General features: G+C 74.4%; 63 protein-coding genes, 2 tRNA genes and 8 pseudogenes. 45 read left to right on the forward strand and 28 right to left on the reverse strand.

Features of this window, described 5'->3' with window-relative positions; genetic code table 11:
• Positions 1-715 precede the first annotated feature (715 nt).
• From BJF88_RS04185 to BJF88_RS04195, 3 genes are read left to right on the forward strand one after another with little or no spacing between them, the layout of a single operon-like run.
• Positions 716-1,084 (forward strand): type I restriction enzyme endonuclease domain-containing protein, encoded by a 369-nt coding sequence (locus tag BJF88_RS04185; protein WP_369824478.1) that lies wholly within the window; start codon positions 716-718, stop codon positions 1,082-1,084.
• Positions 1,081-2,301, forward strand: a complete 1,221-nt coding sequence (locus BJF88_RS04190) for an SIR2 family protein (RefSeq protein WP_075827882.1) — start codon at positions 1,081-1,083, stop codon at positions 2,299-2,301. Before BJF88_RS04185 ends, BJF88_RS04190 begins: the two co-directional genes overlap by 4 nt.
• Positions 2,294-4,315 carry an ATP-binding protein gene (locus BJF88_RS04195; protein ID WP_075827883.1) on the forward strand — a complete coding sequence of 674 codons (2,022 nt, stop codon included), beginning with the start codon at positions 2,294-2,296 and terminating at the stop codon, positions 4,313-4,315. The genes BJF88_RS04190 and BJF88_RS04195 overlap by 8 nt, the downstream gene beginning before the upstream one ends.
• A gap of 296 nt (positions 4,316-4,611) precedes the next feature.
• Here the strand turns inward: BJF88_RS04195 and BJF88_RS04200 are convergent, their stop codons facing one another.
• Positions 4,612-5,976, reverse strand: coding sequence for a deoxyguanosinetriphosphate triphosphohydrolase family protein (locus tag BJF88_RS04200; protein WP_075827884.1), 1,365 nt, complete (start codon positions 5,974-5,976; stop codon positions 4,612-4,614).
• Between the two features lie 1,041 nt (positions 5,977-7,017).
• Here BJF88_RS04200 and BJF88_RS04210 point away from each other — a divergent pair.
• Positions 7,018-9,138, forward strand: coding sequence for a DEAD/DEAH box helicase (locus tag BJF88_RS04210; protein WP_075827886.1), 2,121 nt, complete (start codon positions 7,018-7,020; stop codon positions 9,136-9,138).
• Positions 9,139-10,080: 942 nt separating this feature from the next.
• Here the strand turns inward: BJF88_RS04210 and BJF88_RS04215 are convergent.
• From BJF88_RS04215 to BJF88_RS04230, 3 genes are all read right to left on the reverse strand, one after another.
• Complete coding sequence (locus tag BJF88_RS04215) at positions 10,081-10,302, reverse strand: DUF1653 domain-containing protein (protein ID WP_255371738.1); 222 nt, start codon at positions 10,300-10,302, stop codon at positions 10,081-10,083.
• Positions 10,303-10,897: 595 nt separating this feature from the next.
• A complete protein-coding gene (locus tag BJF88_RS04225) occupies positions 10,898-11,077 on the reverse strand; it encodes a hypothetical protein (protein WP_075827889.1) in 180 nt (59 codons plus the stop codon).
• 16 nt (positions 11,078-11,093) lie between these two features.
• Entirely contained in the window at positions 11,094-11,399 is a 306-nt protein-coding gene (locus BJF88_RS04230; protein WP_075827890.1) for a methyltransferase domain-containing protein, read from the reverse strand.
• Between the two features lie 1,068 nt (positions 11,400-12,467).
• On the opposite strand from BJF88_RS04230, the gene BJF88_RS04240 reads away from it, so the two are divergent.
• Positions 12,468-12,647 (forward strand): hypothetical protein, encoded by a 180-nt coding sequence (locus BJF88_RS04240; protein ID WP_075827892.1) that lies wholly within the window; start codon positions 12,468-12,470, stop codon positions 12,645-12,647.
• A gap of 63 nt (positions 12,648-12,710) precedes the next feature.
• Positions 12,711-13,286: a DUF664 domain-containing protein gene (locus BJF88_RS04245; protein WP_075827893.1), complete on the forward strand. Its 576-nt coding sequence runs from the start codon at positions 12,711-12,713 to the stop codon at positions 13,284-13,286.
• A gap of 429 nt (positions 13,287-13,715) precedes the next feature.
• On the opposite strand, the pseudogene BJF88_RS21180 reads toward BJF88_RS04245, so the two are convergent.
• Together BJF88_RS21180 and BJF88_RS04255 are read right to left on the reverse strand one after the other, a co-directional pair.
• A pseudogene (locus BJF88_RS21180) lies at positions 13,716-14,141 on the reverse strand (class I SAM-dependent methyltransferase); the annotation flags it as partial.
• A 32-nt stretch (positions 14,142-14,173) separates the two neighbouring features.
• Positions 14,174-15,319, reverse strand: a complete 1,146-nt coding sequence (locus tag BJF88_RS04255) for a hypothetical protein (protein WP_075827894.1) — start codon at positions 15,317-15,319, stop codon at positions 14,174-14,176.
• A 555-nt stretch (positions 15,320-15,874) separates the two neighbouring features.
• Here BJF88_RS04255 and BJF88_RS04260 point away from each other — a divergent pair.
• From BJF88_RS04260 to BJF88_RS04270, 4 genes are all read left to right on the forward strand, one after another.
• On the forward strand, positions 15,875-16,819 hold the full coding sequence (locus BJF88_RS04260; RefSeq protein ID WP_369824480.1) for a zinc-binding dehydrogenase: 945 nt from the start codon (positions 15,875-15,877) through the stop codon (positions 16,817-16,819).
• Positions 16,820-17,199: 380 nt separating this feature from the next.
• Positions 17,200-18,498, forward strand: a complete 1,299-nt coding sequence (locus BJF88_RS21185) for a hypothetical protein (protein WP_255371739.1) — start codon at positions 17,200-17,202, stop codon at positions 18,496-18,498.
• A 2,063-nt stretch (positions 18,499-20,561) separates the two neighbouring features.
• Positions 20,562-21,185 carry a hypothetical protein gene (locus BJF88_RS21190; RefSeq protein WP_255371749.1) on the forward strand — a complete coding sequence of 208 codons (624 nt, stop codon included), beginning with the start codon at positions 20,562-20,564 and terminating at the stop codon, positions 21,183-21,185.
• Between the two features lie 66 nt (positions 21,186-21,251).
• Complete coding sequence (locus tag BJF88_RS04270) at positions 21,252-21,554, forward strand: hypothetical protein (RefSeq protein ID WP_075827895.1); 303 nt, start codon at positions 21,252-21,254, stop codon at positions 21,552-21,554.
• Positions 21,555-21,619: 65 nt separating this feature from the next.
• On the opposite strand, the gene mscL is transcribed toward BJF88_RS04270, so the two are convergent.
• From mscL to BJF88_RS04290, 3 genes are all read right to left on the reverse strand, one after another.
• The gene (mscL, locus tag BJF88_RS04275; protein WP_255371740.1) at positions 21,620-22,099 is read right to left on the reverse strand and encodes a large conductance mechanosensitive channel protein MscL; all 480 of its coding nucleotides are present in this window, start codon (positions 22,097-22,099) and stop codon (positions 21,620-21,622) included.
• A gap of 135 nt (positions 22,100-22,234) precedes the next feature.
• A complete protein-coding gene (locus BJF88_RS04280) occupies positions 22,235-22,822 on the reverse strand; it encodes an SAF domain-containing protein (RefSeq protein ID WP_158068878.1) in 588 nt (195 codons plus the stop codon).
• A gap of 264 nt (positions 22,823-23,086) precedes the next feature.
• Positions 23,087-23,410, reverse strand: a complete 324-nt coding sequence (locus BJF88_RS04290; protein WP_075827898.1) for an FmdB family zinc ribbon protein — start codon at positions 23,408-23,410, stop codon at positions 23,087-23,089.
• Between the two features lie 233 nt (positions 23,411-23,643).
• On the opposite strand from BJF88_RS04290, the gene BJF88_RS04295 reads away from it, so the two are divergent.
• Positions 23,644-26,187 (forward strand): penicillin acylase family protein, encoded by a 2,544-nt coding sequence (locus tag BJF88_RS04295; protein WP_075827899.1) that lies wholly within the window; start codon positions 23,644-23,646, stop codon positions 26,185-26,187.
• 10 nt (positions 26,188-26,197) lie between these two features.
• Here the strand turns inward: BJF88_RS04295 and BJF88_RS04300 are convergent, their stop codons facing one another.
• Complete coding sequence (locus BJF88_RS04300; RefSeq protein WP_369824481.1) at positions 26,198-26,695, reverse strand: 5-formyltetrahydrofolate cyclo-ligase; 498 nt, start codon at positions 26,693-26,695, stop codon at positions 26,198-26,200.
• 316 nt (positions 26,696-27,011) lie between these two features.
• On the opposite strand from BJF88_RS04300, the gene BJF88_RS04305 reads away from it, so the two are divergent.
• The 4 genes from BJF88_RS04305 (at position 27,012) to BJF88_RS04320 (ending at position 29,671) form a co-directional block, all read left to right on the forward strand.
• Complete coding sequence (locus BJF88_RS04305; protein WP_075827900.1) at positions 27,012-27,659, forward strand: GNAT family N-acetyltransferase; 648 nt, start codon at positions 27,012-27,014, stop codon at positions 27,657-27,659.
• Between the two features lie 856 nt (positions 27,660-28,515).
• Entirely contained in the window at positions 28,516-29,097 is a 582-nt protein-coding gene (locus tag BJF88_RS04310; protein ID WP_075827901.1) for a hypothetical protein, read from the forward strand.
• A 66-nt stretch (positions 29,098-29,163) separates the two neighbouring features.
• Positions 29,164-29,236 (forward strand) — tRNA-Ala (locus BJF88_RS04315).
• A 144-nt stretch (positions 29,237-29,380) separates the two neighbouring features.
• Entirely contained in the window at positions 29,381-29,671 is a 291-nt protein-coding gene (locus tag BJF88_RS04320) for a hypothetical protein (RefSeq protein ID WP_075827929.1), read from the forward strand.
• Positions 29,672-29,757: 86 nt separating this feature from the next.
• Here BJF88_RS04320 and BJF88_RS04325 read toward each other — a convergent pair whose 3' ends face one another.
• Entirely contained in the window at positions 29,758-30,318 is a 561-nt protein-coding gene (locus BJF88_RS04325) for a DUF4190 domain-containing protein (protein WP_075827902.1), read from the reverse strand.
• 1,834 nt (positions 30,319-32,152) lie between these two features.
• Between BJF88_RS04325 and BJF88_RS18050 the strand changes: the two are divergent.
• The 4 genes and pseudogenes from BJF88_RS18050 to BJF88_RS21205 all read left to right on the forward strand — a co-directional run.
• A pseudogene (locus tag BJF88_RS18050) lies at positions 32,153-33,163 on the forward strand (family 20 glycosylhydrolase); the annotation flags it as partial.
• A 136-nt stretch (positions 33,164-33,299) separates the two neighbouring features.
• Positions 33,300-33,632, forward strand: a complete 333-nt coding sequence (locus tag BJF88_RS21195; RefSeq protein ID WP_255371750.1) for a family 20 glycosylhydrolase — start codon at positions 33,300-33,302, stop codon at positions 33,630-33,632.
• A gap of 85 nt (positions 33,633-33,717) precedes the next feature.
• The gene (locus tag BJF88_RS21200) at positions 33,718-34,350 is read left to right on the forward strand and encodes a hypothetical protein (RefSeq protein ID WP_255371741.1); all 633 of its coding nucleotides are present in this window, start codon (positions 33,718-33,720) and stop codon (positions 34,348-34,350) included.
• Positions 34,347-35,462 (forward strand): hypothetical protein, encoded by a 1,116-nt coding sequence (locus BJF88_RS21205; protein ID WP_255371742.1) that lies wholly within the window; start codon positions 34,347-34,349, stop codon positions 35,460-35,462. Before BJF88_RS21200 ends, BJF88_RS21205 begins: the two co-directional genes overlap by 4 nt.
• 18 nt (positions 35,463-35,480) lie before the next feature.
• On the opposite strand, the gene BJF88_RS04340 is transcribed toward BJF88_RS21205, so the two are convergent.
• The gene (locus BJF88_RS04340) at positions 35,481-37,208 is read right to left on the reverse strand and encodes a phospholipid carrier-dependent glycosyltransferase (RefSeq protein ID WP_083648857.1); all 1,728 of its coding nucleotides are present in this window, start codon (positions 37,206-37,208) and stop codon (positions 35,481-35,483) included.
• Between the two features lie 43 nt (positions 37,209-37,251).
• Between BJF88_RS04340 and rsmI the strand changes: the two genes are divergently transcribed.
• Positions 37,252-38,130: a 16S rRNA (cytidine(1402)-2'-O)-methyltransferase gene (gene rsmI / locus BJF88_RS04345; protein ID WP_075827904.1), complete on the forward strand. Its 879-nt coding sequence runs from the start codon at positions 37,252-37,254 to the stop codon at positions 38,128-38,130.
• 6 nt (positions 38,131-38,136) lie between these two features.
• On the opposite strand, the gene BJF88_RS04350 is transcribed toward rsmI, so the two are convergent.
• The gene (locus tag BJF88_RS04350) at positions 38,137-38,640 is read right to left on the reverse strand and encodes a septum formation family protein (RefSeq protein ID WP_075827931.1); all 504 of its coding nucleotides are present in this window, start codon (positions 38,638-38,640) and stop codon (positions 38,137-38,139) included.
• A 98-nt stretch (positions 38,641-38,738) separates the two neighbouring features.
• Positions 38,739-39,350, reverse strand: a complete 612-nt coding sequence (locus BJF88_RS04355; RefSeq protein ID WP_075827905.1) for an isochorismatase family protein — start codon at positions 39,348-39,350, stop codon at positions 38,739-38,741.
• 100 nt (positions 39,351-39,450) lie between these two features.
• Between BJF88_RS04355 and BJF88_RS04360 the strand changes: the two genes are divergently transcribed.
• The 8 genes and pseudogenes from BJF88_RS04360 to BJF88_RS04390 all read left to right on the forward strand — a co-directional run bounded on the left by BJF88_RS04360 (position 39,451) and on the right by BJF88_RS04390 (position 48,725).
• Positions 39,451-39,891, forward strand: coding sequence for a MarR family winged helix-turn-helix transcriptional regulator (locus BJF88_RS04360; protein WP_075827906.1), 441 nt, complete (start codon positions 39,451-39,453; stop codon positions 39,889-39,891).
• A gap of 125 nt (positions 39,892-40,016) precedes the next feature.
• Positions 40,017-41,198, forward strand: coding sequence for an aminotransferase class I/II-fold pyridoxal phosphate-dependent enzyme (locus tag BJF88_RS04365; RefSeq protein ID WP_075827907.1), 1,182 nt, complete (start codon positions 40,017-40,019; stop codon positions 41,196-41,198).
• Between the two features lie 71 nt (positions 41,199-41,269).
• Positions 41,270-41,497 carry a hypothetical protein gene (locus BJF88_RS21210; protein ID WP_255371744.1) on the forward strand — a complete coding sequence of 76 codons (228 nt, stop codon included), beginning with the start codon at positions 41,270-41,272 and terminating at the stop codon, positions 41,495-41,497.
• Positions 41,498-41,531: 34 nt separating this feature from the next.
• Positions 41,532-42,530, forward strand: a complete 999-nt coding sequence (locus BJF88_RS04370; RefSeq protein WP_255371745.1) for a sorbosone dehydrogenase family protein — start codon at positions 41,532-41,534, stop codon at positions 42,528-42,530.
• Positions 42,531-42,837: 307 nt separating this feature from the next.
• The gene (locus BJF88_RS04375; RefSeq protein ID WP_083648851.1) at positions 42,838-44,097 is read left to right on the forward strand and encodes a ubiquitin-like domain-containing protein; all 1,260 of its coding nucleotides are present in this window, start codon (positions 42,838-42,840) and stop codon (positions 44,095-44,097) included.
• A 505-nt stretch (positions 44,098-44,602) separates the two neighbouring features.
• Positions 44,603-46,405 (forward strand): methionine--tRNA ligase, encoded by a 1,803-nt coding sequence (metG, locus tag BJF88_RS04380; protein WP_075827908.1) that lies wholly within the window; start codon positions 44,603-44,605, stop codon positions 46,403-46,405.
• 2 nt (positions 46,406-46,407) lie between these two features.
• A pseudogene (locus BJF88_RS04385) lies at positions 46,408-47,357 on the forward strand (TatD family hydrolase).
• A 147-nt stretch (positions 47,358-47,504) separates the two neighbouring features.
• The gene (locus BJF88_RS04390) at positions 47,505-48,725 is read left to right on the forward strand and encodes a ubiquitin-like domain-containing protein (protein ID WP_075827909.1); all 1,221 of its coding nucleotides are present in this window, start codon (positions 47,505-47,507) and stop codon (positions 48,723-48,725) included.
• Here BJF88_RS04390 and BJF88_RS04395 read toward each other — a convergent pair.
• Positions 48,692-49,087, reverse strand: coding sequence for a VOC family protein (locus BJF88_RS04395; protein WP_255371746.1), 396 nt, complete (start codon positions 49,085-49,087; stop codon positions 48,692-48,694). The genes BJF88_RS04390 and BJF88_RS04395 overlap by 34 nt on opposite strands.
• Before the next feature lie 151 nt (positions 49,088-49,238).
• Here BJF88_RS04395 and BJF88_RS04400 point away from each other — a divergent pair, with 151 nt between their 5' ends.
• The 4 genes from BJF88_RS04400 to BJF88_RS04415 all read left to right on the forward strand — a co-directional run bounded on the left by BJF88_RS04400 (position 49,239) and on the right by BJF88_RS04415 (position 53,826).
• The gene (locus tag BJF88_RS04400; RefSeq protein WP_075827933.1) at positions 49,239-50,267 is read left to right on the forward strand and encodes a YafY family protein; all 1,029 of its coding nucleotides are present in this window, start codon (positions 49,239-49,241) and stop codon (positions 50,265-50,267) included.
• A 242-nt stretch (positions 50,268-50,509) separates the two neighbouring features.
• A complete protein-coding gene (locus BJF88_RS22710) occupies positions 50,510-51,937 on the forward strand; it encodes a resuscitation-promoting factor (RefSeq protein ID WP_304441355.1) in 1,428 nt (475 codons plus the stop codon).
• 58 nt (positions 51,938-51,995) lie between these two features.
• On the forward strand, positions 51,996-52,895 hold the full coding sequence (rsmA, locus tag BJF88_RS04410) for a 16S rRNA (adenine(1518)-N(6)/adenine(1519)-N(6))-dimethyltransferase RsmA (RefSeq protein ID WP_075827911.1): 900 nt from the start codon (positions 51,996-51,998) through the stop codon (positions 52,893-52,895).
• A gap of 67 nt (positions 52,896-52,962) precedes the next feature.
• Positions 52,963-53,826 carry a 4-(cytidine 5'-diphospho)-2-C-methyl-D-erythritol kinase gene (locus tag BJF88_RS04415; protein ID WP_255371751.1) on the forward strand — a complete coding sequence of 288 codons (864 nt, stop codon included), beginning with the start codon at positions 52,963-52,965 and terminating at the stop codon, positions 53,824-53,826.
• Positions 53,827-53,860: 34 nt separating this feature from the next.
• Here BJF88_RS04415 and BJF88_RS04420 read toward each other — a convergent pair whose 3' ends face one another.
• A complete protein-coding gene (locus BJF88_RS04420) occupies positions 53,861-54,913 on the reverse strand; it encodes an acetylxylan esterase (RefSeq protein ID WP_075827913.1) in 1,053 nt (350 codons plus the stop codon).
• Between the two features lie 58 nt (positions 54,914-54,971).
• On the opposite strand from BJF88_RS04420, the pseudogene BJF88_RS23045 reads away from it, so the two are divergent.
• A pseudogene (locus BJF88_RS23045) lies at positions 54,972-55,440 on the forward strand (ATP-binding cassette domain-containing protein); the annotation flags it as partial.
• A 23-nt stretch (positions 55,441-55,463) separates the two neighbouring features.
• Positions 55,464-57,350, forward strand: coding sequence for an ABC-F family ATP-binding cassette domain-containing protein (locus tag BJF88_RS23050; protein WP_369824482.1), 1,887 nt, complete (start codon positions 55,464-55,466; stop codon positions 57,348-57,350).
• Here BJF88_RS23050 and BJF88_RS04435 read toward each other — a convergent pair.
• The 4 genes from BJF88_RS04435 to BJF88_RS04450 all read right to left on the reverse strand — a co-directional run bounded on the left by BJF88_RS04435 (position 57,244) and on the right by BJF88_RS04450 (position 61,405).
• Entirely contained in the window at positions 57,244-58,503 is a 1,260-nt protein-coding gene (locus BJF88_RS04435) for a CynX/NimT family MFS transporter (RefSeq protein ID WP_255371747.1), read from the reverse strand. The two genes, BJF88_RS23050 and BJF88_RS04435, sit on opposite strands and share 107 nt — an antisense overlap.
• 43 nt (positions 58,504-58,546) lie before the next feature.
• Positions 58,547-59,071 carry a MarR family winged helix-turn-helix transcriptional regulator gene (locus BJF88_RS04440; RefSeq protein WP_075827935.1) on the reverse strand — a complete coding sequence of 175 codons (525 nt, stop codon included), beginning with the start codon at positions 59,069-59,071 and terminating at the stop codon, positions 58,547-58,549.
• A 166-nt stretch (positions 59,072-59,237) separates the two neighbouring features.
• The gene (locus tag BJF88_RS04445; protein WP_083648854.1) at positions 59,238-60,443 is read right to left on the reverse strand and encodes an ABC transporter permease; all 1,206 of its coding nucleotides are present in this window, start codon (positions 60,441-60,443) and stop codon (positions 59,238-59,240) included.
• Positions 60,440-61,405, reverse strand: a complete 966-nt coding sequence (locus BJF88_RS04450; protein WP_075827915.1) for an ABC transporter ATP-binding protein — start codon at positions 61,403-61,405, stop codon at positions 60,440-60,442. Before BJF88_RS04450 ends, BJF88_RS04445 begins: the two co-directional genes overlap by 4 nt.
• An 875-nt stretch (positions 61,406-62,280) precedes the next feature.
• Between BJF88_RS04450 and BJF88_RS04455 the strand changes: the two genes are divergently transcribed.
• Positions 62,281-62,721, forward strand: coding sequence for a hypothetical protein (locus tag BJF88_RS04455; RefSeq protein ID WP_139315913.1), 441 nt, complete (start codon positions 62,281-62,283; stop codon positions 62,719-62,721).
• On the opposite strand, the gene BJF88_RS04460 is transcribed toward BJF88_RS04455, so the two are convergent.
• Entirely contained in the window at positions 62,699-63,304 is a 606-nt protein-coding gene (locus tag BJF88_RS04460) for a TetR/AcrR family transcriptional regulator (RefSeq protein WP_075827917.1), read from the reverse strand. The genes BJF88_RS04455 and BJF88_RS04460 overlap by 23 nt on opposite strands.
• 175 nt (positions 63,305-63,479) lie before the next feature.
• Between BJF88_RS04460 and BJF88_RS04465 the strand changes: the two genes are divergently transcribed.
• The 9 genes and pseudogenes from BJF88_RS04465 to BJF88_RS23060 all read left to right on the forward strand — a co-directional run bounded on the left by BJF88_RS04465 (position 63,480) and on the right by BJF88_RS23060 (position 73,359).
• Positions 63,480-63,551, forward strand: a tRNA-Gln gene (locus tag BJF88_RS04465).
• Between the two features lie 30 nt (positions 63,552-63,581).
• A pseudogene (gene glmU / locus BJF88_RS04470) lies at positions 63,582-65,079 on the forward strand (bifunctional UDP-N-acetylglucosamine diphosphorylase/glucosamine-1-phosphate N-acetyltransferase GlmU); the annotation flags it as partial.
• A 234-nt stretch (positions 65,080-65,313) separates the two neighbouring features.
• Positions 65,314-66,297 (forward strand): ribose-phosphate diphosphokinase, encoded by a 984-nt coding sequence (locus BJF88_RS04475; RefSeq protein ID WP_075827937.1) that lies wholly within the window; start codon positions 65,314-65,316, stop codon positions 66,295-66,297.
• A gap of 72 nt (positions 66,298-66,369) precedes the next feature.
• Positions 66,370-67,101 carry a GPP34 family phosphoprotein gene (locus BJF88_RS04480; RefSeq protein ID WP_075827918.1) on the forward strand — a complete coding sequence of 244 codons (732 nt, stop codon included), beginning with the start codon at positions 66,370-66,372 and terminating at the stop codon, positions 67,099-67,101.
• Positions 67,102-67,400: 299 nt separating this feature from the next.
• Positions 67,401-68,009 (forward strand): 50S ribosomal protein L25/general stress protein Ctc, encoded by a 609-nt coding sequence (locus tag BJF88_RS04485; protein ID WP_075827919.1) that lies wholly within the window; start codon positions 67,401-67,403, stop codon positions 68,007-68,009.
• 95 nt (positions 68,010-68,104) lie between these two features.
• The gene (gene pth / locus BJF88_RS04490; protein WP_075827920.1) at positions 68,105-68,707 is read left to right on the forward strand and encodes an aminoacyl-tRNA hydrolase; all 603 of its coding nucleotides are present in this window, start codon (positions 68,105-68,107) and stop codon (positions 68,705-68,707) included.
• A gap of 221 nt (positions 68,708-68,928) precedes the next feature.
• Positions 68,929-69,333 (forward strand): annotated as a pseudogene (locus BJF88_RS23055) (glycosyltransferase family 4 protein); the annotation flags it as partial.
• A 128-nt stretch (positions 69,334-69,461) separates the two neighbouring features.
• Positions 69,462-69,992 (forward strand): glycosyltransferase, encoded by a 531-nt coding sequence (locus BJF88_RS20205; RefSeq protein WP_369824479.1) that lies wholly within the window; start codon positions 69,462-69,464, stop codon positions 69,990-69,992.
• A gap of 2,029 nt (positions 69,993-72,021) precedes the next feature.
• A complete protein-coding gene (locus BJF88_RS23060) occupies positions 72,022-73,359 on the forward strand; it encodes a glycosyltransferase (protein ID WP_369824483.1) in 1,338 nt (445 codons plus the stop codon).
• On the opposite strand, the pseudogene BJF88_RS23065 reads toward BJF88_RS23060, so the two are convergent.
• From BJF88_RS23065 to BJF88_RS21235, 5 genes and pseudogenes are all read right to left on the reverse strand, one after another.
• A pseudogene (locus BJF88_RS23065) lies at positions 73,359-74,267 on the reverse strand (hypothetical protein); the annotation flags it as partial. The gene BJF88_RS23060 and the pseudogene BJF88_RS23065 sit on opposite strands and share 1 nt — an antisense overlap.
• Positions 74,264-75,295 carry a glycosyltransferase family 4 protein gene (locus BJF88_RS04510; protein WP_075827922.1) on the reverse strand — a complete coding sequence of 344 codons (1,032 nt, stop codon included), beginning with the start codon at positions 75,293-75,295 and terminating at the stop codon, positions 74,264-74,266. The gene BJF88_RS04510 and the pseudogene BJF88_RS23065, both read right to left, overlap by 4 nt.
• Complete coding sequence (locus tag BJF88_RS04515) at positions 75,292-76,461, reverse strand: glycosyltransferase (RefSeq protein ID WP_075827923.1); 1,170 nt, start codon at positions 76,459-76,461, stop codon at positions 75,292-75,294. The genes BJF88_RS04510 and BJF88_RS04515 overlap by 4 nt, the downstream gene beginning before the upstream one ends.
• A 43-nt stretch (positions 76,462-76,504) precedes the next feature.
• Positions 76,505-77,830, reverse strand: a complete 1,326-nt coding sequence (locus tag BJF88_RS04520) for an O-antigen ligase (RefSeq protein ID WP_139315914.1) — start codon at positions 77,828-77,830, stop codon at positions 76,505-76,507.
• A gap of 406 nt (positions 77,831-78,236) precedes the next feature.
• Positions 78,237-79,997, reverse strand: a pseudogene (locus BJF88_RS21235) (glycosyltransferase); the annotation flags it as partial.
• A 96-nt stretch (positions 79,998-80,093) separates the two neighbouring features.
• Between BJF88_RS21235 and BJF88_RS04540 the strand changes: the two are divergent.
• The gene (locus BJF88_RS04540; protein ID WP_075827926.1) at positions 80,094-81,038 is read left to right on the forward strand and encodes a glycosyltransferase family A protein; all 945 of its coding nucleotides are present in this window, start codon (positions 80,094-80,096) and stop codon (positions 81,036-81,038) included.
• 388 nt (positions 81,039-81,426) lie between these two features.
• Here BJF88_RS04540 and BJF88_RS04545 read toward each other — a convergent pair whose 3' ends face one another.
• A complete protein-coding gene (locus BJF88_RS04545) occupies positions 81,427-82,131 on the reverse strand; it encodes a hypothetical protein (protein WP_139315915.1) in 705 nt (234 codons plus the stop codon).
• A gap of 75 nt (positions 82,132-82,206) precedes the next feature.
• The coding region (locus BJF88_RS19465; RefSeq protein WP_158068879.1) for a hypothetical protein at positions 82,207-82,443 on the reverse strand (237 nt) is incomplete at its 5' end.

An 82,443-nucleotide genomic window follows, 5' to 3' on the forward strand; every position in this document is an offset into this window, starting at 1 on the left:
TCCCCGCGACGGGCGACCCGCACGACGTCACGCTTGAACTCAGGCGGGAACTTCTTGGGCACAGCGACATCCTTCCAGCAGGACCTCGTCCCACAGATGAAGTGTCAACCAATCCTGCAGCAGTCCCCGGCCTGACTCGAAGAGTCAACCGATCCTGGGGCAGTCCCTAGTCCCATTGTGGTCGAGTCGGCCGAAGGTTCACGGACCTCGTCGACACGGAACGGACCTCATGCGCAGACGGACCAGCGCATCAAACACGGTGTCGGTCTCATCGCTCTCGAGCGGCGGTTCCCAGGACCGATATCCGGGCACACGGTACGGGACAATCTCAGCCCGGAAGTTTGAGCGCCCGACTTGCGGATGACGTGCGTCGCGAGGCATGTGCATCGCCGTGGCAACCGACGGCCAAGAGCTGGCTGTGCACCCCGACTCACTGGCCGCAGTTGACCGGGGTTGTCGCGCACCAGCGTGCTTCGCAAGAGGCACCATGACTCGGCATATGTAATGGCAACGAGCAGCCACGGCGCCCCCGGGCCCGCGCGTTCGTCCCCGATCCGGCGGCCGCCCTCGATAGAGTCGTCCTTGCGGGGAAGCAGGTATTGTGTCATCTTTCTCGGCTTTTCGTTGTCAGATCCCAGGAGGACACAGGCATGACCGCGCAAACGCCAGCGCTCGCGACGGCTGGAGTGTGGCTCTGATGGCTCGCGCAGCCAAGATGGCGGCGCAGGCCAAGACGCTAGAGCAGCGCCTCTGGGAGGCCGCCGACGCGCTTCGGGCGAACCAGGGACCGAGCGCGTACAAGCACGTCGTCCTCGGTCTGGTCTTCCTCAAGAGCGACGCTGCGGTCCTGCAGATGGGCGACGACACCCCGAAGAAGATGGCTGCGGAGCTGGTGACCTCGATCCGCCAGAGCGACACGCTGGGCTGGAACCTCAAGGACTCGGTCCGCGCCGCGATGCGCACTAAGGTCCGCAGGCTGCTCGCCAAGTACGACTACCCGCCTGACCTGGAGGAGAAGGCGATCGAGCTAGTCCTTGAGCAGGCGGAGCTCTACGCCTCCGTCGATGGGGGTGCGCCCGCATGACGCTTGTCGTCAAGGAGTTGACGGCAGAGCGTCTGCGCGATCTGGTGCAGGACGCCCATTTGTCATTCCTGTTTGGGGCCGGCGCTTCGGCTCCCATGTTTCGCCTGCTCGGTGACATCGAGAACTTGCTAACGAGCCTTGACTCCTCCGATGCCGCGCACGACGCGAAGGCCTACGCGCGAGCATCTATCTACTCGGGCTTCTTCCGCTGCGTGGTGCTCAGAAACAACGACCTGCTCAACCAGAGCGGAACTGAGGCGCCCCACCTCCTGGAGCGGTACGAGGCGTTCCTCCAGACGATCAATCGCCTGCTTCTCGAGCGCCGCAGTTCGCTGCTCAACAAGCAGGTCAACCTCTTCACCACGAACGTCGACTTGGCCACGGAGATCGCTGCCGAGAGCCTCCAGGTCCACCTCAACGATGGCTTCGCAGGACGGCTGCAGCCGCGCTTCAGCACCTCGAACTTCGGATCGGTCGTCTCGCGGCGCAGCCTCCAGTACGACAATCTGTCGGAGGTACCGACCTTCAACCTGCTCAAGCTCCATGGCTCGGTCGGCTGGTCAGCCATAGGGGAGGAGGCGAGCCGCCCCGAAATTGGTCTCGACATCCGCCTGCGACAGGTAGCCGAAGTCGCGGAGGAGCTTGACAAGGTCGACGCGATCTTGGCCGAGGTCGACGCAGATACGACCCTGGAGTCCTTGCTCGCTGGCCCAGTCCCACCGGACGCGGCGGACCTGCTGTCGCGCTTCCTGGACGCCTACAGCCAGCTGGCCATCGTCAATCCGACGAAGGCGAAGTTTCAGCAGACGGTGCTGAACCAGAACTACTACGACCTACTTCGGATCTTTTCGAATGAGCTAGAGAAGGAGAATGCCGCCCTCTTCGTCATCGGCTTCTCCTGCCGCGACGAGCACATCCGGGAGCTCATGGTGCGCGCCGCTCGCACCAACCCAACGCTCCAGATCGTCATCTTCGCCTACAGCCCGCACGCCGCCACGGAGATCGAGCAAGCCTTCGACGGCTACCCGATCACCAACAGCAACATCTGGCTGATCGCGCCGCCCGCGGACGCGGAGGGCGAAGAGCGGCTGCGCTACGACCTCCCGACCGTCACATCCGAGTTCTTCGCGAAGGTCGCGCCCTCGTCGTCCGCTCCCAAGCAGTCGGTCGAAGTGAAGGTCTCGGTGCAAGAGCCGCTGGTCGACCTCGATGATTGACCACGAACTGCTTACCCGCGATGCCGTCTTTCGCGTTGGTGAGGTCGTCGGGATCCAGGGCCGGACGGTTCGCATTCGCGTTGACAAGGCTAAGAACGGTGCGCACCTGATCTACCAAGGTCGGCTGCTGCGCAACGTTGGTGTCGGCGGCTTCCTCAAGATCAGCAAGGGCTTCGCCGAACTGGTCGGCAAGGTCGATGGCGAAGAGGTTGCTGAGGCGCGCGGCGACGACAGCTACCGCAGCTCCCGCGACCGGGTCGAACGGATCCTGACTGTCAGTCTCATCGGCTTCATGTCCGGTGGCCAGTTCCGCCGCGGTGTACGCGAGCTGCCGCTCGTAGGCAACGAATGCTTCCTGCTCGACGAGGACGAGTTCGATCGCATCCACAGTTTCGTCGACCCGAAGGACCGCGCGCTCACAATCGGCCGCCTGGCGATGGAGAAAGGACAGGACGTCCGGGTTGGCGTTAACAGCCTCTTCGCCAGCCATATCGGCATCTTCGGCAACACCGGCAGTGGTAAGTCGTACACCTTGACCAAGCTGTACCACGAGCTCTTCGCCGCCTACGGCGACTCCAAAGCGTTCAAGAAGAGGGCGCGAGTGCTCGTCATCGACTTCAACGGCGAGTACGTCAACCGGGCTGGTACCGCGGCCGGCGAGCGCAGCAGTTCCGTACTCACCGACAACGACCTGAAGACCGAATTCGTGCTCTCTACACGAAACGACGACGGTGACCGCCTCCCGCTGAGCAAGGAAGCGATGGAGGATCCGGTCATCTGGACGGTGCTCCTTGACGCAACGGAGAAGACCCAGGCGCCGTTCGTGCAGCGCACGCTCCAGCGCGACTACTGGGAGTCTCGGTTGGACACGGGAGAGGATCTCGCGGCTGCAGTCGCTGGCATTGTCTACGCCGCCATCCGCAGTTCCGACCCAGCGCTCGACAAAGGCCTCGTCGTCAAGTTCCTCGAGGAAGTCGAAGGCTGCATGGGCGGGGAGGCGCCTGATGCCCTAGGCGGCTACATCCGCGATATCCAGTCGAACCTTGGCTACCACGGCCAGAACAAGTGCTTCTACTACCGGCAAAGCAACGGCATCAACGTCTACGCCAATGACCCGTCGTACGACTACTACTTCCAAGAGCTGACCTACACCCGCATCGGTGGGCTTGGCATCGATCCGAGCGCCCTGCAGAGCGTCGACCGCATTCGGTTCAAGCTCGTGCTGCAGTACTACTCTGACATCTTCCACGGCTACGCGAACCGCGAACACCTCGGCCCGCTAATCAAGCGGCTGGAGTCGCGCATACCGCGCGTGAAGCGCCTGATCGAAGTCTCGGACGGCACGCTGCTGGACAAGCCATTGACTGTGATCTCACTGCGCGACGTCAACGTCGAGATGCGGAAGGTCATCCCGCTCCTCATCTGCCGCCAGCTCTACGACGAGAAGAAGCGCGACGGCGATCCATCGCGGTACCTCAACATTGTCGTCGATGAGGCGCACAACATCCTGTCGAACGTGTCGTCCCGCGAGAGCGAGGCGTGGAAGGACTACCGGCTGGAGACCTTCGAGGAAATCATCAAGGAGGGTCGGAAGTTCGGCGTCTTTCTGACGATCGCGAGCCAGCGACCGCACGACATCTCCGAGACGATCATTTCCCAGCTGCACAACTACTTCCTGCACCGCCTGGTCAACAACCTCGACATCATGGCAATCGAGCGAGCTGTCGCGTACCTGGATCGTGTTTCATTTGAGTCCCTGCCGATCCTTCCGACAGGCTCGTGCGTCCTCTCCGGGCTATCCACGCAGGTGCCGGTCGTCGTCGACATCGAGAAGTTGCCGGCTGCTTACGAGCCGAACAACAAGACGATGACCTTGGCCGATGGCTGGATCCCCGGCACCGACCCCGATGGCGGTGGCTCGGGCGCGGCGACGACCGACCCGACCGACCCTTCCGACCCCTGGGACGACTTCGCCGGCAGCGGTGAGTGGGCTGCCGAGGAGTCTCCGTTCTGATGAGCACCGACCGCGTGTCTTTCACCTTGGCCCGCCGATCATTCGACCTGACAGCTGACAACGTACGACGCCGGCTCCAACAGCACTATCCTGAGGCTGTCGACCACGCGCACAGCGCGCTATTGCGGGTCAGCCGGTGTTCTGGCGCCGTTGCAGTGGCGAGTCCGGTGTTAAATGTGGCGCTCTTCTGCCCGGCGACTTCCTTCAGAACGTGACTCGCCGATCAAGCACCCGGACGAACGCTCGCGCAGATGTCGCGCTTTCGACGCTCGTCGGGGTTGGGGACTCCGCTACCGTCAGTTGCGATGCAGTTGGCCTGCATGTTCACGTCCGCGGAGAACTGCGTGGAGATGGTACGCCTCTGAGTCGCTGAGGCCTGCGATGTAATCGAGCAGCCCGCGAACGATCTTCTGCCGCAGTGTGTACCCCGATTCTTGCGACAGCCCGACACCGATCGCTCTTCTGAGCCCGTACGGCAGGCGGCGCAGAGCCTGCTCGCCGGGTGGCTCGGTACCCCCGCTGCCGTATGCCTCTTCGGCGACTGGGCGCAGTGCTTCGAAGATCTCGCGCAGCACTCGGCGCTGCCCCGCCTGGATGTTCGACAGCGTCGGATCATCAATTATGTGGAACCAGATGAGTTGCTTAAGAATTGAGTTCAATCTCTCTTGGATTGGCTCCCGGACGAGTGCCTGGGCGTCGACAGACGCCGCGTTGATGAACTGGGTCAAGAGTACGCCGCGTAGCCTGTCCAAAGCTGCAAGATCCTCTGTCCGGCCCGAGAAGCGTGCCGCCGGAAAAAACTCCAGCATGCTAGTGAGGGCATCCTTGACCTCTCCGGTTAACGGTCCAAGAGCGCGCGGAGATTCGACGTATTCGAGGAGGATGTCGAGCGTCTCGGTGTTGGACTTGTAGTCATCGACAGGCACAAGGCTGGCCCTGAAAAAATCCTCGACGTCATGGACGGCGTAGGAGATGTCGTCAGCCCAGTCCATGATTTGAGCATCAAGTGTAGGGTCGGCGTCCGTGGAGCCTAGCGCCCACTCCAAAGCGCCTGCATCGCAATCATAGCCACCCCACTTAGACTGCTTGCGGCCCGAAGTGCCTCTCGTCCACGGGTACTTAGTCGTCGCTGCTAGAGACCGTCTCGTTAAATCGAGGCCGATAGGGCGTCCTGGTGACTCGCGGTGGACCGCTAGAGCGGTCAGGATGCGGAACGACTGCGCATTCCCTTCGAAGCCGTCCTCTAGTAGGCAATTCGGGCACGGGTCAGCGGCGCGACGCTCAAAGGTGCGTGGGCCTTCCCGGTGCTCGGGGCAGACAACTAGTCGGTCGAGCTCCTGCTCGCCTGCGTGGCCGAATGGGGGGTGTCCCAAATCGTGGGCAAGGCAGGCGGCTCTAATCGCATCAGGGTCCGCATCGACATCGGAGGGCTGAGCGGTCAGTTTGCTATAAAGGGAAAACCCGACCTGCTCTACCTTTAGTGAGTGCGTCATCCGGTTGTGCAGCGCCATGCTGGGATCGCCTATCGCGACCTGTGTCACGCCGCCGAGTCGCCGAAAAGAGTCGGAGTACAAAATTCGGTCGCGGTCCCGAAGGGTCTCGCTCCTGAAAGACGGGTCGCGAGTGCTTCTGCCGGAGCGGCGCTCGACTGCACCCTCCATTACGGTTCGACGATCGTGTACTTGCTTGTCAACTTGAGAGTGCCATCCTTCACCAAGCCCTCGAGAGCCCGGACCGCGGCCTCGCCGGTATAGCCCATCGCTTCCATGTGCCTAACGTAGGTCAGCACCGTGACCGCACGGCGACCGCCGCTCTCATCGCGCGAGAGTTCTCGCACAACGTCCCGCGGGTCTATCCCCATCAACGTTTGTGCGCTCACTCTGGCTCCCCTGTCGCTGTACTGTTTCGATCAAGGCGTGTGGACCATCGGGGCGGCACCTTCGCCGACTCCATCCCAGCATCGCACGTGGGTCTGTCTCGCACGCTAGCACGGTGGATGGTATCTACACGCGCCGACTCCCCGTAAGCTGATCATGTCGGCAGCCTGCGCGGCGGCTGGGATGTTGGACATGTCTGAAGTTGCTCCACAGGCGGCGGAGGGGGCATGACCTTCGCCCGTCTGTGCCCGTCCGGCTTCGAGCGCGGTTCGGGGCTCCGCGGGCCGCCTCGGCTGGTGGAACGGGCGGTCGTCCGAGTGCGGTGCCTCGTGGCCCAGCGCGCGGCATCGTCGATGTCGTCGCGTACCGCGAGCGCCGGCGATCCGGTCCCGGCGGTAGGCTTGGTGATATTCGTGCGCTCGAACAGGGCCGCAACCAGCAGATCCCGCCCCTGCCATAGGTACGGGGACGCGCGCGGCGGTGTGTCGCCGCCGGCGCGACAGAGGCCCGACGACTGGGCCTGGGACGCTGTGCGGTGATCGGCGCCTCGTGCGCGCGCCTGGCTCATCCCGTTGACGCGACCCGTCGACGCTGACGCCCGTTATGCCCTGGACGACACGTCCTTTGGCGTTTGGCGGCGCACCGCGCCGTCGTTGCGACGTGTACGTCGCAGAAGGAGGAGATGTGGCTCGAGCAGGCCGACGCCGGTCCGGCCGCGCGCGCACGGACGCAGACGCGCAGCCGAAGTCCGGCGGGCAGCGCCAGTCGGGCGGGCAGCGCCAGGGGAGCGGGAAGCGCCAGTCCGGTGCGCAGCGCCCTGCAGGGGTGCAGCGTCGTCGCGCCCCCCGCCGCGACGAGGAGGGGCTCATCCCCGTGCTCGCCGACATCACGCGCGAGGTGGAGAACGCGGTGCGGCGCCCGCCGGTCCGCCCGGCCGTGCGCACGCAGTTCCAGGTCGCCGCGCTGCTCGTTCGCGAGGAGCGCGCCCGGGTGAAGGCCGACACCGCGCTGACCCCCGCCAAGCGGGACCAGGAGCTCAAGCGGCTCGACGGTGTCGCGACGCTCCTCGCCAAGATCGCCGCCCGCGACACGTCGTTGCTGGCCCTGCTCGCCGAGGACGCCCGGGTCTCCGACGCGGCGCGCGAGTACAAGGCCTCCGTGATGCGCGCCGGCGGCATCGAGCCGCCGGAGGAGCCCGAGCGTCCGGCACCCGCCGCACCGACGCAGGCGACCGACAGGCGCACGGAGAAGCGCGCCGAGAAGCGCGTGGTCCCGCAGTCGGTCATCTCGCGCCAGATGGCGAACCCGTTCCTCGCCCCGAACTTCGAGGCCGCCGCCGAGCGCGCCGCCGCGAAGCCGCGTCGGCTCGCCGGCTGGGAGCTGCTCGACCCGCTGTTCCGGTCCTTCGAGCGCGACGCGCCGGGTGCCCCCGCGTGCATGGACCTCCCCGAGCCGCGGCACGTCCCCGTCCCGCAGGGGCGCGACCTCATGCCGCACCAGGCACGTGTCGTCGCGGCGACCACGCGCGGCCACCGCACCTTCCTCCTCGCCGACGAGCCCGGTCTCGGCAAGACCGCCCAGGCCCTGCTCGCGGCGCAGGCGGCCGACGCGTTCCCGCTGCTCGTCGTCGTCCCCAACGTGGTGAAGACGAACTGGGCGCACGAGGTCGGGCTGTGGACGCCGCTGCGTCGCGCCACGGTCGTCCACGGCGACGGCGACAAGGTCGACGCGTTCGCGGACGTCGTCATCGTCAACTACGAGATCCTCGACCGGCACGCCGGCTGGCTCGGCCAGCACGGCTTCCGCGGGATGATCGTCGACGAGGCGCACTTCATCAAGAACAAGAGCTCGCAGCGCTCGCAGAACGTGCTGGAGATCTCCGAGCGCATCCGCACCCGCACCGCCCGGCCGCTGCTCATGGCTCTCACCGGCACCCCGCTCATCAACGACATCGAGGACTTCCGCGCCATCTGGCAGTTCCTCGGCTGGATCGACGACGAGAAGCCGCTCGGCAAGCTCATGACCTCGCTCGAGGACACCGGCCTCACCCCGGCCGACCCCGGCTTCTACTCGGCGGCGCGGGCCAGCGTCGTCGACATGGGCATCGTGCGCCGCCGCAAGGTCGACGTCGTCGCCGACATCCCGGCCCGCCGCGTCGCGGACCTGCCGGTCGAGCTCGACGACGCCGCCGGCCGGTCGATCCGTGCGTCCGAGGAGGCGCTCACGAACCGGCTGGTCCAGCGCTACCGGGCCGCCGTGGAGGCGCGCATGGAGGGCGAGGTCGTGGACGGCGTCGACCACGCGCTCGCGCGCCGTGTCGCGGCCGCCGAGCTCAAGGACTCGAGCTCCAAGGCCAAGGGCGAGAACGTCTTCACGATGGTGCGCCGCATCGGCCAGGCCAAGGCCGGGCTCGCCGCCGACTACGCGGCCCAGCTCGCGCGCAACGTCGGCAAGGTCGTGTTCTTCGCCAAGCACGTCGACGTCATGGACCAGGCCGAGCAGACGTTCGCCGACCGCGGCATCCGGTACGCCTCGATCCGTGGCGACCAGACGCCCAAGGTGCGCGAGCAGAACATCGCCGCGTTCACCAACGACCCCGACGTCGAGATCGTCGTGTGCTCCCTGACCGCCGCGGGCGTCGGGCTCAACCTCCAGGTCGCGTCCAACCTCGTGCTGGCCGAGCTGTCCTGGACCGACGCCGAGCAGACCCAGGCGATCGACCGCATCCACCGCATCGGCCAGTCGGAGCCCGTCACGGCGTGGCGCATCATCGCCGCGCAGACCATCGACGCCACGATCGCCGCGCTCATCGACAGCAAGTCCGGGCTCGCGGCGCGGGCGCTCGACGGCGCGTCGGAGGAGGACGTCCCGTCGTCGACGGACGTGCAGCTCGAGGCCCTCGTCACGCTGCTCACCGACGCGCTCGCCGGCGAGGGGGCCGCCTGAGCCGTTCCCTTGCATGAAAGACGTCGTCGCGAGAGCGCCGGGCGACTCGCCTGTCGGTGATCGCTAGTCGCGAAAGTGGCGCCCCACAATCCACCCTTGACATTATGGCGATCCGTGCCACCATTCCGCTATGGATGGCATTTGGGCTCTGACGCTCGCGCTAGGGATACCAATCGGAATTGCCGCAAGCGCGCTATACGAGTTTGCGCGCGCCTGCTGGGGGCGGGTTCGCCATGGCAAGCTAATGCTTGCAGGCGCGTGGGCAGAATGGGTCCCGGGGTGCGCGGGTCGACAATTCAGCGTTGGGCTCATTCGCTACGATATTATTCGTCGGCGCTACGTTTTCGACGGAACCAATTACAACAACGATGGTTCGCCGTTCTGCCACTGGCGAACGGTTTCAAGTTACATCGATCTCGTCAGCCTTGAATACCACTATGTTTTTGCCACTAGGGATGTCACTTCGATGCAGACGACGTCATATGGCTACGGCGTGGTGTCGCTTGTCCGAAGCGGTGGCCGTATTGTTCCCGCGGGTGGCCAGTACATGTACTCGGTCGGCCGGAACGTCGCCGTGCAGATGGATCACTCAATGAAGAGGGTTGACGCGGCTAGCGCCCCCAATGCCGACCGAAATGCCTCCGCGTTCCTCGCGCGAACTTTCCCCAAAGAATGGCCATGTCGCTCCGGCGTCGTGACGCGCGCGAAAACTGGTGGCGAGGAGCGTCTCCACGGAAGTGGGTAAACGCGGGCAAAACAACACATGGCCTCGGCTTCACATTTGGCAAGAAAGTCGTGCGCGCGGCTCGAATCGGCCGGCGTTGTTGACGCCGATGGCGATGCGCTCCGCAGGTTTCGACCTGCGCTTGCGGTCGGTGCTCGATTGTGTCATCGCCGATCGACTTTTACCGTGCGTCTATACAAACCAGCGGCCAAGGCGGATCACGGATCGATCGCGAAGAACCGCGGCCCTGAGTAGTCGTCGCATACGATGTGCTCGGTAAACATTGCGGCGGGTCTTACCCAGTAGCTTCGGTCGCCATAAAGCTTCCGATAGAACACAAATTCCTCCTGCGTTTCGCTGTGGCGGCCGACTCCGATGACTTCGTAACGGCGGCCTTTAAAGTGCGCGTAGACCCCTGGCTTAATGAGCATGAGCGCCATACACCTCATTCCAGTTGTGAATTTGAGACATTGCGAAATGGCGTGTAGCGTCTCGCGTGTAATCGTGCGCTTCGAGCAGCCACTGTTCGACGGGGTGCCACTCGGTTCGGCCGAACCATATCCTTACGGGTTTGATCCTACGCGTTAGGCGCTCGCCGCGATGGTTCGTGTGGTCGATTACGACGTCGTTCGTAGCCATGTCGACTATGGTAGTCGACGGAATGGTGCGAAGGCTGTTGCCGGCCGCGTAGCCACCAGGGGCTTCGGTTGGCCCCCTTTTGAATCTGTGACAGTCGCGCGCGGCTTCGACCAGAGCCGCAATAGTATTTCGCTTGGCGATTGCGCGCAAGAGTGCTCTGTTTCGCGCGTGTTGCAAGCCTTCGCCCCACGTGCCGTTCGACAAATGCTCTCAGTTCACCTCCATCGCCGCCCTAGGAATGTCGGTGAGCCGTTCACGTCAGTCGCGACCGACGCTCTGAGGATGGAGATCCGCTATGGCGGTTGCACAATTAATCATCTCCACAGGCAGAAGGTCTGAGCTGATTGACGTGCGCTGACGTTTACTCCTGCCCGATTCCGCATGTTCGACCGCTGTTCAGGCGCACCGCCGCGCGACGAAGTACGCGCGGAACGGGTCGGGCTCGACCTCCTTCTCCTTGACGTGACCGAACCCCTCCTCGGCGAGCATCACCGCGGCGCGCTCGACGCCCCACACCGTGCCGAGCCCGTCACCGTCAAGGGCCAGGGAGACGCTCGTGCAGTGGTACGTCGACACCGCGTATAGGTGTGCCCTACGGCAAGCCCACGTTCTGCTCTAGCTGGCTCGACGCCTTGATGCCGACCATGAGGAACGTCCCGCCCGGTCGCACGGCGGGCCGCACGTTCGCGAGAACCGCGGCCGGGTGCGCCTGGTCGTAGACGGCATCGAACTCCGTCACGAGGTCGAACCCCGAGTCCAAGGCTGGCTCGGCGACGTCACGTACCTCGACCGACGCGTTCGTTATCCAGAGCTCCCGTGCTTCCTCGCGGGTCGCGCCGATCGCGACGGGCGAGAAGGCGTACCGGACGAACCGCCTGGCCGGGAAGGCCAGCGCCATGAGGCTGATCGCGTGCCCGCGCCCTCACCCGAAGTCGGCCACGTCGATCCTGTCGCGCAGCGCGTCGGTCATGCCGGCGAGCGGCAGGGTCGCGTCGACGAGGGTGGCGTTGTGCACCGCGGCGGTCGTCTCTGCCATATTGCGGTGGAAGCGCGGGAAGTCCGCGTACGACAGGCCGCCGCCGTGCGGAACCTCTCGATCGTCGCCTGCGCGATCTCACCCATCATCGTCGCTTGCTGCATGAGGACCGCGACGTTGCTCCGGCCCCCAGCTCGACCCCGCTCCGCGCGATCCGCTCCTCGGCGGCGGTCTAGCCGCCCTCCGCGCACAGGAGTTGGAGGCGGTGGACGCCGCAGATTCTCGAGGGAACGACCTCGCCCTGGAAATGCTCGCACCACTGCCCGGTCGCTTTGGCCCGCGTCCTCGTGCGGTCCAGGTCGCCGAGCTGGTGACAGGCACGGATGACCGTGGAGTACATCTCGTCGCCCACTCCGGTGGAGCGGCCCGGCGAGCATGGGCAGCATCGCCTCGGCGAGCTGGCCAAACCCCGCCGCCGTGCGGCCGCGCCGCGGGTCGCTCATCCCCGCTGAGACGAGGTCAGGGACGTGACCGCGAGGTCGTGGGTGCTGCGGGCGGTCCGCTCGACGTCGTCAGCCGCCCGCCGCAGGCCCTCCAGGTCCCACCGGGCGAGCGCGAGCGCGGCCCCCGCGTAGAAGAAGTACCCGCGCGGCGCGCTCTCCGGGCGGCGGCGTCACCCTCCTCCTCTAGGACGCGTGACGCGAGCTCGGTGAGTTCGAGGGACTCCTGCGCCCTGCTAACCCACCAGCGGCGTCCCCGAGGACCGCCAGGTCCGGTGCTTCGAGCTCGGTTACCTCGCCGGCACACGACAGGGCGCGTAGGCGTCCTGCTGGTCGTCCCCGGGCAAACGCCGCGCGTCCCGCGGCGAGCGCGTCCGTACCCGATCATGCGGTCAACCCACGCTAGACGTTCCGGTCCGACGTCGTCCTCGCGCGTGGCCGTGGAGCCCGCCGTAGGCTCGGACAAGGACCACCAGAGGAGGCAAGACCAATGGGCTTGTTGAGGAATGTGATGAAAAGTGGGGTCGCGGCGAAGGCGGCCCGCGTCGCCCAGCGCGAGATGTCGAAGCCGGAGAACCAGCGCAAGGCCAAGGAGCTGCTCGGGCGGCTCACGCACCGCGGCGGCTCGACCGGCTCCGCGGGTTCGACCGGCGCGACCGGGCGGCGCTGACGACGCGTCGGTGCCCCCGCGTACGGTGATGGGCGTCACATCGTCGATCACGGAGGCGCTGCCATGACCCACCCCGCCTGGGACCCGCCGCTCGCCGGGTCCGACGCCGAGCACCTGGTCGGCACGCTCGAACGCCTCCGCGCGACGTTCCGCTGGAAGGCGGACGGGCTCGACGTCGACCAGCTGCGCCGGCGCGCGGTGCCGACGTCCGAGCTGACGGTCGGCGGCCTGCTCAAGCACCTCGCCGTGGTCGAGGACGACGTCTTCTGCTGGCGGATGACCGGTCGCCCGCCGGTGACGTGGATGGCCGTGCCCGAGGACGACGTCGCCCGGTGGCAGTTCACCGTCGACCCCGACGAGACCGCCGAGCAGGTCTACGCGATCTGGGCGGACGCCGTGGGACGCTCCCGCGCGACGCTCCGCGACCTCATCGCCGACGGCGGCCTGGATCAGCCGGGACACCTCGAGTTCGGCGACACCCGCCCCACCGTGCGGCGCCACTTGCACGACATGATCGAGGAGTACGGGCGGCACACCGGGCACATGGACCTGCTGCGCGAGGCGATCGACGGCCGCGTTGGCGAGGACCCTCCCGCCGACTGGCCGATGCTCCCGCCGGTCAGCGCCGTCGCGCCGTGAGCGTGAAGGACGCGGGCACCTCTCCGGGCGGTCGCGCAGGCGGTACTCGCCGACGCGCGCGTCCTCCACCATCAGGCCGGGGAGGGCGTCCCACGGGACGCTGTCGTGCTCGGACAGTGAGGTGAGCTCGAGACCGGCGTCGAGCACGGCCGTGACGATCTCGCCGAGGCCGTGGTTCCACTCCATCGAGCGCGGCTGCGCGACGCGGTCGGTCCCGGCGTAGCTGTACTCGTCCTCCCAGACGAGTGGCTCCGGCTGCTCGAAGTAGGGGAGCTCGAGCGCGGGCGTCAGCGCGCCCGGGCCGCTGATCCACGCCTGCTGCGCGCGGTCGTCGTGCTCAGCACCGACCGTCACCGCGAGCGTCGACAGCAGCACGGGGTGGGCGTCCCGGATGAACAGCCGGCCGCCGGGCCGCAGCAGGTCGGCGACAGTCCGGGCCCACCGGTCGATGCTCGGCAGCCAGCAGATCGCCCCGATCCCGGTATACACGAGGTCGAAGCGCCGACCGTCGAGCGCCTGCGGCGCCGCGTACACGTCGGAATGCACGTACTCGACGTCCGCGCCCGCGCGCTCGGCCAGCCGACGAGCCTCGTCGAGGGACGCACCCGACAGGTCGACGCCCGTGACGCGCGCACCGAGGCGGGCGAGGCTCAGGGTGTCCGTGCCGATGTGGCACTGCAGATGGACGACGTCGAGGCCGCCGAGGTCCCCGAGCCGCGGGCGGTCGAACGCCACGACGCCGGAGAGGCGCTCCGGGTCAGCCAGCAGCGCGTCCGTGTCGTAGGCCCGCGCATGGATCGGCGCGCGGCTGTCCCAGTTCGTGCGGTTGACGTCCAGGTACTCGTCGGCAGACACCCGCCGGACGCTAGCACCCGGTGCGGGGGGCCTCAGGTCCCGGGGGCGGCCGAGGGCGCGGGCGCAGGCTGGGCGGTGCCGCCGCCCGTCCCGCCGGAGCCCGCGGTGCCCGACGACGCGTCGGCGCCCGTCCCGGCCCCACCCGACCCGGTCCCGTCGGAGCCGGTCCCACCGGACCCATCCGTCTCACCGGCACCCGGCCCGGCGGTGCCGCCCGAGCCGTCCGTCCCACCGGTCCCGCCGTCACTGGTCTCGTCCTCGCCGGTGCCCGGCGTCTCCGTCGGCGCGGGCGTCGGGGTACTCGGCTCGGTGGGTTGCGTCGGCTCGTCCGTCGGGGCCTCGGTGGGCTCGTCCGTCGGGACCGTCGGCGCCTCCTCGCCGGGCACGGTCGTCGGCGCGGGTGCCGGAGTCGTGCCGTCGGCGGGCCGCTCCTGCGACGGGACGACGTCCCGCGAGCCGTCGTCGGTCGTCGTGCGGCTGAACGTCGTCCCTGAGCCCTCCTGGCCGCGCACCGCGTCCGAGATCGGCTTGCCGATGACGAGCTCGGCGACCAGCACGACACCCATGACCACGACGAACAGAGCGAGCGCCGACAGCGTGAACACCTTGGCCTTGCCGTGGCGGTCGATGAGCCGGAACCACGGACCCGGCCGCGGCTGCTCCGTGGGCCCTACGCCCGCGTCGTCGGGCACGCCGCCGCTCGCGAGCACGGTCGGCAGCACCGCGGTGTCGCCCGCCCCGCGCCGGACCGGTGCGGTGACGGGCGCCGCGTCCGTGACCTCCTGGCGCACCGCGGTCATCGGCTGCGTCCCGCCGTCCCGCGGGACCACGGGCATCGTCGCCGTCGTCGAGCCGCGCGGACGGCTCGTCACGGCGCCGTTCTTCGACAGCTGCGTGACGACCGGCTTGAGCTGCTCGCGCGTCTTCTGGATCGAGCGCGTGTACGCGTAGTTGCCCAGCACCGTGATGACGCTCGCCGCGCCGGCCCCGATGATCGTGCCGGCGATGCCGAAGTAGGACAGCAGCACGGTCGTGCTCACGGCCGCGAGCGCGCTCGCGACGATCTGCGTGAGCGAGAGCGCGGGCGCGTCGGCCATCTCCTCGGGGGCGTCGGGGGCACCGGGGGCACCGTCGGCCGGGGCGACGGCAGCGGGGCGGGAGGCGGGTGGTGTCTTCACGTCAGGGGTTCGTCCAGGTCCGTCGAGAGCGAGGGGTCGTCGCCCGCTCGTCTCGTCCGGCGCGTGCCGACGTGCCGCAGTCCGGCGTCGGGTGCGGGCGCGTCCACGGTAGCGGCGCGGTGTGCAGGCGTCCGACGGCGCCGGTGCACCTGCCGTGAGGGCGCGCGGAGATCCTGTGAGGGGCGTCCGTGTGACCGACACCTCGCCACCGGACGCGCGTCCAGGAGCACCCTGTGCCTACGGTCGAAGAACGCCCGGCGACCGGTCGTCGTCCCCTCGGCGGGCCGCCCGGCGACTGCACGCAGCACTCGAGAGGAGCTCGCATGAAGGCCGTCCAGTACCGCGAGATCGGCGCACGACCCGAGGTCGTCGAGATCGACAAGCCCGAGCCGAAGCCGGGGGAGGTGCTCCTCAAGGTCACGGCCTCCGGTCTGTGCCACTCGGACGTCTTCGTCATGGAGCAGCCCGCCGACCAGTACGCCTACGGGCTCCCGCTGACCTCGGCCACGAGGCGTCGGGATCGTCGAGGCGGTCGGCGAGGGCGTCGACGAGAGCATCGTCGGCTACGCGGTCGCCGTGTACGGGCCGTGGGGCTGCGGCATCTGCGAGCGCTGCGCCGCCGGCCAGGAGAACTACTGCCTGCGCGCCGCCGAGCTCGGCATCGCCCCTCCCGGGCTCGGGGCACCCGGCTCGATGGCCGAGTACATGATCGTCGACTCGCCGCGCCACCTCGTGCCGATCGGCGACCTCGACCCCGTCCAGGCCGCGCCGCTGACCGACGCCGGCCTCACGCCGTACCACGCGATCAAGCGCTCGCTGCCGAAGCTCGTCGGCGGCACGACGGCGGTCGTGCTCGGCGTCGGCGGCCTGGGCCACGTCGGCATCCAGATCATCAAGGCGCTGAGCGGTGCGCAGGTCGTGGCGCTCGACGTCGACGACGAGAAGCTCGCGCTCGCCCGCGAGGTGGGGGCCGACCACGCGCTGATGTCCGACGACTCGGCCGTCGACGCCGTGCGCGACCTCACGCACGGGCGCGGCGCCGACCTCGTGATCGACTTCGCCGGCATCCAGCCGACCATCGACCTCGGGCAGAAGATGCTCGGCGTGGGCGGGGACTTCTCGCTCGTCGGTATCGGCCACGGCACGCCCACCGCGAAGGTCGGGTTCTTCCAGTCGCCGTACGAGGCGTCGTTCCTCGTCCCGTACTGGGGCTACCGGCAGGAGCTGTTCGAGGTGATCCACCTCGCTCAGCAGGGCAAGCTCACCGTGCACACGGAGACGTTCTCGGTGGACCAGGCGCCGGAGGCTACGGCAAGCTCTGGGACGGCACGCTGCGCGGACGCGCCGTCGTGCAGTTCTGAGCGCACATTTTCTGCACCGGGTCGCCACATTCTTCCCCGGCATTTCTCAGCGGCGGAGATGAACGGCCGTCCAGGTGGTCCGCCGGGTCGAGCGGGTGACTCCGCGGCGGTCGGTGCACAGGGCGTCCTGGCGAGTTGACGTGCACGGGGGCAGCGTGCAAACTAGAGCCCGACGACGCGCATCGCCTGCCCCCTGCGCGGTGCGCGTCGTTTCACACGTCCCGGCGGTACGCCGGATCGAAGAGCCCTGGACCACTGGTCCAGGGCTCTTCGCCTTTCCCTCTCTGACACCTGTCCGGACGCGGCGGCGGCGCGGACCGGGGCGTCGATTCCCCGCCCCGGCCGCACGTCCAGCTGAACGCCCGACCTGCCCGGACCAGGCCTCGACCCGACCCCGGAACGGGTCCTGCCGGCCTCCGGAGCGCTCTTGCCCCGGCGTGCCTCTGTCCGCGCGGGGCCTGTCGCCGTTAGCGTCGGAGCGTGAATGCCGCAGCCCGCACCAGCTCTGCCGCCCCGAGCGTGGCCGATCCTGCCCGGCTGCCCGCCGACCCGGACGGGGCGCACCCCGCCCCCGCGGGCGACCTGCCGCACCGCCCGGTCCTCGTGCCCGAGCCGACCACCGCCGAGCTCGTCGAGGAGGCCGTCGGGCGCTGGCGCGCCGGCCTCGTCCGTCTCGCCGGGGGCTCGTCGCTCGCCGACGTGTCCCTGCTCGGCGACGCCGTCGTCGACCTGACGGCCGCCCACCCCTCCGGCATCGCGCAGCTCTTCGCCGGGCGCCGACGCGCCTGTCCAACCTCTTCCGCGAGGGCGGCTCGCTGCCCGCCGCGCGCCGTCGCGCCCGCGCCGTGGTCGCGCAGGGCGCCGACCACGCCCAGCGCTACGGCGTCGCGCCCACCTACCTCGCCATCGGTGTCGCGACGTGGACCGAGGCGGACCCCGCCCCGACCGTGCGCGAGGACGACGTCGCCGCGCTCGCGCGCGTCACCGGTCGCCCCGCCACGACCGTCGAGGTCGGCCCCGACCGACCGCAGATCACCGCCGGCGGCGAGGACGACGTCGCCCACCCCGACGCCGGCACCGCGGTCGACGCGCCGCGCACCCGCACCGTGCGCGCACCCGTGCTGCTGCCGCCCCCTCACCGTCACGCCGCGCGGCGACGGCGAGACCGACTACGAGCTCACCCTCGAGCCGACCGCCGAGATCAACCCGCTCCTCGCGCGCACGCTGCGGGCCCACGGCGCGTTGCTCGACCCGGTCACCCTGGCCCGCAGCACGTTCACCGGCGCCGGTTTCGACCCCGCCGACGCGACGACGCGCATCGCCGCCCTCGGCCGCGCGGTGCTCGGCGACTTCGAGCTCACCCACCGGGTCCTCGCCGGCGCGTTCGTGCACCCCGGGCAGGCGCTCGTCGACGACCTCGACGAGCACGGCACGAGCATCGGCGAGCACGAGATCGTCGCCGCGCTCGCCGGGGACGCGGACGCCGCCGAGGCGATCCACCGTGAGCTCCCCGCGCCGCGCGTCGGCGACGCCGACCCGGAGCTGGAGCGCGGCGTCGGCGACCTCGACCCCTCGCAGCGCTACGTCGTCGACGCGCTCGCGACGGGATCGCACCTGTTCGTCGACGCCCCGGCCGCGCCGACGTCGCCGGGACCCTCGCGGCCGTCGTCGCCGAGGCCGCGGCGAGCGGTCGCCAGGTGCTCTACGTCTCCGGCCACCGGCGCGCCGCGGACCAGCTCGTCGCCCGGCTCGAGAGCCTCGGGCTCGGCGGCCTCGTGCTCGACGTCGCGCCGGAGCCCACCTGGCGCACGAGCGTGACGCACCGCCTGCTGTCCGCGATGGCGGGGGAGGCCGAGCCCGCCGAGGGCGACGACGTCGTGCGCACCCGCGACGCGCTGCTCGGGGCACGGGCACGCCTCGCCGGGTACATCGAGGCGCTGCACCTCGTCCGCGAGCCGTGGCACGTGTCCGCCTACGACGCGCTCCAGGCGCTCGCGCGGATCGTCGCCGAGCGCCCCGCGCCCGACACCCGGGTGCGGCTCGCGCCCGAGGTCGTGGTCGCCGTCGGGCCGCAGCGCGCGAACGTCGCCGCCGACCTGCGGGAGGCCGCAGAGCTGGGCGCGTTCACCGCCCGCGCCGCGGCCACGCCCTGGTACGGCGCGGACCTCACCACCTGGCAGGAGGCGCACGACGCCCTTCTGCGCGTGGAGCGCGTGCGCGCGCACACGCTGCCGCAGCTGCGCGCGCAGGTCGCGACCGTCGCCGAGGTCACCGGCCTCACCCCCGCGACGACGCTGCGCCAGTGGGGCGACCAGCTCACCATGCTCGGGGGCATGCGCGGCACGCTCGACGTGTTCCAGCCGATGATCTTCGAGCGCACCGCGCAGGACATGGTCGAGGCCACCGCGAGCAAGCAGTGGCGCACGGAGCACGGCGTCGAGATGGGCTGGTTCGCCCGGCGCCGCCTGCGCCGCCAGGCGCGGGACATGATGCGGCCCGGCGTGCGCGTGCCCGACCTGCACGGGGCGCTCGTCGAGGTCCAGGCCCAGCGCGCCGTCTGGCAGGCGCACGCCCCCGGCGGCGGCTGGCCCCGCCTGCCCGAGGGCCTCGCGTCGATCGAGGACACGCACGAGGCCGTGCGGATCGACGTCGAGGAGCTCGAGCCGGTGCTCGCCACCACCCGCCAGGGTGGCGGCCTGCTCGACGTGCCGCTCGACGAGCTCGCCGCGCGCCTGCACGACCTCGCCGAGGACAGCGAGTCCCTCGAGCACCTCCCGGCCCGCACCGCCGTGCTGCGCCGCCTCACCGCCCTCGGCCTGTCCGACCTGCTCGAGGACCTCATGGCGCGCCGCGTCGAGGGCGACCTCGTCGGCGCCGAGCTCGACCTCGCGTGGTGGAGCTCGGTCTTCGAGCAGATCCTCGCGCAGGACCAGGCGCTGGCGGGGCAGGACGGCGCCGGTCTCGACGCCCTCGCCCGTCGCTTCCGCGACCTCGACCGCGCCCACGTCGACGCCCTCGCCGTGCCGGTGCGGGCCGCCGTCCGCGAGCACCTCGCGAGCGCCATGCGCGACCACCGGGACGAGGCCGAGGCCCTGTTCACGGAGCTCCTCGCAGGCCGGCTCGTCAGCCTGCGGGAGGCCGCGGAGCAGCACCCGGCGGTGCTCCCGCGGCTGCGCCCCGTGCTCGTGGCGACCCCGACGCTCGTCCCGCACCTGCTGCCCCCGACGCGCACCGTCGACCTCGTGGTGCTCGACGCGATCGAGCACACGCCCGTCGAGATCGTGCTCGCGGCGCTCGCGCGCGGCCGGCAGGTCGTCGCCGTCGGCGACGCCCGGGCCGCGTCCGCCACGACCGTGGGCGACCTCGCGGAGCTGCTGCCGGCCGTCCCGCTCCTCGCGGACGGGTCGCGGCGCGACCCCTTCGTCACGTCGTTCCTCGCCCGGCACGGGTACGAGGGGGTGCTGCGGCCGGCGCCGCTGCCGCGTCCGGAGGAGCTGGTCCAGCTCGACCTCGTCGACGGCACGGGCATGCCCGACCAGGAGTCCGGCGCGGTCGAGAGCACGCAGGCCGAGGTGGACCGCGTCGTCGAGGCCGCGATCGAGCACGCGCTCACGCGGCCCGACGAGTCGCTCGCGATCGTCACCGTCACGCCGCTGCACGCCGACCGGGTGCGCGACGCGCTCGCCGTCGAGGTCCGCCAGAACCCGGCCTTGTCCGCATTCTTCTCCGGGACCCGGCCGGAACCGGTCGTGGTCGCCGACGTCTCCGGCGTCGCGGGCCTCGTGCGCGACACGATCCTGTTCTCCGTCGGCTTCGGCCGCACGCCGCACCGCCGCGTGCTCCATCGGTTCGGCATCCTCAACACGGCCGGCTCCGAGGCGATGCTGCTCGACACCGTGGGCGCCGCGCGACGCCGCCTCCACGTCGTCTCGTGCTTCACCGCCTCCGACCTCGACCCCGAGCGCCTGCGCGGCGCGGGGGCGCGCCTGCTCGCCGAGGTGCTCGAGCTGGCCGAACGGCGCAGCGGTGCGGCCGACCAGGTCACGCTCGGCAACGGCGTCGACGTCGGGGGCAGCCCCGACCGGCTCGTGCTCGACCTCGCGGAGCGCCTGTGGCGCGCCGGCCTCGTCGTCGAGACCGACTACGGCATCGGCGACGGCGACCGCGTCCCGCTCGTCGTGGGGCACCCGGACCTGCCGGGCGAGCTGCTCGTCGCCGTCCTCACGGACGACGCGGCGTACGTCGCCGAGCGCAGCGTCCGCGTGCGCGACCGCCAGGTGGCCGAGCGGCTCGAGCGGCTGGGGTGGACCGTCGCCCAGGTGTGGTCGGCCGCGGCGTTCCTCGACCCCGCCACGGAGGCCGAGCGCATCCGCCGCGTCGTGCAGGAGGTGCGCGACGCGCGGCTCCCGGAGCTCGGCGGCGTCGCCCAGACCGGTGGGGGCGACAAGATCGTCGTCGTGCCGGTGCTCGACGACGACGCCGACCACGGCGACCCGACGCTCTGAGCTCCCGCGACGATCTCCGACTGCGACGGTCTCCGGCCGCGGCGCGACCGGTGGGACGATGAGGGCGTGAGCCCCGCACCGCCCGACGACGCGAGCCCGACCGAGCCCGACGACGCGAGCCCGGCGTCGGGCGCAGGTCCCGACGACCCGGGCCCGCCGGACGCTCGTGCAGACGGCCCGCGCCGGCCGGCCGGCCGCCGTCCCCGGCGCGCCGTGCGGCGGGGGACCGAACGCACGTCCGTGCCCGGTGCGAGCGCCGACGAGCGTGCCGCCGGCTGGGGCGACGAGCGGCCGTTCGGTCCCGGGACGGGCGGCGGGAACGACGACCGGCTGCTGCGCGACGTCCCGCCGCACTACGGCCGGCACTGATTGAAGCGCTGATCGAAGCGCTGAACGAAGCGCTGAGGCGGAGCGCCGACCGGCGCTCGATCCGCTCAGGCCTCGTGCCGCGGCCGGCCGTCCGGGCCCGGCCCGCCACCGGATCCGCCGGCGGGCGCCTGGGCCGCGAGGAGGTCCCGGATCTCCTGGAGCACGCGCACATCCTCCGCCGGTGCCTCGGGCTCGGGGACCTCGTCCTTCTTGCGCCGTTCGGCGAGCTTGTTCATCGGCAGCACCAGGAGGAAGTACAGCGCGATCGCGACGAGCAGGAACTGCAGGACCGCGTTGAGCACGCCGCCGACCGAGATCACGGACGCCTCGAGCTCGCGGGCGGGGTCGCCCTCCCGCAGCGTGATGTCCCAGAGCCCGGTGAGGTCGGGCTTGCCGAACACCGCCCCGATGAGCGGGTTGAGCAGGTCCTCGACGAGCGCCGTGACGATCGCGGTGAACGCGGCGCCGATGACGACGCCGACCGCCAGGTCGATCGCGTTGCCGCGGAGCACGAAGTCCTTGAACCCGGTGAGCACGCCCTTCATCACTTCCCCTTCATGTCGATGCGTCGCGGGCGAAGGCGCCACGACGGAGCACCGTGATCCTTCCAACGACCGCGTGCGCCGGCAACGAGAGACGGACCGGCGTGCCGTGCTCGGGCTACGGCACGAGCACGGCGGTCACCGTGCCCCAGCCGGCGACGGCGGCGAGGCGTTCCGCCTCCTCCGGGCGGACGGCGACGAGCGTGGCGGCCTGGTCGGGGGCCGTGGTGGACCCCAGCAGCCCGCCCGACGGCGCCGGGGCGCGTCCCGGCACGACGACCGCGTCGCGCGCGAGGTAGGGGTCCGGCCGTCCCGTCGGGGCCGCCCCCTCGACGCGCCGGGCGAGGGCTCCGCCGACCCGGACGCGACGAGCAGGTCGACCCGGTCGCCGGCGGCCAGCAGCGCCGCCACCCCGGGGTCGAGCCGCACGGCCGCGACGACCGTCCCGTCGGGCGCGGCGGACGCCAGCTCGCCCGCTGCGAGCAGCGACGGCTGGAGCGCGGTGCCGGGGGAGAGGGGGACGGAGGCGCTGCGGCCGACCGCGTCGTCGACGGTGCGCAGCGCGTCGGGCGCGACCTCGGCCGCCACGCGGCGCACCTCGACGTCGGCGGCGACGAGCGCCGTGCCGACGGGCACCGGGCGCGCGGCCACGACGACGGGCACGGTCGCCGGGGGAGCGGGGCGTGCCGCGGAGACGGCCGGCGACGCGGCGAGACCGCAGCACACGGCCGCGACGACGAAGCGCAGCCGCCACCACAGCGCGCCCGCGCGGCGGCGGGCGGAGCGGGCGCGCGACCAGCGCGTCGTCGGGCGGCGCGCTGCCCCGGCGGGCGGAGGAGGTCATGGCCGGCGACCGTAGCCGCCGCGCCCGCCCGTGCGCCGCCGCCCTGTGGACGGTCGCGGCGCGGCCGGCCGGGGTCGGCCTCCGCGGTCGTGCTGTGGTCGGCCGACGAGGACCGCGGGCGCTCGCGCCGCCCAGGTCAGGTCAGGTCAGGACGACGCGGCCTTGGCGCCCGTGGACGAGCTCGACGAGCTCGACGAGGCGGAGGAGGAGCCGGAGCCGGACGAGCCGGAGCCGGACGAGCCCGAGGAGGAGCTGCCGGAGCCGCCCGACGACCCGGACCCGGACGTCGAGCCCGCGCGGGAGTCCGTGCGGTAGAAGCCGGATCCCTTGAACGTCACCCCGACGGAGGAGAAGACCTTGCGCAGCCGGCCGGAGCACTCGGGGCAGACCGTGAGGGCGTCGTCGGTGAAGGCCTGGTGGATGTCGAAGGCGTGACCGCAGGCGGTGCAGGTGTACGCGTAGGTGGGCACGGGGTCTCCTCGTTCACGTGACGGTGGGCGGCCGCAGACGGCCGGCGTCAGGTCAACAGTCGCTGGCACTCGAAACTTCCGAGTGCTAATCATACGCGGGCGGCCCGGCGTCCGTGCCGGGGTAGTCTCGCACCCGTGTCTGCCCACGAGTCCGCCGAGAACCCTGCCGGCACGACGGCCGAGGACCCGACGCCTGTGGCGCCGCCGCGCGTCCCGGGGCGGGCGGACGCCGGGTGCTCGTCGTCGTCGCGGCGCTGCTCGCCGTGGTCCTCGTCGCGGGCGCGGCGCTCACGGTCGTGACGGTGCGCCGTCCGCTGCCGGAGGCCGGCGGCGAGGTGTCCCTCCCGGGACTCGGCGCCGAGGCGACCGTCGTGCGCGACGAGCGCGGCGTGCCGCAGGTCTACGCGGACACGTCGGAGGACCTGTTCCGCGCCCAGGGCTACGTGCAGGCGCAGGACCGCTTCTTCGAGATGGACTACCGGCGGCACGTCACGTCGGGCCGGCTCGCCGAGCTCGTCGGCGACAACCCCGACGCGATCGCGGCCGACGCGGTGACGCGCACGTTCGGGTGGCGCCGCGTCGCCGAGCAGGAGTGGGAGCTCGTCTCGCCCGAGACGCGCGCGTACCTCCAGGCGTACGCCGAGGGCGTCAACGCGTACCTCGAGAACCGCAGCCCGGGCGACGTCGCGCTCGAGTACACGGTGCTCGGGCTCCAGGTCGAGGTCGCCGAGCCGGAGCCGTGGGACCCGATCGACTCCCTGGCGTGGCTCAAGGCGATGGCCTGGGACCTGCGCGGCAACTACGGCGACGAGCTCGAGCGCGCCCTCGCCTACGGGACGCTCCAGGACCCGGCCCGCGTCGCGGAGCTCTTCCCGCCGTACCCGGCGGAGGTCCACGCGACCGTCCTCGACCCGGGCGAGCTCGAGAACCCGCAGCGCGTGGCGCAGGAGCTGACGCCGGACGGGGCGCGGACGTACGGCTCGGACCACCTGCAGGCCGCCGTGGACGCGGCCGAGCGCGCCCTCGACGCCGTCCCCGTGCTCGTCGCCCGCGGCGAGGGCACCGGCTCGAACTCGTGGGTCGTCTCGGGCGAGCACACCGCGAGCGGCAGCCCGATCCTCGCGAACGACCCCCACCTGAGCCTTGGGGCGCCCGGCATCTGGGCCCAGGTCGGGCTGCACTGCACCGAGGTCGGCCCGGACTGCGCGTTCGACGTCGCGGGCTTCTCCTTCGCCGGCTTCCCCGGCGTGATCATCGGGCACAACGCCCGGCTCGCGTGGGGCCTGACGAACATGGGCGCCGACGTCACCGACTTCTTCATCGAGCGCGTCCGGGACGACACCTACCTGCGCGGCGACCGGTGGGAGCCGCTGGAGACCCGCACGGAGACCCTGCGCGTCGCGGGCGGCGAGGACGTCGAGCTCGAGGTGCGCGAGACCGTCCACGGGCCGGTCGTCTCGACGGTGCTCGACGGCACGGACGCGGTCACCGACTCGCCCGTCGACGGGACGCGGCTGGGGGAGTACGCCGTCGCGCTGCAGTGGACGGCGCTCGAGCCCGGGCGCACGGCCGACGCGGTCTTCGCGTTCAACCTCGCGGCGGACGCCGCGGACATGCAGGCCGCCGCCGCGCTGTTCGAGGTGCCCGCGCAGAACATCGTGTTCGCGACGACCGACGGCCAGATCGGCTACCAGGCGCCGGGCAGGATCCCCGTGCGCCAGCAGGTGCCCGGACCCGTGCCCTCGGACGGCACGTGGCCGCGGCCCGGCTGGGACGAGCGCTACGACTGGACCGGGTACGTGCCGAGCGAGCAGATGCCGCGCGCCGTCGACCCGGCGGAGGGCTTCGTCGTGGCGGCGAACCAGGCGGTGCTGCCCGCGGGCGTCGCGCCGTTCCTCACGACCGACTGGGACTACGGGTACCGCTCGCAGCGCATCCGCGAGCTCCTCGAGGAGGAGATCGCGGCGGGCGGCGCGATCGACGTGGACACGATGAACACGATCCAGGTCGACGACCGCAGCCCGTACGCCGAGGCGCTCGTGCCGATCCTGCTGGACCAGGAGATCGACGACGACTTCGCGGCGCAGGGCCAGGAGCTCCTCGCCGGGTGGGACTACCGCACCGACACCGACTCCGCCGCCGCGGCCTACTTCGCCGCCGTGTGGCGCAACCTGCTCCAGCTGACGTTCTGGGACGACCTGCCCGCGTCCGCCCGGCCCGACGGCGGCAGCCGGTGGCTCGCCGTGGTGCAGGGGCTCGTCGAGGACCCGACCGACCCCTTCTGGGACGACCGGCAGACCGTGAGCGTCGTGGAGACGCGCGACGAGGTGCTCACCCAGGCACTGGTCTCCGCACGGCTCGACCTCACCGTCGAGCAGAGCAAGGAGCCCGCCGACTGGGCGTGGGGAGACCTGCACGTGCTCGCGCTGCAGCACCCGGTGCTCGGCGGCGAGTCGGTCCCGGCGCCCGTGCGCGAGTACGTCAACCCCGACCCGGTCGGGATGCCCGGCAGCTCGTCGATCGTCAACGCGACGTCCTGGGACGCGTCGTCGGGCTCCTTCGAGGTGACCGCGGGACCGTCGATGCGCATGGTGGTCGACCTCGGTGACCTCGACCGCTCGACGTGGGTGACGGTGACCGGCGCGTCGGGCCACCCGGCGTCGCCGCACTACGACGACCAGCTCCGCGCCTGGGCGGCGGGCGAGACGTTCCCGTGGCCGTTCAGCCGCGACGCGGTCGACGAGGCCGGCCGGGACGAGCTCACGCTCGTCCCCTGAGCCGGCGCGCTCAGGGCAGCCAGCGCCACCCGAGCGGCGTGGCGACCGCGTCCACCGGCCGGTCGTGCGGCTGCACCGGCAGGGGCCGGTCCGCGGCGTCGTAGACCTCCTCCGGGAAGACCACCGCCACCACCTTCGTCCCCGGGCGCGTGTGCTCGAGCGCGCGGTCGTACCAGCCGCCGCCCTGGCCGAGGCGCACCCCGCGCGTGTCGACGGCGAGCGCGGGCGCGATGACGACGTCGGCGTGCGCGAGCGCCTCGGGGCCGAGCGGGGGAGTGCCGGGCTCGGGCGGCCGTCCGGGCGCGCGGACCTGCAGGTCCGAGGGGCCCGCGTACTCCGCCCAGTCGCGCTGCAGCCCGGCGCCCAGCACGGGCAGCAGGACGCGCGCGCCGCGCGCCGCGAGCCGTTCGAGCACGTCGAGCGTCCCGGGCTCGGAGGGTCGTGCGGCGTAGGTCGCGACGCACGCGGCGGCGCCGACCTCGGGGATGGTCTCGACGACGTCCGCGATCGCGACCGCCGCTCCTTGCGGAGTCGGTCGGACCGGGACTGCCGGTTCGTCCGGATGGCCTTGCGGAGGATCTCCTTCGCGTCCTCGGCTTCGATGCTTCCGTGCAGGGGGTACGGCTGGACCGGGCCACTCATGTCCCTATTGTCACCCGGAAACCGGTGTCCGTCGCACCGGTCCGTCCCGTGGCGCACCCCACCGACGCGCGGGTGGTGGCGCCGGTCCTGTCCGTGGTACACCCTGTCAGCGAGGCCGGACCGACCGTGCTTCGGCACGGGCGAGGAGGGCCGCGGGTGGACGTCGGACGAGGGGCTCCGCGATGACGGCGAGGACGGGCCGGGCGTGGGCCGTCGCCAGGCCCTGGCCGGTGACCCTGCGCGAGGACGCCCTCGACGGCTCGGTCGTGCTGCGGCCCCTGCGCCGGCGCGACGGCCAGGCCTGGATGGCGCTGCGGGCGCGCAACGCCGAGTGGCTCGACCGGTGGGAGGCCACGGCGCCGCGCCGCGGACCGGGCGGTCCGCCGACCTTCGCCGAGTACGTCCGCACGCTGTCGGCGCAGGCCCGCAGCGGTGCGTCCCTGCCGTTCGCCGTGGAGTTCGACGGCGAGCTCGTGGGCCAGCTCACGGTCTCCTCCATCACGTACGGCTCGCTCTGCGGGGCCAGCATCGGGTACTGGGTCAGCGAGCACGTCGCCGGCCGCGGCATCATCCCGACGGCGGTGGCGATGGCGACGGACTACTGCTTCGGCGTGCTGGGGCTCCACCGCATCGAGATCAACATCCGCCCGGAGAACGCACCGAGCCTCCGGGTGGTGGAGAAGCTGGGGCTGCGCGACGAGGGCGTGCGCGAGCGCTTCCTGCACATCCAGGGCGAGTGGCGCGACCACCGCTCGTTCGCGATCACCGCCGAGGAGGTCCCCGGCGGGCTGCTCGCGCGGTGGCAGGCAACACGGCGGGCGGCCGGATGACAACCCGACACGCCGGGGAGCGTGCGGAGCCGCGCCCCTCGCCTCGCCTACCGTCGTGACGTGGAATCGGCCTCGGGGATCGTCGCGCTCGCGGTGTTCCTGCTGTGGTTCGGCTTCTACGTGCCGCACCGGGCGGGGCACCGGCAGCAGCTGCTGGAGGCGCGCACGGACGACCGCTTCTCCGGAGCGCTGCGCGTGCTGGCCGTCGTCGGCCCGGCGGTCGCGCGTCCGGTCCTCGGGTCGGCGGGCCGGCTGGACGTGGTCGGCAGCGGGGTCGCGGCGGTGGCCGCGGTCCCCACGGGGGCGCCTCGCGCGCTCCTCGGTCCCGGGCCAGGAGGGCCCGGCGGAGCGGTACAGCGGGCCCGGTCGGAGCACCGGGCGCACCAGGAGGGAGAGGATGCCATGGACGGCACGGTCAGCGCGGCGCCCCGACGGGGGCCGGCCTCGCGCTCGGCGGGCACCTCTCCTCCGGTGAGCACGCCCAGCGCGTCGCCTTCGCGCCTCGCGATGCTCGAGCGCCGGGCCGCCGCCGCACGCCGCCGGCTCGCGCTCACCGTGGTGCTGCTCCTCGCCGGTGCGGGCGCGTGGGTCGTGGTGGCGCTGGGGCTCGCGCCCTGGTGGGCGGCCGTCGTCCCGACGGCGCTCCTCGCCCTGGTCCTCGTGCTCGGCCGCCGCGCGGTGCTCTCCGCGCAGCGGTCCGACGCCGCGTGGCTCGCCGAGCGTCGCGCCGAGACGCGCGTCGCGCGCGGCCCGGTGGCTCGCCGAGCGTCGCGCCGAGACGCGCGTCGCGCGCGGCCCGGTGGCGGCCGCTCCCCCGGCACCCCGGGCGGCACGCCCCCGCGTCACCGGTCGTGCCGTGCACGGTTCGCAGGTGACCACGCAGATGATCCCGCGGGTCTCCGTGCAGGAGGCCGTGCGCGCGGCGGCCGCGACGTCGGTCTCGCGCGGCGCGGAGGGCGCGGCGGTCGGCGCGGGCCGGCAGGACGACGCGGCGGACGACGCCCCGGAGGGCTCCGCAGGCCTCGTCGCCGCGGACGGCGCCGAGGAGCCGGGCTCCGCACGGACCGACGTCGCCGAGCCGAGCGGCGCCGGTCGGTCGGGCGCCGAGCCGACGGGCGGCGAGGCGACGCGCGACGAGCCGGGGGACGCCGAGCACGGCGACGCCGACGGCGCGCGCGCGGACCTCGTCCCGTCGGGCCGTGCCTGGGACCCCGTTCCCGTCCCGCGGCCGACGTACACGATGAAGCCCAGCGCGCCGCGCCGGGAGCCGGCGCCGCTGCCGCAGGAGGACCCTGCACCCGCGGCCGGTGCGCGGACCGCGGTCGAGGCGCCGCCCGCGCCCGAGCGCGCGGAGGGCGACGTGCAGAAGCCGAGGACGGAGACGCTCGGCCTCGACCTCAACGAGATCCTGGCCCGGCGCCGGGCGGCGGGGCAGTAGCGCCGCGAGGAGCCGTCGCGGTTTGCGAGACCCTGCCATCGGGGTGCTAGTCTGTACACCGCTCGAGGGGCTATGGCGCAGTTGGTAGCGCGTCTCGTTCGCAATGAGAAGGTCGGGGGTTCGAATCCCCCTAGCTCCACAGATCACGAAGGCCGCCGGTCGACCGACCGGCGGCCTTCGTCATGTCCGGAGGCATCGGGCACCGGGCAGGGGCGCCGGCCGGGGCCCCGCCCGCTCGACGGCCCGGGCCGCCCGCGGTTCACTGGTGGCGGAGGTGAGGGACATGTCCGCATCGACGAGGCGCGGGGGCACGATCGCCCTGCTCGCCGTGGGTCTGCTGCTCCTCGGGGCGTGCGCCGCCGGACCGAACGTGGCGGAGAACCCCGGTGGCTACGGGTTCTGGTGGGGGCTGTGGCAGGGCGCGATCCTGCCGGTCACGTTCATCGTGTCGCTGTTCACCGACACGGTGAGCGTGTACGAGGTCGACAACAACGGGAACTGGTACGACGTCGGGTTCGTGCTGGGGATCGCGCTGTTCTCCGCGCCCGTGCTGGCGCTGCGCAGCCGCCGGTAGTCGGCCGCGCGCGTGCTCGGCCCTCGGACGCACGAGAGCCCCGGACCGTGGCGGTCCGGGGCTCTCGCGTCTCGGCGTCGGCCGCGTCAGGGGCAGGTGACGGGCTCCCCGCGGATCTCGACGACCGTGCCCGAGGGCTGGCCCTCGCACGCGTCCACCAGCTCCTGGCCGACCTCGCCGACGAAGCTGAAGAACAGGATCGAGCCGACGATGGTGGCGATGAGCACGACGGCGCCGACGATGATGCCCGCCACCGCGACGCCGTTGCCGTACCCGGCCTTCTTCGACCGGTTGAGCGCGACGATGCTGAGGATGATGCCGACGACCGACAGACAGCCGAGGAACGACAGGACGAGGCCGATGATGCCCATCGTCCGGCCCGGGTTCTCCCCGGTGGTCGAGGAGCCGGGCGCCTGGCCGTACTGCGGGGCCTGCGGCGCGCCGTACTGCGGCGCCTGGCCCTGCCCGTACTGGGGTGCCTGGCCCTGCCCGTACTGGGGCGTCTGGCCCTCGCCGTACTGAGGCGTCTCGCTCTGCTGCCCGTACCGGGGCGTCTCGCCGGGCTCCTGCGAGCCGTAGGCCGGCGGCCCGGACGGCGTCGGGTCCTGCGGGTCGCGGGGCCGCTCGGGCTGGTCGGGGGTCGACATGCGATCTCCTCGAGGTATGGGTGGGGTCGTGCGCCAGTATGCCGGTGCCACCGGGAGGCCGCGAGCGCACCGCACCCGTCACGAGATCCTCACCCGGCGCGGGTCGTGAGCACGCGGACCGTGCGCCATGATGGGGCACGTGAAATTACGGAAGGTCCGATTCGTCACGATCGTCTCGGCGGCCGTCCTCGCCGCCGCGGCGGCCTCCGTCGTCGCCGCCTGCGCGACGCAGACGGCCGAGGCCGACAGCGCACCGCGCGGGGCGGAGCTCGTCGCGCAGGCGGCCGAGCCGGCCGACAGCGTGCTCGTGCTCGGGTCGAGCGACGCCGCGGAGCTCGCCCTCACGGCGAGCCAGACCTTCTTCGCCGCGGCGCCGGTCGTGGTCCTCGCCTCCGCGCAGGACCCCGCCGCCCAGGCCACCGCCGCCGCGGCGGCGGCACGCTTCACGGCGCCCGTCCTGCTCGTGGGCGGGGGCATCTCCGACGACGGCGTCCGCACCGAGCTCGCGCGCCTGGGGGCGGTCGCGGTCGTCGAGGTCAGCGCGCAGGAGCTCCCGCCCGGGGGTGCGGGCGAGGGTGGCGCTGAGGTCGCCCCGGTGGCCGCGGTCGACGGGCTCGACGGCGTCCTCACCGTCCACCTCGACGCGGACGCCCTGACGGACGGGGGCGAGCTCGACCCGCGCGACGTCGACGACGTGCTCGAGGCGCTCCCCGAGCGCGGCGACGCGGACGTGCTGACCGAGGTGCTCGTCCTCGCGCAGCCGGGCGAGGCCCAGGTCGCGGCCGTCGCGACGGCACGCGCGGCGGGTGCGCTGCCCGTCGAGGTCGACGACGGCGACCCGCGCTCGGACACGGCGGTCGTGGAGACGATCGCGGCGGCGAAGGCGCTCGCGGTCGTCGGTATCGGCGCGGGGTTCGGCACGTCGGAGGACCTCGCGTGGCGGCTGCGTGCCGCCGAGACCGGCGTCCTGCTGCCGACGGGCTCGCAGCTCGCCCTCGCGGGGGACGCACGGTACGTCGTCACGACCGCCGAGGCGGTCACGCCGCGTCTGGCCGCGGTGAGCGAGGCCGACGCCCGCGCCGAGCTCGAGCGGGCGCGGGCGGCCGCCGCCGCCTTCGACGCGCTCGACCCGCGGACCACGGTCCCGGTGGTCGAGGTCCCGGCGACGGTCGCGTCCTCGCGCGCGGGGGCCGACGGCGACTACTCGACCGAGGTGCCCGCGGACGAGCTGCGCCCGTTCGTCGACGCCGCGGCGGCGGCGGGGGTGCAGGTGCTCCTGCGGTTCGAGCCGGGGCGCGCGACGTTCGACGAGCAGGTGGACCGGTACGCGGACCTGCTCGCGCGGCCGGGTGTCGGGGCGGCGTTCGACGTCGCGGAGCGGCGCGCGGACGGCCGGGCCGGGACCGTGGAGGCGTCCGAGCTCCAGGCTGCCGTCGACGCGGTGGCCGGCGTCGTGCGGGCCGAGGGCCTGCCGCAGAAGCTGCTCGTGGTGCAGGCGCCCGCCGCCGACGCGTCGAGGGTCTCGCGGGCCTCGGCACCGGCGCCGGCGAGGTGGCCGTCGTCGTGCAGTCCGTGGCGGGCGGCGGGTACGGGCCGCGGCTCGACGCCTGGGGCGAGGTCCTCGACGCGCTGCCGGCTGGCGCGGTGGGCGGCTGGACGACCGGCTCGTCGGACCCCGCGCTCGACGCCGACGGCGTCCTCGCGCTCGACCCGACCCCGCGGTACGTGGCCGCACGGTCCTGAGCGCGCGCGGCCCGCGCCTTGGCCGGCCCGACGATCCCCTTTAGGGTGGGGTCCTCGCAAATTGCTCCGCCCCGACGACACCGAGGTCCCGATGGTCGCGCTCATCCCTCAGCCCCTGCACGTCGACGTGGCCGACGGCCACCTCCTCCTGGAGGCCGTGCACCTGCGGTCGGAGGGGCTGGGCGACGAGGCCGGTGACGTCGAGTCGCTCGTCGCCGAGCTGCTCCCTGTCCGGGTCGCGCCGCACCCGGCCGCCGACGAGCCCGCGGCGACGACCGCCGGGACGGGCGCGGTGCCCGTCGTCCTGCGCGTCGACCCGGCCGCCGGCCCGGACGGCGCCGCCGGGGACGAGCGGTACTCCCTCGTCGTCGACGCCGACGGCGTGCGGCTCACCGCGCCGGGCCGCGCCGGTCTCCTGCACGCCGCGCGCACCCTGCGCCAGCTCGTGGAGCCCGTGGCCGGGGGCGAGCCGACGGCGAGGCTGCCGCACGTCGTCGTGCACGACGCGCCCCGCTACCCGTGGCGCGGGCTCTCCCTCGACGTCGCGCGGCACTTCTTCGGCCCGGCCCAGCTCCGCGCCGTCGTCGACGTCATCGCCGCCTACAAGCTCGACGTGCTCCACCTGCACCTCACCGACGACCAGGGCTGGCGCATCGAGACCCCGTCCCGGCCCGAGCTCGTGCGCCGCTCCTCGGGCAGCGACGTCTCGGGTGGCACCGGCGGCCACCTGTCCCTCGAGGAGTTCCGCGAGCTGCAGGAGTACGCGGCGCGGCGCGGCGTCCGGGTGGTCCCCGAGATCGACCTGCCGGGTCACGTCAACGCGGCGACGCACGCGTACGGCGAGCTCCGACCCGACGGCGTCGCGACCGAGGTGTACCAGGGCATCGAGGTCGGCTTCTCCCGGCTGACGTACGACCTGCCCGCGACCGAGCCCTTCGTGCGCGACGTCCTGGCCGACCTCGCGCGCGCGACGCTCGGCGACCACGTGCACGTCGGCGGGGACGAGGTGCTGACGATGGAGGCGGACGAGTACGCGCGGTTCGTCGGGCTCGCCGCGCAGGTGGTGCGCGAAGAGGGCAAGACGCCCGTCGTGTGGCAGGAGGGCGCGAAGGCGCCGCTCGGTCCCGGGGCGGTGGTGCAGTACTGGGACACGAACGCGAAGGACCTCACGCACCTCTCGACGCGGCCCGCGCGGGCGCCGGGTCGTCCTGTCGCCGGGCAACCGTGCCTACCTCGACATGAAGTACACCGAGGGCTTTCCCCTCGGCCTGCAGTGGGCCGGGTTCGTCGAGCTGCGCGACGCGTACGACTGGGAGCCGGAGGACCTCGTCGACGGCCTGCCGGCGACGGCGATCGAGGGCGTCGAGGCAGCGGTGTGGACCGAGACGCTCACCACGACGGACGACTTGTTCACCATGCTCCTGCCCCGCCTCTCGGCGGTCGCGGAGGTCGCCTGGAGCGCGCCCGGGCGCAAGGACTGGGACGACTACCGCCGTCGCGTCGCGCAGGAGGCGGCGGCGTGGCGGCGCGACGGTCTCGCGTTCCACCTGACGCCCCAGGTGGCCTGGTGACCCGCGCCCGCGCGGTGGTCGCCGTCACGCGTGGGGGAGGCGTCCCGGGGTAGCGCGCGGGCCGAGTCATTGACAGCATCGACCGATGCCCTCCCGCACCGCTCGCCCGTCCGTCATCCCGGACCACCCCGGTCCCGGGGCGCGCGCCCGACGGCGCGGCCTCGCCCTCGCCGCCGCGCTCGCGCTGGCCGTGGGCGCCGCAGCGTGCACGAACGGGTCGTCGGAGCCGACGGCGACGGGGTCGTCGGGCACGTCGTCCGCGGCCCCCGCGCCGCCCGCCGTCCGCGCCGCGGCGGTCGACGGCGTGACGACGCTGCCCGACGCCGACCCGGCTGCCCTCACGCTCGCCGCGAGCCGGACGTTCTTCGAGGCAGCGCCGGTCGTCGTGCTCACGAGCGCGGGCGACGGCGTCGTCAGCACCGCGGCGGCGGCGGTCGCGGCGGCGGTGCCCGCGCCCGTCCTCGTGACCGGCGGTGCGGGCGAGGGCGTCGCGGACGAGGTCGAGCGGCTCGGTGCGGTCGGCGTCGTCGTCGTCGCAGCCGACGACTCCGACGACTCCGGCGCCGCCGGTGCGGCGGGCACCGGGGAGGACGGTGCCACCCCGGGTACCGAGGAGGACACGTCGCGTCGGATGACGGCGCGGATCCCGCGCCCGCGGGCGACCTGCCGACGGCCCGCGTCGCGCCCGCCGACGTGCTCGCGGACGACGGGACGGTGAACGAGGACGCCCTCGACGCCGCGGTCGCGGCCGCGCTCGACGAGCTGCCCGCGACAGGGGAGGCGGAGACCTCGTCGGGCGTGCTGGCGCTCACGGACGTCGCCACCACCCCGGCCTCGGCCCTCGCTGGTGCGACGGCCCGCGCGTCGGGGGCGACGGTCGTCGACGCGCCGGGCGGTGACCCGCGCGCGACGTCGGCCACGGTCCAGGCCGTGCACGACGCGCAGGAGGCGGGGACGAGCGCGACCGTCGGCGTCGGGCCGTCGTTCGGGAGCGCGGACGACCTCGCGTGGCGCCTCGAGAGCGCGGCGACCGGCGTGGAGCTGCCCGGCGGCGGCCAGATCGCCCTGCCCGGCAAGCGCTACGTCGCGCTCTACGGCTCTCCGCAGGCCCCCGTGCTCGGCGTGCTCGGCGAGCAGGACGTGCCCGCGACGATCGCGCGCGCCCAGGAGCACGCGGCCTGGTACCAGGGCTTCACGGGGGAGCCGGTGGTCCCCACGCTCGAGATCATCACGACCGTCGCGTCCGGCTCGGCGGGCGGCGACGGGAACTACTCGAACGAGCGGCCGGTGGACCTGATCCGCCCGCTCGTCGACGCCGCGCGCGAGGCCGGCGTCTACGTCGTCCTCGACTTCCAGCCCGGTCGCACGGACTTCCTCACGCAGGTCCGTCAGTACGAGGACCTCGTCGCGCAGCCGCACGTCGGCGTCGCGCTCGACCCCGAGTGGCGGCTCGGACCCGACCAGGTGCACCTGGCGCAGATCGGGTCGGTCGGGATCGACGAGGTCAACGCCGTCGGGGACTACCTCGCGGGCCTCGTGCGCGAGCGCGACCTGCCGCAGAAGATCTTCCTGCTGCACCAGTTCCGCACGTCGATGATCGTCGACCGAGCGCGCCTCGACACGGCCCACCCGGAGCTCGCCGTCGTCATCCACGCCGACGGGCAGGGCGGCCAGGAGGCGAAGGCCGGGACCTGGGCGAACCTGCACACGGACGCGCCGGCCGGGGTGTTCTGGGGCTGGAAGAACTTCTACGACGAGGACGTCCCGATGCTCACGCCCGAGCAGACGTGGGCCGTGCAGCCCACGCCGGACTTCATCAGCTACCAGTGAGGCGCCGGACCCGGCGCGTCACACCCAGCTCGGCAGCCACATGTGGAGGTTCCAGAACCAGTACGGCACCTGCCACGCCGTCCAGACCGGGTAGAAGAAGGCGCTCACCACGCCGATCACCGTGAGGAGCGCGACCGCGGCCGTGCGCACCCGGGCGCGGGCGCGCGGCCGGTGCTCGGTGCGTTCGAGACCGACGGCCAGCACGTACACGAGCGTCAGCACGACCCACGGCGTGAAGACGATCGAGTAGAAGGTGAAGATGGTCCGCTCGGCGTACAGGAACCACGGCGCCCAGCCGGCGACGAGGCCGCTCAGCACGGCGGTCGCGCGCCAGTCCCGCAGGCGCACCAGCAGGACGACCGTCACGACGACGGCGAGCGCCGCCGCCCACCACAGCACGGGGTTGCCGAGCGAGGTGATGGCGCGCGCGCACCGCTCGACCTCGCAGCCGGCCTCGCCCGGGTCGTACGAGCGCCAGTAGAACGAGGTGGGCCGCCACTGCACGATCCACCCGAGCGGGTGCGCCTCGTACGGGTGCTCGGACGTGAGGCCGGTGTGGAACTCCCACATGCGCGCGTGGTACTCCGCCAGCGAGCGCAGGGCGGGCGGGAGCCACGCCACGCCCTCGCCCGGGTTCTCCAGCGCCCACCGGCGCAGGTACGCCCCGGGTGAGGCGAACCACGACGTCCACGTCGCCAGGTACGCGAGCGCGGCCGTCGGCAGCATGACGAGCGCGGCCGGGACCGCGTCGACGAGCAGCGCGTCCTCCCACCAGCGACGGATGCCGGCCGTGCGGCGCGCCGTCGCGTCCCACAGCACGGAGAGCACGGCGAGGACGGCGAGGAAGTACAGCCCCGACCACTTCACCCCGCACGCGAGACCGAGCGAGACCGCGGCGGCGAGGCGCCACCAGCGCCAGCCGAGGTGCGGCCCGTAGCGACCGATCGTGCCGCCGGCGTCGAGGATCGCGCCGCAGCGGTCGGCGAGCCGCCGCCGCGCCTGCTCGCGGTCCAGCAGCAGGCACCCGAACGCCACGAGCACCCACAGCATGAGCATGTTGTCGAGCAGGCCCGTGCGGGCGTGCACGATCGCCGCGCCGTCGACCGCCATGAGCGCGCCCGCGACGATCCCCATCGCCGTCGACGCGAACAGCCGCCGCGCGATGCGCGCCACGAGCACGACGGCGACCACCCCGACGACCGCCGACGCGATCCGCCACGACCACGGGTTCTCCGCGCCCCCGAGCGCACGCATGCCGAGCGCGATCATCCACTTGCCGAGCGGCGGGTGGACCACGTAGTCCGCCGTCGGCAGGTACGAGTCGACGTCGCCCGCCTCGAACGCCGGGTTCGGCTCCTCCGGCCAGTCCGCCTCGTAGCCGACCTGCAGCAGCGTCCACGCCTGCTTGACGTAGTACGTCTCGTCGAACACCAGCGTGCCGGGCCGCCCCAGGTTCCACAGGCGCAGCACGGCCGCGACGGCCGCGACGACCGCCACGCCGAGCCAGCCCCACAGGCGGTCGTGCGCCGTGGCGCCCAGGGCCAGCCGGCGCGGACCGAGGAGGGCGAGGAGCAGCCGCTCGCGGTGCGAGGCGGCGGGCGGGTCGGGCGCGTCGGGCGGTGCGGCGGGACCGTCCACCGGGGCGGGGACGCCCGGGCCCACGGGGGCGTCGTGGTCCGGCACCGGCGGCGGGCCGGTCGGCGCGCCGGAGCGGGCGTCGGCGGGCGGGTGGGGCACGACCGCCATGGTAGGCGGTGGGCCCCGGCGCCCGGTGTGGAACGCTGGGCGCATGACGAGCCCCGCCGTGCCCGACGACGCCCGCCCCGCCGAGTCCGGTCGGCTCGTGCTCGCCGGGACGCCCATCGGCAACGTCGAGGACGCCAGCCCACGCCTGCGGCGGCTGCTCGCGTCGGCCGACGTCGTCGCGGCGGAGGACACGCGGCGGCTGCGCGCCCTCGCCGGGCGGCTCGACGTCGAGATCGCCGGGCGGGTCACGAGCTTCCACGAGCACAACGAGGCCGAGCGCGCCGACGACCTGCTCGACGTCGTGGAGGACGGCGGCACGGTGCTCGTCGTCTCCGACGCGGGCATGCCGAGCGTCTCGGACCCGGGGTTCCGCGTCGTCGCGCGCGCCGTGGAGCGCGGCGTGCCCGTGACCGCCGCCCCCGGGCCCAGCGCCGTCCTCACCGCGCTCGCGCTCTCCGGCCTGCCGACGGACCGGTTCTGCTTCGAGGGGTTCCTGCCGCGCAAGGCCGGCGACCGCGCGCGGGCGCTCGCGGCCCTCGCCGACGAGCCGCGCACGACCGTGTTCTTCGAGGCCCCGCACCGCGTCGCCGACGCGCTCGCCGCGATGGCGGAGGCCTTCGGCCCCGACCGCCCGGCCGCCGTCGCCCGCGAGCTGACGAAGACCTACGAGGAGGTGCTGCGCGGGACGCTCGGAGAGCTGGCGGCCCGGGCGACCGACGAGCCGCTGCGCGGCGAGATCTGCGTCGTCGTCGGGGGTGCGCCGCCGCGCGGCCCCGTCCCGGTGGCGGAGCTCGTGCCCGCGGTGCTCGCGCGCGTCGACGGCGGCGAGCGGCTCAAGGACGTCGTCGGGGACGTCGCCGCGGGCAGCGGCGTGCCGAAGCGCGAGCTGTACGCGGCGGCGCTCGCGGCCCGGGGGCGCTGACGCGGGCTACTCCGCGAGGCCCTCGGCGCTGCCGGTGAGCTTCTCGAGGTCGACGTCGAACACGAGGCACAGCACCTCGCGGTCGCCCTGGCCCCAGCTGCTCTCCGTCGGGGTCATGGGCCAGTAGCCGAGACGGGACACGTCGTAGGAGATGCCGACGAACGGCTCGAACTCCGCGAGGCAGCGCTCGTCCGCGATCACCTGGATCTCGTCGGTGCCCGGGAACTCGTCCCCGTCGACGTCGAACGCCGCGTAGACCTCGTTGTCGTGCGGCTCGTCGCACGGGACCGCCTCGACGGACGAGACCTCCGTGGCGTCCACGTCGCCGTCGTTCGTGCAGTCGCCGACGGTGATGCTGAAGACGTCGGCATTCGCCTCCGCCTCGACGATGGCGCCGTCGTCGCCCCGCACCGGGTCGGCGGCGGGCAGCAGGCCGCAGCCGGCGAGGCCGAGGGTGGTGACGCCGAGGAGGGCGAGCGGGCGGCGGGCGGTGCGTGCAGCGGAGGGCATGTCGTGCTTTCTCTCGGTGGTGCGTCCACCCGGCGGGAGCCGGGGGCCACCGAACGGTAGCGCGAGCCGCCCGGCGTGCGCCGGGGTCGTGACGTGCGTCACCGACGGGCGGCGTCCTCGCTGGTCACGAGGTCGACGCCGGCCGCCTGGAGCTCCGCGCGCGCCTGCGCGCCCAGCTCGGGGGTGACCGGGACCGTGAGGTCGGTGAGCACGCGGGTGGTGAGCCCGAGGGCGTGCGCGTCGAGCGCCGTCGCGCGCACGCAGTGCGACTCGGCGATGCCGACCACGTCGACCTCGCGCACCCCGGCGTCGCGCAGCACGTCGGCCAGGGCGCGACCCTGGGTGTCGACGCCCTCGAACCCGGAGTACGCCGCCTCGAACTCGCCCTTCTTGAAGCTCACGTCCGGCGCCAGGTCCGCGAGAGCCGGGTGGAGCTCCGCGTTCGGCGTGCCCGCGATCCCGTGCGGGGGCCACGTGTCGACGAAGTCGGGGGAGGGGCTCCAGTGCTCGCCGGGGTCGACGTGCCAGTCCTGCGTCGTGACGACGACGTCGTACCGGTCCCGGTGGGACCGCGCGAAGTCGCCGATGCGCTCCGCGACGGCGTTCCCGCCCTCGACGCCGAGCTCGCCTCCCTCACAGAACGTCGGCTGGACGTCGACCACGATCAGGGCGCGTGCCACGTGCGCGGTCGGGCTCTCGCTCTCGCTCATACGCCCACTCTGCCACCCGCCGGGCGCGTCGGCGGCGGGGTGCCAGGGTGGTGCCCGAGGGTGGACGCGACGACGACGTCACGACGACGGGGAGGACGGCATGACGCAGGAGCGACCGATCGGGTACTGGCTCAAGCTCGTCGACCGGCTCATCGACGAGAGCCTCGACGACGTCTTCCACCACACCGGCCTGACTCGGCGGCACTGGCAGGTGCTCACGATGATCCGGGACGGGGTGAGCGAGGAGACGGCCGTCGACGGCGTCCTGTCGCCGTTCACCGGCGCGTCCGCCGGCGGTGTCCCCGGCGCGCACGCCACGGCGGTCAGCGCCGAGGTCGACGACCTCGAGCGGCGCGGCTGGGTGACGCGCACGGACGGGCGGCTCGGCGTCACGGTCGCGGGCAACCACGCCTACCACGACCTGCTCGAGGGGGTGTCCCGCGCCCGGGAGCGCGTCGCCGAGGGGATCCCGCCCGAGCAGTTCGAGGCGACCCTCGCGACGCTGCGGCAGATGGCGCACAACCTCGGTCACGGCGGCTGACGCGCCCGCCCGGCACACCGGGCGAGACGTCCGCCCGCGGCGTCGGGCACGGGCGTACCCTGCCGGGACGCGCGAGCCGCGCGCACCCCGCGCCCGGACGCGCCCGAGAGAGCTGGAGCACTGCGATGGAGTTCCGCCGGATCCCCGGTCTGCCGCCCTACGTCTTCACGATCATCGACGGGCTCAAGATCGAGGCACGGCGAGCGGGGCGCGACGTCGTGGACCTCGGCTTCGGCAACCCCGACCTCCCGAGCCCGCAGGTCGCGGTCGACAAGCTCGCCGAGGCGGCGCAGAACGCGCGCAACCACCGCTACTCCGCGTCGCGCGGCATCCCCAAGCTGCGCGAGGCCGTCGCGGGGCTGTACCAGCGCCGGTTCCGGGTGAGCCTCGACCCGGAGACCGAGATCATCTCGACCATCGGCGCGAAGGAGGGGTTCAGCCACCTCATGTGGGTGCTCCTCCAGCCGGGCGACGTCGCGCTCGTCCCCACGCCGAGCTACCCGATCCACATCTGGGGGCCGTACTTCGCGGGCGCGGACGCGCGGCAGGTACCCATCGGCGACGGGACCGACGCCGCGGGGTACATCGAGCGGCTCATCGAGGCGTGGGAGCTGGGCTGGCCCAAGCCGCGCGTCGTCGTGCTGTCGTTCCCGCACAACCCCACGACGACGGTCGCGACCAAGGAGGAGCTCCAGCGCCTCGTCGACTGGGCCCGCGACAAGGACGTCGTGCTCGTGCACGACCTCGCCTACGCCGACATGACGTTCGACGGGTTCCGCCCGCCGTCGATCATGGAGTGCGACGGCGCCCGCGAGGTCGCGGTCGAGCTGTACTCGATGACGAAGTCGTTCTCCATGGCGGGCTGGCGCGTCGCGTTCCTCGTGGGCCGGCGCGACGTCGTCGGCGCGCTCGCCAAGCTCAAGAGCTACCTCGACTACGGCACCTTCCAGCCCATCCAGATCGCCGCGACGGTCACGCTCAACGAGGCCACGGAGCACCCGCAGGAGATCTCGTCCGTGTACGAGTCCCGGCGCGACGCGCTCGTCGACGGGCTGCAGCGGATCGGGTGGGACATCCACCGGCCCGGCGGCACGATGTTCGCCTGGGCCCGCATCCCCGAGCCGTACCGCGACATGGGCTCGATCGAGTTCGCCACCCACCTCGTCGAGGAGTGCGACGTCGCCGTGTCCCCGGGCGTCGGGTTCGGCCCGGGCGGCGACGAGTTCGTGCGGTTCGCGCTCATCGAGAACGAGCAGCGCATCGCGCAGGCGGTCCGCGGCCTCAAGCGGGGCCTGACGCGGCTCTGACTCCTCGGGCGTGCTCCGACGTGACCGAGCCGCGGGTGCGGGACCGTCGCGCGGCGGTGACCATGGGGGGCATGGCGGCTCCCCACGGCACGACGACGCGTGCGCGCCGCGTCGTGGCCGGCGCCGTGCTCGTCGTGCTCGTCGTGCTCCTCGCCGGGTGCACGGGCGACGGCGCGGGCGGGCCCACGCCGACGCGACCGGCACCACCCCGTCGCCGCCCGCGCAGGAGTCGGACGATCCCGGCACGCCCACGGTCGAGCCCGCGCCGGCGCTCGCCGTCGTGCCCGAGGCCGAGGTGACGGCCGAGGACGTCGTCACCGGACTCGACGCGCCGTGGGGGCTCGCGCCGCTGCCGGACGGCACGCTGCTCGTGTCCCAGCGGGACGAGCGCACCCTCGTCGTCGTCGACCCGGCGACGGGCGCGGTCGAGCCGGTGGGCGGGCCGGGCGCGACGACCTGCGCGAGGGCACGGTCGCGGACGGGGAGGCGGGCCTGCTCGGGCTCGCCGTCGGCCCGCCGGAGGGCGACGCGCCCGGCGCGGTGTTCGTCTACCGCACGGCGCCGGACGGGAACGAGGTGCTGCGCGGCACGCTCGCGGGGCGCGAGCTGTCCGCCCTGACCCCGGTCGTCGAGGGGATCCCCGCCGCGAGCAACCACGACGGCGGACGGATCGCGTTCGGACCGGACGGGTACCTGTACGTGGCGACGGGCGACGCGCAGCGGGAGGGCACGTCCCAGGACCCGGCGTCGCTCGGCGGCAAGATCCTGCGGGTCACGGTCGACGGCGCACCCGCCCCCGACAACCCCGACCCCGGGTCACCCGTGTGGAGCCTGGGCCACCGCAACGTGCAGGGCCTCGCGTGGGACGCCACGGGCCGCATGCTCGCGAGCGAGTTCGGGCAGAACACCTTCGACGAGCTCAACGTGATCGTCCCCGGGGGGAACTACGGGTGGCCCGACGTCGAGGGCGCCGGCGGCGCGGACGCCGGGTTCGTCGACCCCGTGACCACGTGGGCGACGGACGACGCGTCGCCCAGCGGCCTCGCGGTGACGCGCGAGGGTGCGTACCTCGCCGGGCTGCGCGGCCAGGCGCTGCTGCGCGTGCCGTTCGTCACGCCCGACGGCGGGACGGGGGCCGACGCGTTCGGCGAGCCGCAGGCCCTGCTGACGGATCGTGGGCGCCTGCGGGCGGTCCTCCCCGACCCGGCCAACCCACCGGGAGAGGACGGCAGCGCCGTGCTGTTCGTGCTGACGAACAACACCGACGGGCGCGGCGACCCGCGCGAGGGCGACGACAGGCTCCTGCGGGTGAGGGTGCAGCCGACGGGCTGACCGTCGGCCGCGGCGGGAGGGGTCGGAGGAGCCCTCGTGAAGACCGTGTGCCCGCAGCGCCGCGGTTTGGCCCTCGATAACGAATCGGTTACGGTCGAGTGTCTCGCGCGGTGAGCGCCCTGGCCCGGTGTAGCGATCCCGCCCCGAGACGAGGCGCCATGTCCGCCCGGGAGCAGCCCGAACGGCGGTGGAGCGGCGCCGTGGAACGGCCGGATCGGCCGGACGACGAGAGAGCGCCCAAGAGGCGCCGGTGCGCGTGCGCCCGTCGACCGCCGTGCCGGGAACCCCCCGATCGACTTGGACCACTGTGCGCAACTTCTTCCGCTCGGCCGCGCCCGCGGCCGGAACTCCTGCCGAGAACGCCCCGGACGCCCTCGTGACCGCCGAGGCCGCGACGCCCACCCGTGCCGCCGCCCGCGCCGGTCGCCGTGCGTCGCGCCGCCGGTCGGTCGTCCTCGTCGCCGCCACCGTCGCCGCGGTCGCCACCGGCACGGGCGCCGTCGCCTACGGTCAGGCCAGCAAGACCGTGACCCTCGACGTCGACGGCACCGTCACGACCGTCACCACCACCGCCGGCTCCGTGCAGGGCGCGCTCGACGCCGCCGGCGTCGAGGTCGACGACCGAGACCTCGTCGCCCCCGAGCCCGACGCCGCCCTGCGCGAGGGCGCGGACGTCGTCGTGCGCCTCGGCAAGCAGGTCACCGTCCAGGCCGACGGCGAGCAGGACGACGTCTGGCTCACCGCCCTCGACGCCGACGAGGCGCTGCGGACCCTCGCCGAGCGCGGCGGCGACGTGCGCCTCGTCGCGTCCCGCTCCGGCGAGCGCGCCTCCCTCGACCTCCAGCTCGACGCGGACGGCCCCGTCAACGTCGTCGCGGACGGCGAGACGACCGTGGCGCCCGACGGCAGCGTCGGCGTGGAGCGGCTCCTCGCCGACCGCGGCGTCGAGCTCGGCGAGCTCGACCGCGTCAGCGTGCAGCGCGACGAGGCCGCCGACCCCGCCGTCTCCCTCGTCGTGCAGCGCGTCACCGTCGAGCGTCAGGAGACGACGGCGCCCGTCCCGCACGAGACCGTGGAGAAGGCGGACGGCAACCGGTACAGCGACGACCCGGCCGTCGTCGAGCAGCAGGGCGCCGACGGCGTCACCACCACCGTGTTCGACGTCACCCTGGTCGACGGCGTCGAGGAGTCGCGCGAGGTCGTCTCCGAGGACGTCACCACCGCGCCCGTCGACCACGTCGTCGTCAAGGGCACCAAGGAGCGCCCGAAGGACCCGCGCGCGCTCGGCCGCCTCATGGCCTCCGAGCGCGGCTGGGGCGGCGACCAGTTCGCGTGCCTCGACAAGCTGTGGACCAAGGAGTCCAACTGGCGCGTGAACGCCGACAACCCGACGTCGAGCGCCTACGGCATCCCGCAGTCCCTCCCGGGCTCGAAGATGGCGAGCAAGGGCGCCGACTGGGCGACCAACCCCGCGACCCAGATCGCGTGGGGCCTGGACTACATCGCCGGCTCGTACGGCACCCCGTGCAGCGCCTGGGCGCACTCGCAGGCGAACAACTGGTACTGAGCCGTTCCGCCGGGTGAGGTGCGCGGGCTGGGCCCGCGGTCCTGCACCGAGGGGCGCGCGGGTCTTCCATCCGCCGCTCGTCCCTCGCGGCTCCCGCCAGGCTCGCCACGACCCGCGCGCCCCTCGGCTCCGGCCCGCTCGTCCCGCACCGTGCCGCGGCGTGACGATCCGCGCGCCCCTCGACTCCGGCCCGCTCGTCCCACACCTCGCCCTCGCGCCGCCTCGCCGGTGACGCGTCCGGGCCGGGTGCGGGACGTCGTCGTACGGGAGCGACGGCACCAGGCGACCCGACCGCCGAGGGCGGGACGGGTGGGAGGCGGCGGGCCGTGGCGGGCCTGGCGGGAGCCCGCGAGGTACGAGCGGGCGGATGGTAGGCCCGCCGCCTCCCACCCCGGGACGCCCGGACGCGACCGTCGCACCCCGACCACCGCACCCCGACCACCGCACCCCCACCACGGCGAGACGGACGACGCCCCGGGACAGCGGACCACTAGGATCGGGCCCCATGACCCACATCCTCTCGGCCGTGGCGTGGCCGTACGCGAACGGCCCGCGCCACATCGGTCACGTCGCAGGTTTCGGTGTCCCGTCGGACGTCTTCAGCCGGCACATGCGGATGGCGGGTCACGACGTGCTGATGGTCTCGGGGACGGACGAGCACGGGACGCCGATCCTCGTGCAGGCCGACAAGGAGGGCGTGAGCCCGCAGGCGCTGGCGGACCGGTACAACCGGGTGATCGTCGAGGATCTCCACCAGCTCGGCCTGTCCTACGACCTGTTCACGCGGACGACGACGCGCAACCACTACGCCGTGGTGCAGGAGATGTTCCGCACGGTGCACAAGAACGGGTACATGGTCGAGCAGACGACCATGGGCGCGATCTCGCCGTCGACGGGCCGTACGCTGCCGGACCGCTACATCGAGGGCACGTGCCCGATCTGCGGGTACGACGGCGCGCGCGGCGACCAGTGCGACAACTGCGGCAACCAGCTCGACGCGATCGACCTGATCAACCCGAAGAGCCGCATCAACGGCGAGACGCCGAAGTTCGTCGAGTCGGACCACTTCTTCCTGGACCTGCCGGCGTTCGTGGACGCGCTGGGGGACTGGCTGCGCACGCGCACGGAGTGGCGCCCGAACGTGCTGAAGTTCTCGCTGAACCTGCTCGACGACGTGCGCCCGCGCGCGATGACGCGCGACATCGACTGGGGCATCCCGGTGCCGCTGGACGGCTGGGAGCAGAACTCGAGCAAGCGTCTGTACGTGTGGTTCGACGCGGTGATCGGCTACCTGTCGGCGTCGATCGAGTGGGCGCGCCGCACGGGCGACCCGGAGGCGTGGCGCGCGTACTGGAACGACCCCGACGCGCGGTCGTACTACTTCATGGGCAAGGACAACATCACGTTCCACTCCCAGATCTGGCCGGCGGAGCTGCTGGCTTACGACGGTCGGGGCAGCAAGGGCGGCACGCCGGGCGCGTACGGGAACCTCCAGCTGCCGACGGAGGTGGTCTCGAGCGAGTTCCTCAACGTGGAGGGGCAGAAGTTCTCGTCCTCGCGCGGCGTCGTGATCTACGTGCGCGACATGCTCGCGCGCTACCAGCCGGACGCGTTCCGCTACTACGTCGCGGCGGCGGGGCCGGAGAACCAGGACGTCGACTTCACGTGGGCGGACTTCCAGCGCCGCACCAACGACGAGCTCGTCGCGGGCTGGGGCAACCTCGTGAACCGCACGGCGAACCTCGTGCACAAGAACTTCGGCGAGATCCCCGCACCCACGGAGCGGCAGCCGGTCGACGAGGGCCTGCTCGCGACGACGACGACGGCGTTCGGCCGCGTGGGCGAGCTCATCGCGACGCACCGCCAGCGCGCCGCCGTCGCGGAGGCGATGAAGACGGTCGGCGAGGTGAACAAGTACGTCTCGGACACCGAGCCGTGGAAGCTCAAGACGGACCCGGACCGGCTCGCGACGGTGCTGCACACCGTCACGCAGGCGGTGAGCGACCTCAACACGATCCTGTCGCCGTTCCTGCCGCACTCGGCGCAGCAGGTGCACGAGGCCTTCGGGGGCACGGGCACGATCGCGCCGCAGCCGCGCATCGAGGAGGTCACGGACCTCGACGACGACTCGCGGCACTACCCGGTCATCACGGGCGACTACCGGCGCGGCGAGGGCGGCACGCTCCCGGCGTGGGAGCCGCGCCCGGTGGTGCCCGGCACGCCGGTGGGCAAGCCGTCGCCGGTGTTCACCAAGCTCGACGACTCGATCGTCGAGGAGGAGCTCGAGCGCCTGCGCGAGTCGGCCTGACGGTGGCGAAGCAGCGCGAGCGCGGGTGGCCGCCCGACCCGGAGCCGCTGCCGTCCCGGTGGTGGACAACCACACGCACCTCGACTCGATCGCGGACGTCCTGCGGGACGGCGATCCCGTCCCGACGGTGGCGGAGCACCTCGCGCGCGCGGCCGCGGTCGGCGTGGACCGCGTGGTCCAGGTGGGGTGCGACCTGCCGGCCGTGCGGTGGACGGACGCCCTGCTGCGCGGTGACGCCGCGGCCTGGGGAGGGCGTCCGGACGACGCCGCGGTGGGCCGGCTGCTCGGTGCGGTCGCGATCCACCCGAACGAGGCCGTCCTGCACGGCGGCGTGCGCGAGGTGGGTCCGGACGGGCTCGAGCCCGAGCCGCAGCCCCACCACGCGACGTCGCTCGACGACGCGGTCGTCGAGGTCGCGGCCGTCGCGCGTGCCGGCGACCGGGTGCGCGCGATCGGGGAGACGGGCATGGACCTGTTCCGCACGGGACCGCGGGGCGCGGAGGTCCAGCGCGAGGCGTTCCGCGCGCACGTCGCGCTCGCCAAGGAGCTCGGGCTCGCCCTGCAGATCCACGACCGCGACGCGCACGCGGAGGTGCTCGACGTGCTCGCGCGCGACGGCGCGCCGGAGCGCACGGTCTTCCACTGCTACTCCGGCGACGCGGCGATGGCGCGCTTCTGCGCCGCGCAGGGCTGGTACCTGTCGTTCGCCGGCCCGGTGACGTTCCGGGCGAACGACGAGCTGCGCGCGGCGCTGCGCGAGGTCCCGCTCGGCCAGGTCCTCGTCGAGACCGACGCGCCCTACCTCACGCCGCACCCGTTCCGGGGCCGTCCCAACGCGCCGTACGTGCTGCCGGCGACCGTGCGCGCGGTCGCCGAGGCGACCGGCACGCCGCTCGACGTCGTGTGCGCGCGCGTCGCCGCGACGTCGGTCGAGGTCTACGGGCCGTGGTGAATTCCGTCCGGGGGACGGCTGGGTGGTTTCGTCCGGGATCGCCGTTCCGCTACGGTCAGGTCCGTGCGCCGCAGGTCGGCGCCGACCTCGACGTCGTGCCCGGTGCTTCCCGGGCGCCGATCCGCCCGCTCAGGAGGGACGACACGCGTGCTCGCACCTGACGGGACGAGGCGTCGCCGCGCGCTGCGGCTCGTGGCCCAGGGGGTCGTCGTCGTCGGGATCGTGGGGACGACCGGCGCCTTCGCGACGCTGCACAAGAGCGTCACGCTGGACCTCGACGGCGAGCTGCACGACGTGTCCGCCTACGGCCGCACGGTGGCGGAGGTGCTCGACTACCAGGACGTGGCCGTCGCGCCGCAGGACCTCGTCGAGCCGGGTCTCGCGGAGGCCGCGCACGACGGCGGCACGATCCTGGTCCGCACGAGCCGCGAGCTCGTCGTGGAGATCGACGGCCAGGAGCAGACCGTCGCGACGACGGCGCGGACGGTCGGGGAGCTCCTCGCGTCCCTGGGCCCGCGCGCCGAGGGTGCCGTGACGGACGTGTCGCGCTCCGCGACGCTCGGGCGCGAGCCGGTCCGTGTCTCCACGCTCAAGACGGTGCACGTCGCGGTGGACGGTGCGGTGCTGCCCATCACGACGTCGGAGTCGACGGTCCGCGGCGTGCTGCAGGCCGCGGGGATCGTCCTCGGCGAGGAGGACCACACCTCCGTGCCGCTCGACGCCGCGGCGGTCGACGAGATGCTCGTCCTCGTGAGCCGTGCGGCGGCGACGTCGGCGACGGTCACCGAGGTGCTGCCGTTCGCGACCCAGGAGGTCGAGGACCCGAACCTGCCGGAGGGCCACCGCGTCGTCACGCAGACGGGTCGTGTCGGGGAGGCCGTCACGACGTACGCGGTGCAGACGCTCGGCGGCGCGGAGGTGTCCCGCACGGTCCTGACGCGCACGGTGACGGCGGAGCCGCGCGACGAGATCATCACGATCGGCACGATGGACGTGTCGGTCTCCGTGGACCCCGGCTCGGCGCGCGCCGTCGGGCGTTCCCTCGCCGCCCAGCGCGGCTGGGGCGACGACCAGTTCGCGTGCCTCGACAAGCTGTGGACGAAGGAGTCCAACTGGCGCGTGGACGCGGACAACCCGTCGTCGAGCGCGTACGGGATCCCGCAGGCGCTGCCGGGCTCGAAGATGGCGAGCGCCGGGGCCGACTGGCGCACGAACCCGGCCACGCAGATCACATGGGGCCTCGGGTACATCGAGGGCCGCTACGGCACGCCGTGCTCGGCGTGGTCGCACTCGGTGGCCAAGGCTGGTACTGACCGCGCCACGTCCCGGCGTGCTCAGCGCGGCCCGCGGTCGAGCATCTCGAGGTAGTGGGGGTTCTCCATGATCCCCAGCACGTTGCCGAACGGGTCGACGACCGCCGCGGTGACGAACCCCTCACCGTTCCCGCGCTCCACGACGCCCTCGTACTCGGTCGCGCCGAGGTGGAGCAACCGGGCGAAGGTTGCGCGGACGTCGTCGACGTGCCAGTTCACGATCGCCCCGCCCGGGGCGTCCGGCTGCGGGTGCGGTGAGTACGCCCGGGCGATGATCCCGAGCTCGTCCAGGCGGTCCCCGATGCGGAACTCCACGTAGCCGCCCGGGACCGCGTAGTACGGCTCGACGCCCAGCACCCTCGCGTACCAGGCCGCGGCGGCGTCCAGGTCGTCGGCCCACAGGTTCAGCGTCGCCATCCCTCGCAGCATGGTCGTCCCTCTCGTCCTCGGTCGGCCGGCGGGGCGGTGTCCCGGCGGCGGGCCCCCCGGCGGGGCCGTCTCCTCGACGGTACGAGCCGTCGCGGAACGTGCGGTTCCGCATGGCCGGCGACGGGTGAAGACTGAGACGGTGCTCGACACCTCGGTCCGCTTGCTGCGGCTGCTCGCCCTGCTGCCGACGCGCGCGGCGTGGTCGGGGCCCGAGCTCGCGGACCGCCTCGGCGTGACGACGCGCACGGTCCGCAACGACGTCGAACGCCTGCGGCTCCTGGGCTACCAGGTGCTGTCGGCGCCCGGTGCCGCCGGCGGGTACCGGCTGGGCGCCGGGTCCGCGCTGCCGCCCCTCCTCCTCGACGACGACGAGGCGACGGCCGTCGCCCTGTCGCTGCGGGCGGCGACCGGCGGGACGGTGGCCGGGGCCGAGGAGGCATCGCTGCGCGCCCTCACGAAGCTCGACGCCGTGCTGCCCGCGCGGCTGCGCGCCCGCGCGGACGCCCTGCGGACGGCGGTGGTGAGCGTCCCCGCCGGTGGCCCGTCCGTCGACCCGCAGGCCCTCGCCGACGTGGCGACGGCCGTGCGGGACCGGCGAGGCCTCCGGCTGGAGTACCGCACGCACGACGGACGGACGGACGTGCGCACCGTGGAGCCGCACCGTCTCGTCCACGTCGGGCGCCGGTGGTACCTGCTCGCGTTCGACACCGGCCGCGACGACTGGCGCACCTTCCGGATGGACCGCCTGCGGCTGCGCACGCCCGGCGGGCCGCGGTTTGGCCCCCGCGAGGTCCCCGGTGGTGACGCGGTCGCCCACGTCCTGCGCGGCGTCGGCTCCGTGGCGTGGGAGCACCCCGCACGGGTGCGCCTGCACGCTCCTGCGGCCGCGATGGCTGCCCGCCTCACGCCCGCGGCCGGGGTGCTGACGGACGACGGCCCCGACGCGTGCGTCCTGGAGACGGGAGGGGCGTCGCTCGCGAACCTCGTGGGGTTCTTGCTCAGCCTGGAGGTGGAGCTCACCGTGCTCGACCCGCCCGCGCTGCGCGAGACCCTCGCGAGCGCGGGGGAGCGCGCAGCGCGGGCGTCACGCGCTGTGCGCGCTGGTGAAGAGGCGGTGGAGAACGCTACGACATTCACGTCGAAAAACGGACAGAACCTACTATCCTAGCGCCGCCACGGTTGGTCTTCGATAACGGATCGGTTACGGTCGAACGTCGCTGGTGCGCGAGCGGCGCCGTCGTGAGCCCTTCCCGGGGCCTCGTCGGTCCCGCGCCGCACGGGCGACGCGCCACCGTCGGGCCCTGGGGAAGGGGTGTCGAGGAGGCGCCGGCAGCCGGATCGGCCGCTCGAGACCCGTGACGTGCACCGCGGTGCGCGCCCGGGGAGGCGCACGTCGCCGTCGAGCACGCCGTGCCCGGGAATGACGACGACTGGACCCGAGTGAAGAACCCCTTCCACCGGACCGCGCACGCGGCCGGCGCGCCCGAGGGCGCCGAGACCCAGAACCTCGACCTCACCGACCCCGCCGCCGAGGGCCCCGCCGGCCCCGCGGCCACCACGACGGCACGCCGCCGTCGCCGCTGGCCCCTCGTGGCCGGCTCCACCGCCGTCGTGCTCCTCGCGACGGGCGCCGTCGCGTACGGCAACGCGCGCAAGACCGTCGAGCTCGACGTCGACGGCCAGATCACCACCGTCACGACCTTCGCCGGCTCCGTCGAGGGCCTGCTCGAGGAGCAGGGCGTCGCGGTCGGCGAGCGCGACCAGGTCGTCCCCGACGCGGACGCCGCGCTGCGCGGCGGCTCCGACGTCGTCGTGCGGTACGGGCGCGAGGTGCCCGTGCAGGTCGACGGCTCGCAGACCTCCGTCTGGCTCACCGCGCTCGACGCGGAGGAGGCCCTGGACACCCTCGGCTCGCGGGGCAGCGACGTGCGCCTCGTCGCGTCGCGCTCGGGCGAGCGGGCCTCGCTGCCGATCCGTCTCGACGTGGACGGCCCCGTGCACGTGGTCGCCGACGGCGAGACGCAGGTCGCGCCCGACGGCAGCGTCGGCATCGACGCCATCCTCGAGCAGCAGGGCGTCGAGCTCGGCGAGCTCGACCGCGTGCACGTCGCGAAGAGCGACGCGGTCGCCGCCGCCCCCGCCTCCGCGGAGACGGCCGGCGACGAGACGGCCACGGCGGACGAGACCGCGGCCGGCGACGAGACGGCGACCGCGGACGACGAGGCCGAGGTCTCGCTCGTCGTGCAGCGCGTGAAGGTCGAGGAGGTGCCGACGACCGAGCCGGTGCCGTTCGAGACCGTCACCGAGGAGGACCCGAACCGCTTCGAGGACCTCGAGCAGGTCGTGAAGCAGGAGGGCGTCGAGGGCGTCCACACGACCGTCCACCGCGTCACGACGGTCGACGGCGTGGAGGAGTCCCGCGAGCTCGTCTCGGACGGCGTCACCACCCCGCCCGTGTCGAAGATCCTCGTCCAGGGCACCAAGGAGCGACCCGAGCCCGAGCCCGAGCCGGAGCCCGCGGCGCAGCCGCGCGCCTCGTCGAGCGGCTCGTCCAGCGGCAGCTCGGCCGCGCCCGCCCCGGCGGACCTCGGCTCGGCGCCCCCCGGCGTGTGGGCCCAGCTCGCGCAGTGCGAGTCGGGCGGCAACCCCGCGACGAACACGGGCAACGGCTACTACGGCCTGTACCAGTTCTCGCTGCCCACCTGGCAGGCGATGGGCGGCTCCGGTCTGCCGTCGGAGGCCTCGGCCGCCGAGCAGACGCAGCGCGCCCAGGCGCTCCAGGCCCAGTCGGGCTGGGGCCAGTGGCCCGCGTGCGCCCGCAAGCTCGGGCTGCTCTGAGCGAGCCTCGAGGGGAGCGGCCGACCGAGCCGGTAGGCAGTCGGTAGGCTCTGCCCCCATGAACGACACCAGAGGCGCCCTGCTGGGTCCGGCCGAGATTCGCGACCTGGCAGGGCGCCTCGGCGTGCGCCCGACGAAGACGCTCGGCCAGAACTTCGTGCACGACGGCGGCACCGTGCGCAAGATCGTGCGCACCGCCGACGTGCAGCCCGGTGAGCGCGTCGTCGAGATCGGGCCCGGTCTCGGCTCCCTGACGCTCGGCCTGCTCGAGGCGGGGGCGAGCGTCGTCGCCGTCGAGATCGACCCCGTGCTCGCGGGCCGCCTCCCGACGACGGTCGCCGCGCACGTCCCGGACGTCGGCGACCGGCTCGAGGTCGTCGGCGCCGACGCGCTCGAGGTGACGTCGCTGCCGGGCGAGCCTCCCACCGCGCTCGTCGCGAACCTGCCCTACAACGTCGCGGTCCCGGTGCTGCTCACGTTCCTCGAGCGCTTCGACTCCCTGGAGCGCGTGCTCGTCATGGTCCAGGCCGAGGTCGCGGACCGGCTCGCCGCGCAGCCCGGCAGCCGCACGTACGGCGTGCCGTCCGTCAAGGCCGCCTGGTACGTCTCCGCGCGCCGCGCCGGCACGATCGGCCGCGCCGTGTTCTGGCCCGTGCCGAACGTCGACTCGGCGCTCGTCGCGCTGGAGCGGCGCGACCCGCCCGCGACGACCGCGTCGCGCGAGCAGGTGTTCGCCGTCGTCGACGCGGCGTTCGCCCAGCGCCGCAAGATGCTGCGCTCCGCGCTCGCGGGCGTCGCCGGGTCGTCGACGGCGGCCGCCGCCGCGCTCGAGGCGGCCGGCGTGGACCCGCAGGCCCGGGGGGAGACGCTCGACGTCGCCGCCTTCGCCCGGATCGCCGAGCACCTGGACGTCTCCCCGCGCGCCCGCGGCGCGCGACCTGGCACAGTGGACGCGTGAGCTCCCACCTCGCCGCCGCGCCGGAGCCGTTCGTGCGGGTGCGGGCGCGGGCAAGGTCAACCTCTCGCTGCAGGTCGGGCCGCTGCAGGACGACGGCTACCACCCGCTCGTGACGATCTTCCAGGCCGTCGGGCTGAGCGAGGAGGTCATCGCGCACCAGGTGCCGCCCGGCGCCGGGACCTCGCTGACGGTCGACGGGCTGCAGGCCGACGTCGTCCCCGCCGACGCGACGAACCTCGCGTGGCGCGCCGCCGAGGCGCTCGCCCGGCACGTCGGGATCGATCCCGACGTGCGCCTCCAGGTCGTCAAGGGCGTCCCCGTCGCGGGCGGCATGGCCGGCGGGTCCGCGGACGCCGCGGCGGCGCTCGTCGCGTGCGACACGCTCTGGGAGACCGGGCTGCCGCGCGCCGAGCTCGCGCGCCTCGCGTCCGGGCTGGGCGCCGACGTCGCGTTCGGCCTCGTGGGTCACACCGCCGTCGGCACGGGCCGCGGCGACGTGCTCACGCCCGCGATGACGCGGGGGGAGTTCCACTGGGTGTTCGCGGTGCAGGCGGAGGGGTTGTCCACGCCGGAGGTGTACCGGGCGTTCGACGAGACCGTCGGCGGCACCGAGCCGGAGCTCGGCGACGACACGGCGCTCATGCAGGCCCTGCGCGCCGGGGACGCCGTGGGGCTGGGCCGGGCGCTGCACAACGACCTCGAGGCGGCCGCGCTCGCGCTGCGCCCGGAGCTCGCGCGCACCCTCGCCGTCGCGCGCGAGGCGGACGCGCTCGGCGCGATCGTGTCCGGGTCGGGGCCGACCGTCGCCGCCCTCGCCCGCAGCCGTCAGCACGCGCTCGCGATCGCGGCCGCTTGGACCGCCGCCGACGCGTGCGACAGCGTGTGGTGCACGACGGCACCCGCGCCGGGCGCGCGCGTCGTCGCGCACTGAGCCCGGCCGCCTCGCGAGGCGCGACGTCGCGCGGTCAGCGGCCCAGGTGCGTGCGCAGCCACGCGCGCTGGCGCGGGAAGCGGTACCCCTGCCCGCCCTCGTGGTCGTTGAAGCGGTAGACGTCGATCTCCCGCGTGCCGGGGACCCCGCCCGGACGGGCGCCGGGACGTCCTGACGCCCGAGCGCCCCAGGCGTCGTACGCGGCGTACACGGTCGACGGCGGGCACGTCGCGTCCCGGAGCGCCACGGAGAAGAGCGCGGGCACGGTGGCCCGCCGCGCGAGCAGGGCGACGTCGACGTACGACAGCGTGCGGAACACCGTCTCCTCCGCGCCGCGGTGCACCGCGAGGTAGCGGCAGACCTCTCCGTACGGGTCCCGGTCGGTGAGGTCGACGGCGCGCCGGAAGTGCGAGAGGAACGGGACGTCGGGCATGGCCGCCGCGACGTCGCCGACGAGGGCGGCGACCGCGATCGTGATGCCGCCGCCCTGGCTGATGCCGGTCACCGCGACACGGGCGGGGTCGATCCCGGGCAGCGAGCGGACGGCGTCGACGGCGCGCACGCCGTCGGTGTAGACGCGACGGTAGTAGTGGTCGTGCGGGTCCTCGATGCCGCGGGTGAGGAAACCGGGCGCCGCGGGCCCCGCGCCGACCGGGTCCGGGGTGCCGCCCCCGGTGCCCCAGCCGCTGCCCTGGCCGCGCGTGTCGACCACGAGGTGCGCGAACCCGGCGCTCGCCCACGTCAGGTGCTCGTGCGGCAGGCCGCGCCCGCCGCCGTACCCGAGGAACTCCACGACGGCGGGGAGTCGAGCCGCGTCGCCGGCGTCGGCCGCCCGGGCGGCTGCGGCCGGCCGCACGAGCCACGCCCGGACCGGGTGCCCGCCGAAGCCGGGGAACGTCACGTCGTCGACGTCGACGAGGTCGAGACCGGCGTCGACGCGCTCGAGGCGGACCGTCGCGGCCGGGTCACCGCCCGCCTCGCGCGACTCGGCGAGCGTCGACGCCCAGAACGCGTCGAGGTCGTCCGGCTCCTCGATCACGGGGGAGTAGGTCTCGAGCTCGGCGAGGGGCAGGTCGAACAGCGGCACGCCAGGACCCTACCGGCTCGTTTCCCGCCCACGCCGGGCGACGCCTAGGCTCGACGGCGTGGCTCATCTCCTCGGCGCGGACGGCATCTCGCTGACCGTCGGCACCCGCACCCTGCTCGACGACGTCTCCCTCGGTCTCGACGACGGCGACCGGGTCGGCATCGTCGGCCCCAACGGCGCCGGGAAGTCGACGCTGCTGCGCCTCCTCGGGGGTACCCAGCAGCCCGACGCCGGGCGGGTCACCCGGGTCGGCGGCCTGCGCCCCGGCCTGCTGGACCAGCGCGACGACGTCGGCACCGGCGCGACGATCCGCGACCTCGTCCACGGCGACGCGGCGACCCACGCGTGGGCGTCGGACGCGAGCGTGCGCGCCGTCCACGACGGTCTGCTCACCGACCTCGACCTCGACGCTCCCGCCGACACCCTGTCCGGCGGGCAGCGTCGCCGCGTGGCGCTCGCGGCCCTGCTCGTCGCCGACCACGACGTGCTGTTCCTCGACGAGCCGACGAACCACCTCGACGTCGAGGGCGTCGCGTGGCTCGCCGAGCACCTGCAGGGCCGCTTCGCGCGCCCGGGTGCGCGGGGCGCGCTCGTCGTCGTGACCCACGACCGCTGGTTCCTCGACGCGGTGTGCTCGCGGATGTGGGAGGTGCGCGGCGACGGCTCCGGCCAGGTCGAGGGCTACGAGGGCGGGTACGCCGCCTACGTGCTCGCGCGCGCCGAGCGGGCACGGACCGCGGCCGTGGCCGCGGAGAAGCGGGACAACCTGCTGCGCAAGGAGCTCGCGTGGCTGCGGCGCGGTGCGCCCGCGCGCACGAGCAAGCCGAAGTTCCGGCTCGACGCGGCGGCCGCGCTCATCGCCGACGTCCCGCCCCCGCGCGACTCGCTCGAGCTGACGCGCACGGCCACGAAGCGCCTCGGCAAGGACGTGCTCGACCTCGAGGACGTCACGGTGACGGTGCCCGCGCGCGGGGAGTCCGACGCCCCGCGCGTGCTGCTCGACGACATCACCTGGCGCCTCGGCCCGGGGGACCGGTACGGCGTCGTCGGGGTCAACGGCGCGGGCAAGACGACGCTCCTCGCGCTGCTCGCGGGCCGGCGCGAGCCCGACGCGGGCCGGGTCAAGCGGGGCAAGACCGTCCACGTCGCGGAGCTCTCGCAGGACGTCGGCGAGCTCGACGACATCGCCGGGCGCCGCGTCGTGCAGGTGATCGAGGACGAGAAGCGCTCGGTCGTCGTCGACGGCAAGGAGCTCACGGCCTCCCAGCTCGTGGAGCGGCTCGGGTTCACGCGCGAGCGCGCGCAGACGCTCGTGCGCGACCTGTCCGGCGGCGAGCGCCGCCGCCTGCAGCTCCTGCGCCTGCTCGTCGCCGAGCCCAACGTCCTGCTGCTCGACGAGCCCACGAACGATCTCGACACCGACACGCTCGCCGCGCTGGAGGACCTGCTCGACGGCTGGCCGGGGACGCTCGTCGTCGTGTCACACGACCGCTACCTGCTCGAGCGCGTCGCCGACCGCCAGGTCGCGCTGCTCGGGGACGGGCAGGTCCGGGACCTGCCGGGCGGCGTCGAGCAGTACCTCGACCTGCGGCGGGCCGCGATCGCCACCGGCGGCACCTCGTCGGGCACCTCCTCGGGCAACTCGGCGGGCACCGCCGCGGCCCGAACGGCCGACGCCCACGGGGCGGCGGCGACGCCGCCGCGGCGGACGGCGGGCCGGCGCCCAGCGCCGCCGAGGTCCGCGCCGCCAAGAAGGAGATCAACCGCATCGAGCGCCGGCTCACGAAGATCGCGGACGCCGAGGCCCGGCTGCACGAGCGGATCGCCGCGCAGGCGACGGACTTCGCCGCCGTGGCGGAGCTCGACGGCGAGCTGCGCGCGCTGGCGGCGGAGAAGGACGAGCTCGAGGCGGCCTGGCTCGAGGCGGCGGAGGTCGCGGGATGACGGGCGCCCGGATGCGCGTCGCGCTGTCCGCGCGCGGCGTCGAGGTCGACGACGGCGCGGGCGGGGTGCTCGCGCCCTGGGGCGACGTCGACCGCGTGACCGCGTTCGCGCTCGGCACGGTCCGCTACGTGTCGTTCGACCTCGTGAACGGGCACAGCGTCGAGGTCGACGACGGCGCCCCCGAGTGGGACGAGATGGTCGCCGCGCTGCCCGCGCACGTGGACGGCGGGGTCGACGACCTGCCGGCCGCGCTGGCCGCGCTGGCGCACGACGACCCCGTGCTGGTCGTCGGCGCACCGGTGCTGCCCCGCTGACGCGCAGGCATGCCTCCGCCGGGGCTCAGCGCGACGCTCGGTCCCGGCCGGTGAGGACGAGCCCGACGGCCGTCATGACCGCGAGGCCGCCGAGCACGACGGCGACCGGCGCCGTCCAGGTGCCCGTCGCCGTCTGCAGCGCACCCGCCGCCGTCGGGGCGAGGGCGGCGAACGAGTAGCCGACCGACTGGACCGTCGCCGACGCCTGGCGGCCGCGGCGCACCGTCGGGAACCGGTGCGCGACGAGCGTGAACACGACGACGAAGTTCGCCGCCTGGGCGACCCCGGCCGCGGACACCCACAGGACCCAGGCGCCGGGCGCCAGGAGCAGCCCGGCGGGCAGGAGCAGCCAGAGCGCGGCGATGCCCGCGAACGTCGTGCGCAGCGACACCCGGCGCAGGGCGAGCGGGACGGCGAGACCGCCGACGATGGCGAAGCCTGGAACAGGGACGCCGCCCCGCCCGCCGCGCTGCGCGGGACGCCGGCGAGGTCCTCGAGGACGAGGGGCAGCCAGGCGGTGAGGGCGTAGAAGCTCGACGACTGGAGCGCGAACATCAGGCAGAGCGCCCAGGTGAACGGTGTCGCGAGCACGTGACGTTCGCGCGCCGCCGCGGGCTCCGTGCCTGTCACCCCTCGGGCCATGCCCTCGGCGAGCCCGTCGGTGGCGGCGTCGGTGTCGGCGGTGTCGGCGCGGCGTCGGCGCCCCGCGCGGGGCGGGCGGGCGCGCGCGGGCTCGGGCGGGACCACCCGCCACCACCAGGCCAGCGCGACGACGGCGAGCAGCCCCCAGGAGGCGAGCGCCCAGCGCCAGCCGACGGCGCCGGCGAGCGGCGCGGTGAGCGCCGTCGTGACGACCGTGCCGACGTTGATGGCCGCGGTGTACAGGCCGGTCACGGTGCTGACGTGCCCCGGGAAGTCGCGCTGGGCGATCATCGGGACGGAGAGGTTCGCGGTCGTGATGCCGAGCCCGATGAGCACCGTCCCCGCGAACGTGCCGAGGTGGCCGCCGGGCGCGACGCCCGACAGGTCGAGCGAGCGCAGCACGGTCCCGGCGAGAACCAGGACGAGGGCGACCGCGACCGCGGTCCGCAGCGACGAGCGGCCCAGCAGGCCGGCGACCGCGGGCGTCGCGAGCGCGAAGCAGAGCACCGGGATCCCGGTGAGCAGCCCGGCGGTCGCCGCCGTGAGGCCGAGGTCGGCCGCGACCTCGGCGACGACGGGCGGGACGGCCGTGAGCGGGGCGCGCAGGTTCACCGCGACGAGGAGGACGGCGACGAGGAGCACGCCGTCGATCCCGCCGCGGAACGCGCCGGGGCGGCGCGGGGTGCTCATGCGGGTCGCCTCCGGGCGTCGGGTCGGTCGCGGGCGCGCCGCGTCAGCTCTCGAACTGCCCGACCACCGTCCGCAGCAGCGCGGCGAGCGCCGGGCGGCCGCCGGGCTCGAGCACGTCGAGGATGCGCGACTCGACGTCGAGGAGGTCGGTCATTGCCGTGTCCACACGCTCGAGCCCGTCCGGCGTGAGCTCCACGAGCACCCCGCGACGGTCGTCGGGGGAGCGGCGCCGTACCACGAGGCCGCGCGACTCGAGCCGGTCGATGCGGTTGGTCATCGTCCCGCTCGTGACGAGGGTCTGCGTGACGAGCGCGCCGGGGGACAGGCGGTACGGCTCGCCGGCCCTCCGCAGCGCCGAGAGCACGTCGAACTCCCAGGTCTCCAGGTGGCCGCGCGCGAACGCCGTGCGGCGCGCGCGGTCGAGGTGGCGGGCGAGGCGGTCGACGCGCGAGAACACCGTGAGCGGCTCGAGGTCCAGGTCCGGCCGCTCGTGCTGCCAGGCGGCGACGATGCGGTCGACCTCGTCGGGTCGCCCGTCGGGTCGCGCGCGGTCGTCGTGCGGCGTCATGACGCGAGGGTACTCGACGTGTCTCGACATCAAGAGTCTTGACGGCACGTCGTGCACGTCGCGAGGGTCACGCAGCCGAACCCGGGGTCGTGCACCGCTCGGCGCTCCGAACGGTGCGCGACCCCGGGTTCGGCACGTCAGCCGGCGCGCAGCGCGTCCGAGAGCTTCACGCGGGCGCGGTGCGCAGCACCGCGTTGGAGTAGATCTTCGCGGCGAGCCAGACCAGCACGGGGATCAGGGCCACGGACAGGCCGAGCGCGAGCAGCGCCTCCCACGTCTCGGCGCTGCCGAGCGCGATGCGCACCGGCATGAGCAGCGGCGAGCACAGCGGCACGTACGACAGCCACACGACGAGCGGGTTGTCCGGCGCCCACGGCGCCACCGAGACGCCGACGACGTACGGCACGACCATGAGGAACGTGACGGGCGTGGTGACCGCGCCGACGTCCTCCTGGCGCGAGACGAGCGCCCCGAGGCCGGCCATGAGCAGCGCGTAGCTGACGAAGCCGACGACGAACCACACGAGCGCCCAGGCCGCCGCCGCCCCGAGGTCGATCGTCGACGCGTCCACCAGGCCGAGCCCCAGCGCCGTCCCCACCCCCGCCGCGACGACGAGCGCGACCTGACCCAGCCCGACGAGGCCGATGCCGAGGACCTTGCCGGCCATGAGGTGCCACGGCCGCACGGTCGCGAGCAGCAGCTCGACGACGCGGCTCGTCTTCTCCTCGACGACGCCCTGCGCGATGAGCTGGCCGCTGATCATGATGGCCATGAACAGCAGGATCCCCGTCACGAGACCGGTGACGTAGCGTGCGGGGTCGAACTCGCTCGGCTCGCCGATCGTCCGCACGCTCGGCTGGGCCGTCGCCATCTCGGACGACACCTCCGCCGGGTCCCCGCCGAGCTCCTCCACCGCGTCGGCGAGCGCCGTCTGCCGCGCCATGGTCGTCAGGACCGGGCCGAGCGTCTCGCCGAGCCCCGACTCGACGACGACGGTCCAGTCCTCGGCGGTCCCCGTGAGCAGGGCGTCGAGGTCGCCGTCGCGCACCTGCTCCTCGCCCGCGGCCTCGTCCGGCACCTCCACCGTCTCGACCTGCGTGCCGAGCGCGTCGCCCGTCGCCGTGACGGTCTGCGCGAGCGGCGCAGTCCCGGGCGTGAGCCCGACGCGCTGCGCGCTCGGCCCCGACGACGACGCCAGGTTCAGCACGACGCCGCCGAGCACCACGGCCGCGACGAGCAGCACGGTCAGCCACACGAACGACTTCGAGCGCAGGCGCGTCGTGATCTCGCGCCCCGCGACGAGACGGATCGCGCCCCAGGACGAGAGCTCCGTCGCGCCCGGCTCGACGGTGGTCGGACGGGTCGTGCTCATGCCGGCACCTCTTCCTTCGTCTCCGTCCGTGCCGCGGCGCCGTCCGCCCCGGCCGAGCTGACCACGTCCCGGTACAGCTCGGTGAGCGACGGCCGCACGACCGCGAACTCGTGCACCGGACCTGCGGCGAGCGCGGCGTGGAGCACCGCCTGCTCGCCTCCCGGCGCGTCGCCCGCCCGCGAACCCGGGGCGAGCTCCACGACGGTGCGCGACCCCTCGAGGCTCACGGCCCGCGCCCCGGGGACGGCGCCGATCCACGAGGCGCCCGGCGGGCCGTCGACGACCCACCGTTCCGTCTCGGTGCGGCGCAGCTCGGCGATCGTGCCGACCGCGACCATCTCGCCGTCCCGGATGATCCCCACGCGGTCGCAGAGCCGCTCGACGAGGTCGAGCTGGTGCGAGGAGAAGACGACGGGGACCCCGGCGTCGGCGCGGTCGCGCAGGACGTCGCTCATCACGTCGACGGCGACGGGGTCGAGGCCGGAGAACGGCTCGTCGAGGACGAGCGCGTCCGGGTCGTGCGCGAGCGCGGCGGCGAGCTGGACGCGCTGCTGGTTGCCGAGCGAGAGCTTCTGCACCTCGTCGCCGCGGCGCTCGGCCACGCCGAGCGTGTCGGTCCAGCGCGTCATCGCGTCGCGCGCGGCGCCGGCGGAGAGCCCGTGCAGCCGCGCGAGGTACGTCAGCTGGTCCCCGACGGGCATGCGGGGGTACAGGCCGCGCTCCTCGGGCATGTAGCCGATGCGGCGGCGCGCGTCGGCGTCGATGGGCCGTCCGTCCCACCGGACCTCGCCCGCGTCCGCGGCGAGCACCCCGAGGACGATCCGCATCGTCGTCGTCTTGCCCGCGCCGTTGGACCCGACGAAGCCGAAGATCTCCCCGGCGCGCACGTCGAACGACGTGCCCCGCAGCGCCCGGACGGAGCCGTAGGACTTGGTCAGCGAGTCGATCTCGAGAGTCGCCATGGCACCACGGAACCACGGCGGGCGGTCGTCCGGGAGGGACAGATGTCACGTCCTCGGCACGAGATGCCTGTGGCGTCGCGCCCGCGGGCGTCGCGACGGCGCGCGCCGGCACCGCCACGGGTGAAACGGGAGGGTGAAGCCTGGCCCCGCCTCGTCGGGCACGCCGGGCCGCTGACCTGCGACGACGCATCCAGGTACCCCTCCGAACGAAGTTGGACGGTCGTCCAGTTCGGCCCTAGTGTGGCGCCACCCCCGCACACGCGCGGCCTGCTCGACCTCTCGCGACGGAGCGAGGACCGAGAAGGCCGTCCTCCTCCAGGAAGGTCGTCACCGCCCCATGCGCACGGCGACGGGGGCAGCGCTCGGCGCTGCTCTCCTCCTTGTCCTCTCGGCGCCTCCCGCCCTCGCCGGCGGCTCCGACGCCCCGACCCCCTACGACGTCCTCCCCGGGGGCCTGCAGCTGCGCGACGGGGACTCGTTCCCCGACGCGGGGCACGTCAACATCGCCTACACGGCCGGCGGGGTGCCGCACCAGGCCGGGATCCACTTCGACAGCCTCAACGGGCAGCCCTCGGCGCGTACATCGGGTCGTCCTTCCTGCCGTGGAGCGTCCTGGTCCCCGACGGGGCCTTCTGCATCACGTGGGTGCAGGTCGGTCACCACGACGAGCACTTCGGCGAGGGCGGCCAGCGACCCGTGTGCTCGGGGTCCTCCGCACCTGCCGGGTCGGAGGCTCCCGTCGCGCCCCCGGGACCGGCCGACCCCCCGGTGCCCGAGAGGCCCGCGCCGGGTCGGCCGCGCCCGGGGACGCCGCACCGGAGGAGTCCGCGCCCGGCGCGCCTGTGCCCGGGACGCCGGTGCCCGGGAACCCTGACGTGTCCGCCGACCACGGCGCGTCGGACGAGCCCGCCGGGTCGACGCCGCCCGGGGTGCCGCCCGTCGCCGGTGCGCCGGGCAGCACGGCGGCGCCCGCCGACGACGCCGACGCCGGCACCGCCGACGACGCCGACGACGCCGCCGCCGGCCCGGACCGGTCGGTGGGCGGTCCCTCCGCCGGTGCGGACGCGGCCGGTGCGGTCGGCACCGCAGCCGTGGCCGCCGTCGGTTCCCTCGACGCTGCGGCACGGCCGGGAGCGTCCGACGACGCGGGAGGAGCCCCGCAGGCGTCGCCGGGCTGGATGGGGGCGACGGGCGCCGCGGTGATCGGGGCCATCCTGGCCGCCGGGGCGCTCGTCCTCGGAGGCTTCGCCCTCGTCGACGCCCGCCGCCGGCGACGACGCGCCTCCGCCCGCGTCAGCGCCTCGTCGTCGTCGTGAGCCGGGGCCGCTTCTCCATGTCGGCGAGACCGTTCCACGCGAGGTTGACGAGGTGCGCGGCGACCTCGGTCTTGCGCGGGCTGCGCGCGTCGAGCCAGTACTGCCCGGTGAGCGCGACCATGCCGACGAGCATCTGCGCGTAGATCGGGGCGACCTTCGGGTCCAGGCCCCGCGTGGAGAACTGCTCGGCGAGGAGGTGCTCCACCTGCGTCGCGACGTCCCCGATGAGGCTCGAGAACGTGCCCGTGGCCTGGGCGACGGGCGAGTCGCGCACGAGGATCCGGAAGCCGTCCTCCGAGGTCTCGATGTAGGTCAGCAGGGCGAGCGCCGTCCGCTCGAGGAGCACCTTCGGGTGCCCGCCCTCGGCGAGAGCGCCCGACAGCGCCGCGGTGAGCGCCTGGACCTCCCGGTCCACGACGACCGCGTAGACGCCCTCCTTGCCGCCGAAGTGCTCGTAGACGACCGGCTTCGACACCTCCGCGCGGGTGGCGATCTCCTCCACGCTCGTGCCCTCGAACCCCTTCTCCGCGAACAGCCCGCGGCTGACGGCGAGCAGCTGCTCGCGTCGCTGGCTCGCGGTCATGCGGGAACGGGGGGTGCGTCGGGAGTCGGCCACGGGACCATCATGCCGTGCCCCGCCCGGGCGTCCGGGACCGCGGCGCCGGGCACGAGCCGCGACCTGGCAGACTGTTCCCGGACGCACGACGCCGCCGCGGCCCCGGGCGCCAGCCCGGTGCCGGTCCTGCGTCAGGGTCCGGTCCGCCTTGGTGTAATCGGCAGCACAAGGGTTTTTGGTGCCCTTGGTCCAGGTTCGAGTCCTGGGGGCGGAGCACGTGCCACCGATCCCGAGGGGAACATCCATGGAAGCTCAGCAGGGCACCGACGCGCGCGTCGCCCCCGCTGCCGTGATCGTCCTCGCCGCCGGCGAGGGAACGCGGATGAAGTCGTCCACCCCGAAGATGCTGCACACGCTCGCGGGGCGCAGCCTGCTCGGCACGTGCTCGTCGCGACGCGTTCGCTCGACCCGGCGCTGCTGGCCGTCGTGGTGCGGTACGAGCGCGACCGCGTCGCCGAGCACGCGCTGGCGTCGACGCCGGGGTGCTCGTCGTCGACCAGGACGAGGTGCCGGGGACCGGCCGTGCCGTGCAGTGCGCGCTCGCCGCGCTCGACGCGAAGGCGCACGCGCTCGCGGTCGTCGACGGCGTCCCCGACGGCGAGGAGGGGCGCGGGCTCGGCGACGGGCTCGAGGGCCCGGTCGTCGTCACGGCGGGCGACACCCCGCTGCTCGACGGCGCGACCCTCGCGCGGCTGCTGGCGGCGCACGTCGCGGACGGCAACGTGGTGACGATGCTCACGACCGAGCTGGCGGACGCGACCGGGTACGGGCGTGTCGTGCGCGACGCCGCGGGCGACGTCGAGCGCGTCGTCGAGCACAAGGACGCGAGCGCGGCCGAGCGGGAGATCCGTGAGGTCAACGCCTCGATCTACGTGTTCGACGCGGCGGTCCTGCGCCGCGGCCTGGCCGGGCTCGGCCGGGACAACGCGCAGGGCGAGGTCTACCTGACCGACGTGGTGGCCGCGGCGCGGGCCGACGGCCCGGTCCGAGCCCTCGTCCTGGACGACCCGACGGTCGTCGAGGGCGTCAACGACCGGGTCCAGCTCGCGACGCTGCGCGCGGAGCTGAACCGCCGCGTCCTCGAGGAGTGGATGCGCGCCGGCGTGACCGTCGTCGACCCGCGGACCACGTGGGTCGACGTCGACGTGGAGCTCGCGCGCGACGTCACGCTCCTGCCCGGGACCCAGCTGCACGGCGCGACGGTCGTCGGCGAGGGCGCCACGGTGGGCCCCGACACCACGCTCACGGACACCGAGGTGGGACCGGGCGCCACCGTGACCCGGACGCACGGCACCCTCGCGGTGCTGGGCGCGGGCACGAGCGTCGGGCCGTTCGCCTTCCTGCGCCCGGGCACCGTGCTCGGCGCCGAGGGCAAGATCGGCACGTTCGTCGAGACGAAGAACGCCGAGATCGGCGAGGGCTCGAAGGTGCCGCACCTGTCCTACGTGGGCGACGCGACGATCGGCGCGCACACGAACATCGGCGCCGCGTCGGTGACGGTGAACTACGACGGCGTGCACAAGCACCGCACGGTCATCGGGTCGCACGCCCGCACGGGCGCGGACAACATGTTCGTCGCCCCCGTCACGGTGGGCGACGGCGCGTACACCGCGGCCGGGTCCGTCATCCGTCGCGACGTGCCCGCGGGCGCGCTCGGCGTCAGCGGCGGCCAGCAGCGCAACATCGAGGGCTGGGTCGAGCGACGCCGCGCCGGCACGCCCGCGGCCGAGGCGGCCGCCGCGCGCGCGAGAACGACCCGGAGGCCCCGGTCGTGGGCGCCCAGGCCCAGGCCCAGCTCGCCGACCACTCCGCCGCCGCGTCGGCGGAGCGCCCGACGCCGCCGCCGCCCGGCCCGGACCTCGAGAGCACGCTCGACGCGCTGCGCAGCGCCCGCCCGACCGACTGACGACGGACCCGGACGTGCGTCGCGCGTCCGGGACAACGACCCGAACCCGGACACCGAAGGAAATGACCGCATGAGCAGCACGATCGCCGGCAACGGGGAGAAGTCCCTCGTCCTCGCCTCGGGGCGCGCGCACCCCGAGCTCGCGAACGACGTCGCGCGCGAGCTGGGGATCGACCTCCTCCCCACCGCTGCGTACGACTTCGCGAACGGCGAGATCTACGTCCGCTTCGGGGAGTCCGTGCGCGGCGCGGACGTGTTCGTCCTCCAGAGCCACACGGCGCCGATCAACCAGTGGATCATGGAGCAGCTGCTCATGGTCGACGCCGCGAAGCGGGCGTCCGCACGCACCATCACCGTGGTGCAGCCGTTCTACGGGTACGCGCGCCAGGACAAGAAGCACCGCGGCCGCGAGCCGATCTCGGCGCGCCTGATGTCCGACCTGTTCACCGCGGCCGGGGCGGACCGCCTCATGAGCGTGGACCTGCACGCCGCCCAGACGCAGGGCTTCTTCGACGGCCCCGTCGACCACCTGTGGGCCATGCCGATCCTCACGGACTACGTGCGCACGCGCGTCGACACGTCGAACGTCACGGTCGTCTCGCCGGACGCCGGCCGCATCCGCGTCGCCGAGCAGTGGGCGGCCAAGCTCGGCGGCGGGCCGCTCGCGTTCGTGCACAAGACGCGCGACATCACGCGGCCGAACCAGGCCGTCGCCAACCGCGTGGTGGGCGAGGTCGAGGGCCGCGACTGCGTGCTCGTCGACGACCTCATCGACACCGGCGGCACGATCGCCGAGGCCGTGCGCGTCGTCCTCGGCGCGGGGGCGCGGTCGGTGATCGTGGCGGCGACGCACGGCGTGCTCTCCGACCCGGCGGCCCAGCGCCTGTCGGAGTGCGGTGCGAGCGAGGTCGTCATCACCGACACGCTCCCCATCGCCGCGGACAAGCGGTTCCCGCAGCTCACGGTGCTGTCCATCGCTCCGCTCGTCGCGCGGGCCATCCGCGAGGTGTTCGACGACGGGTCGGTCACCTCGCTGTTCGACGGCAACAGCTGACGCGCTCCCGCACGGCCGGCCCGTGACATTCGGCAGGGTCGGCCGTGCGGCGCGTCCCCTAGCGTGGGGACCATGCTGATCCTCGAGGACTACCTGCTCCTGACGCTGGACGACGAGACCGGCAAGGCCGTGGTCGACGCCTCGTACCGTGAGCAGGTCGCCGCGGGCGCGCTCCTCGTCGAGCTGGCGCTCCTCGGACGCGCCGACCTCGCCGGCGACGGCGACGGCGGCCGCGTCGGGCGGATCGTCGTCCGGGACGTCGCGCCGACCGGCAACGCGCTGCTCGACGAGGCCCTCGACGTCGTCCGGTCGAGAGAGGGCTCGAAGCCGAAGGGGCTCGTCGAGCCGATCGCGAAGCTCAAGCCGGCCGCGCGCGCGATCGCCTCCCTCGCCGACCGCGGGGTCCTGCGCCGCGAGGAGGGCCGGGTGCTCGGCATCTTCCCGACCACCCGGTGGCCGGCGGCCGACTCCCGGCACGAGGACGCGGTGCGCCGCGACCTGTGGGCCGTCCTCGTCGACGGCAGGCAGCCCGGCGCGCGGACCGCCGCGCTCGTGGCGATCCTCGGCGCGACCGGCCAGGCCGGTCGCGTGCTCGCGGCCGGCGGGGGCCGCGGCGCGCCCGCCGTCGTCGACGGCGCACCGGGATGGACCGGAGGGCAGCGACGGGCGGTCGACGCGCGGGCGAAGCAGATCGCGGCGCAGAGCTGGGCGAGCACCGCCGTCAAGGCCTACGTCGAGGAGGTCACGGCCGCGATCGTGGTCGGCGCGTCGGTCGCCGCGACGACGGTGGTGACGTCGGGCTGAGCCCACCGCCCGGCGCCGGCGGGTTTCGTCGGGACCGCGGCCCCGGGTACAGTAGTCCGGTTGCCTCGGCGAGGGACGTCTGACGGCCGGCGAGAGCGCACCTGCACGGCGGGGGCGCGGTCCGGAGGGTCAGCCAGACCTGTTGGATCTCCGTTATCGACTGGGCGGTCGTCCTTCGCGCGCGTCCGTCACGTGTCCCGCGCCGACGCAGCCGCCCGTCCGGGAGGCCCTCTCACCGTCCGGACAGCCGACCGCTCCCCACTGGTGGCCGGCCCGCAACTGTCTTCAGGAGTGATCCAGTGTCCGAGATCAAGCTCGCCGCCGAGGCCCGCACCGAGTTCGGCAAGGGTGCCGCGCGCCGCATCCGCCGTGCCGACAAGATCCCCGCGGTCCTCTACGGCCACGGCAACGACCCGGTCCACGTGACCCTCCCGGGTCACGACACGATGATGGCGCTCAAGCACTCGAACGCCCTCTTCTCGATCCAGCTCGAGGGCGGCTCGCAGCTCGCGATCGCCAAGGACGTCCAGCGGGACCCGGTCAAGGGCTTCATCGAGCACGTCGACCTCCTCGTGGTCGCGAAGGGCGAGAAGGTCGCCGTGGACGTCCCCGTCCACGTCGTCGGCGAGTCGGCCCCCGGCACGATCCACCTGGTCGACCTCCAGACGCTGGCGATCGAGGCCGAGGCGACGCACCTGCCCGAGACGGTCGAGGTCTCCATCGAGGGCCTCGAGGCCGGCTCGACGGTCACGGCGGGCGACGTGACGCTGCCGAAGGGCGCGACGCTCACCGCGGACCCCGAGCTCATCGTGGTGACGGTCTCGCTCCCGCAGGCCGAGGAGCTGCCGGAGGACACCGCCGCGGAGACCGGCGACGAGGCGACCGCCGCCGAGGCCGCGGCGGAGTGACCCCCGCGGCCGGCTGACGCCGGCCCCAGCCGGACGCCCGGTACCGTGACGGTGCCGGGCGTTCGTGCGCCCGCAGACGTGAAGGACGAGGTGACATGACCGACCAGCCCTGGCTCGTCGTCGGGCTCGGCAACCCGGGCGACCGGTACGCCGCGAACCGGCACAACCTCGGCCACATGGTGCTCGACGTCCTCGCGGGCCGGGCGGGCGCGCGCTTCGCCCGCCACCCGCGCGCCCAGGCGGCCGTCGCGGAGGGCCGGATCGGCACGCTGCCGGGCGGACGGCCCGGGCCGCGCGTGGTGCTCGCCAAGCCCTCGACGTACATGAACGTCTCGGGCGGGCCGGTCTCCGGCCTCGCTCGCTACTACGGCGTCGACCCGGACCACGTGGTCGTCGTCCACGACGAGGTGGACATCCCCTTCGGCACCGTCAAGCTCAAGATCGGCGGGGGCGAGGGCGGCCACAACGGGCTGCGCGACATCACGAAGGCGCTCGGCACCAAGGACTACGTGCGGGTGCGCGGGGGCGTCGGCCGCCCGCACGGCCGCATGGACACCGCCGACTTCGTGCTGAAGAACTTCTCGGGGACCGAGGCCAAGGAGCTGCCGTTCCTGCTCGACGATGCCGCCGACGCCGTCGAGACGGTGCTCACGGAGGGCCTGCTGGCGGCGCAGGGCAGGTTCCACACGCGCGTCTGACGCCCCGGGCAAGCACCCCCGCCGCAGGAACGGCCATTTCACCCGGGTGAGGTCGCCCCGCGGCCGCCGCCGGGCGCCCGTCCCGCACCTAGGCTGGGACGTCGGCTCGGCAGGGAGGTCGCATGACGGACGGTGTGGCGCTCGCCCACGACTACGCCACGCAGCGCGGGGGCGCGGAACGCGTCGCGCTGCTGCTCGCCGAGGCGTTCCCCGGTGCCCCGATGTACACGACGCTGCACCACCCGGACGGCACCTTCCCCGAGTTCTCCGCGGTCGACCTGCGCACCTCCGCGCTCGACCGCGTGCCGCTCCTGCGCCGCCACCACCGCGTCGCCCTCCCCGTCCTCGCCCCGGCGGTCGACCGCCAGCGGGTCGACGCGGACGTCCTGGTGGCGTCGTCGACCGGCTGGGCGCACGGCTACCGCGGCGCCCGCCGCACCGTCGTCTACTGCCACGCCCCGGCGCGCTGGCTCTACCAGCGCGACCGCTACCTCGGGACGGACGAGGGAGGGCCCGCCCACCGGGCCCGGCGGCGCGCGGCGGCCGTGGCGCTCGGAGCGCTGTCCCCGGCGCTGCGCCGGTGGGACGGCGCCGCGGCTCGCCGCGCCGACGTCTACCTCGCGAACTCGACCGTGACCCGGCGCGCGATCCGCGACGCGTACGGCATCGACGCCGAGGTGCTGCCCCCGCCGCCGGCCATGCTCCCCGCCGGCGAGGAGCGCGCCGTCCCCGGCGTCGAGCCCGGGTTCCTCCTGTGCGTCGCCCGCCTGCTGCCGTACAAGAACGTCGACGTCGTCGTCGAGGCCGCGCAGGCGACGGGCCGCACGCTCGTCGTGGTGGGGGACGGGCCCGACCGCGGGCGCTCGCGGCGCTCGCCGCGCGCACCGGCACGGTCCACCTGCTCGGGCGCGTCGACGACGCGACGCTGCGCTGGGTCTACCGGAACGCGTCCGCGCTCGTCGCCGCCTCCTACGAGGACTACGGGCTGACGCCGCTCGAGGCGGGCGCGTTCGGGCGGCCCAGCGTCGTGCTGCGCGACGGCGGCTACCTGGACACCGTCGTGGACGGCGTCACGGGCGTGTTCTTCGACGCCCCGCGCGCCGACCTCGTGGCCGCCGCGGTCGAGACCGCGGCGGCGCGCGACTGGGACGAGGACGCCGTGACGGCGCACGTCGCGACCTTCGGGCGCGACCGCTTCACGGCGCGGCTGCGGGCCGTCGTGCAGGAGGCGTCGGGCCGCTCCGCCGCCGTGCGGGACCCCGAGGCGGCGAGGAGCGACCGATGACCATCCGCGAGTTCTTCCGCACCATCTGGGCCGGCAGGTACTACGTGCTCGCCGCGGTGCTCGTCGTCGTGCTCGGTGCCGTGCTGTACCTGGCCCGCCAGGAGACGCTCTACCGCGCCACCGCCACGGTCCAGCTCAACGGCGTCCAGAGCGCGCAGGGCGGCGAGGAGCTCGTCCAGGTGACGATCGACACCGGTGCGGACGACGTGACGTCGCCGGAGGTCGCGGAGGCCGCGGCCGCCGCGCTCGGCGAGCCGGACTCGGCCGCCGCGGTCGCCGACGAGGTCGACGGGTCGTTCGACGGCGAGTCGAGCACCATGGCCGTCGAGGCGACGACGACCGACCCGGAGCGCTCCGTCGAGGTCGCGAACGCCTTCGCCGACGCCTACGCCGCACGCCTCGTCGCGATCCAGGCCGCCCAGGTGGAGGAGCTCGACGCGCGGCGGCAGGCGCTCGCGGAGCAGCTGCGGTCCGTGCGCCAGCGCCTCGCCGTCGACACGGACGACCCGCTGGCGCTCGCGGAGCAGGACATCATCGTCGACGACTACTCGGCGCTCACCGTGGAGATCAACACGCTGCGCGGCATCGCGGTCCCGGGCGAGGTCGTCGCGCCCGCGACGGGCGCGGAGCCGCTGGGCCTGTCCGCGCCGACGGTGCTGGCGCTCGCCGTGCTCGTCGGGCTGCTCGCCGGCGTCGGGCTCGCGTTCGGGCGGCGGGGTCTCGACGTGCGCGTGCGGTCGGCCGCCGAGTCGACGCACCTCACCGACACCCCGGTGCTCGCCGAGCTCTACGGCGCGCGGCCGGCGGAGAAGGAGTTCTCCCGCACGCTCGCGCTGCCCGTCGCGAGCAAGGTCGCGAGCCCCTTCACGGAGTCGATCCGCGAGCTGCGCACCGCCGTCCAGGTCTCGACGGCCGGGCTCAAGCACGCGGTCGTCGTCGTGACGGCCGCCGACCCGTCCGCGCCGCGCGCGTTCATCACGGCGAACCTCGCGGCGTCGTTCGCGCTCAGCGGCCGCCGGACGGTGGCCATCTCCGGCGACCTCCGCCGCCCGCAGCTCGACACGCTGCTCCCGCCGACCGAGTCCTGGCAGGGCGACGAGCACGAGCTGCGGCCCACCACCGTCCCGAACCTGCGGGTCATGCCGGTGCCCGAGGAGGAGATGGACCCGGCGGACTTCCTCGCGACGGCGCGCGCCCGCCAGCTCGTGCGCAGCCTGCGCGACCACGCCGAGGTCGTCGTGATCGACGCGCCGCCCGTGCTGGCCGCCGCCGACGCGACCATCCTCGGCGGGTACTCGAACGGCGTCGTCCTCATCGCGTCCGCCGGACGCACGGACCGCGCGGTGCTCGTCGCCGCGACCGACCGCCTGCGCGTGAGCAACGTCCCGCTCCTCGGCGTCGCGCTGACCGGCGTCAAGGGCGACCGCCGCATGACCTACGCCTCGACCTACGGGGACGGCCACGTCGCTCCCGAGGACGCCGAGCACGCCGGCGCCGTCGAGCAGGGCACCGAGCCACAGGGTGCCGGGCCGCAGGACGCCGGGCCGCAGGACGGCGGCGAGCAGCGGCGGGGCGCCGGGCACCGGGCCGCGGAGGACGAGCGCGGCGACACCCCGGACGCGCGCGCGAGGCCGCCGCGGGGAGGCGGTCCGACGCCGGTGCGGCGGACGGGCAGGACGCAGGCCGCGAGGCGCGCCCCGCGGCGCAGGGCGGGTCGACCGCGACGTCGCGCGGTGCGTCCGCCCGGCGCGCGAGCGTCGCCGCGGCGCCCGTCGCCGTCGAGCGCGCGGCGCCGGCGGACGGCTCCGCGGACGCGCGTCGCGCGGTGCTCTCGCCGAGCTGGAGCAAGGTCGAGCCGGCCGCGCCGGACGAGGACGACCCCGAGCACGCGGTCACGCCCCGCAAGCGGCCGTTCCGCTGGTGAGCGCGCGGACGAGCCGCCCGCTGCGCGTCCTCGTGCTCGACCACACGGCCGACCTGGGTGGTGCGGAGCTCGCGCTGGTGCGCGCGTGCGCGGCCCTCGGCGACGATGTCGAGGTGCGCGCCGTGCTGTTCGCCGACGGGCCCTGCGGGAGCGGCTCGAGGGTGTCGGCGTCCGCGTGGACGTGCTGCCGCTCCCGGGCGCGGTGGCGGGCGCGGACCGACGGCGCGCCGGCCGGCTCTCGCCGTGGACGCTCGTCGCGGCCGCGCGCACCGTGCCGTTCCTCGTGCGCCTGTCGCGGCACGTGCGCCGCCTGCGGCCCGACGTCGTGCACACGACGTCGCTCAAGGCCGACCTGCTCGGCGTCGTGCCGCCCGGGCCGCCGGGCGCCCGCTCGTCTGGCACGTGCACGACCGCATCGCGCCGGACTACCTGCCCGGGGTCCTCGTCCGCGTCGTGCGCGCCCTCGCGCGGGTGGCGCCGGCCGCGGTCGTGGCCAACTCCCGGGCGACGGCGGCCACGCTCCCGGTGCGGGCCCGCGTCGCGTACCCGGGGTTCGCGCCCGAGCAGGCCCAGGACCTGCCGGCCGCCGTCCCGGACCGCGGTGTGCCGGACCGCGGTGCGCCGGACCGCGACGGGCCCGGCACCGGTGCGCCGGTCGTGGTCATGGTGGGCCGGCTCAGCCCGACGAAGGGGCAGCTCGAGGTCGTGCGGGCGATGCCGGCCGTGCGCGCGGCGGTCCCGGGCGCGCGGCTGCGGATCGTCGGGGAGCCCGCGTTCGGCGCGCAGGACTACGCGCGACGCGTGCGCGAGGAGGTGAGCGCGCTGGGGCTCGAGGACGCCGTCGACCTCGTCGGCTTCGTCCCCGACACGCGCGCGGACCTCGACCGCGCGGCTGTGTGCGTGCATGCCTCGCCCGTGCCCGAGCCGTTCGGGCAGGTCGTCGTGGAGGCCATGGTGCGCGGCGTGCCCGTCGTCGCGACGCGCGCCGGGGGCGTGGAGGAGATCCTCACCGACGAGTCCGACGAGTCCGACGAGACCGGCGAGCCGCTCGGCCTCCTCGTCGCACCCGGCGACGTCGACGCGATCGCCGCGGCGGTCCGGGACGTGCTGACGGAACCCGAGGCGGCGCGCGCCCGCGCGGACCGGCGCGCGCGTCGGCCCGGCGCCGGTTCCCCGTCGCCCGCACGGCCGAGGTCCTCACGGGCGTCTGGACCGACGTGTCCGGTCGAGCGCCGCGGCGATGAGCGCGGCCTGTCCCTCCCACGTCGGCACGTCGGGCGGCGCGCCGGTGAGGGCGCCCGGCTCGGGGGCGGGTGCGGCGTCGAGCGCGGCGAGGACCGCCCCGGGGAACGCCGTCGCCCCGGCGACGCGGACGCGGGCTCGTCCCGGAACCCGGCGACGGGCGTCGCGACGACCGGGCGCCCCACGGCGCGGTACTCGTAGAGCTTGATCGGGTCGAGGCTCTCCGTGAAGTCGTTCACGAGGTGCGGCACGAGCAGCACGTCGGCGTGGCGCAGGTAGGCGGGCACCGTGGTCCACGGGCGCGGGCCGAGCAGGACCACGTCCTCGCGCGCGAGCGCGTCGCGGTCCTCGCGGCCCACGTCGAGGACCGGGCCCACGACGACGACGCGCGCGCGCCCGCGCAGGGCGCGCGCCGTCGCGAGGAGCAGCGGCACGTCGAACCGGTCGGGGTGCGCCGTGCCGACGTAGAGGGCCACGCGGCCCCCGGGCAGGTCGGCGGGCCGGGGGTGCGCCGCGCGGTACCGGTCGAGGTCGACGCCGTTCGTGACGAGCGTGACGTCCCGCGCCGCCCCCTTGCGGCGCACGAGGTCGGCCGAGCAGACGGTGACCTCGGCGCAGCGGTCGAGCAGCACGCTCTCGTCGGCGACGAGCCGCTCGTGCTCGGCGGGGCTGCGGTCGGCGGCCAGCCAGTCGTCGGTCACGTCGTACAGCGCGGGCCAGCCGGTGCGCGCGAGCACCGCCGCGCCCGTCGGGTCGTTGACCCACAGCACCGGGAGGCGCAGGCCGGCGCGCACCGTCGCGCGCACGACGCGGCGGGCGAGACGGTCGTCGGCGGACGGGTCGACGCGGCGGGGGAGCCACTTCGTCGGCTGGTGGAGCTGGATCCGGCCGGGCGCGACGCCGGGCACGGCGGGCGCGGGGCGCAGCCCCCGGCCGGGCCGGGGGAGGGCCCGCCGGCTGAGCCGGTGCAGCGGGTCGGCGGCCGGCTCGACGAACAGCACCCGCAGGTCCGGGTCGGCCCGGCACAGCTCGGCCACGAGGTACTGGTTGCGTCGCCACAGGTCGTCCCACGCCTCGAGCGACAGGACGACGACGCCCTCCGCGCTCACCCGAGGACCCGCGCGTAGACCGCGTCCGTCCCGGCCACCTGAGCGGCGGGCGTGTACCGCGCGCGCTGGGCCGCTAGCCCGGCCGCCGCGCTCGCGTCCCGGCGGTCGGGGTCGCCGGCGAGCACGGCGAGCGCGTGCCCGGCGGCGTCGGCGTCGCCCGGGGGGAACAGCGTGAGCGGGTCGGTGCCGTCGAGCGTCTCGAGGTGACCCCCGGCGGCCGCGGCGACGACGGGGAGGCCGCTCGCCATCGCCTCGAGCACGCTGAGCCCGAGGCCCTCCACGGGGCACGTGGCCACGAGGAGCGCCGCGCGGCCCAGCAGGGCCTCCACGTCGTCGCGCGTGCCGAGGAACGTCGTCGCCCGGGCGATCCCGAGCCGCTCCGCCTGCGCCGCGAGCGCGGGCCGCTGAGAGCCGTCGCCCGCGAGCTCGAGCCGCCAGCCGTCGGCGGCGAGCCCCGACGCCGCGAACGCGTCCAGCGCGACGTCCGTGCGCTTCTCCGGCTCGAGCCGCTGCACGGCGAGGACGACCCGCTCGCGCTCGCGGGCCGCCGGCCCGTCCGGGCGCGGCTCGACGCCGACGGGGACGACCGTGCTGGGACCGTCGACGTGCTCGGCGACGTAGCGGCTGATCGCGATCTGCTCCCGCACGGTCGACGACGCGACCGCCGCGACGACCGTGCCGCGCGGCCCGTGCCCGCGCCGGCGGGCGAAGTGGCGCGTGGAGACGACGGGCGGGAACCCGCGCACGGTGCGCGCGGCGACGGCCGCGGCGACCTCCGCAGCGGTCATGTGCACGTGCACGACGTCGGCGGACGGGCCGTGGCGGCGCAGCAGCGCGGCGACCTGCGCGGTGGTGGCGGCCGGGCGCAGCGGCACGGCGGGGTCGTCGACGCTCGCGCGCATCCCGTCGGGGTCGCCGCCCAGGACGGCCACCTCGTGGCCGGCGGCGGACTGGGCGCGCGCCAGGCGGGCGACGTGGCGCTCGACGCCGGCGAAGCCGTCCGAGCGCACGGCGTGCAGGATCCTCACCGGGGCGCCTCCGAGGGCCTCGGGGCGCCCGCGGCGCCGGGTGTCCCGTCCGCGGCGAGCGCCGCGGCGAGGTCGAGGTACCGCGCGGCGACGGCGTCCCAGGCGTGGCCCTCGGCCGTCTCGCGCGCGGCCTTCCCGGCGGCTGCGCGTCCGGCGTCGTCGAGCGCGGCGACGGCCCGCAGGCCGCGCCGCACCCCCTCGACCGTCCGCTCGACGAGCCAGCCCTCGCGGCCGTCCTCCACGACGTCGGGCGCGTAGCCCACCGGGGTCACGACGACCGGCACGCCGCACGCGAGCGCCTCCAGCACGACGAGCGCGTTCGCCTCGTACGCGCTGGGCAGCGCGAGGGCGTCGGCGGCGTGCAGCCACGGCAGCGGGTCGGGGACCCGTCCGGCGAGGTGGACCCGGTCGGCGGTGCCGAGGCGCGCGACCTGCTCGCGGACCGGCGCGAGCATGTCCGGGGTGCCGCCGACGACGCTCACGTGCAGGCCCGGCACCCCGGCCGCGGCGGCGAGCAGCAGCCCGAGCCCCTTGCGGTCGAACTCGTGCCCGACGAACACGACGTGCGGGGCGCCGTCGGGCACCCCGGCCGCGGCGCGGGCGGCCGCCCGCTCCTCGGGGGACGGGGGCGCGAACCGGTCGACGTCGACGCCGTTGCCGACGACGACGGTCGGCACGCGCAGGCGCGGGTAGGTCGCCCGGAGCGCGTCCCGCTCCGCCGCGGTGAGGTTGACGACGACGCGGTGGTAGCGCCCCCGGTAGCGCAGCGCGTCGCGCGCGGCGGTGAACAGGTGCAGCGGGTTGCGCGCCATCCGCCACGCGTAGCCTCCCCGCGCCCGCATCGCGACGCGCAGGATGCCGTGGTTGACGTAGACGTCGCCGGCGAGCACGTCGTTGTGGCAGATCGACACGGCGTCGGGCCGCGCGGCGAGGTGGCGGCGCGCGAGGGCGGTGCCCACGGTGGAGAACCACACGACGCGGGCGAGCAGGGCGAGGCGGCCGCGCAGGCCCTCGCCGGGCTCGGGCAGCCACGCGCCGCGGGCCTCGGCGAGCGTGAACCGCTCGGTCCTGACCCCGGCGCGGACGAAGGCCTCCTCGAGGTGGTGCGCGACGCCGCCCACGCCGCTGCCCGGCGCGATCACGGGCGCGATCTGCACGATCCTCATCGGGCGACCATCTCCTGCACGGAGCGCAGGTCGTCGATCGAGCTCATGCGGGCTCCCGTCTCGCGGCGCGCCGGCGCGCCTGCGCGTACGACTCGGCGCCGAGGCACACCCCGACGATGACGAACGGCACCGTGACCTGCACGGAGACCCAGAAGAGGTCGAACTGGCCCTGGACGAAGCGCATCATGAGCATCGCGAACGCCAGCGTGCCGAACCGCGGGTTGATGCGCCACAGGACCACCATGCCGCCGACGAACAGCACGAGGAACCCGACGAGCCCCACGATCCCGGCCGACGTGAGCACCTCGAGCTCGACGTTCGGCGGCTGGAAGACGAACTCGGTCACGCCCGCCGTCCACCACCGCAGCCCCATGCCGACCCACGGGCTGCGCTGCCACACGTCGACCGAGTCCGCATACCAGGTCAGGCGCTGGTTGGCGGAGTTGAACTGGTTCCCGGAGGTGAGCTGCTCCTGGACGGCGAGCACGACGAAGTAGATGGCCGGTATCGCGGCGAGCAGGATGAGCTTCGAGCGCTTGCGGTCGGGGTCTCCGCGCAGCGTGATGAGCATGATGCCGATCGCGAGACCGACGAGCGCCTGGCGCGCCTGCGCCGCGAGCACGCCGAGCGTGCACACCCAGAACGCCGTGAGCGAGAACCAGCGCGGCCAGCCCACCCACCACGGCCGCGCGTACGCGACGAGCGCGGCGAAGGCGAGCACGCAGCCGATGAAGTTTTTGTGCATCGCGAGGGGCGCGTCGATGTAGACGGGGCCGGTGTTGCCCGCCGCGAGCTGCTGGAGCGCCACGAGGCACGTCTGGGCCGCGATCGCGAGGCACGGGACGAGGAAGAGCGTGAGCCCGAGGCGCGCGCGGCCCGAGCGGCCCACCGCCCAACCGAGGACGAGCGCGCCGGCGACCGAGAGCCAGGCGTGGAACCACTCGACGACGTTCGCGGTGAACGGGTTGACGATCACCGTGAACAGCGTGGCGACCTGGTAGACGAGCGACAGCCACAGCATCGCGCGCATCGGCGGCGAGAACGGCCGCGGCGAGAAGAACAGGGCGAACCAGAACGCGCCGAAGAGCGCGAAGTCGCTCAGCGACAGGTCGACGCCACCACCGCCGACCCGCTGCACCACGACGAGCGCCGGCATGGCGAGGATCGGCAGCGCGACCGGCTCGTACGCGGTGAGCCCGACGACGAGGACGAGCAGCGCGCCCGCGAGGGCGGCGAGCTGGAGCTCGGGCACGACGAACCCGAGGACCCCGAGCAGCGCGACGACGACCGCTCCGCCCGCGACCCAGGCCGCGGCACCGCGCACGCGGCGCGCCGTCGCCCCGGGTGCGCGCGGGGCGCGGTACAGCACCGGGCGGACGCCCGGCACCCGCCGGGGCCGTGAGGTCGTTGAGGCCGGCGCGGTCGACGCGGTCGGTGAGGGCGCCGCGGTCGGTGAGGGCGGCGCGGTCGGTGAGGACGGCGCGGTCACAGCAGGCTCTCGGCCCGCACGGGCCCGACGAGGTACAGGCGCAGGCGGCGGACGGCCTGCTCCCGCGCCGGCCCGCGCAGGGCGACCGCGCGCACGGCGGCGCGGCGACGGCGCCGGCACGTGCCGCCGTCCAGCCCCGGGCACCGTGGTGCTTGCGCAGGTACCGCTCCTGGGAGGCGTGGAAGTGCGTCTCGCGCCGCGCCGGGTCCGAGCTCGTGGCACCGCCGAGGTGGGTCGCGCGCGCGGCGGGCACCTCGGCGTGCCGCCAGCCGCGCCGCACGGCCCGGTAGGCCCAGTCGGTCTCCTCGGCGTAGAGGAAGAACCGCTCGTCGAACCCGCCGACGTCCTCGAGCGCGTCCGCGTCCAGCAGGAGCACCGAGCCGATGACGAACGACCGGTCCCGGGGCGTGCGGCGCAGGCGGGCGAGGCCGACCGCCTCGACCCACGTGGCGGCGGGGGACGGGAAGGGCCACACGACGCGGGCGGGCACGCCGTCGTCGTCGACCTGCCGCGGACCGACGCTCGCCACGCGTGCGTCGGCGCGCAGCGCCTCGTGCAGCGTCTCGACGTCCTCCGGCGAGACGATCGCGTCCGGGTTGAGCAGGAGGACGTCGGTGCCGGGGGCCTGCCGGTGCGCGAGAGCGTGGTTCACGCCGGCGGCGAACCCGCCGTTGCGCCCCGGGTCGAGGTACCGGCCGCCCGCGAGCTCGGTGACCTCGCGGATCTCGGGCATCGACGAGTTGTCGACGACCGTGATCGGGTACTTGCCCGCGAGCGGGGCGAGCGCGTCGCGCACCATCGCGGGCGAGCCGTAGGCCACGACGACGACCTCGGGCGGTTCCGCCGCGCCGCGCGCCCGTGCCGCGCGGCCGGTCCCGGCGCCCGTCCGCCCCGCGGTGCTCGCGGGCCCGGGGGCGGCGCCAGCCGCGGCGCGGTAGAGCTCGAGGTACTGCCCGGCCACGGCCGACCAGGTGCACGCCGCGGCCCGGCGCGCGCCGTCCGCGCGCAGCCGGTCCGCCAGGCCGTCCTCGGTGAGCACGCGCACGAGCGCCGCGCGCAGCGCGTCCGGGTCGTCGGGCGGGACGAGCAGCCCCGCGTCGCCCACGACGTCCGGGAGGGCTCCCGTGGCCGTCGCGACGACGGGCACGCCGCACGCCATGGCCTCGACCGCGACCCGGCCGAACTGCTCGACCCAGCCCGGGGTCTCGCGCGACGGCACCGCGAGGACGTCGAGCGCGCGGTAGAACGCGACGAGGTCGTCGCCGTCGAGCGGGCCGGCGAACCGGGCCCGGCCGCCGAGCACGCGCGCCCCGGTCTCGAGCGCCGCCCGCTCGGGGCCGTCCCCGGCCACCACGAGGTCGAGCCGGTCGTCGCCGGCCACCGCGTCGAGCAGGACGTCCACGCCCTTGTGCGGCGCCAACCGCCCCGCGTACCCCACGCGGAGGCGGCCCGACGGTCCGGACGGCGCCGCGACGTCGTCCGGCGCCGGGGAGGACGGGGGACGGGGCGAGAAGACCGCCGGGTCGACGCCCAGGGGGACGACGGCGACCTCGCCGCGCGCGCCCTTGTCGCGCACGATCCGGCCCGCCTCCGCGTTGCAGACCGACACCCCGGCGGCGCCGCGCAGCGCCGCCGCCTCGAACCACCGGAAGGGCCACGGGTAGCGCTTGCGCAGGTTCTGCGCCGAGTACAGGACGTACGGCGGGGCCTGGCGCCCCGACAGCAGCGCGCGCAGGCGGCGCAGGAGCAGGATCTCGGCCGTCGCGAGCGCGAACGGCTCCTCGTGCACGTCGAGCACGTCCCAGTCCTGCCCGAGCGCCCGCCACAGCGGCCGCGGGTCGTAGACGAACAGCGCCGGGTGGCTGCCGAGCGTCCGCAACCCGCGCACCGGCTCGCCGGGCCGGGGGACGAGCCGCACCGGCACCCCGCCCTCGTCCCACGCGCGCGCGGACAGCAGGTGCACGTCGACGCCCGCGGCGCGGAGCTCGCGCTCGCGCTCGCGCCAGGCGTCGACCACGGCGCTGTGCGAGACGCGGAGGACCCTCATGTGGGAGATTGTCCACCAGGACACGGCGGATCCGGCAGGATTCCGCCGATTTCACCCCGCCCGCCCGAGGGCGGCCGACGGCGACGGAAGGCCCCCATGAGCGAGTCGAGCGACGCCCGCGTCGCGCCCGGGAGCGCCGGGTCGCCGGGCCCGCGGGTGTCCGTCGTCGTCGCGACCAACCGGGGCGGACCGTTCCTCGCCGAGGCGCTCGCCTCCGTGGCCGCGCAGACCCTCCCGGCGGCCGAGCTCGTCGTCGTCGACGACGGGTCGCCCGAGCCCGAGGCGCTGCGCGCGATCGTCGCCGGGGTGCCGGCCGCACGGCTCGTTCACCGGCCGCCGTCGGGCGTCTCCGCCGCGCGCAACGCGGGCGTCGCGACGACCACGGGCGACCTCGTGGCGTTCCTCGACGACGACGACCGCTGGCACCCGGACCGGCTGCGGCGGCACGTCGCGGTCATGACCGCCCGCCCGGACGCCGTCGTGAGCTACTGCGGGATGCGCACGATCGACGCCGCCGGCGCCGAGCTCGTCGCCGCCGACCAGCGCCCCGCGCGCGACCAGGCCGCCGTCGTGCGCGGCCCGGGCGTCATGCTGCCCAACCTCGTGATCCGGCGCGCGGCCTTCGACGCCGTCGGCGGGTTCGACCCGGCGTACCGGCAGGGTGAGGACCTCGACCTCGTCCTCCGGGCCGCCGCCCTCGGCCCGTTCGCGTTCGTCGACGACGTCCTCGTCGACTACCGGCACCACCCGACGAACACGACGCGCTCGCACCGCGACCTCGCGACGAGCATCCGCACGATCCTGCGCCGGCACCGCGACGCGGCGCTCGCGGCGGGGAGCACCGACGTCGTCGTCGCCTACGACGAGCGGCTCGCCGCCAACGACCGGTTCGCGTGGTGGAGCGCCGGCCGGGCCGTCCGGGGCGCCCTCGCGGACCGCCGCCCCGGCGCGGCGGTGGCCGAGGCGGGCTGGGCCGTCCGGTTCGCGCCCGCCGCGCCGCTGCGCGTGGTCGCGAGCCGTGCGCGCGGGCTCACGCGCTGAGATCGGCCGCCCCGGCCTCGTCCACCCCGGCCTCGTCCGTCCCGGCGTCGTCCGCCGCCGGCGGACCCGACGTCGTCCCAGCACTCGGCGAGGAGTCGTCCGCCGCCGGCCGACCCGACGTCGTCCCAGCACTCGGCGAGGAGCACGCCCACGCGCTCCGGGTCGTCGGTGACGCCCAGCCGGCGCGCCTCGTAGCGGGTCGTGACGGCCGCCCACAGCGCGAGCAGCGTCCGGCGGGTCGCGCCGGTCGGGACGAGCGGGCTGCCCGCGGCGACGAGGAGCTGTCCGAGCTCCGCGTCGAACGCGCCGTCGCCGTAGGCCCGCAGGGCGGACGGGCCGGCGGAGACGAGCAGGCCGAGGGGGAACGCGAGGTACGGCGCGAGGATCATCACGGCAGGTCGATGACGACCGGTCGCGTGCGGCGGGTGACGACGACGTTGCGCACCTGCGGGTCGGCCGCCGAGGGGACGAGCGGGAACGGGTGCGCCGCGGCGGCGCGGAGGTCCTCGAGGGGTGGGAACGAGACGGGACGGGGCGCCGTCGCCACCAGCTCGACCGCCTCGTCGAGGAGCGGGCGCCCGTCGGCGACGGCCTCCGCGCGGGTGAGCCGTGCGTAGGCCGCGACGACCTTGCGCAGCGTCCGCACCTGCTTGCGCGGACCGAGCTCGTCGAAGTGGCGGCCCTCGACGAAGTCCTCGACGAGCAGCCCGTCCTCGAGGGCGAAGCCCGGCGTGTGCACGTGCCGCGCGTACCGGCGCCGTCGCTCGGCGTAGTCCGGTCCCGGCGCGGGCATCGTCCGGGCGACGGTCCCACCCGGCGCGAGCAGGAGCACCTCGCCCTCGAACGTGGACGTCGCCACCGAGCACGCTCCGCGCGACCGGTTCACCCACAGCCAGGGCGGCGCGAGGTGCAGCGCGAGCCGGACCGCGTCCTCGAGCACGTCGCGGGCCCGCCCGACGGGCACGAGCGCGGACGCCGCGGTCGACCGGGTCCGACGCAGGTGGCCGGGCAGGGGCGTGCCCAGGCGGCGCCAGAGGCCGTCCGTGCCGGCCACGAAGACGCCCCGCGCCATGAGCTCCCGGTGCTCGGCCATGACGGTCCGCGTCGCGGAGCGGCGCTCACGCGTCGCGCGCCACCGCCGTCGTGCGGCCCCGGTCGCGGCCACCGCTCACCGGGCCGCGTCGGCCCGGAGCGACCCGGGCACGTCCCGCCGCACCCGGGGCAGGTCCGGGTCGGGCCGCGTGAGGCGCCAGCCCAGCGACCACGAGACGCGCCAGGCGACGTCGGTGAGGTCGCCCGGCCGCCGCACGCGCACCGCCTTGGACACCGCGCGCCCCGCGACGCGACCGACCCGGGCCGCGACGCGGCCGGCCCGCGCCGCGGCGCGCGCCGTGCGCCGGACGTC

This window comes from Cellulosimicrobium sp. CUA-896 (genome assembly GCF_001942335.1).
In the GTDB taxonomy this organism is placed as follows: Bacteria; Actinomycetota; Actinomycetes; order Actinomycetales; family Cellulomonadaceae; genus Cellulosimicrobium.

Coding starts and splice junctions, on each gene's coding strand:
- BJF88_RS04185 (WP_369824478.1), top strand. CDS start 716: ATGGCGGCGCAGGCCAAGACGCTAGAGCAGCGCCTCTGGGAGGCCGCC.
- BJF88_RS04190 (WP_075827882.1), top strand. CDS start 1,081: ATGACGCTTGTCGTCAAGGAGTTGACGGCAGAGCGTCTGCGCGATCTG.
- BJF88_RS04195 (WP_075827883.1), top strand. CDS start 2,294: ATGATTGACCACGAACTGCTTACCCGCGATGCCGTCTTTCGCGTTGGT.
- BJF88_RS04200 (WP_075827884.1), bottom strand. CDS start 5,976: ATGGAGGGTGCAGTCGAGCGCCGCTCCGGCAGAAGCACTCGCGACCCG.
- BJF88_RS04215 (WP_255371738.1), bottom strand. CDS start 10,302: ATGGCGCTCATGCTCATTAAGCCAGGGGTCTACGCGCACTTTAAAGGC.
- BJF88_RS04230 (WP_075827890.1), bottom strand. CDS start 11,399: ATGGCGCTGGCCTTCCCGGCCAGGCGGTTCGTCCGGTACGCCTTCTCG.
- BJF88_RS04240 (WP_075827892.1), top strand. CDS start 12,468: ATGGGCTTGTTGAGGAATGTGATGAAAAGTGGGGTCGCGGCGAAGGCG.
- BJF88_RS04245 (WP_075827893.1), top strand. CDS start 12,711: ATGACCCACCCCGCCTGGGACCCGCCGCTCGCCGGGTCCGACGCCGAG.
- BJF88_RS21190 (WP_255371749.1), top strand. CDS start 20,562: ATGCTGCTCGACACCGTGGGCGCCGCGCGACGCCGCCTCCACGTCGTC.
- mscL (WP_255371740.1), bottom strand. CDS start 22,099: ATGAAGGGCGTGCTCACCGGGTTCAAGGACTTCGTGCTCCGCGGCAAC.
- BJF88_RS04305 (WP_075827900.1), top strand. CDS start 27,012: ATGACGGCGAGGACGGGCCGGGCGTGGGCCGTCGCCAGGCCCTGGCCG.
- BJF88_RS04320 (WP_075827929.1), top strand. CDS start 29,381: ATGTCCGCATCGACGAGGCGCGGGGGCACGATCGCCCTGCTCGCCGTG.
- BJF88_RS04325 (WP_075827902.1), bottom strand. CDS start 30,318: ATGTCGACCCCCGACCAGCCCGAGCGGCCCCGCGACCCGCAGGACCCG.
- BJF88_RS21195 (WP_255371750.1), top strand. CDS start 33,300: ATGAAGTACACCGAGGGCTTTCCCCTCGGCCTGCAGTGGGCCGGGTTC.
- BJF88_RS21200 (WP_255371741.1), top strand. CDS start 33,718: ATGCCCTCCCGCACCGCTCGCCCGTCCGTCATCCCGGACCACCCCGGT.
- BJF88_RS04340 (WP_083648857.1), bottom strand. CDS start 37,208: ATGGCGGTCGTGCCCCACCCGCCCGCCGACGCCCGCTCCGGCGCGCCG.
- rsmI (WP_075827904.1), top strand. CDS start 37,252: ATGACGAGCCCCGCCGTGCCCGACGACGCCCGCCCCGCCGAGTCCGGT.
- BJF88_RS04350 (WP_075827931.1), bottom strand. CDS start 38,640: ATGCCCTCCGCTGCACGCACCGCCCGCCGCCCGCTCGCCCTCCTCGGC.
- BJF88_RS04355 (WP_075827905.1), bottom strand. CDS start 39,350: ATGAGCGAGAGCGAGAGCCCGACCGCGCACGTGGCACGCGCCCTGATC.
- BJF88_RS04360 (WP_075827906.1), top strand. CDS start 39,451: ATGACGCAGGAGCGACCGATCGGGTACTGGCTCAAGCTCGTCGACCGG.
- BJF88_RS04365 (WP_075827907.1), top strand. CDS start 40,017: ATGGAGTTCCGCCGGATCCCCGGTCTGCCGCCCTACGTCTTCACGATC.
- BJF88_RS21210 (WP_255371744.1), top strand. CDS start 41,270: ATGGCGGCTCCCCACGGCACGACGACGCGTGCGCGCCGCGTCGTGGCC.
- metG (WP_075827908.1), top strand. CDS start 44,603: ATGACCCACATCCTCTCGGCCGTGGCGTGGCCGTACGCGAACGGCCCG.
- BJF88_RS04395 (WP_255371746.1), bottom strand. CDS start 49,087: ATGGCGACGCTGAACCTGTGGGCCGACGACCTGGACGCCGCCGCGGCC.
- rsmA (WP_075827911.1), top strand. CDS start 51,996: ATGAACGACACCAGAGGCGCCCTGCTGGGTCCGGCCGAGATTCGCGAC.
- BJF88_RS04435 (WP_255371747.1), bottom strand. CDS start 58,503: ATGAGCACCCCGCGCCGCCCCGGCGCGTTCCGCGGCGGGATCGACGGC.
- BJF88_RS04440 (WP_075827935.1), bottom strand. CDS start 59,071: ATGACGCCGCACGACGACCGCGCGCGACCCGACGGGCGACCCGACGAG.
- BJF88_RS04445 (WP_083648854.1), bottom strand. CDS start 60,443: ATGAGCACGACCCGTCCGACCACCGTCGAGCCGGGCGCGACGGAGCTC.
- BJF88_RS04450 (WP_075827915.1), bottom strand. CDS start 61,405: ATGGCGACTCTCGAGATCGACTCGCTGACCAAGTCCTACGGCTCCGTC.
- BJF88_RS04460 (WP_075827917.1), bottom strand. CDS start 63,304: ATGACCGCGAGCCAGCGACGCGAGCAGCTGCTCGCCGTCAGCCGCGGG.
- BJF88_RS04475 (WP_075827937.1), top strand. CDS start 65,314: ATGAGCAGCACGATCGCCGGCAACGGGGAGAAGTCCCTCGTCCTCGCC.
- BJF88_RS04480 (WP_075827918.1), top strand. CDS start 66,370: ATGCTGATCCTCGAGGACTACCTGCTCCTGACGCTGGACGACGAGACC.
- pth (WP_075827920.1), top strand. CDS start 68,105: ATGACCGACCAGCCCTGGCTCGTCGTCGGGCTCGGCAACCCGGGCGAC.
- BJF88_RS23060 (WP_369824483.1), top strand. CDS start 72,022: ATGTCGAGGTGCGCGCCGTGCTGTTCGCCGACGGGCCCTGCGGGAGCG.
- BJF88_RS04515 (WP_075827923.1), bottom strand. CDS start 76,461: ATGAGGATCGTGCAGATCGCGCCCGTGATCGCGCCGGGCAGCGGCGTG.
- BJF88_RS04540 (WP_075827926.1), top strand. CDS start 80,094: ATGAGCGAGTCGAGCGACGCCCGCGTCGCGCCCGGGAGCGCCGGGTCG.
- BJF88_RS04545 (WP_139315915.1), bottom strand. CDS start 82,131: ATGGCCGAGCACCGGGAGCTCATGGCGCGGGGCGTCTTCGTGGCCGGC.